Source organism: Adhaeribacter arboris, from assembly GCF_003023845.1.
Taxonomy (GTDB): Bacteria; Bacteroidota; Bacteroidia; order Cytophagales; family Hymenobacteraceae; genus Adhaeribacter; species Adhaeribacter arboris.
Genome location: NZ_PYFT01000001.1, coordinates 402,334 through 517,676 on the forward strand (window position 1 = coordinate 402,334; position 115,343 = coordinate 517,676).

The following is a 115,343-nucleotide window of genomic DNA, read 5'->3' on the forward strand; positions in this document are numbered from 1 at the left end:
GTTATAAAAATAAAAATATCTCTACCAAACAAACTGCTCAGGCTATTTCAACTAGCAAACTTGCCTTGCCTTCACAAGCAAGCTTAGTTACAAAACGGGAAATTTCCAGAAAGCAAAGTGATTTATTATATCGGGCACCGGCAGCCGAAACTTCTACTTCTCAATCAACTGAAACTGTAGATATATCCAATAAATCAGGAGGTTCGCCTTTACCTGCCGACGCCCAAGAATTTTTTCAGGATTCGTACGGAGCCGATGTGCGTGATATCCGTGTGCATGTAGATGCCGAAGCCGCCGCTATCTGCCGGGCCCGGCGGGTTCCGGCTTTTACCCAAGGAGGGCATATTTGTTTCGAACCAGCGCGGTATGCCCCAACTACCGAAGAAGGTGGAGCCTTACTGGCGAAACAGGTGTCTCATTCCTTAGCGCAGCGGTCTGTTGCCATTCCCGGTTTACTAAACCAGATTAATACCGCCCGGCAAGCCGACCATTCGACCAGTGCTCCCGCTAAAAGTAAGCAACCCGAAAACAAGGAACGTACAACCGCAAAAGATAAAAATAAAGCCGCGTCCAAAGAAAAAGAAGTAAAACCAGCAAAAGGTGTTAGCGTTAAACCCAAGGGCAAACGCCGGCCCAATCAATTGGATGGTCCACCGGTGAAATCCGTTAAGGCTAATCCCAAGAAATCACCTACTACTCCCGAAGAAGACCCCGCTTTTCAAAAAGCCGTAGGCAAAGCAAAAGCCGCCGCGAAAAATCAAAAACAGCACGAACCCGCCGACGCCAAAGCGACGGATGCCCAAAAAGCAGCCCCGGCGGCGCCAAAAGAAGCAGAAAGCAAAGCGCAAGAAAGAAAAACCGGTGGCCTGGATGCGGCCGGAAAAAACGAAAAACCTTTTGATGAAAAATCTTTTAAAGCAGATTTGCTAAAGAAAATTGAGGAAATAACCCCTGAAACCTTAGAGGAAGCCACCGAATTTAAAGAAAATAATAAAATTGGGGAAGTCAAAAATGTAATGGGAGAAAAAGTCTCTCACGAAAAACAAGCCACCACCGGTCCGGTAACGCAGGCAGCGGAACAACCCTTGCAAGTAAACGAGGCTGATTCTAAAAAACCTCTGCCTTTGCCGCCTACGCATCCGGGAACAATCCCGGGTAAACCAGTTGCCCAGGACGCAGCACCAAAACCAAAATTGAACAACGAAATTTCTCTTCAGGAACAAAGTAAATCTTTAGATGATGAGATGAAAGCTCATAACGTTACCGAAGAGCAATTAACTAAGAGTAACGAACCCAGTTTTGCCGCCGCGCTCTCTGAAAAAAAAGGCGCCCAAAAAGATGCCGCCGAAAAACCGCAACAGTACCGCAAAGCCGAAGGTTTACTCCTGAACCAGGCCAAGGCTACTGTGCAGGCAGAATCCATTCGTTCGGTAACAAGTATGCATACTGCCCGGGGTAAAAATTTCAATGCTGTTGTTCAGCATCAGCAAACTACTAAACAAAAAGACCAGGAACGCCGGGCTGCCGTAGCCAAAGAAATTGAAGCTAAATACGCCGCGACGGAAGAAAAAGTAAAAAAAGCTTTAGAAGCGGCTGATACCGAGTCGAACCAACTATTTGAGGCGGGTTCGGAAGCTGCTCGCAAAGAATTTGAAGATTATGTGGCCGAAAGAATGAGCGCCTATAAACGGCGGCGCTACTCCGGCTTTTGGGGTGGTTTACGCTGGGCGAAAGATAAAATCTTTGGGATGCCCGATGAGGTAAACGCGTTTTATACCCAAGGCCGGCAATTATACCTGAACAAAATGGATCAGGTAATTACCCAGGTAGCGCATACAGTTACCACCAAGCTGAACGAAGCCAAGCAAGCCATTACCGACGGAAAAAAAGCCATCGACGAGTATGTGAGTCAGTTGCCCAAAGACTTGGTTGAGGTAGGGAAAGAAGCTGCCTCTACTATCCAGGATAAATTCGAGGCGCTGGAACAAAGCGTGAATGACAAGCGGGACGAGTTAATAGAGGGCTTGGCTAAGAAATACGTGGACAATGTAAAAAAGCTGGACGACCGCATTACCGAAATGAAGGAAGCCAATCAAGGCCTGATTGATAAGGCCATCGGCTTCTTGAAGAAAGTCTGGCAGATAATAAAAGATTTGACCAATTTGTTTACCAGTATTTTTGCCAAATTAGCCTCTATTATTGGTGTAGTGCTGAGCGACCCGGGTGGTTTCTTCGATAACCTGGGCAAAGCATTTAGCCTGGGCTTCAACAATTTCAAAAAGAATTTCTTAGGTTACCTGGAACAAGGGTTAATGGATTGGCTGAAAACTAACTTAGGCATTGCCGGTCTAGAAATTCCCAAAAAATTTGATCCGGCCGCTATTTTCAGTTTGGCTTTGCAGGTAATGGGCATTACCAAAGAACACATTCGGGAAAGAGCGGTGGCCTTGCTCGGCAAAAGAAAAGTAGAGTTGCTGGAGGGCGGCGGCGAATTGTTAGCCCGAATTTACAAGGAAGGTTTAGGCGTTATCTGGGATATCATCTACGAAAAGCTCCGCGATTTTAAAGAAATAGTGTGGGAAGCCATTAAATCTTTCCTGCAAACCAAAATAATTGAAGCCGCCCTCACCTTCTTATTAAGCATGCTGAATCCAATAGGCGCTTTTATAAAAGTGTGCATGGCCATTTACGATTTTCTGATGATGCTCGTCCGGTTTAAAGACCGCATTATGGAATTATTGGATACCATTTTAAACGCCGTAACTAATATTGCCTCCGGTGCCATTGATGGAGCGGCCAAAGCTATTGAAGGCGCCTTTGCTAAATCTATTCCGGTTATTATTGGTTTCCTGGCCGCCCTCTTGCATCTGAACGATATTGCCGCCAAAATAAGAGACATTATTATGCGCGTAAAAGGTAGAGTAGAAAAAGCTATTGATTGGGTTTTGCAAAAAGCAGTTGGGTTAGTGAAAGGAGTAGGAGGAGCCGTAAAAACAGGAGTGAAAGGATTGCTAAACTGGTTAGGTCTGCGGAAAACTTTTACCAGCGGCACCGCTACTCACACTATTTACTTTGCTGGTAACCCTGAAAATCCAGAGTTAATGATTGCCACTAATCCTAAAACCTTTGCGCAAGCCGTAACCGACAGACGGACGGAATTGAGTAATGATGATACCATGGACCGGAGTAAAAAAAGTAATTTCCGGAGAAAACTTACCGACGCCGAGAAAACTTATACGGCTATGAATGTACTTAAAGATAGCCTGAAACAATCCACGGATGAAAAGGAAAAATCGGCTACGCAACGAGAAGTATTCCGGCTAGTAGATAAGATTATAGAAATATTGGTCGAAGTGGGCGTAACCGAACACGACGTGAAACGCGAAGTACTTACGGCGCCGGTGCAGGTAGGTGATTTTGTAAAACAAGGCAGCAAGGAGTACGAAATAAAAGAATTAAATGATGCCGAACAAAGAGTAAAAGCTTTATACTTGGCGGAAGCGGGTGGTACCGCCAACTTTTTATATATCGATTACGGTAAAAGTTACAGCAAAATTCCGCAACCTTCTCAAATGCCGGTGGACGAGAAATTCCTGAAGTTAAATGCTCAAACGGCCTGGGATTCGTACGCGGAGGCCAACAAAGTGTTGAACTACCGCCGAAGCGGCTTCCAGCTGAATAACGATGATAATTACCAATGGGAACATACCGTAGAACACAGCACCTTGCGAAATGGTATATTCTCCTCGCGACAAGTTAATTCTCAAACGAATTTAGCCTGGGCTTCCACTTCGATTAACCAGGAAGTTAACCGGCTTTATACCACTTACGACCGAAGTAAAATTGATTTTTTACCTAATAACTTAAAATCCCGGCTTAAAAGACCGAATGACCAGGGAATAGACGAACTGATAAGTATCCGGGAGTATCTTTTGCTAAGCCGGAATTTTGCCGAGCACGAAGAGTTTAAACGAGCTTATTACCGTTCAAAAGGAGTTTCGGTTAAACCCGGTACTTCTAAGGGCTTTGGCTTTTACCAAGTATTGAGTTAGAGAGGAAAGCTTTACGGGAGGTCACTAAGTTAAAGGAAGCTCCTCACGATAGTTTGTACCAGTATTATTTATCGTATTCATTTTACTGAGATAAAGATTTAGTATTTAAATGCTTTGGTGAAGAAAACTTAATAGAAATATTTATAATCATGAAACTAGCTTATGCCCGTCGTTATCGCCGCCCGGTATCCCGATCCCGGGAAACCGCCAAAAAAGACAACCAACAGGAGCCCGCTTTTTTTGCGGCCCCTTCGCCTCAGAGCTTCTTTAAACCAAATGCAGCCCTTCAACGGAAATGTGACCATTGCGCAGCCGAAGACAAAAAAGTAAGGCGCCAAACCGATGTAAAGGAAGAAAAGAAACTCCAAAAAATGAGCGACAAAAAAGAAGAGGAGAAAAAACTGCAAAAAATGACGGATAAGAAAGAAGAAGAAAAAAAGATTCAAAAGGTAGAAGAGAAAAAAGAAGAAAAGAAACTGCAAAAACAGGACGAGAAAAAAGAAGAAAAGACCTTAGCTAAAAAAAACGAGGCGCCCGAGGAAAAGAAATTAGATAAAAAAGAAAGTAATACATCTACTACTGCTTTAGCCCAAACCAGTAATTATGTGGCTTCGCTTGGCAGCAAAGGCAGCGCTTTGCCCGCCGAAACGCAGCAGTTTTTTGCTCAGCGCATGGGTTACGATTTTAGCCAGGTAAGAATCCATACCAATACTGAAGCCGAACAATCCGCCAAAGATATGAACGCGAAAGCGTATGCGGTAGATAATCATGTCGTGTTTAATCAAGGGCAATACAATCCGAATTCGCAGGCAGGAAAAAAACTATTGGCCCACGAGCTTACCCACGTGGTGCAGCAAAAGAATAATAACCAGGAACTGGTAAGCAGAGCTACCGAAAAAGCCTTGAATCGAATGGCCGAAAGCCAAACTAGCAGCAGTAACGGTAAGGCAACAAATACCCCAAATAAAATTGCCTACGGTTGCGAAGGAGTAGAGGTAGAAGGTAAAACCGAAGCCAACTATACCGATTCGTATACTTCTACGGGCACCACCACGCCCTCCACGAAGTGTGAAGATTGTCCCGATGACTGTGTTTCGGCGAATGGTAACGTACTATCGGACTTTAAAGCTAACCCGGTGGTTACGTTGCCGGATGTGCCCGATGGTTTAAGCGAATGCGAAACTAAAGCCGTGGCTAAATTCATTAACACCACCCTAAAGAACCACGAATTAAAGCACGTGGCCGCGTTTAAGACCTATAATGGCAAGGTAAAAACCCCTTATAAGTACCTGGGCTGTCAGAGTGGACTGGACGCGCATATTCAATCCATCCACGAAGATTTAAATACCAAACGAACAGAAGCGGCCAACGCCAAAAGCGACAAACTAGACCCATTTCATCCGACAATTCCCTGTAAATGCGATGAGTAAGTATTAGGTTACAGGTTTCAAGTTGCAGGTTGGAAAGTTGGCATTTATAAGTTTTCTTTTTGACAGAACACAATAAACTACACCAGATCAAACAATTGCCCTAATCTTATGCTTACTTTTTACCGGAAACCTATAACTTACAACCTATAACCTGCAACTTTCCAACCTGGCAACTTTTCAACTTTCCAATTTGTAACCTGCAACTTACCACAATGTCAAACGTGCTTCACCCTGAAATAGTCGCCCCGCATGCTCTGGAAAAGATGATTACTGACTTACGCCAGATCATTATTCAACGGTTAGAATCTTATTTTCAGCAAAATTCTTTAGCTTTTGATCATTGGTTAACGCAGAATTACTCAAATATCTTAGCGAGACATGAGATCATCCGGCTAATACCCCAATTAAAAACAACGGAGGAATATTTTGTACTGCTACTGGCTTTAGTGCCCCATTTGCAGCCCAATTTCTTTGAGACCATTATGGCGGAACATTTACCCACTGGCGGCGACTTTCCGGAGTTTGGCGGCGTAAAAGGAACCAATCATCGGGGTATTCTGCCTACCGGCGAAACCGCGCAATTTATTTTGGGCGGCACGGACATTAGCAAGCGGCTGGTCGTTCAGGCTTTGTTCGACGAGCAGCATTTTTTTTATCAAAACGATATTATCTGGTTAGAATCGGTGCGGGAAGGAGAGCCCAGCATGAGCGGCCGGATTATCTTAGCGCTGGAATGGGTAAATACTCTGTTAAGCGGTACCGATGTAAAACCAAAATTCAGCCCCGATTTTCCGGCTAAATTGGTGCAAACGAAAATGAATTGGGACGACCTGGTATTGCATCCTTTCACGGCCGAACAAATAGAAGATATCAAGCGTTGGTTTCGCTACCATGCTATTTTGGAGACGGATGCCAACTTGTCGCGAAAAATTAAACAAGGCTACCGGGTCTTATTTCACGGGCCGCCCGGTACGGGCAAAACCCTCACCGCCGGTCTCATGGGCAAAGAATTTAACAAAGATGTGTACCGCGTGGATTTATCGCAGATAGTATCTAAATACATCGGCGAAACCGAAAAAAACCTGAGCAAAATTTTTGACCGAGCCGAACACAAAGATTGGATTTTGTTTTTCGACGAAGCGGATGCCTTGTTCGGTAAACGGACGAACGTTCAAAGCTCCCACGATAAATACGCTAACCAGGAAGTATCTTTTTTATTGCAACGGGTCGAAGATTTTGGGGGATTACTCATTTTGGCCTCGAATTATAAAGCCAACATGGACGAAGCCTTTCTTCGTCGTTTTCATTCCATCGTGCATTTCCCGATGCCCAACGCGCAGGAACGCTTAAAACTGTGGCAGCAATCGCTTCCAACTTCTATCCAATTTCATAACCAACTAAACTTAGCGCAACTAGCCGATGCCCACGAATTAAGCGGCGCTTCTATCCTCAATATCGTGCAATTTGCCTCCCTCAAAGCTCTAAGCCGTCCCGACCAAACCCTGTACCAGGAAGATTTGCTGCTCGGTATTCGCCGGGAATTCCGCAAAGAAGAAAAATCGGTTTAAACCTGGATATTCTCCTTACTTGAAAGTAAATCTGGAAGAGATTAATTATTTTAATTTTTACAGAATTTCAATGAAGTTGGACTTATAATTTAAGAAGCTTATTAGAGAAGTCAGAACTATTAAGTCGTCTGTTGAGAAAGCTGGCGCGAGCGTCTCCGCTCGTGTCTACTATTGGGGTCTCTGGCCGGGCGAACCAGAATACCTTTTATAGAACTTAAAATAATATTTTCTACGAACAAGAAGCCAGAAAACTTATCACGGTCGCATCAATTTATTTCATCTCTTCTTCCCAATGAGATCTACAATCTACTTAGTTTAAAAATTGCCTACTAAGTCACTATCCTATAGTTCGCCTCAACATTACCTAGTACAAGCAATTGATAATTAAGAGAATGTACCCGGTATTATATTAGACTTACCCAAAAAATACTGAAAAATCAGTATTTTTTTCTGCTTCGCCACCTTGTACCTTAGCAGTATTAAAGGTAAAGGCAAAACAGCAGTATAGTAATGAAAGCTTAGCTGTTTCTTTTCCCTAGAACACCCCGAAGCTCAGAATTCGAGTCTTTTTTATTCCGTTTTACTCTTTGTTTCTCCTACTATTATGAAGCATTTTTCTAACCCGGGTAGTTTTTCTTTCTCGAACAGTTCCTGATTATCGGCTAACCTAAATGTAATTCATGCGGGCTATTCGGCCTCTTTCAACAGTTTTCAACTGATGCGGCTATTCTTTTGCCTCATCCCGAACAAAGTAATTGTCTCAAATTTAATTCACCATACTAATTCATGAAAAATGGCAACCACAAGTTATAAAACGCCCGGGGTTTACATAGAAGAAATAACCACCTTGCCGCCGTCGGTGGCTGAAGTGGAAACGGCTATCCCCATCTTTATTGGTTACACCGAATTAGGTACCCGCAACGATCCTACCCGTATTTCTTCGCTGGTCGAGTACCAGGATTATTTTGGATTCGGGGAACTGGAGCGCAGTATTTCGGTAACCGTAGAAAAAAATGCCAATAACCCGCTGGAAGCAAGAGTAATTGGCGTATCCATTGATCCGGCGGCTAAATCGAGAAATGTATTGTACTACGCTTTGCAGCTGTACTTTGCCAACGGGGGCGGGCCTTGTTACATTGTTTCCACGGGTACGTACCCGGATAGCGCCAATAATCCCCGCGAAGCTTACGGCGAAGCGCTAAGGGCTAGCTCGAAAGAAGACGAGCCTACATTATTGGTTTTTCCGGATGCACCATTCCTGCTGAACCCCGATGATTATTACAGCCTCATGAACGATGCGCTTTTAGAGTGCTCCCGTTTAGGCGACCGGTTTACTATTGTGGATGTACTGAATGTGAATGGCGATACCCAAGCCTCAGTTGCCGCTTTCAGAGACCGCATTTCGGCTAATTTAACGGAAACAAAATACGGAGCCGCTTATTACCCTTATTTAAATACCAGTTTGGATTACCGCTATAATCCGGAAGATGTAACCGTGCTGTTAGCTGGTGATGATACCGCGGCCCGGGCCGTGGAAGATTCCCGCCAAAGTGCGATAGTAGCCCGGCGCGACGCCGATAGCGCCCGCGCCGAAGCTGACCGGCTGAAACAAGCCGCGGATGCGGAGGGAGCGGATGCCGCGGCCAAAAAAGCTTTCACGGAAGCCGACCGCCGGGCGAAAGACCTGGAAGGCAAAGCTACCACCGCCCAGGCCGCCGCTGATGCCGCCGGCAAAGCAGTTAGCCGGCAAACCTGGCAAGATCAGAATAATGCCGTGCAAAACCAGATAAAAAAATTGATTAGCAACCTGGGGGTTCAACTAACTCCCTGCGCGGCGGTGGCGGGCGTGTACGCCGGGGTAGATAGTACCCGGGGCGTCTGGAAAGCGCCGGCCAACGTGAGTTTAAATTATATTACCTCCACCGCGGCCCGGATCACCGACGAAGACCAGCGGGATTTAAATATTGATGTGGTGGCCGGTAAATCCGTGAATGCCATCCGCTCTTTTGTGGGCATGGGTACTAAAATTTGGGGCGCCCGCACGCTAGCCGGTAACGATAACGAATGGCGGTACGTGAATGTGCGCCGGTTCTTTAACATGGTCGAAGAATCGATTAAAAAATCGACGTACTGGGCTGTTTTTGAACCGAATGATATTAATACCTGGGTGCGGGTACGGGCCATGATCGAGAATTACCTGCTGTTAAAATGGAAAGACGGCGCCCTGGCCGGAGTAAAACCCGACGATGCTTTTTACGTGCGGGTGGGCTTAGGCACTACCATGTCGCCGATGGATATTTTAGAAGGCCGGATGATTATTGAAATTGGTTTAGCCGCGGTACGGCCGGCTGAATTTATCATTATCCGCTTCTCGCATTTTCTTCAAAAATCATAATCGCTAAAACTTTTTATAAAGATAAAATATGGCAGCATATCCCTTAGCCGTCTTTCACTTTCGGGTAGAATGGGGCGGCAAAAATGTTGGTTTTTCCGAAGTTTCCGGTCTCACGCAAGAAGCCCAGTTAATTGAATACCGCGACGGCAGCAGCAACGATTTTTCCACGATTAAAATGCCCGGCTTGCGCAAATACAATAATATTACCCTGAAGCGGGGGGTTATCAAAGGCGATAACGATTTCTTTACCTGGTTAAAAACCGTGAGCAATTTAGGTACGGTGGAGCGGCGCGATTTAACCATTAACCTGCTGAACGAAAATCATGAACCGGTAATGGTCTGGAAAGCGCATAATTGCTGGCCGGTAAAAGTAGAGGGTCCGGGTTTAAAAGCGAATGGCAACGAAGTAGCCGTTGAATCCATCGAAATTGCTCACGAAGGGGTAACCCTGCAAAACGACTAAGTTAACCGAATGTAGTTGACTTAAGCGTGCTTTTCTCAGAATTATGGCTGCATATTATCCCCCGGTAGGTTTTCATTTTAAAGTAGATATACCAGGGGTGGGGGCGGGCGATAAAGACATGCGGTTTCAGGAAGTGACCGGGTTAACCGCGGAGATAGGAGTGGAGGAATTAACCGTAGGGGGCGAAAACCGGTTTACCTACCGTTTACCTACCCGCGCCAAATACGCCAATGTAGTATTAAAGCGCGGCATGTTAAACGACTCCGGCTTGATTAAATGGTTCCGGAACGCAATCGAAAACTTTGAATTTCAGCCGGTTGATATTAGTGTTCATTTGCTGAATGAAAAACACGAGGTGCTCAGTTCCTGGGAATTCCGGCAAGCGTATCCGGTTAAATGGGTAATTTCTGATTTTAAAGCTTTGGAAAATTCTATAGTGGTAGAAACCATCGAACTGGCTTACCAATACTTTTCCCGGAAATAGGTTTCAAGGTTTGAAAGTTGAAAAGTTGGAAGGTTAGCAAGTTAGAAAATTAGGTGGTTTTAAAACGATTATTCCTATCGCGAGCACGCTTCGCTCGTGATGCCCATCGTCCGGCCTCTGGCCGGTAGTAAATTGTTGCTGAATTGATTTGAGAAAGATTTATCGTTTTGCCCGGCCAAAGGCCTACCAGATGGTAGCTACGAACGAAGACACTCGCGCCAGCTAAGCGGCATAGTTTAATAAAATTTGACCATGGTTCCAACGGAATCAACCTGCAACTTGTAACCTGCAACCTTCAAACCTTTTAACCTTTAAACTTTCTAACTAAAAAATGCCGGTACAGATTAATGAGATGATTATTCGGGCCAACATTACGGAGAGCGCGGTTCCTGAAAAAAAAGGAGGGAATGCCCCCGCCGCTCCGGCCGCGGTAAATAAAGACGAAATAGTTCGGGAGTGCGCCGCCTTAGTTCTGGAAATGCTCAACGATAAAAAGCAACGGTAATGGCCGAAACCAACTTAAAAATAATTGCTTACGGCAAGCCCAAAGACAGCGATCCGTCGAAAGAAATCGGCAGTTTTTCGGTGGATTTTAACCCGAACACGTTTGCGGTCAGCAATAAAATTGAGTACAAGCAACCCGACGCCAAAGGACAAACCGGCGGCGATCCGGTTTTTGAGAAAATCCCGCCCCTAGAGTTTAGTTTGGAGTTTACCATCGATGGCACCGGCGTAGCCGTGGGGAATTTATCGCAGGAAAAGAAAAACGACTTTAAAAGCAAAAAACACGATTACGTAAAAACGCAGATTAGCAAATTACGGGAAGTGACCGGCAGCGGTATTAACGGCGATATTCACCGGCCCAATTACCTGGCTTTGTTGTGGGGTACGTTTCGGTTGGAATGTGTTATTACCGCTTTAAATATCACTTATAATCTTTTCGATGCCGATGGAACGCCCTTACGCGCCAAAGTTACCTGCAATTTTCTGGAACGGATTGGTCCCGGGAAAGGTGGCCGGCAATCGAGGCTCGAATCGCCGGACCTCACCAAATACCAGGTGGTGCGCGAAGGCGATATTTTACCGCTAATTGCGCGCAACAACTACGAAGATTCAACTTATTATTTACAGTTGGCCCGGGTAAACAAACTCAAAAATTTTAGAAACCTACCCCCCGGCGTAACCTTAGTATTGCCCCCAATGATCGAGAAAGATGCCTAACGAGAACGGTAATGCCTTAGCCACCCGCGAGCAGCCCACGGATCTGGTAAACTTTAAAATAAAGTTGAATGGCACCGATATGAACGGCGAATACGCTCTGGTAGGGTTAACTGTATTTAAAAGTTTTAATAAAATAGCGTATGCCAAAGTAACGCTTTCGGATGGCGATCCGGCCAAGCAGGATTTTGAAATCAGCAGTAAAGAAGATGCTTTGGTTCCTGGCAGCGAAATAGAAATCGCGATGGGTTACCACGAACAGGCTAAAACGGTTTTTAAAGGTTTGATTATTAAACACGCCCTGCGTTCGGGTAAAAACAAAAAGTCTTTTCTCACCATTGAAGCCAAAGATAAAGCCATTAAACTGGTAGCCGGCCGCAAAAACTTTTGTTACCTCGAGCAAACGGATAAAGAAATTATTCAGAAAATAACCAAGCGGGCCGGCCTGAGCGGGGGTGATCTGGTAATGGACGATACACCCGTAAAACACGCGCAGATGGTGCAATACAATGCCGTGGATTGGGATTTTGTGGTAGCCCGGGCCGAAATGAACGGGTTGTTGGTTTTGCCGGACGATAATAAATTACTGATTCAAAAACCCAATACCAACCAGGAACCCGCCAAAGATATTACTTACGGGGTAGATGTGATTGAATTTGAAAGTGAGATAGACGCCGGTTCGCAGCTTAAACAAGTAAAAGCCCAGGCCTGGAATGTTAAAGATCAGAAAATAGAAGAATCGCCGGAGGCCAAGGTAAGCTTTAAAGAAAACGGTAACCTGAAAGCCGACCAGTTAGCCGAAGCCGTAAACCGGCAGGAAGATAATCTGGTGCACGGGGGTAGTTTAACGACCGACGAACTAAAAGCCTGGAGCGAAGCCCGCTTATTAAAAAGCCGCTTAGCCAAAACCATTGGGCGCATTAAATTAAAAGGAACTACCGAATTAAAACCCGGCCAAGTTTTAAAATTAAACGGCTTTAGCAAAAGATTTAATGGTAACGTTTTCATTACGGGCATCCGGCACAGTTACGAACTATCCGTTTGGGAAACTGATATTCAGTTTGGCTTGCCCGAAAACTGGTTTTACCAGCGCGAAGATATTCTGGAAAAACCGGCCGCCGGTTTAATTCCCGGCATTAATGGGTTACAAATTGCCTTAGTTACGCAACTGGAAGATGATCCCGAGCAACAAGACCGGATAAAAATTCAACTGCCTTTAATTGACCGCAAAGAAGCGATTTGGGCCCGTATAGCCAGTCTGGATGCCGGCAAGGAGAGAGGCGCCTTTTTCCGGCCCGAAATTAACGACGAAGTAGTAGTCGGTTTTTTAAATGACGACCCGCGTTACCCGGTTATTCTGGGCATGTTAAACAGTAGTAAAAACCCCGCTCCCATTTCGGCCAAAGACACCAACCACGACAAAGGCTTTGTTACTCGGAGCAAAATGAAACTAACGTTTAACGATGAAAAAAAGATAATAAACCTGGAAACCCCGAAAGGCAAGAAGATAGAAATAAACGACGACAAAGACGCCATTGTACTTTCCGATCAAAACAACAATAAAATTACGCTGGATTCCGCCGGAATAAAAATAGAGAGCGCGAAAGACATTGTGTTAAAAACGGCTAGTGGTACCATAAAAATGGAAGCTGCCAATATCAACGGCAAAGCCACTGCTAAATTTAGCGCCGAAGGCAGCGCCACTGCCTCGCTTCAGTCCTCCGGTCAAACGGTAGTTAAAGGCTCAATTGTAAATATTAATTAGTTGGAAGGTTGGAAAGTGGAATGGTTTAAAAGTTACAGGTAAAAACGTTGGAGTTTATAAGGTTTTAAGAACTTATTGATAAACTCAAATTATTGATCTGAAATAGCTAGCAGTAAAAACCAAAAATTTCTGTTCCTCCTAAACTTAGGGGGAGAGCTTTATAAACAATTACCATATACTAATAATAAACTGTATGTACAAATATGAAAGATTTAATCAGCAATATTTTACTCAGACTGGCTGGTAAACGATTAACCTTAGCCACATGTAGAGCCTGACGATTTAGTGTTTGAGCGGGGTGAGTTGAAAATGTACCGTAAGACTTATTAAGCTTTAAAGAGAACAGGTTTTAAATAGAAATGCCGCCTCTCCTTTCCTGTTTTTAGGGGAGGTTCCGCAGGGGGAGGGGTCAAACCTTAATAAACAAAAAAATGCCTTTTGCCGCCAGAATTACCGATATGCATACTTGTCCCATGGTAACCGGTTTGGTTCCGCACGTGGGTGGACCCATTTTGCCACCCGGTAACCCAACGGTATTTATTGGGGGCTTACCGGCTGCTACGGTGGGAGATATGCTGGTTTGTGCCGGCGGTCCCGATTCAATTATTAAAGGTTCGGCTACGGTGCTCATTGGGAAAAAGCCGGCGGCGCGCATGGGCGATAATACCGCGCACGGGGGAATAATAGTATTGGGTTGTGTAACCGTAAACATTGGAGGTTAAACGATGGAAACTTATCTGCAAAATTTTACGGGGACCGGCTGGAAATTTCCGGTAGAGTTTAATAAAGATCTGAAAACCGTAGTGCTATTAACCGGCCACGAAGATATCCGGAATAGTTTGGAAGTATTGTTTGCTACGCGGGTAGGGGAGCGTATTATGCATTCCCGGTACGGTTCTTCGTTGGCAACTTTTCTATTTATGCCCATGAATAAAAGTACTTTAACCTATATGGAGGCCATTGTGCGCGACGAAATTTTGTTCAACGAACCGCGCATTGTGGTAACTGACATCGAAATCCAACCTTCCGCCGCCGAACCAGCTCGACTGGATATAACCATTGAATACAAGATTACCGCTACGAATAACCGCTACAATTACGTCTATCCTTTCTACTTGAAGGAGGCGACGAACTTAGAATGGTAGTATTAGGTTGCAGGTTGAAAGTTAGAAGGTTAGAAGGTTGAAAAAGTATGAATAAGCTGACGTACTTGATACGAACTGAATGAGATGTTTTTTGAACAGGCAAGTTGTACGCTGTTTAAGAAGATAACAGTATTTAAATCACTAGCAGTTAAAGGTGGACCATAACCAACAAGAGCAAGGGCGCTCGCTTTAAAACTTAAATTTCAACTTTTAAACCTTCCAACTTTTCAACCTTTCAACCAACCGTGAACAAAGATCTGAGAAGCATCGGCAATATATTAAAACAGGAAGGCACCTCCCGGTACGAAAGGTATTTGCCCGCGCTGGACCCGCAATCCGTTTTAATCGACGACCGGAAATTACAAGACTTCATCTCTTACGCGCAGCGTTACGCCAAACAAGTTTGGTACGTGCATGCCAACGGCGAAAACGACAACCTGACCGAAAGTTGGGAATATTTTTTTAAGAACGATATTGTTTTGCTACTGGCCAACATTGCCACTAAAAATGTAAAGTATTACAAAGAAACCTACGACCAGTTACAGGAATTCTTTAACCAGGAGCCACTGCTGGCCAACTTTATTGATCTATTAGAATTTACTTTTGCCCGGTTTAAAAAAATAAATAGTTGGTACTATGCTTCGGCGCTGGATAGTACCTTAAATTTCGATCTTAAACTATACATTGGCTCTTACCTGCGGCGCGAACTGGAAAGCTTGCAGGAAATGATATTGTACGCGCGTAACCTGACCGGGAAAAATTACCGCCTCGCCGACTTTAAAGTAGATTTCTTTTCTACGCACAACCAGCCCAACGCGAATGAACGGGAAATAAACGAAATCCTGCAAAAATACGGCCTCTCCGGCCGGACCTTTACCAGTCCTGCATTGCTGGAAAAAGTAAATGAGATAATAAACCAGGATAACGTTTGGGATGTAACCGACCGGGAAAATATCCGGGCGCGCGAACGGCTCTTTGCCGGTACCAACGACGAAGAAAAACTCAGAAGCGCCGCCCTGCGGCTGAATAAAATTTTCGATGCCATTTACCACGCTACCGAAAATATTGTGAACAACAGCCAAAGCTATTTCGAAGAAGCTATTCACCAGAAACAAGATCATTTGCCGCACATGGCTTTGTTTATTTCTTTTATCAAACTCTTCGGCTATGCCCGGCAAGAACTAAATAAACTTCCGCAAAAACACCTGGATTTTTATTACAAAGATGTGCTGCGCATAAAAACCAAATTAGCCGTTCCCGACAAAACGTACGTGGTATTGGAGCTGGCCAAAGGCTTTGAATTTAGCCCGGTAAAAAAAGGCACCGCTTTACTGGCCGGAAAAGACAAATATAATAACGAGCTCCACTATGAAACAGACGAAGATATACTGGTAAATAAAGCGCAGATTGCCGCCGTAGAAACAATTTTTATTCAACAAAATGCCGATAAGCAAACGCTTAATTATTATACCGAGTCAATAACCAGTGATGCTAACGCGACCGAAGAAGTTGCTCCTTCCTGGAAAATGTTTGGCGAACCAAAAGTGGCAAATACAGCCGAGATTGGTTTTGGCATGGCATCGACGCAATTTTACCTGTCAAAAGGCGAAAGAAATGTTGTAGTAACGTTCACTTCAGAAGAACCTATTGCTTATGAGCAATTTAATACCCGCTTGTTGCGCCTACTGTTAACCGGCGAAAAAGGCTGGCTCAACAGCGACGATCCGAAAAGTGGTATTTTTATTAATTCTTTAACTCGCACCAGCCCTACTACTTTAGAATTAAATTTTAGCGTTGCCCTTACTCAGAAATCGGCTATTGTGGCGTTTGATCCAACTCTTCACGCGGGCAATTTTAACACAACTTTGCCGGTGGCGCAATATGTATTAAAATACCCCCGTCGGCAATTATTACCCGAAGATCCGCAATACAGTAATTTTCAAGATAGTGTTCAGCAGCTTAATACCTTACAAAATTTAAAAATTACTCAATCTACCATCCGGGTGCAGGTGGGTAGTTTAAATGCTTCGTTCAGTTTAGATGGCGTAAAAGATTTAGTTTTAGAAAACACCGAAGCCACCCTGGATAGTAAAAAACCATTCTATCCCTTTACCGCCATACCCAAAGTAGGCTCCGCTTTTTACATTGGCTGCAAAGATTTGTATCACAAAAATATTGATAAGCTCACCGTAAATCTGGAGTGGCTTTTACCCGATAACTTCAGAGCCTATTATAATAAGTATTTACCGCCCTACGATTCAAATAAGTTTAAAGCGGCTTTTAGTGTTTTAAAAAACAAGCGTTGGCAGAAAATCAACGATGTTTCGGTAATTGATAAAGACTCCATTGATCCTAAATACCGGACCATTCGCCTCGATTTTAGTAAACTGAAACAGGTTACCGAAGCAGATTCAGCCGATAGCGAAATTTCCATTGATAACGAACGGCAGGACGGTACATTAATGCTCAAGCTCAATTACCCGGATTTTGGGCATGGCATCTATCCGCAGTTAATTACTACGGCCATGATGGAAAAAGCGGCCTCCAAATACGGATCGGTGGATTTTTACAAAATTGTAAAAAAGCAACTGCACGATTCGGTTATCTCCATTAAACTGCCCGATGATATTAACCAGCGCCAAGGTTCGTTGCGGGTAGTAGTATACGATATTTTAGAAAAAGTTAAAAACAACGACCAGGCCCGCACCATGATGACCAACGGCCTGAGCGAATTAATCCGGCGCATAAACGGCAGCAACGTTATTACCCGTAAACCCCCGCCAACTACCGCCGAAGCCGAAGAAACCGCACCAGCGGATCAGGACCGGGTGCTGGTGAACGACGAAAACTACATCGAGCGCATTTTACGGTTCCTGAAAAAAGTAAGGTTAATTGATAAAGAAATTCACTACGACCAAGACATGCAGGATACCGACCAGGTAGTGGATCGAGTAAAAGATAAAGTAAATACCAGCGCTGATTTTATTTTGCCTTCGGACCAGGAATTGGTGGGAGTTATCATGAACGAAGCCAACAACGCCATAAATAAAACGGTCGCCAACGTGGTAGACGAGATTCTCACTTTTCGGGAAACTAACCGGCTTCCGGACCCGGAGACCGTGGCCGCTTTACTCACCCAGGAATTTAACGAAGCCAACGAGGTAATCAACGACATGATTGCCCGGAAAATTGCCATTTTGCTTTCGGCCAACGAAATACCACCACCTCCTTATGCGCCAGTGGTAAACGCCATTTCCCTTAGCTATACGGCCAGTAAATCTTCTGCCGAAGGCGATGAGTTTTTTCACATTACCCCGCTTGGCGTTTTTCCCATTAAGGTAGCGGGTTATAGTAATCAGGGAGCTTTACCCACCGGGAAACTCTTAAAAACCGCCTCCATTTTTCCGCAGTCTATTTTAGATAATCCTAACCGTCCCGATATAATGCCGGGAATGCTGTTTATAGGAGTCCGGGATTTAGTACCTCCGCAAAATTTGTCGGTGTTGGTGCAGGTAGCGGAAGGTTCCCGGTTAAACGATAAAAAACCACCTAAGGTCCATTGGTGGTATTTGCATAATTACGAATGGCTCCAGTTAAAAGACGAAGCTATTATTTCGGATAGCACCTATGGCTTGCAAACTACCGGCCTCCTGCAATTTTCCATTCCATCGGCGGCCAATAACGTAGGTAATCTTTTCGCAGCCAATGGTTTGTTTTGGTTATGCGCCAGTGTAGCCCGCGATCCGGATGCTTTTCCGCGGCTGGTAAGTTTAAAAGCTCAAGTTGTGCGGGTTACCTTTAAAGATCAGGACAACGATCCGCGGCACCTGGCATTGCCGCTAGAAGCGAACAAAATTAAAAGCCTGGTAGATCAAAATCCGCAAATTAAAAAAGTAAGTCAGCCGGTAGCCTCTTTCCTGGGGCAAGTGCAGGAGAACAGTTCCACGTATTATGTGCGGGTGAGTGAACGTTTGCGCCACAAAGGCCGGGCCATTACCAACTGGGATTACGAACGCCTAGTGCTGCAAAATTTTTCTGCGGTTTTTAAAGTAAAATGCCTGAATAATTACCACAACGGCCAGTTTGTAACCGGGCACGTAACCGTTGTGCCCGTTTCGGATTTACGCAATAAAAACTACTACGGCAGCAACGTGCTTATTCCGAAAACCAGTTACATCGATCTCCGGAAAATAGAAGAATTACTAAGTGCCTGTTCTTCGCCGTTCGTGAAAGTACACGCCCAAAATCCGCAGTTAGACCAGATATTGATCCGGTGCAAAGTTAAATTTTATACGGGGGTTGATCAGGGGTATTATTTACAGCGCCTAAACGAAGATTTAATTCAGTTTTTAACTCCCTGGGCAAGTGGTAATGCGAATGCTTTATCTTTTTCGGCCAAAATCTACGCTTCGTCTATTATTAATTTTATTGATCAACGCGATTACGTGGATTATGTCGTGGACTTGATTATGCAGCAATACACCGAAACCGAAAGCGGGGAGAAAATATTCGCGGTAAATCCGGATCAGTTAACATCGCTGGTAGAAACCAAATTCACCACCGGGCATTCGATCTTAGTATCGGCTCCCAAACATGAAATTGAGTTAATGTAAACTTACTTCCTATCTGTTAAGAGCTTCAATCAGAATACAAAAGTAAAAAGGATAAAATGAAACAAACAGTAACTAAGAGAAGATGACATCAGTTTGGCTATGGAGGGCCTTCTAAGGTTCCGGTGCGTAGCATTCCGACGCAGGAGGAAAGGAAGCTTAGACCAGCCCGGAAGAGTCAAACGGGCACGCCGGCCTTTGAGGCAAACGGGTTACGGTTCAAATAAAGTTAGTACCGCCAAATGGAGACGGGAACCGGCTCCAAGAAAAACGCTGGATAGAGGATTGGTGTCCTAATCGTAGCTCCAACACCAGTTGTTAGGGCCTTTAAACTAAAATTTAAAACTTTAAAATACTTACCTGATATGCCCGCATCGGTAACCATCGATAAAGAAAATAAGCTGTCGCCGGCCGAAGATTATAACTTTTTGCGCAAAGAAGGCATCCGGTTAATTCAGGACTTATCCGGTAAAATCTGGACCGACTACAACACGCACGATCCGGGGATTACCTTGCTGGAAGCTTTGTGTTATGCGCTTACCGATTTAGGTTATCGTACCAATTTTGATATTAAGGATATTCTTACTCCGGCGGATATTACGTCCGCAACCTGGCAAAATTCTTTTTATACCGCCCGCCAGGTTTTACCCAGCCACCCGCTTACCATCAACGATTACCGTAAATTAATTATCGACATGGAGGGCGTGCGCAATGCCTGGCTGGAAGTTAGCGACGATTCGGAAATGCTGATGTATTGGCAAACTAATGGCAGTGAAACCGATGCCGGCGAACCTGCGGCTCAACTCAGCTACGAGGCCGACAATTCCGGGGAGCTTTTGCGTTTAAAAGGTTTATATAAAGTTTTTGTGGAATACGAAAGCGACGTTATTTACCAGCAAAACGAAGAAGAAGTAGCGCAAAAAATTAAAGAAAGGCTTTACGCGCACCGCAACCTGTGCGAAGATTTCATCAATGTAACTTCCATTGAATACGAATATTTTAAAATGGAAGCCGAGATTCAGGTGAGTGAAGGCATGGACATTGAGAAGATTAACGCCCGGATTTACGAGGTTATTTACAACTTTTTCTCGCCGCCCATTACTTTTTACAGCCTGGAACAAATGCTGACCAAAGGCTACTCAGCCGAAGAAATTTTTGCGGGTCCTTTATTGCGCCATGGGTTTATTGAGAATGCTGAATTAGAGAAATCGGAAAAATACAAAGACGTTCACCTTTCCGATATCATGCGCCTGATTTCGGGAATTGAGGGTGTTATTGCCATCAAAAAATTTACTTTACCCACCGAATCACAATCCGCTTTCTCGGATTTTACGCAGTGGTTAACCAATGTAAAAGACAGCCAACGCGCCCCCCGGTTAGACGTTAATAATTCCCGCATTACGTTCGTCCGCAGCGGCGACCGGCACCGCAATGCCGCCGAAAAAGAGCCGAATAAAGAACGAGTTCTAGCCATGTTCTCGTTTTTTCAATCGGCTAATTTTAAGTCGCGGTTAAAAGGAGCGAGCAAAGATTTGCCGGTGCCCACGGGAGATTTCATGAACATTACGGAGTATTTCCCCGTCCAGAAAAGTTTGCCGGCGGTTTACGGTTTGTCCGAATCCTACCTGGAACCACCCGTTGACCAATTAACTTTGCTCCGGGCAGCTTACGATTTGCTCGATGCCCAGGTGGGGCTTACCCTGCGCGAAGTTCTCGATAATTTACGCCGCGAAAAACCCGATGATACCTATGTGCGGGAGAGAATAAACGAGTTACTCTCCCCGGATGTAAAGCCGGAAGAAGTAGAGGTTATTCTGCAGGAAATTTCGTCGGATAAAACCAACGCGGCCATTCTTACCCGCCACTTAGCCATTATTTTACCCGATGAAGCTGGCTCTTCGCTCGATGACCTGATCAGCCAACTATTAGTTAAACACCGTCGGTTTCCGGTAAGTATATCTGCCTCTACGCAAAATTTACAACGGGTAGCGCAGCAAACAATAAGTTTGTCTTTATTTCAGATTACCCAGGAAGAAGATATTCGCCGGCTACGCGAAGCGTATCGCCTGGACCAATTAAAGCACCTGGATACCCGGCAAAGGTTGGTGCTGCAATTACGCGGTTTCCTGATGGTGTTCGAACAACTTTTAGCCGATTATTTAGGGCAATTGGCCAGCCTGAGCGATACCTTATCCTTTAAAGATACGCTCCAACAAACCTTTTTTCCGCAGTTGCTGGAAGAGATCCCCGATCGGGCAGCAATGTTCCTGGATTTTGATAAATACCAGGAAGAACAACTGCGCCTGGGCGAAACCGAAGAAGCTTTTACTACCCGGCGCAACCGTATTTTAGATCATTTAATGGCTCGTTACGGGGAAGATATGAACCGGTACGCCAATTATCTGCAAACCGCCAATGGTAAATTAGCGGGTAAGCAGTTAATTACCGATAAAATTGCCTTTCTACAAGACTTAGTAGGAATTACCACTTACCGCGGTCAGGGTTTTAATTACAGCGATCCCGATCAAATTTGGGACAGTACCAACGTGAGCGGCACCAAGAAACGTATTTGCCGCTTATTGGGGATGAAAGATTACGCTAAAAAGTTTATCGCCAACGATGCTATTTTTATTCAAGAAATAACGGCGGATGATAAAGTGCAACGCTATGTGGTAGTATTAACGGATCCCGCGGACCGAAATTCAGTTTTACTCCGGAGTTTGGAATACGAGTTTGAAAACGAAGCTCAGGAAATTTTAAATTATATTTTAACGCACGGAGCCGAAATAGCGCTTTACGAGCAAGAAGGCCGCCGCGATAAATGGAATTATCACCTGAAAAGAATTACCCAGGAAAACGATTACGAAATTATTGCCAGCCAATCTTTCCCCACCCAAAAAGTTGCCGAAACAGCCTTTGATCTGACTATTCAAACCCTACGGGATTTTTCCGAGGCCGAAAATTTTCACTTGGTAGAGCATATTTTACTGCGGCCCAAAGTTTCGCCGCGGGAACGGTCCGGTAAGAGAGGCAGCGCCCTTAATTCGGATGCCGTGGATTTTTTATCGGTAAATGCTGTTGCCGCCGGCGAAGCCACCACGCGCTTACGACCCGAAAGCACCACCTATAAATTTCGGATTTTGAACACGAAAAACGAAGGCAAAACCAACTGGCGCTTAACCTTAAACAAAGACGATAAAGACGAAATACTAATTGTAAACGAAGATTTTGTTTTTTACCGGCACTTAACCCGGCGCATCGAGCAAATCCGGCAATTTGCTTCCGACCGGTCTAATTACTCCGTAGATCAAAATGCCGATGGTTATTATATTTTTCGTTTGCTGGATGTGGGCCGGACCTTAGCAGCAAGTAAAAAACGTTACCGCCAACAAGAAGAAATGGAAGCCGAGTTAAACAGCTTGATTACTTTTTTTTCGCACGAACAAATACCCGTTTCCGAAGAGTCCGAAGAAGAAAACCCCTTAATAGCTCAGGCCGATCCTTATTCTTTTCAGATTTCGATTCTCATTCCGGATTGGCCGGCTAAGTTCAGAAACAAAACTTTTAAGCATTTGCTCGAGAAAACCATTTACATGGAAACGCCGGCGCACATTTATCCGCAAGTGTACTGGTTAGATCATAAGCAAATGCGCCAGTTTGAAGAAGCCTACAAGCTGTGGCTAGAAGAATTACCCCAGGCCGAAATTTCAAATACCGAAGTCGTGAATAATTTAATTTACCAGTTGAACGAATTGCGGAAATAAGCGCGCGATGCAAACCATAGCTATCAATAAGGAAATTTTTGAATTTACCTGCTCCCAGGAGGAGATAGCAAAGCGCGTGCGCCAGGAATTTGTAAATTACGTAGCCCCGCAACTACACGAATTAGTTTCTAAAATTATTACCGAACAGCTTCAAGGGCAAAATAGCCTGCGAATTGATAAAATTGAAATTGATTTAGGCGATGTATGCTGGCCGGAGTTTGGCGAAGCAGAAATGCTGCAGAAATTTGAACAAGATTTTACCCAGCAAATTGCTCGTTTCCAGAATCAACCGGTTAGTGATCTTGCTTTGGCAAATGCAGCTAAAAATGCCGTGCAAAGCGAATTAGATAGGGAGCGTCCGCACCAGGCTTTTGATTCCGAAAAGTTAAACTATTATTATTCAACAAATCCAACTAGCGTTTCTCCGTCAGGATTTAGCCATTCTTTAACTAGTATTTGGGTTGATGATTGGGAATTGGTGCAAACTTTTTTAACTAAAGGTATTTTGCCTTGGTGGGCCGAACAAGTAAAGCCAACCGAAATCGATAAAGCAATACAGCGTTTAATTAATTATCAGCCGCAACTTTTTCACAACTTCTTGAGCCAACAACAACCTGATGCCGGGGTGTGGCAGCGGCTGGCCACGCACGTAAAACCTGCTACGCAAACTTTGTTGCAAGAGCTTTTTGCGGCCCACGAGCAGCCGGTACCCGTTCCGATTTTTAAGAAAAGCCAGGTACAAAAAGCCGGTTTTCCTATTCCTATTTTAAACTTTACCAAAGAGCAACTTACAAAACTAAAAACTTTTTTTCAGCGCCTTCCTTTTGTTTCGACGGATACCCGAAAAGCCCGGTCCCTGCGGAAAATAATGCAGTTAAACGGATTAAACTGGATTCAACAGGCCGCTCTTTTTGATTGGCTACCCGAAGCCGAGTTTAAAACAATACAACTGTATTTCCGTCCGGAAAATCGAACAGAGAATTGGGTGGATAGACCAAACGTAGAAGCTGCCCTCCGGTTGCTTACTCCGGTGCAAATGGAATTCTTATTGAATCCTGCTATCTCCACAGATATTTCTACTTATTACGAGTCTAAAGAATTATTTAACCAAACACCGTCCCTAAACGATCCGGAACCGGAAAGTTACCCCAACCCGGAGCTGCCTCAAAACGAAGATAATTCCCATTTACCTGCCGAGGTGGTAAAAAATACCTTTCCCACCTCAGAGGAGGGCAACCCTAATAATCTTTCGCCGGTTCCGGATAAATCCACGCCGGATTCACCGCTTATGGATAATGCTCCTGATCCGCGGACGAAAAATCTTGATGCATTTTCTACTAAAAATGAACCGAATAGCACTCTAAATATTAAGGAGCATGGGTTTAGTAACCAAACGCAAGAGACTATCCGCCAAAAAATGAATATTGTTCCTGACTGGGAGATAAGCCTAAAAACAGCAGTAAAAAGTAAAGCTATTGTTAAAAGATTACTTTTATATCAACCTTTAGCGGAGCTAAAAAACGGAAATAATTTTCGAGTACTAGCCCAGGAAAAAGCCGCTTTTCAAAAGGAGGTGGCAGGTGAAGAATTAGCAATACTAGCGGCAGAGAAAGAAGAAGAGAAAGCAAATTTTGACCAACTAATCAGGAAATTTTACCCAGCGAAAAGCGCTACACCCTTTGCGGAAAACCAGGCGGCGGAAAAAAGTCAGCACATCATTTCCGTTCTTCAAAATCTATCGCTTTCCAGCCAGGTAATTTCCAGATGGTTGCAACAGCTATCCCTGCCGGAATTACAACAGCTACAAGCAACAGTTACTAAAACCATTGTGCCCACGCGGGAGCGTGGTAAGTTAATACAACACCTGATTAACCATCCTTATTTACTGCAATATAATTTAGTAAGCGTTTTAGCTAGTATTTCAACTGCCTATACTTCTGTCGTTAATGTAACCGGGAAGTCAACCACGGATTTTACCGGAAATTCCGCAATTTCTGCTGAGAAAGAACCTTTTACGCTAGATGCAGCAGCGCCTGCTCCGCCATTTCGAAATTACACTGGGGAAAAAGACCCAGAGAACCAGCTAGATGTACTACACAGGCAATTAGTACAAGTAGTAAATAATTTATCCCGGAAAGAAGCGGTTATTATGCAGCATATTCTCTCGAAAGCGGCCTGGCAGACGCAAAGTGAAAAAAGCAGTTTGCAGCGGTTTATGGCAAAATTGCCCACGGAAAGTTTACTTTTCTTACGCGCGTTAACCGATCTGCCCGAAGCCGAACTCCAACAATTAACAACTAATACACCTGCATTATCCCATTTTTCGCCCCCGAGTAAAGAACAGGAACACCAAACGGAATCGCCGGAAGAAACAACAGGTAAAATTTACGTAGAAAATGCGGGTTTGTGTTTGCTCGCCCCCTATCTGCCGAGCGTATTTAACCGATTACATTACCTAGAAAAACAGCAATTTAAAAATAGTTATGTGGCTACCCGGGCATTGCAGGTCACGCAGTATTTAGTTACGGGTAAACGCCGAAATCCGGAATATGTATTAGCCTTTAATAAACTATTATGCAATGTTAAATCAGATGTTGCGCTATCCGGGGGCATTCAATTAACTAAAAAAGAAATTTCGGAAGCCAATGACCTGCTGGAGTCTCTTATTGAGCATTGGCAAGCTTTAAAAAGTACTTCGCCGCAGGGTTTCCGGGAATCTTTTTTGCAGCGGAAAGGAATTTTGACCGAAAGCAGTACGCGCTGGACTTTGCAGGTAGAAAGAAAAGGCCACGATTTGTTATTAAATACAATCCCGTGGGGCTTTACCCTGATACGATTACCCTGGATGAAAAAAGCGCTGCAAGTAGAATGGTAGTTCTTCGCTTAATTAAAAATTAGAAATTAGGAATTAGAAATGAAGATGAAATGCTTCTTTATTTTAATAACTAGAGCAGTAGGTAGCAAGTGATTTTAAAAATTGAACTAATTAACAAATCCCCTTTGGGAGAGTAGGGCCATTATAATCTTTTTTAAAAACTGCTATAACGCGAGCGTCCTCGCTCGTGTTGTGCATCGTCCGGCCTCTGACCGGTAGAAACAGGCTGATGAATGCAATATAAATAGTCTTTTGGGTTTGTCCGGCCGGAGGCTTCCTGAATAATCTTCACGAGCGAAGACGCTCGCGAAAGCAGGTATTCATTTGAACGTAACGGGCCTACCTTTAAAGGGGACAAAAACTTTAAAATTTAGTCGGTTAACTCGATTTAGCTGCTTATAAGAGGAAATTTCAAACTTAAAGCTCCATTTAGCTAGCAGGAGCTACTTATATATAACGATTAAATCATGGCCAAAATTAGAAAATGGGTCTGCCTCACCGACGATGCGCACGTTTTTGATGAGCCGACCGAAGATGGTTACTGCCACATAGGCATGGCTTACCACGGCATTTTAGAAGAAAGAATAATAGGAGATCCGGGACCGTTTCCACCCCCGCCGCCACCTCCTCCACCCCCGCCCAGCAACGAAGTAGGCTTGTGCGTTTTTTTAATGGATGCTTCTTCGTCGATGACGGACCAGGCTTTTCCGGGAACCAAGCCTACCAAAATGGATTTAATTGCCACCAGTGCGGCCAGTGGTATTTTTGATTTAGAACGCATGCAGAACAACCCGAACGCCTACGTAGCCGCTTTTAAATTTGATGACCGGGTAGAATTGATGTTTGTGGATACGGTAGCCAATTTGCTGCAGCGGTTTAATAAAGACGTGAAAAAATTTGCGAATTACTTGTACGAGGAGCTGTATGGGATGCAGGGCGGCACCGATATTAATCGGGCCTTGCAGCAGGCGTATTCTTTCGTGGATAAGTTTTTAAAAAAGCAATTACCCGATTTTAAAGTCCACGATTATACGCCCATGCGCCAGATTATTCTGGATAGCAATGGTAATTCCTTATCTATCGCCAACGTTCGGGTTTTGATTTATACCGATGGCATGCAGTACGACGCAGCTAAAAATAAAATATTGCAAGATAATCCTTTTAAAGTAAATCCGCTCGCCGGTTTGAACCACGACATTGTTATTGGGGCATTTTTCGGGAAAGAAACCGACGAAGGTTGTCAGGAATTACAAAGTTTGCTGAGTCCTTGCCCCATTCACGATGAGCTGCAATTTTTCTTACTCGATAATCCCGCCCGGATAAACATCTTAAAAAATTTGTTTCGGATGGCTTCCGGTGCTTCCGGTTTTTGTCCCCGCTGCCTCGAAAAACAATTAACTCGTAAAATTATTTAAAAAAATGCGCGCCCTTGCCTTTTCGGTTTGTCTCACTAGTCTCCTGGTAGGTGCTTCGTTAGCGTTTGCCTTACCAATCAATGTTCCGGGTAAAGCGCAAACCGAAAAAAAATTACTTTCTATCGCCGCATTTAATTCGTCCTACATTAATAATAAGAAAAACGACTCAACCTCCATCCTTAAAAAATCCGTTGAAAAAGGACGAAAACCAGAAAAATATTCTTCGGAAAAGGCAAGAAAGTTGTTGTTCCGGGTGGAGCCCATAACCAAACCTACAAACTTACCGGCAGAAGATTCCGCTTACTTGCTAGTACCGGTCCTTTCCTCTCGGCAGAATAAGCCTGTAGTTTGGAAACTTCGCCTGATTTACCCCGATAGCTCGGGTAGGAAAGCCCGCGACTACCGTTTAATTCTGGATTCTCCCGAAAACTTGGTAACGGAAGCATTCAACGTCAGCGATAGTTCGACTTCGTACGGGGCTTATTTGCGGGTAATTGATGATAAAGATAAAGCGGTTCCGGTTACATTAACTAATGCCACCAAGGTTAGTATTCCTGCTCCGAATGTTTCGGGTTTAAAACCCATACCTAACAACAGCAGCTCTATTTGGCAAACATTCTTATTTTGGGGCAGCGGTTTAGCCGGTATATTCTGTTTATTGTGGGCTACGAGCCGGTTCCTGGTTTTTACCGTGAGTGTCAAGCCCGATAATACTGTTTCTGCCATTACCGAAAAAAACCGCAACTTAGATGCTACCATTATTCCGGCTTCATTCCAAGGAGAAGAGAAGCAAATTCAGGAGGATATCCAATTGCCGACGGATATAGGAGCGCCGGAAGAAAATTTATCTTCCCCGGCAATAGAACCGGATGAGGTAAGTACTCCTCTAATAGGCCGGTATTTTTCTACGGAAATTTTACTAACGGCGGGTCCCCGGAAGAAATACATGAGCGACCCGGATGCGGATAAAGACTTAGGCGAAGATGCTTGTGGAATGGTGGCCAACCACCAGCAATTGTTACTCTGGGTACTCGATGGCACTTCGGATCAGTATTGTTTGCATAACCCGGTAGATAGGCGGGAGTATTTTTCGAGTAGATTATTGGCGCAGGGAATATCTAATCAGCTACGCCTGGCATTTGACCAAGTGGCTACTACTTCGCTCGATGTCCTGCTCCTGCAAGCCGTTCAAGCCGTTAAAAGTGATTGGTTGCGGCAAATTCAAGCTTTACCCTCCGACGAGCAAGCCGTACTGCGAGCCAACATTGAACAAAAGAATATTCCGGAATGTGCCACCACGCTGTTAATTAGTACGCTTTCAGTTAAAGGCGACCTTACGGCGTATCGCTCCGGCGATTGCAAAATGGTGCTGTATACTACCCAATCCAACCGCAAGCTTAAAATTATAAACACCCCTTTATCGAGCAAAAACGACAACAGCAACGACCGATTATTTTTTCGGTTGGTGCTTAACCCGCGCGGAGAATTGGATATTCAGCATAATACGCCAAAGTACGAAATTATAAAACAAGCCAATGTGCCATCCCTAATTGCCTTTACCGACGGAATTGGACTAGAATCCGAAGCTCTCCTGAATAAACCTGGCGCTAAATCTTTTGCTGCCTTAAGAGAAGAAATAGTGTATCATTTACAGGGCACCGCCGATGATAAGGCTATTTGTTTTATTCAAATAAAATCTGGAAAAGAATAAAAAAGAGTGGCCGCTTTACAAGCCGGAAAGGCAGCTTAATACCATCCGGGAGTTTAACTCTTCCCATCCTCGCCAACAGATGGTAATCTTAAGTTTTCGGCCAAAACAGGAATACAGTTTTAAAATGAAAAGAACAGAAACTTTAAGTAGCCCAGTAATTATGAAAGTAGTTATTAAAGAAAAAGAGCACGAGTATCAGTCCGACTATCCCCAAGGTTGGCTCTTTGCCTCCGGAGATCCTTTTAAGTTTCCTGTTTCTATCGGAAGATATACGTGTTTTGTAAAACGCTTCGAGAAGAAAAGTCCTGCGGATATTTCCGGCTGGAGTTTGATGCAGCAAGTCAAAGATAAGTTTGAACCCGATTTGCCCCGGATTTACGATGTAGTAGAAGCAGAAGAAAACGGCCGATCCATTTATTATGTTTTTTACGAGCACTTAACCGGCGAAACCCTGGAAGCCGCCGTTAACCGCAACGCCGATTTAAACTTACGCCGCCTGACCGACGATCTGTTCAAAGGCTTAAATGCCTTGCATAACAAGCATTTCTGGTTCATGGACTTTTGCGAAAAGAATATTTTCTGCGAATCCAGCGGTCGTTTTTTATTTATTGATTTAGATAGTGTGCAGCCGGAATCCCAGAGACCCCATAACCACATGGACGGGGATAAACAATATTGGGCATTAGTTTTTACTTTTTACAAAGAACAGCTAGGCTATAAAGACTTGAAACCAGGTGATTTGAGCGGACCCATGCTCAATTACCTGCAACTGATTTTTTTAGTATTACGTTTAAAAATTTCCTTAACCGACAAACGATACGACTACAAATCACCGGTTTTATACGATAACTTACCGGCGCTTTTGGCGGAAACAGATCCTGGTTTTAAAGATTTATTTGTTCGGGCTTCTGAAGAAAGTCAAAAAGAACAGCAGTTGTTGTCGGGTTCCGAAGTAAAAGAGTTTATTCTTCGTAATATTATTCAAAACGACCGGGTTCCTTATCAACCTACCGTTACGGAGCCGGTGATTTCTTCTTTCGAGGCTAGTGCCACGGACATAGAACCGGGTCAAACCTTTTCGCTTTCCTGGGAGGTAGCCCATACTACTCGTTTAGAACTGCATCGCAACGGCCGGTTGCACCAGGAAATCCAGAACACGGCGAACAGCCTGGATATTCGGGAAGCTTACGATGGTAAACCTAAAAAAGTAGTTTACCAATTAGTAGCGATGAACAGCTCGGGCGAGAAAAAGAGTGAACCTATTACGGTAAGTATTGCGGAGGCCATCATTCCGGAAACTTCAGAAGTAGAAATTACCCATTCACAACCAATAATAGAGCCGGAAGAAGTAATTCTTGAGGAAACCAGTACCCAAAATAAGGCGCAAACCGAAATCAATACGCGAACAAACGATACTTCTACCCACGTAACTAATGATCCGGAACCTGTAATTATTCCGAAAATTAAACCGGACCCTAAGAAACTACGATCCATCCGAATAGCTTTACTTGTTTTATTTCTGGCCATTGCGGCAGTTTTAACGGTAGTGGCTTTTAGCTTGTTTGCCGACAAAAAAATAAAAGTAGCTACTTTAAAAGCGTCGGTGAAGGAAGGAGATGCTTTTATTATTCCGGGTAAAAACTTTCCGGTGAAACCGGGTGTGCTGCTAGTGTTCTTCAATAATTTTAGAAGTACTGTTATAGCTGTAACCAGCGATACCCTGCGGGTTTTAGTGCCGGAAATGAACACGACCACCGATAGTATTCCGGCTAGATTAGCCTTATTGGTCAATAAAGATACTGTTTTTACTGCTGCTAACATTACTGTCCGAAGAAATGAACCCATTGCAATTGCGGGTACTAAAACGGTGTCCTCCACTACTAAACCCGATACTATTGTTCCGGTACTACCTAAACGGGATAGTATTCCGGATGATGCGGGCAGGGTTGCTGCCTCCCAAACGTTAACCGCTACTACAGGGAAACCTATCTCCGGCGGAAAAAGCAAGTCTGGAAATAGTCAGAAAACAAACAAAACCAAGCCTGCAAAAATAAATCCGGTAAAACCCGATCCTAAAAAATTGGAACCTGACCCGACATATCCTACCACCCCGCCAGACGTAGATCTCAATAAATTGGTTACTGTTAGTAGTAATGTAATCGCCAATCAAAAACGGAAAGGAACGAAAGATTTACAAATAACCATCCAAAACAGCTCACCTTACGATTTAGATAATGTAAACGTTGAAGTTAACTATAAGAAGAAGAACGGAAAACTGCTGCACAAGGAAATTTTAACCTTTACCAAAGTACGGGCTCATACCAGCCAAACCCAAACGGCCCCCGACGATGAGCAAAGTAAGAAAGTAGATTTTAAAATTGTAGCTATTAATTCGAAGCAAATACAACTTTATTAAAAATAAAATAACTGTTCAATTGGTCAAAATTGACGTGTGTGGGAAGACTCAAGTCTAGTTTCTAGTTAGTTTCTAAATTTAGGTCAACTTTGTTTTCAATCAGATGGATCTTCTAAGGTTCCGGTACTTTAGCGTTGAGATAAAATGTAAGAACGTGCTACGGCACGTTTCTGCCCGCCGGCCAAGAAACAAACGAGCTACAGGTCAAATCGCATCCGCGTCAAAACTGGAGACTGGAAAAGGTTACATAGATAAACGGCCAAAGTACGTCTTACCTATTTCAATCTAGTATAATATTCTAAGTAATTCAAGGTAAAAAGCTACTACTTAGTAATTTTTCAATAGTTTACCCGGAAGAATTTAAATTTTAAATTAATTTGTTTTAAATCATATAGTTCATCTATCTTCTGTCTTATTATTTTAACCCCACTTTATTTAATATCTATACTCCTTCTCTTTTCACATACCAAAAAAATACTACTCACCTATTAAGGCGATACTTTTTGATTTCGGCGGTATAAAAAATCTAAGAAAAAATATGGGGAGTAGTACTGTAGATTCCTGCTACATAGTGTAGAAAAATTCCCCATATTTTTTAGTGTATAATTTAAAAAAGGTTGTGAAGTGTTGATTAAACATTTATAAACCTTTTTGCGATAAAATTGGCATAAAAATGGCTAAGCGGTTCGGTTTTGTTTAATTATTAAGACGGTGATTTATTCTTTTTAATAAACCAACCTTAAATTAAATTTAAAAAGTACAATTATTATAAAAATATATAATTAAGCAGCCTAAATTAAAATACAAGTATAATCCAATTATTAATTTTTTTGAAAAATTAAATTTCTATATAATATTATAATTTATTGATCCATGCGGTTATGAATAAGATAATGATTAAATACGCTTTAAAGGAAATAATGTAGTATTTTTTGTAAAATTATTAATAAATAATAGGATATTTACAATATAATTAAAAAAAATTTGGTAGGTAAGTAAATATATTCTAAGTTTGAGCCATAAATCAAATATTTAAAAAGGTTGCAAGGTATTAGATTTATTATATTGAATACTTTATAGTCAGTGATATTTTAATTGATTTTTAACTATTATTTTTTGTACTATAGTAAATAATTTAAGTTAAGTTTTTAAACCTTGAAATTAAATATACAATTTAGTCAGTCTATATTTTTGCTTGCTAGCTAGTTGTTAAATTGTAAATTTTTAATTTAAACTATTTTCAACTTTAATCGAACTTTATGAAAACTAAACTACTCTTGTCAATTTCCTTACTGTCCTTGTTTACAGCAGCCTGTGAGACGGAAGAATTAGTTCAGCCAGAAACCGTGGCTAAATCAGAAGTAGAATTAACCGGTGCCAGCAATGTTACTTCTGTAGACTCTTACAGGAGCAATCTTATGGTAGAACAACGGTTTGAATCTTCTGTCATGAGCCCTTTTAATAAACAAGTATATACTTCGCATGGCTTTGCCATTTCGGGTGCGACTGCCCGTACAGGCTCTAAATCCGTGCGTTTGGAATTAAGAAAAGCTGATAATAAATTACGTTCCGAGATATTATTACCGGCGGAAACATCCAGTAATCGTTGGTATGGCTTTAGTATGAACTTGCCAAGTGGTTATTGGCAAAACAGCATGAATTCTGATACTTGGGATATTATTGCCCAGTGGCACGCCATGGAAGACAGAGGAGAACCAGCTCGTTTTCCCCCCATCGCTTTAGTAGTTAGCAAAGGCCGGTTAAATGTGGTGATGTATTGGGCTACTCGTGCTTCTAATACAAATTCTTCTATCAGCGGCAAGAAAGTATTTGATTTAGGCCCGGTAATTAAAGATAAGTGGCTTGATTTTGTGTTCCACATAAATTTTTCTCATCAATCAGATGGGGTAATGGAAGTTTGGTTAAACGGTACTAAAGTGGTTAGCTTCCGGGGCCCAAATAGTTACAATGATAATGAATATCCGTATTTCAAAACGGGTATTTACAAAAGAGAGTGGGGTAGCATCAGCAAGCGAGCTCTATTTATAGATGATATTCGTACGGCAACCGGCAGCGCTTCCTATAAAGATGTTGCTCCTTCCGGTTCTGGCTCCAGTAATCCTAACCCTCCAGTAGAAGAAGAGGAAGATGGCGGTACTTCTGGTCAAAAATTAACAAGTTTTACCTTAATTAATGCGGATACGGATCGGGACATCATGACCATTTCAAATGGCGCTACCATTGATTTATCGAACCTAGGAACCCGTAACCTGAATGTCCGCGCGAATACCTACCCTGCGGCCGTTGGTAGTGTCGGCTTTGCCTTAACTGGAGCACATAGTCTAACAACTGCGCAAACGGGCAAGCCTTACGCTTTGTTCGGCGACTCAGGAGGAAACTATAATACATGGCAGGCAGTAACGGGTAGCTACACATTAAAGGGAACCCCCTATACCGGAGCAAACAAGTCAGGTACGGCCGGTACACCATTGTCGGTTAGCTTTAAAATAGTAGAATAATTTCACTCTCCTACATATAAGGTGCGATGGATGAGCAAGCACCGGATTATTAATGAACAGGCTGCTTAGCAAAATTGCTGGGCGGCCTGCTCTTTTATATAAGCTTTCTAAGTGCCAGCTAACGCGTAGCTCTTCTAGGAAGGGTTTCCGGCAAATTTTTGATGCTATGCTTTTGCATTTTATTTTTATCTTTAATCAAAATAAAATTTAGAAGTTTCTTTTCTGCCTGAAGTAAAAGGAAATTTGTCTGAGCATTACATTTAACTGCGCCAGGTAATTGATATTAATACCATTTCTCCTTTACTACTTGCCATAAGCAATCTTAGTAAGGCCAGCAAGCCCGCCGGGATTAACCAGATATGTTGTTGAAGCCAGTTTATGCTATTGGGGATAAGTAATTGTATTAAATGCCTCAATCAACTGCGATAAGACAGCGAATGAAACTTACTAGGTTTGGAAAACCGGATTGTCCGGAAGGTGGGTTCAGAACAAATAGAATACAATCTTTCCTATTTATGCGAGTCCTCCGGGAAGGATCTAACCGGTTTAAAGCGACGACTAGGGCGGAACTCAGGTAGTTATTTTTCATTTCAGGAGGGAAATACTGGTACTACTTCGCTTAGGTTCTTCTTTTCGGCTGGTTAGATCCTGCCCGGAGGGCGGAAGAGAGGAGAATAAGTTTGATGGGCATAGGTTTCGAACAATCCGGTTTGAAAAACCTAGCAGGTTGGCTTTCCTTTGGAATACTTTTTGGAAATTACTATACAAGATTTGGTATTTGTTAAGGCTACCGTAAAGAAAAAAGTAATGTTGGCATTACGTTGCCGGAAAACGCTCGTTCGTTGATAGTTAGAGTAACAGGAGCAAGGCCAGTACAATAGGTTTTCTTTACCAAGCTATGTACTTTATAGAAAATCGATTGTTTTAAACTAAACGATGCTCGTTGAATATAGGTAGTAAACCTTAGGTGCCAGCTAAGCTATAGTACCCGGTTTTTGCCAATCCTTACTAATGAAAAAATCCGGGGCGAGCGCCTGCGCTAACTAAGCTATAATCAGCAGCTGCTTGGGTATTCATACATCTTTATCTGAATAATGCTTCGGGGAAATTGCTGCACTGATAAAATTACTTTAAGAGTTCTAGTTAGTAAAGGGAATGAAGCTATATTTTTTATTACTTCGGCATAAAGGTTTTAAGACGTGCGTGGCGTAATACTTATGAGCTTGATTATTCCGGGTTATACATTCTTCTTTATGCCCTTTAAAATAAACCTGTTTAAGAATGAAAAATAAGAAGGTAAAATGTTTGCCTAACTCCTTTAATGCTGATAGAAAATATAAGCTTTACGGCTTCTATCAAAAATGAGGCAAGTATATTTTCTTTAATGCTGTACTTCTTAAAAGAAGTTAAATGAGGAAAAGAGCTACTCGTTGGCTTACCAGCTTTAATGCTTTTTCGGTTCTCCTGCTAATTAATGTTTTCAATCTGCTTATCTGGCCCTTTTTAGCCTTAATAGTTGACTTATCGATACCTCCACTAAAACAGGAAACAGGTTCTATTTTAATAAAGCGTATTATTGGCAATCAACCGAATACTTGCTGGATAATACAAGGTACTTTAACAAATCAACTCGTCCGCAGTCTTACTTAAATATATATACTTCTCAATGACAGAGAATTAATAAATTTTTAATGGACTGGTAATTAAGGTTTAAAAATGAAACTAATTAGTTTTAAATTATACACTTCATCTATCTTCTGTTTAATTATCTTACAGCATATAGTTACGCTATATGTTTTTTTTATTTCTCATCAGACCAAAAAAGTACTACTTCTCCTATTTATTATTTTTCACACAAGTTATTCATATTAAAAATTAAAGAATAAATGTGGGGAATTATAGTGTAGGAGCTTTCTACAAAATGTGGAAAAATTCCACACTAATTTTTTAATGTGTGAAGAGTACACATTCTAAAGGGTTGATTCTACAGTTGCAAAAGGCTTTTTTAAAAAATGGCATAAAAATAGCTAATCGGCGAAGTTTTTAGAAAGATACGAAGATAGTGCGGATCTAAACTAGGTGCCTAATCAAATGAATTATATAAGAAAAATTATATTATATTAAATTAGGTTTAACGTATAAAAAAAATGATTATTAGGAAAAAATGCAACTTAAAAATTTTGCTTTAAGAGTAATTTCCTTAAAATTTTTATAATTTGTTTTAAGTAGTGCTTCTTTTTTGAACAAACAACTCTTCTTAAATGAGTAAGTTGTTAGAAAAGATAATCGGATTTTATAAGGCTATTTTTATGAAATTTATAAATATTACTTTAAATATCTAAATTATTTGGTTGGTTAAAAATTATATTCTATGTTTGGCTTATAAAACACAATAGTTAAAAAGGTTGCATGCTATTAGATTTATTATATTAGTTTTTTATGAAAGCAAAATGTGTTTTATTGCTTTTAAATTAGGAAGAATATCAAAATTTTAATTGCTTACTTTTAATTTCTGGTTCCTTAAAATTAAATATACAATTTAACTGCTTTATGTTATTTCTTGCGAGCAAGTTACCGAATTGTAAAATTTTAATTAAACTATCTTCAACTTTAATTGATCCTTATGAAAATTAAACTACTCTTATCCATTTTCTTACTGTCTTTATTTACTACGGCCTGTGAGACGGAAGAATCAGTTCAGCCAGATGCTTTAGCTAAATCAGAAGTTGCATTTTCTAGCGCGAGTAATGTTACCTCCGTGGATTCGGACCGAAATAATCTTATGGTAGAAGAGCGGTTTGAATCTTCTTTAGGCGATATATTTAATAAACAAGTGTATACCTCTCATGGCTTTTCTTTATCCAGCTCGGTAGCGCGCTCCGGCTCCAAAGCAGCCCGTTTTGAATTAAGAAATGCCGATAATAAAGTACGTTCCGAGATATTATTGCCGGCGGAAACATCCAGCAATCGCTGGTACGGTTACAGTTTGTATTTGCCAAGTAGTTACTGGCAAAACAGTATGAACGCAGATACCTGGGATATTATTACCCAGTGGCATGCTACCGACGATTCTGGTGAACCTGCCCGTTTTCCGCCCATTGCCTTGGTAGTTAGCAAAGGCCGGTTAAACGTGGTGATGTATTGGGCTACCCGCGCGAATAATACTAATTCTACCATTAGCGGTAAAAAAGTATTTGATTTAGGCCCGGTAATTAAAGATAAGTGGCTTGATTTTGTATTTCATATAAATTATTCCCATCAGTCAGATGGTATTTTAGATATTTGGATGAATGGTACGAAAGTAATAGACTTTAAAGGTCCTAATACTTACAATGATGATTATTATCCTTATTTTAAAATAGGTATTTACAAAAGAGAGTGGGGTAGTATCTCTAAACGGGCTCTTTTTGTAGATGATATTCGTACCGCAACGGGTAATGCTACGTACAGCGATGTGGCTCCTGACGGTTCCAGTACCGAAAACCCACCAACCGAGGAACCAGATACCGAACCAGAAACGGATCCGGGATCAGCAAGCGGTCAGAAAGTAGAAAGCTTTACTCTGATTAATGCTGATAATGACCGGGAAATTAAGACGATTGTTAACGGGGAAACTCTCGATTTAGCTACTTTGCCTACCAAAAACCTGAACATTCGGGCTAACACCAATGCCACTGTTGGCAGTATATATTTCAATCTTACGGGCGCTAAAACCTTCAGCAAAGTAGAGGGGGGGGCTCCTTACTCTTTATTCGGCGATACCAATGGAAATTATGCTCCTTGGCTACCTGCGGTAGGCACCTATTCTTTGCAAGGAACCCCTTACACCGGGGCTAAACGCACCGGTGACGCTGGTACCCCTTTAACGGTTAATTTTACGGTAATTTCCGGTTCTGGCTCCGGTAACCCTCCCGTGGAGAATCCGGATACTAAACCCGACACTGATCCGGACCCAGATCCAGGATCCGGAAGCGAAATAAAGGTTCAAAGCTATACGCTGATTAATGCCGATACTGATCGGGAAATTAAGACACTCGTTAACGGCGAAACGTTGAGTTTATCTAATTTACCCACCAAAAACCTGAACATCCTGGCAAATACTAGTTCCGGCGTAGTCAGTTTAAAACTAGATTTAACCGGCAGATGGACCTTGTCTAAAACAGAATCTGGTCCTTATACTTTATTCGGCGACGAGAAAAACAGTAATGGTACCGTCAACTACGGCGGTGTGGTACTGCCAGTTGGTAATTATACCTTAAAAGGTACTCCTTACTCCGCGAGCAGGGGGACAGGTGAGGCTGGTAGTGCTTTAACCATTAATTTTACCATAGCTCCATAACATTTACTTTACTGTAAAAAGTAGGAACAGCAAACTTGAAAAGCCGGCTGCTTAGTAATTTTACTGGGCGGTCGGCTTTTTTGTTTATCTCCTATTTAAATAGTGAATGTTTTCCGGGAGACCTGTAACTGCCTACTTTAGTTAAATCCGGCATTTAAAAGCCAACACCGATGGCAGTGCTCCCAAAGGCAGTTTAGTGCAAGCCAGCGCCAGAAATTTATACGGACTTGCCAGTAGTGGTGGTGCCAATAACGCCAGCACTATTTCCCGGATTTTCACCGCGGGTTCTTTTAAAGTGTTACGGCACTTTAATTTAAATACCGATGGCGGTACTCCTCTGGGTAGTTTACTCGTGCATAAAGTTAGTCCTCTACTCGCAAAATACGCCAAAAAGAGAACGGAAGAAGTACTACTTTAGGAAAATAAAACTGAATTGAGTATATCGGACTTACAACCTAGTCTGTATCTTTTGCAACTCAACGCGGCCAGCAAACAGGAATCTTTCTGGTTTATAAAAGAATAAAATTAGTGGCTACTTAATTTAAAAAAGAGAGGTACTTAGCTGTATCTCTCTTTTTAATTTCTGGGGTAAGCATTTCTACTACTCCAGTATATAAACCTCAGAAAAAGGAGTTTACTTTTTAGAATATCACTTAAGAAATTTTGTAAATAGCAGGTACAACTATACCTTTTATGCCGGAGGCAATTCTTGAATTAAAAAAGTTAATGCATGCTATCCATCCGCTTACCGAACCAGAGTGGGAGGAATTTGCCGGGTTATGGAAACCTTTTTCGGCACGGCGCAAAGAAGTGCTCACGCGGGCCGGCGAAACCGAAAAGTACTTGTATTTTGTAATAGAAGGCGTTCAGCGGGTGTATTACTTCGATGAGCAGAACCGGGAAGCTACCTTGGTTTTTACCTATGCTCCTTCGTTCGGGGGAGTTCTGGACGCCTTATTGCTGCAACAACCCTCGCGTTATTTTTACGAAACGCTTACGCCCTCGGCTTTTCTCCGGGCTCCCATTCACGAATTGCTGCCGGTTATTTCTTCAAAACCTAATTTGGCCTTTATAATCCGGCAAGGTCTGGCGCAAGCGCTTTCGGGAGTTCTGGAAAGGTTAGTAGAGTTGCAATGCTATTCTTCCGAAGAAAAATTCCGGCAATTATTAAAGCGAAGTCCGCACATCCTACAACTGGTGCCGCATAAATATTTAGCGAATTATTTGGGTATCGAGGCCACCAACTTCAGTAAACTCATCAACAAAGTACGAATCTGAAAATGTTGGTATTTACCAAGAATTAGGTTGGAGAGCTGTCCCATATTTGCATCGTACTTAAAATAGCAACAACGATGCAAACGCAAAAAATTTTTAAAATGGCCACTCAGGCTTTTATTGGCTTATCGGCCGTAAGTCTTTTATCCGTAAGTGTACTGGCTTTTTACAACCCGCAGAGCGTCATGGATTTAGTAGCCGTTAAACTAACCAATAACGATGCCTTCAGTTCTATCCGGGGGGTGTACGGGGGCGTGGGTTTTACTTTATTTATTAGTTTAATTTACCTGCTACGTACGGATGTAAACAAAGGATTAGCTTTTTTAGCTTTATTGTGGGGCTTTTATGCTTTCTCCCGCCTGATTACCATTTTTGCCGAAGGTTCTTTAGGCGCCTTCGGAAAGCAATGGCTCGTAACGGAAACATTATTTTTTACCCTTGCAATGGTACTTTTATGGAAAAATAAGAATTTGGTTGTACTTAAAACAACGAAATAAAATGGCAGTGGTAAACAAAAATCAGTTGTTAGATTTTCTGGAAAACCGGGTAGAAGGTCACCTTCAGGAAGCAATAAGAGTTTTTCAGAACGAGCGGGCGGAAATTCTCCTGCAACCGGCTCCTGATGGGGGCTGGAGCATAGCGCAATGTTTAGAGCATTTAAATGGCTACGGCAAATTTTACCTGCCCCAAATAAATAAAGGGTTAAACCAGGCAAACCGCTCCTCGAATTCAGAAATTTTTAAAGGCTCTTGGTTGGGTACTTATTTTACCCGGATGATGGAGCCGACTACGGGCACCAAAAAATACAAAGCTTTTAAAAACCACATCCCCGCCCCGGACTTAGATGCGCCCGCCGTAGTAGCCGAATTTATTCACCAGCAAGAAGAATTAATTGTTTACCTGAAACAAGCCCGTCAGGAAAATGTAGATGCCATTAAAATTCCGCTTTCTATCTCTAAATGGGTAAAACTAAAGCTAGGCGATGTGTTTCAGTTTTTAATTGCTCATAACGAAAGACACCTATTGCAAGCTAAACGAAATTTAAAAAACCTGGAAGTAGCAGATAAATCATGATTCCGGGGACTCCAGCAAAAATTATTCGTTAAGGACGGAGCAAGAACTCAAGTGGTATTAGGCTACATAACTTTCATTTTTCGGTGGCAGTTCCGAGGTAGTAAATAGGATTGTCCGGAAGGTGGGTTTAAAACAAGTAGAATACTCCCTTTTCTATTCTTTCGAGTCCTCCTGGAAAGGATCTAACCGGTTTAAAGCGACAACTGGAGCCATAAAGGTTATTTCTTCTTTTCAGGAGGGAATCACTGGTTCTCCATCTCTTTAGTTCTTTTTTTCTGTTGGTTAGATCTTTCGAGGATAACCGGGAAGAGAAGAATAAGTTTGATGAGCATAGCCGGAACCTGGGTTTCAGACAATACTGGATAGTAAACTTGATTTCAAGGTTCGGAAAAATTAGAATCGATCAGAAAATGGCATTGTAGCTGAACTACCGGTTACTACGCCATTTTCTAATTTGTCTTAGATGAATCTTAAATTAAATGGTTTCAGGAGAGCTGCTTCACCATATGGCTATAAACAAATTCTTATTTGCTTGTTTTTACCAAGTCTCGGTAACTAATTAGTTGAATATTTTTTTGTTTAATAAAAGCCTTTACTTCCGGATTGGTAAAAACATCGGTTACGCCTTGCCGGTCAAGGGCAACCTGCTCGTAGCCAATGTGCGAAACCGCCCGGAGTTCTTCGTTATCTAAGCCCGGATGATCGACAAATAAATACGTTTTTCCGGGTTCCAACTTACGCAGCATGTTCAGAAAGCTTTGCATCTTTTCCGCCGGAGTTCCTTTAGGTCCCTCGTAACCCACCGGTATTACCTGGTAATCAGCCGGATCAATATTGATTTTGTATTCTTGCGCTAGTTTTTTGGTGAGTGCCTTGGTTTCTTCGTTTAGAGCGGTACAGCCCATGTGCGAAGAAATATGACTGATTTGGGGTAGTTTTTTCAAAGCCAATTCCATCTGCGCCCGAAATTCTTTTTCTATATCGCCTAATTGCCAGGAATTTTCAGTTATCGATTGTCCCGGATAATTTGGGTTCGGAAAAACCATCGGATAAAAATAACCATCCGGATCTTTCAGGCTAGTCGCCGTGGTTAAGGGTCGCCATTTTACATTGTCCCACTCACTGGTTAATGCCAGGTGAATGCCTACATCTAAAGTAGGGTTTTGCTGCAGCATTTTTACCGCTTCCAGAAACCAGGGCGAGGGTACCAGTACTTCAATGGACGTTTGAATTCCTTCTTTACTAGCTTTTAGTAAGGCTACGTTTCCGGAATGGGTATAGCCCATATCGTCGCCGCGGACAATTAAGCGCGCACTTTTTTGCTGCGCGTGTAATGTAGTAATTTGGAGACAGAATAGCAGAGAGTAAAAAATCTTTTTCATGAGGATGATAATAGCAAAATTATTAGAATTAGTATGCGCGGCTACTTCCATAAAAGGCGAATTCAGGTTTATGAAACGCGTGTGCTATGCATTATAAGCTAGCCGTTTATTTAAACTAAGCGGATTCGCAACTAAACCCTGCGGTTTTTACCATTAATTTTTAAAGATACGCGAAATAAAAGCGGGGCAAGGTTATCGGGTAATACTACCTGTTGCTTAGAAGCTTTATACGCAATGAACTAAGTATTTAGACCATAAATGCCTATCCACTTTTGATTACCTTAAATTTCGCGACTTTTTAAATTTAACTTATTGGTTTTCTGTTGGTTTATACATTTATTCCGCTTAAATTATTGCCTCATAACCCAGCGCCGGCCTGTTTAGCCATTAAAATATTTAGTTAGGATTCCCTTCTTTTCGGAGGAGGTAACTTTTCAAGTTGCGTTTACATCGAAAGATTCAACTGTTTAAAAATGTTTATCCGGTTTCTGCTTAGTAGTTAGAAAGCCAAGAGGAGTGAAAGGAGAGACTGTTTCCATTAGAATTATTCACTCTAAATAGTAGTATACGCATGAAACATTTTTAGTTGTGGACTACAAAGTATGATGTTTGGCTTTATGTCTATTGCGATAGTCAAACATCAGGTTTAGACTTGCTAAATGGTTTTCCTTCTTTTTGGAGAAGCAGGTTGTTTTTCTGACGAACCGTCTGTTTCTGGCTCTGATGCAAGTATTCACGCCTTCTATGTTTTTAGTGTAAGCTTTTCCTATCGTGTGCTTTGTCGGGGGGATTACCTGAGCAAACGCTTTCCAATGATCAGTACAATATTGTTCTATTTCCACTCCTTTTAGCTTTTTGAGTAGCTGGCGTACTGTTTTAGCGCTTCGGCCGCCACAACTATAAGCCAGTACTTCATCTGTTTGGGGACAGTAAGCATACAACAACCAGTATTTTCCTTTCTTGCGCTTTCCGACAAAGCTCCAGACTTCATCGATCTGTACGGATCTATAATGCTTTTGGGTTGGTTGAATCTTAAGGGCATTCCCCTGTCGGCACAAGTTGCTTAGCACACACTTTCTACTCACTTCCAGCAACTTTTCAATGTCACGAACACCATTATTTCTTTCCAGAAGACGCCGTATCAACCGCTTGGTAGTCGGATCCGCTCCTCTATAGCGATATATTGGCTGAAATTGCTTCTGGCAATTACGACATAGAAGGTTCTGAGAACCATTCTTTTTCTTGCCATTTTTTACTACCTTGCTGCTCTGGCAGTGGGGACAGTTTATTTTGATCTGAACTTCGAACATTCCATCATCTTAAACACTTCACTGCCTCTTTTTATCCCATCATACTTTCTTTACCACTACCCCATTTTTATTGGTTCCTCTTATCGTTTATTTTCTTCCTGACTAGCTGCCAAGAAGATTCCGAAGGAATAGCGCCCGCTTTTTCCGCCGCCTCCGTAACTACGAGCACGCAAAATATTACCACCGTTGACGGCGCTTCTATCCAAGTGCAATGTACCTTAGAAGTTTTACCTGGCGGGGAAATTGTGCAAATGTGCAAACCGGCTATCTGGAACGGCGGACTTATACTTTACGCCCACGGGTATGTTGCCGAATTTTTACCGCTCAGTTTACCGCAGGAAGCCAGTAGGTACGCCGCTTTATTTACGAGCCAGGGTTTTGCCTTTGCTACTACCAGTTACACTCAAAACGGGTTAGCTATTCAAACGGGTATTCAGGATATCATCCGGCTTCGGGAAAAATTTATTAAAGATGTCGGCCAACCTAACCACATTTACTTAACCGGGGCTTCGCAGGGCGGTATTGTTACTACGCTGGCGCTAGAGCGCTACCCGCAGTTATTTAACGGTGGTTTGTCTTTATGCGGACCGTGCGGTTATTTTCAGGGACAGGTAAATTATTACGCCGATTTCCGGGTTTTATTTGACTACTTTTTCAAAGGCGTTTTGCCGGGCAATGCCATCACTATCCCGGATGAATTGCTACTTAACTGGCAGACGAAATATGTTCCGGCTATTTTAACGGCAATTCAGCAGAACCCGGCTACCACCCTTAAATTGCTCCGAACGGCGCAAGCTCCCTACGATGCGAATGATTTAACTACTATTGGCCAGACCGTAATTAATGTTTTGTGGTACGACGTATTTACTACCCGCGATGCTATTCGAAAGTTAGGCGGTCAACCTTTTGAGAACCGGAGAAAAATCTACTTCGGTACGGGTAGCATTTTAGAAGATTTGCGGCTAAATGCCCGTGTGCAACGTTTCGCGGCCAGCCCGGTAGCTACGGCCACCATTAAAAAGTATTACGAAACCAGTGGTAATCTAAGCAAACCCTTAGTAATTGGTCATACTACGAAAGATCCCATTCAATTATTCTGGCACTTGCCTCTATACCAGGCAAAAACTATTCTGCGGGGTAAAAGTGGTTATTTTACCGGTATTCCGGTGCAGCGTTACGGCCATTGCACTTTTGAAGAAACAGAGATTATGGGTGGTTTTGCTCTATTACTGCAAAAGGTTCAAGGTCAGCAAAACAAAGCGCAGCAACTGTTGGCGAAAACCAGTGATCGAGCCGGTAAAATGGTGCAATCCGTGCGCCAAGTGCAGTAAGCCAATATTCTTAGGGCTCTTTAAAGTTTATTCGGTACCGGATAGTTAAAGTTAAGCTGACCGGAATAAGTAATAGGTTTTGGCTTACAACCACAAAAGCGGGCTTAACAGGCCCCGCTTTTTATCCAGATATATAATTTTTAACTCAAAATTACTGTTCTTTATTTAGAAACTGTTATAAAACCTTACCCTGGCTTTTCCTCCGGAGTGGGCCAGGGTGCTTTTTTAAATTATTTCTGAAATTTTCAAACGTAGGTCCTGCCATCTATAGATTATTACTAACCTTGCCGGATGGCTTTACTTACCAAAATTCTGTTTTGCGTAGTCTCATTAACTAGCCGCTGCTATTTGCTACGGTGTTACGCATTTTCAAGTTTACATAAACAATGTCCTTAAATTACGAAGAAGCTGCTTACTATGACCAAAAAAGGTTACTTGGTTTGCCTCACTCTGTTAAAAATTTCCGCGCAGGTTTTGGGTCAGGATAGTATTTCGGTTGTGGGTTTACGGGCGGATACTTATTTGCATCCGGCAAATTCAAATACGGCGTATACGCTGCAAAAAAATGAGTTCTCGCTCAACTTTGCCGCTAGCTCTTTACCGCTACCTACCTGGGCGTGGTGGGGAATCACGGATAAAATAACCGCCGAGATTGATTTTTTACCTTTAATCGGGGGAGTTTTCGAAAAGCCGCACTTACCGGTGCCCAGTTTTAATTTTCGTTTTAAACTAACCGATCAAGCGGGAAGTAAACCAGCGCTGGCCTACGAAACCATGTTTCAGCATTTGTATCATAGTTTTGACCAAGCCGATAATCCGTATTTTGCTACCCGTCGTAAGGGAACCAACTGGTACCATCACCTGAATGCCAGCTGGCGAGTAAGTTCTGCTTTCTATATGCATGCGGCCGCCGGCTTAACCTACGCGCATTATTTGCAATTGGTAAATAAAGAAACCCTGGTGCAAAAAATCTACTCAGACCACATTACCCCGGACTTTTCACTGGGATTGGACTATCGGTTTACCTGGATTAGCTTTCACGCTAACGGATCGTATGGCAGTACTTTTAATTACCTCGATAACGTGGCCCGGAAAATAGAAGGCATGTACGGCTGCCGGCTCGCTCCTTTTTACCGGTCTAGGTTTAAACTTCTAAAGAATTTCCGGGCCGAGTGGACGGGTTTTTACGTGAGCTTTAAAGATATTAACGCCTCGGCCTACGTGCCGCTATTCATTCCTTACGTGTACTGGCAATTTAAATGGAAATAAGTAGCTTTAGTTGAATGATTCTTCATCGTGTGATAAAACAATGGGAGGGTCGGGATATATCAGCGCCCAACCGCTCCATTGTTTATGCGGGAAATAGAAGCCGGCCTACTCGTTGGCGAGAACGTTGGTGATGGTCTGGGCGGCAGAGTGATCTTCCCAACTCCAGACTAGGTTATTATGAGCGTTGCATTCCAATGAATGCGGACCTATGCCGATGTTGCCATTGCCGGGAACAACGCGGTAGCCCGATAATTTTCTAAGTCGCGCATTAGGGTGATTGCCCAGGCTGCCCCAGAACTTAACGAAAGCGCCGGTCGAGTTAAGCAGGAGTCAACAAGTAGCTACAAACGGCAGCGGCTATTAACGGGTTAAGAAGGCATTTTCACTCTTGTTTAGGCTTAAGCGCAAAAGAACAAAATAAATAAAGTAATTAAGGTAGCTGGCAAAATGAGCGGCATTACTTAATCTTGCTATTGCTAAGCCGTAGCATTTCTTACCGAGTTAAATGGGTATCATATAGTAAATGGTAAGCAGCAGCGGTAGTAACTACCGTTGAGTCTTATTCAGAGATTACCATTTGCTTTGAAGCCATTAACTTACCTTCTACCACCAGATTATAGATATAAATACCGGCAGGTAAATTATTGCTACTCATCTGTACCTGACCCGTACCGGGGGCGGCCAAGGTTTTTACCAGCTTACCCGATGTAGCATTATACACTAAAATCTGGGCCTGTAATCCCGCGGGAATAGTATAACGGAAAGTCGTATTTTGATTAGCTGGGTTCGGGCTGTTTTGCTCCAAAGAAACTCCCAGCCGCTCGAGATTATTCAGGTTACTAGTGTACCCCGTATTGCTAGCGGCTTTTAACTTCATGATTTCCTCTTGCAAAGTAGAAATAGTTTGTTGCTGTTCCTGCAGGCCTTTTATCAATAAAGGAATGAGCTCGGTGTAATTAACGGCTTTAATAGTAATGGTTTTTTTAGTCTCTTTTGGTTCTACTACTACCGGAGTAAATTTTCCATCGGCAGCCGGTTCTGTTAAAATGATGGGTTTGGTAGTACTTACTTCGTGCGACGATTCCTTCACCAGGTTGGGTAGCACTTCTTCCACGTCTTGGGCCAGTAAACCATAATGATTTCCTTTGGGTAATTGCAGCGAGGCGTATTCGGCATCCTCCCGGAATTGATAGTATTTAGGTTTTAACCGATTTATAATGCTCATGGCATTGCCCACCTCCTGGATGTTCTTTTTAATATTTTTATCGCTGCCATAATACGTGCCGGAGCTATACGTGTTCCCGTAAAAAAGAGCGGCGTAAAAGCCATTATAGGTCTTCGCGTACAAAGCCGTACCATCATACGATTCAAAGAAACCGCCGTAATTTTGTTCCGCGTATCCATTCACTCCTTTGCCGTTTGCCGTATTACTGTAGCCAAAAACACCCTTCACCGAACCATATCCCTGAACTCCTATATTAGGAGAGGTACCTCTTACGCCATAATCCGTACCATTGCTGTAGATTCCACTAGCGGAAGAACTACTGATATATAATTTATAAGAGGAAGAAGGCGAAGTAGTACCAATCGCTACCGTTCCATATTGGTTTATCCATAATTTCGTGTCCCCGTTTATGGCTACCCGGAAAGGGTCTTGCCCCGTGGCGCTATTAACGTGCAATTTGGTATTAGGAGAGGTAGTGCCAATACCCCACAATCCACCGTTGGTTATTCTTCCGCGTTCTGAGTTGTTCGTCTCAAAAAGTAAAGAATAATTAGTATTCGAACCGATTCTTTGGGAGGAGTTGAGATCATTGCCGCCTAATTGCCATTGGGCGAAGAGTTTGGGGGTAAAAAACAACACGAAACTGAAGGCAATAAGAGTTAATTTTTTCATGATTTAGGAAATAAAGATGAGTAAAAGATTGAACTGATTCGGCTGGCAGGACAGATGAGAGAGTTCCACAGGTAAGGTTATTTTGGAACCACAGGGGAATAGTATTTCTCGGATGGTAAAAAATCTTCGCGCTTGGCGTTGGTGTTTTCTCACTACTAGAACACTTTAAAAATAAGCGTTTAGCTGCTTTATAAAATCTACGTGGTTCCAGTTTATTTTAATCTGGTCAACTTTACTTTTATCGTTCAAGTGAAAAATAAAGCTAGGAGCGCAATTAAACCGCTTGCCCTTATTGGAAGTACCCGCAAAATCTTTGGCCGGAGTACGTTGATAAACACTGAGCAACGAACAGAATCCTCCTCCGAGACAAAAGCCTCAATAGTATTGTTGAAATTGGGAGAAGCAATTAAGTTACAAACTTCAAAGATTTTTTCCGAATTCTTCGATTTTACCGCGACCATTTTCTCCTAAGGAGCGAAATACATTTTACCTTCGGGGTCGCGAAAGCTCAACCTCTGGGATATTTCTTTATTTAAGTAGGAAGACATGAAATAAACGCAGGCATTTTTCATTTCCATCTTGCGAGTTTGGGTTGGTAATTGTTCCATAAAGTAATTTTTTAAGTGATGCGTAAAACTACTTGCGTGAGCTGGCCGGATATTGTAAAAATGCGTCAAGCTGAAAAATACTTCTATTCAGCGTCATTTAATTAAGGTATGAGTAAGGTATTACCGTTTAGATACTCGGAAGATGATTGGTTGGTAAACTCGTAAAATCTTTTGTTCGCAGGCTCTCAGTAAAGAGAGATTTATAAATGAAGCCTGAGGAATACTTTTTTAATCCACTAAACATTATTAGGAATAGCAGCCACTCAAATATTAAAAATATTTAGTTCATAAAATTTTGAACTAACAGAACTATTTTCTACCTTTGTAGCGTTAAGTAGATGTATTTAACCAATAGTAAGCATGGTATTAAGTGAAAAACAGAAGGTGATGGTGGAAAAAGTAGGTATCTCGCACGAAATGGCCGGCATGCAACCAGCGGCCGCCCGCATAATGGGCTTACTTTACGTAGCCGATAAACCGGAACTCACTTTTGATGAAATTACGGATTGCCTGCAAATTGCTAAAAGCGCCACGAGCAATGCCTTGAATTTACTTTTGCAAGCGGACCACATTGAATACATCACGTACTTAGGCGATCGCAAGCGTTATTTTCGCTTAAAAGTATCGAACTGGCGCGATGGTTTTGCTAAAAGAATCGAAGGCATGACCAAATTTAACGAAATTTTGCGGCAAGTTTTAGAAGTTCGTCCGCCCGATACGCTGGAGTTTAACAGTAATTTAAAAGAACTTATTGATTTTTTAGATTTCGTGAACCAAGAATTACCGCTTTTATTGCAAAAGTGGGAGAATCGAAATAAATAATTTTTTTGCTTAACAAGTTCTTAATTTTCAGAACTAACTAATAATTAATTAACTAATAAATACCGTGAAAAAACTCATTTACCTAACCGGCCTGTTGCTAGTATTCTTTCAGCCGGGATTTTCGCAACCGCAACCAGCGGCCGGTTCGAAGCTTTCGTTACCGGCAGCTTTAAAGTTCGCCCTTGCGAATAACGAAACTATTAAGAAAGCCCAACTTGATGAAAAAGGTGCGGAATATAAGATTAAGGAAACCAAGGGTTCGGGCCTACCGCAAATAAACGGTACCGGAACCGTAACTACTTACCCTGCTTTAGCTACCCAATTATTACCCGGCGAGTTAGCCGGTCAGCCGGGTACCCTTATTCCGGTGCAATTTGGTACCAAGTATAATACCAGCGGTGGTATTCAATTGCAGCAGTTATTATTTCGCAAATCTTTCTTCATTGGCCTGGAAGCAGCTCATACCACTCAGGATTTGTACTCTTTGCGCACGCAAATGAGCGAAGAAGAGGTGATTTACAATGTGAGCTCAGCGTATTTGCAATTGCTGCAAACCAAAGAACAGTTTGCCACCATCAATGCCAACTTTAAACGCCTGGAACAACTGGAAAAAATATTAAAGCTCCAGTACCAGAACGATGTAGCTACCAAAGTGCAGTTAAACCGGGTAACCGTTAACAAAACCAACCTGGAAAATAGTCGACAAACCTTAAATGCCGCTTACGATCAGCAACTGAATGCTCTAAAGTTTTTTATGGGTATGCCGATGGATCAGAATATAGAAGTGGATGACGCGGCAGTGGTGTTAGATATTCCTTTAACAGCCCAAGATGATGCCCGTGCTATTCTGGCTGAGAAAGTAAATTTTAAATTGCTGAACACGCAAAAAGACTTGTATAAATTAAACGTGAGAAATATTAGCTCGGGTTATACACCGTCCTTATCCGCGGTGGGTAACTACAGCTATAATGCGCAGCGTAACCAATTTAACTTTTTCGATGGCAGCCAACCTTGGTTTAAAGCGGTATCCATTGGGGTACAATTAAACGTGCCGATCTTCGACGGCTTTCAGCGGAAAAATCAGATTCGCCAGGCGCAAATTGAAGTGGATAAAGTGGAGCAGGATATCAGCCAGTTAACCCGCAACACGCAAATGGCCCTGGAAAATGCCCGGACTCAGATCCAAACCAGCTTGTCTTCTATTCAGGCGCAGGAGCGAAACGTGAATTTGGCGCAGGAAGTGTACCGCAATACCAACGATTTATATAAAGAAGGCTTGGCGCCGCTTACCGACGTACTGGATACTGAAGTAAACCTGCGGGAAGCGCAGACCAACCTAAACAACGAACGGTTGAAATATCAACTGGCCCAATTAACTTATTTACAAGCCAAAGGCGAATTAAAAACTTTATTAAAATAGAATTACAAAATAAAATGAAAAAACTGATTTATATTCTGGTGGCGCTGGTACTCGTAGGAGCGGTAGCGTTTAAATTAATCAAGAATAAAAAAGAAATGGCTAGCGAAGCAGCGGTAGCCGAAATTAAAAGTGAAGCCATTTCGGTGCAGGTAACCGAACCGAAAGTTGGGAAAATAGATAAATCTTTTACCGCTCAGGGTAATTTCCGGCCGGTACAAACTCTTTCTTTACTATCCGAAACTACCGGGCAAATTCAGCAGGTACTAAAGCGCAAAGGCGACCGGGTACGTCAGGGGGAATTATTGGTGCAGGTAGAAGCCAATACGGCCAAAGCGGATTTAGCAACTATTGAAGCCAATTACGTGAAAGCCAAAAGAGACTTAGGCCGTTTCGAAAACTTAGCCTCCGGCGAAGCTATTACCAAACGTCAATTAGAAGATGCGCGTTTACAGGTGCAAACTACCCAAGCGCAGCTAATTAACGCCCGGCAAAGAGTGGCCAAAACCCGCATTAAGGCTCCTATTTCCGGGGAAATTAACGAAATGTACATTGAAGTAGGTTCTTATTTGAATACGGGAACCAAGCTGTACGACATCGTGAATGTAGACCGCTTAAAACTGAACGTGAAAGTAGACGAATCCCAGGTATTATTAATTCAGAAAGGCGCGAAAGTACAGGTAAAAGCCGATGTAAATGCGGGCCAAACTTTCCCGGGGGTAGTGACGGCCATTGCGGCTCAAGCCGATAATTCGTTGAAGTACGACGTGGAAATTGAAGTGAAAAATACCAATGCCAATAGCTTACGGGCTGGTATGTACGGCACGGCCGCTTTCGAAATTGCGGATACCCGCAACGCTTTATTAATTCCGCGTGAAGCCATTGTGGGCAGCCTTCAGGACCCGGCGGTTTACGTGGTAGAAAATAATGTTGCCCACTTGCGCAAAGTGAAAACCGGTACCGTTACGCAGGACCAGGTAGAAATTGCGCAAGGCCTGAAAGCAGGGGAGAAGGTAGTACAAAGCGGCCAGATTAACCTGCGCGAAGGATTAAAAGTGAGTGTTCTTTAATTGGGGAATTGCCCGAAAACGTAAGAAATAAAACAAAATGAATATAACGAAATTATCTATCCAGCGGTCGACCATTGTGGTAGTGGTTTTCACCGTGTTAACCTTGCTGGGGATTGGGGCTTACAAATCGTTGAATTACGAGTTGTTGCCTAAGTTCAGTCCGCCGGTACTTACCATTACCACCCTTTATCCAGGCGCTTCTCCATCCGAAGTAGAAAACTCGGTAACCAAGGAAATTGAAGATGCGATTTCTTCCCTGGAGAACGTAGACAATATTAAAAGTACCTCGCAGGAAAGCTTCTCGATTATTGTTATTAATTTAAAACAAGGTACCAACGTAGACTTAAGTTTGCAGGATGCGCAACGGAAAGTAAATGCTATTTTGGCCCGTTTACCCGAAGATGCCGATGCTCCAGCTTTAGGTAAGTTCGACTTCGATGATTTACCGATTATTAAGATGGGCGCTACGGCCAATATGCCGGCTACCGAATTCTTCGACTTGATCCAAAACCAAATCAAGCCGCAATTATCCCGAGCCCAAGGGGTGGCGCAAATTAAAGTTTTAGGTGGTCAGGAACGCGAAATTAAAATCAACCTGGATGCCAATAAACTGGAAGCCTACGGCATTTCTCCGCTGCAAGTAATGCAAACGGTACGTAGCTCTAACCTGGACTTCCCCACTGGTGAAATTAAAGATGCCAACGGCCAAACCCAGATTCGTTTGGCTGGTAAATTCTCCTCTTTAAGCCAACTGCAGAATTTAGTGATTCGGCAGGATAACCGCGGCATGGTGCGCTTAAGCGACTTAGCCGAAGTACAGGATTCGCAAAAAGATGTGGACGTATTGAACCGGATTAATTCCAAACCATCCGTGGGTATTACCATTCAGAAACAATCGGATGCTAATGCTGTGGAGGTAAGTGAGCAAACACGGGCTACTTTAATCCAATTAGAGAAAACCTACGCCAACGTTGGTCTTAAATTTAACATTGCCAACGATAGCTCGCAGTTTACCTTGGAAGCGGCCGATTCGGTAATGCACGACTTGTTTCTGGCGGTTATTCTGGTGGCCGTGGTCATGTTGCTGTTCCTGCATAGCTTACGGAACGCGATTATTGTAATGATTTCTATTCCGGCTTCTTTGGTGGCTACTTTTATTGCGATATACCTGTTCGGCTTCTCGCTTAATTTAATGTCCTTAATGGCGATTTCGCTGGTAGTAGGTATTCTGGTGGATGACGCCATTGTGGTTATTGAGAATATTTACCGGCACATGGAAATGGGTAAAAAACCAGCCCAGGCGGCGTACGATGGTATTCGGGAAATTAGCGCTACGGTAACTTCTATTACTCTGGTAATTGTGGTGGTATTTGTGCCGCTGGCTCTTTCTTCTGGTTTGGTGTCCGACATTCTGCGGCAGTTTGCGGTGGTAGTGGCCGTAGCTACTTTAATCAGTTTGTTCGTCGCCTTTACTTTAATTCCGTTGTTAGCCAGCCGGTTCTCTAAATTAGAGCACGTATCTAACAAAAACTTGTTTGGTCGGTTTATTCTGGCTTTTGAGCGTTTCCTGGACCGGGTTATCGAGGTGTTTACCAGTACCCTGAAGTGGGCTTTTAACCACAAAATAGTGGTGTTAGCTTTAACCGTAATAGCCTTTATAGGTTCCGTAATGCTTATTCCGGGTGGATTTATCGGTAGCGAATTTATTGGTGCCGGTGACCGGGGTGAAGTTAATTTTCAGTTAGAATTACCGAAGAATGCCACCGTCGAACAAACCAATGCGGCCACCTCTAAAGTAGAAAATTACCTGCAAAAGTATCCGGAAATTACCCGGGTGTTTACGACCGTAGGAGCTACTTCTTCGTCGCAGCAAGGCCAAAGCACCCCTTACGAATCGGAAGTGTTCGTGGCATTAGTGCCCGTAGAAAAACGTAACTTCAGCACCGAGAAATTTAGCCGGGTGGTAAAAGCCGAGGTGGAAAGCTTCATTCCGGGAGTAAAAGTAACGCCGGTTCCGGTAGGTTTAGTGGGTAGCTCCCAGGCTCCCATCCAAATTGTATTATCTGGTCCGAACCTGGATACATTATTGAATTTCTCGCAACGCGTCATGACCGAGGTAGTAAAAGTGCCTGGTACATCCGACGTGGAGACTTCGGTGGAAGGGGGTAATCCGGAAATTGAAGTAGTGGTAGACCGGGATAAAATGGCGAGTCTGGGATTAACCCTGGAAAGCGTAGGCGCCGGTATGCAAGTAGCATTTAGCGGTAACACCGATGCCGAATACCGCGAAGGTACCAACAACTACGACATCAACATTCGTCTGGATGAGTTCGACCGCCGCAACGTTACGGATATTGCTAATCTGGCTTTCGTAAATAACGCCGGACAAACCATTCGTTTAGGTCAGTTTGCCGCTATTAAGCAATCTTCTGGCCCATCCAAACTGGAACGTACCAACCGAGTAACTTCCGTTAACGTTAACTCGCAGGTAGTGGGTCGCCCGTCTGGTTCGGTGGGGGCGGAAATTCAGCAAAAATTGGCGGCTCTTCCTATGCCGAAAGGCGTAAGTATTGCTTACGAAGGTAACCTGAAAAATCAATCCGAAGGTTTTGGTACTTTAGGAGTTGCTTTATTGGCTTCCATTATCTTCATGTATTTGATTATGGTGGGCTTGTACGACAGTTACGTGTATCCGTTTGTGGTATTGTTCTCTATTCCGTTAGCGATTATCGGAGCTTTACTGGCCTTGGCCTTGGCTTCAGAAACCCTGAGTATCTTCTCTATTTTGGGTATTATTATGATGATTGGTCTGGTAGCGAAGAACGCGATTATGGTGGTGGACTTTACGAATAAGCTGAAAGCGGAAGGAACACCGGTGAAGCTTGCCTTATTAGAAGCCGTGCGGATTCGTTTCCGGCCGATTCTGATGACTACCCTGGCGATGGTGATTGGTATGTTACCGATTGCCTTAGCCGGTGGAGCCGTAGCGGCTTCTAAAAACGGTTTAGCTTGGGCCTTGATTGGTGGCTTGAGCAGTTCGATGTTCTTAACCCTGATTGTGGTACCGATTATTTACTACATCTTCGACCGGATTTTAGCGAAGTTTGGTTTAGATAAAACCACGAAGATTGAGTTGGAAGATAAAACCCAGGAAGAGCTGGAACAAGAAACCGCTCTAATGGAAGAAAAGTTAATTCACGCTTAATTTAACATAATTAAGGTTAACGCCTACTTAGCCGTGCTGTTTTAAAGTACGGTTTAGTAGGCGTAATCTTTTGATAGATTTTTGAGTAAGAGAAAACAAGAATTTAAATTTTAAGCAGGCATTGAGAGAAAGAATTTTGACCCGGACCTTAGAGCTTTTTGTTTTCCGTGGGATTAAAAGCACCTCTATGGACGATATTGCGCAAGACTTAGGTATTTCTAAAAAAACCTTATACAAATGGTTCGAAAACAAGGATCATTTGATGGAAGAAATGCTGAAAACCTGCTTATGCTGGCCTCTGGATGCAGAGGTGGAAACAGGGGAAAACGCAGTGGAAGAATTTTGTAATACCTTACATAATCTTATTCAAAAGTTTATCGCCATACACGCTTCTTTCTTTAACGATCTTCGGAAATACTACCCAAGCGCCCACAACCTGTGGCAGAGTTATAAAGAAGGAACTATTATTCAACGATTTAGAGCTAATTTTAATCGCGGAATTAAAACCGGACTATATCGTCGGGAACTAGATCCGGAAGTTTTAACGCAACTGTATATAAGTCAGATAGAAGGTATTTTTTATTCCGACACTTTTCAACCGGAACAATTTAAACGCTTAGAAATTTACCGGTTAAACGTAAAACTCTTCGCTTCCGGCATTGTGTCCCCCGCCGGCCAGAAATTTTTGCCCGAGCTTACCCCATAAGCGGAAACCGTTAGGTAATAATCTAGATATTTATAAGATATCTTTACTGCCTATTCCCCACCGAAATCCCAAAAGTAAACCGGGTGTCATTCCGTTTACGGGTCGCTTCCACCACACTTTCGTACGAATTTTCGAAACTGCCTCGCATGCTTACCCAGCGGTTTATGGGCAATTCTAAAGAAATTAAAGTATTCCAGCGTACATTCGAAAGCTTGTTTATGGCTGGTTGGTAAAAAGTAATGTGCGTCAGTCGCATTCTATCGTTCAAAAAAGAATGTTTGCCTTTTAAACGGGTTGAATTTCGGACGATGGTAGTGGTGGGGCGTTCCTCAAAATTGGTGGATTCGTAAATAACAGCATCGGTGAGAGAAACAGTATGGCGATCGTTTTGGAATAACCGGAAACCAACTCCCGCTCCGGCCAATTTACGCCAGTCTATTCCCCGCAAATTGCTTCTTTCAATCGTACCTAGGCCAAACACGTATACTTTTCGTTTTTTAAACACATCGATAAATAAATCCACGTACGTGTCGCGTTCCGCTAAAATCCGGTTTTGTTTGCCGTACGTAAACCGCGGATTAGTAGAAATATTTATGGCTGGCCCCAGAAGAATAATCTCCGCCCGAAGCACCAATAAACTGCGGTTCACGTTACCCCGCGAAAAATTACCATCGCCAATAAAGCGATAACTTAAACTATCTAAAATGGCGGCTTTAGGTTTCGGTACACGGTTAATAGAATCGGCTTGGATAGAATCTTGTATGGTGGGTGTCGTAATTGGTGGCTGCGCATACCCTTGGCTGGTGAAAAAACAACAACTAAAAACCAATAAAGTGTAACTAAAACGAGAAGAGATACTGTTCATAGAGCCAAATTAAAGCAAAAGCTTGGTTTTGTAAAATGGCTTTCCGGAGGAAATTAATTAAAAAGAAAAATTACGATAAAAATGCCGGAGTTTATAGGCTACCACTTACGTTGTAATTCTTTGTAAGGGCTAAACGGGTAGAACCTAATTCTACCTTTTTTAAAAGTGAAACCTACTTTCAGAAATAGGCTTTATAAGAAAGAAAACCTGAACAAGGTGAGCGCAAGAGAACTTACCATTATTCCGGATATTAGGAGCAATACGACGGATGTCTCCCTCGCAAAACTACGCCTGCGAGGAAAATAAAAAAGCTTTATTCAGGTAAAATCTTTTTTACTAGCCGGCTATTTAAATAGCAATGGCTTTTAAATAGTTTAAGCCTTTTTGGGTAATTACGTATTTTTCGTAACGGGAACTTCGTTTTTCTATTAAATTGGTTCTAATAAAACGGTGTACCAGTAACTCGCGAATAAACTTACTGTAATTAGCCGTAGTAGAGGCCACCTGAATATAATCCAGAATTTCTGTCCGACTTTGGGCTTGTAAGCAAAATTCTAAAATTTCTTTCTTTACATCTTCTAAGGATAAAACTGCTTGGGTTTCAGACATAATACTTTTTTTGAAATACAGATTTGATTTTCGATGGAAAATAATTCTTAAATTCTACTTACGGTAAAGCAACTAGTGCGGTCGAACTTACTGGTAGTAGTAACTAAATTTTAAATATTTAAACCGTAAATATTTATTTAAGGCATCTTGGCTGGCATAAAATACAGGCTAATCAGGCCGCCGCAACAGTTAAAAATAATCCGACGAATACGAACGGATTACATTTTCCTTTATTCCCTAAAACCGGGAAAGAACCTTATAGTCCTATACCAAGACCTACATCTTTGGTTTGAAGTTGATCTAACTGGTCTTTTAATTCCAAAATTTTGGCTTGTAAAAGCGTAGTATATGTTTCAACATTCTTATTTTCTTTATTCATTAAGCCGTAAATATCCTTAGTTTTCTGCTGGATGTGAACGGAACGGTCTTGGTGTTCCTGCCTGAGCTGGGTAATTCGAATCGCTTCCGCTTCTTCTGCTGTACGGGTAATAGCGATTAATTGATTTAGAATAGCCGCGAAAAAAGGAGGGAAGTCCGGTTGTAAACTGCCCGGTTCACTTAATTTAGGTAAATTTGAAAGGCGAATAGCGTTCGTTAAAGCACAGTAGGAAGTATAGCTTACTTCGGTGGCAGCCATTACCGCATCTATTTCTTTTAATTCGGCCCTAAAATTTACCATTTGGCCTAAATACTCTTCTTTTTTCTTTTTATAGTTATCGGTTAGCGTAATCAGTTCCTTATTTATTTTATCCAACTCGTATTTAAGTTGCATAGGACTTTTACATAATTCGGCAGGCATATAAAAATTACTTTAGAATTTAATTTTATTAGAATCGAGCGCATTAGCGTAATAAGAAATTGGTACCGTTGCGGATCCATTTCTCAAAAAAGGAATTGTCTTTAAATTCGCCGGAAAGCAACTCGAAATTAGCATGATCTTTATTGGGCCGGGAGTTGATAAAAGTCGGGAGATGTTTTTGGTTATTATCTACCCAATTCAAGCCTTTTTTTAGAGCAACACATAAATACTCACGGGTAGTAGTATCAACTAAATATTTTCGGTTCATGTTAATAAATTTAGGTTAGCGAAGGTACATGGCATTTTTTAATGCCCGGAAAATAAAAAAGCCTTACCAAGCGTAAGGCTTCTCGAGAACAAGCTATATGAATCAACTAAACGAGTTTCACATTCACGGCGTTTAGTCCTTTTTTTCCTTCTTGCAGGTCAAAAGTTACTTGGTCATTTTCTCGAATATCTTGCAATAAGCCCGATACGTGGACAAAGTAATCCTGATCTGAATTTGTTTCTTTAATAAAACCGAATCCTTTTTGGTCATTAAAGAATTTTACTACTCCGTTAGTCATCTTATTTTTTTAAATTATATACTTACGACATATTAATAACCTCTTACGTTCATTAATTTCTTTCTATCCTAAATAAATATTTTACCATCCTGTATTTTGAGTTAAAAAAATGCGAATCAACCAACTTCTATGTAATTATAAATTTTATTCATTCTGCTGTCAGGTTTCTTGTTTTTCCATTGCTCACTATTTGAGTAATAAGAAGAGTTAATTTTGCAGAACTAAATTGTCTGGATTAACTCCGGGTTCTTGGTTTTTTTATTTTAGAGGTTTTTGACTGGCTGGTAGCCAATACTTTATTCTTCGTTAAAGTTTTAGGAGTTGGTTTGATAATCGACTGGTAGACGACTTCCTGAATTTTACCCCTCACATTCATTTCTAATAATTTATTGTTGACCTTCGGATTAACCCGGTTAGAAAAAAATAGGAATAGCAGGTCATTGGTTGGGTCGGCCCAAACGCCAATACCGGTAAAGCCGGTATGGCCAAAAGTTGCCGGCGAAGCACTTAAAGCAGGGTAAGGATTTTTGCGGGTGGCATTGTCTTTTTCGGGTTTATCGAAGCCTAATCCCCGGCGGCTGATATCACTGTGGTAGCCGGTAAAATAATCAATGGTTTCTTTCTTGAATAAGCGAATTCCGTTTAGTTCGCCGCCGTTCAGCAATAATTGATACAACTTGGCTAAGTCGTAAATATTGCTGAATAATCCGGCGTGGCCGGCAACTCCTCCCAATAAAGCCGCGCCCGGGTCGTGCACATCGCCCCGGACTAATTGGTTCCGGAAGAAAGGTTCCTGTTCGGTGGGCGCAATCAAATTTAACGGCAAGTGCTCTCGCGGTTTAAAAGTAGTGCTCCTCATACCTAAAGGCAGATAAAACGTTTTTCGCACGTATTCATCTAAGGGCTGACCCGTTATTTGCGCCACCACTTTGCCCAGGTAAATAAAATCGTTATCGCTGTAAACGTAGGTATTGGCTGGCCCAAGCTTGCTCTGAATAATTCTTTTAGAAATAGTATCGGCCCAGTCGCGGCGTAAATACATATTTTCACCTACCCGTACCGGGTACATGGGGCTGGAGATGGTACTGTAAATGCCGGGTTTAGGCTTACCGGTAGCCTCGTCCATGGTTTCTTTGTAAAAAGTAATAAAGGGAACCAGACCCGCCTGGTGCAGCAAAATATTTTTAATGGTAAGCGGCGCTTTATCGGTGTTGCGTACTTCCGGTAAATAATCGCCTAAAGTTTTTTGTAAATCTAAACGGCCTTCTTCAAATAACTTCATAACGGAGACGGTAGTCGCCGAAATTTTAGTTACCGAAGCCATGTCATAAACAGTTTCCAGGGTTACCGGTTCTTTACCATCGTATTCCAGGGTGCCATAAGCTTTCTGGAAAGCAATTTTTCCGTTTTTAGCTACTAATACCACGCAGCCCGGGGTTGCCCCTTGCGCAATTGCATCGGTAGCAATAGAATCTATTTGCTTTAATTTAACACTATCTAAACCCACCAACGCAGGCGCTACAACTGGCAGCGCGTAATTTTTATTAATGCCGCTGCCATAAACCAATTCAGGAGTTATCGTTACCGGTAGTTTCCCCTGCGAGATGATGTTTCCATGCAAAACATTTACCGCTACTTCGTGCATAATGCTGTCATCTTCGTAGGCGGCTATTAGGTTGCGGGCTTCCGTAAAGTTTTTAAGAGCGTACGGATTACCAAAAGCCAAGCTAATGGTATTGGGTTTTTGCTGAATTTGCTGCAGCAGGCTGAAGGCAGCCGGACTAATACCGAAATTTTTAGCGGGGTATCTTTGATATTGATGTAAACCCAGAATAACAACATCGTATTTTTCGGCCTGCAAGGTATTTAATATTGTTTTAGCCTGCGTGGTATCCGCCTTATAACCAAAGTAATAGCACGCGGCGCCGTACGACTCTTGCAATTGTTCGGCAAACCGGTTCGGCCTGGTAATGCCAATCCCCACGTAAGCAACTTTTTTACCTTTAGCTATGGGCAATACCGTTGAATCAATTTGCCGGACCAAAGTAATGGCTTGCTGGTAGATTTCTTTTTTTAAGGGGTTAACCTTGGCGTTCAAATCGGCAACTAGGCGGGTAGTGTCGATAGATGGCTTTTGGCTTAAACCCAGGTTGTATTTCACCAGCAATACTTTTTTAACCTTTTCATCTATTTCGCTCCAGGTAAGTTTATGTTCGCGCCGGGCGTGACGAATGGCTTTAATACTGTTCTCCACATCACCGGGTAAGCAGAGCATGTCGTTGCCGGCAATAATGGATTGTACCGCTGCTTCGCCCTGCGGATAAAATTTAGTTACTCCTTTCATTTCCAAAGCATCGGTAAAAGTAAGGCCGTTAAAGCCGAGTTGGCCCCGTAGCAAGCCATTTACATTTTTGCGGGAAAGAGAAGTAGCCTGGTTGCGGATGGTATCAATAGCCGGAATATACAAGTGCGCCACCATTACACTGCCTACGCCTTCCTTAATTAACTGCCGGAAAGGATATAATTCCAGGTCTTCCAGTTGCGGCAAAGTTTTATTAATTACCGGCAGGTCCAGGTGCGAATCTACGGCCACATCGCCGTGCCCGGGAAAATGTTTGGCGGTGGCCATCACTCCTTTATCCTGCATGCCTTTCATGATTTGAGTAGCCAATAAACTTACCTTGTATTTATCTTCGCCCAAAGACCGGAAATTTATTACCGGATTATTTGGATTATTATTAATGTCTACCACCGGCGCATAATCTACCTGAATACCCATTCGCCGGCATTGTTCCCCGATGGCATTGCCTAACTGGTAAGCAACAGCGGCATCGGGGATAGCGCCTAAAGTTAATTGGTAAGGAAATGGTTTTACATCGGAGAAACGCATACCCAAGCCGGTTTCGCCGTCTATGGTTACTAAAATTGGGGTTCTTGCCTTTGCCTGCAGGTTATTTAAAATAGCGGCGTGCTGGGTAGCTTTCCCCTGGAAAAGACACACCGACCCGATGTTATATTTCTGAACAAATTTGCTGACTTCTTTATCGTAAAATACGGCTTCGTTGCCTTTTCTTTCGGAAAGGCGGATTACCATTAACTGCGCAATTTTTTCGTTTTTAGATAATTTACGAAAGGTACTATCTACCCACCGCTGCGCTGCCGGCGAGGTTTGTAAAAATTGCTGACCAGAAGCCAGGATGGAATACAGCAAAAAAACAGCGGTAAGAAGATGCTTCATAAAATAACCGGCAATGTAAATGAGTAGGGCAAATATGGGATTAGTTTACTTAAATTTTAAGAAATATCCCGGTAAAAAATAAAGGCCGCTTGCTTTAATTTTTCAGTATCTGTTCGCAGTTACCAACTAACTAAGGATCATTTACAAAATGGTAAAATTTTGTATTTACATTTTAAACCCGCATGTAGCTTATTCATAACCGTTAATAGCCTCGTTTAGCCTGCGACTTTAAAGCACTTAATTCATGTTTAGCGGCTTTTAATCGTTGTTTGGCCGCTTTTTCTCTTTGTTTCGCTTCTTTTAGCTCTACTTCCCGTAAATCAACTATTTCGGCCTGAGCCGATACCCGAGGGTCATTATATACCCCGCCGCCAAAAATGGAACAACTAACCATAACCGGCAGAAAAAAAAGCAAAATACTGCTATTGAATTAGATAAAATGTAAATTTTTCATAAGTAAATGCATAAATAAGGAAGTAGTCTCACCTTTAAGTACTAGATTAAATGTATTTCCCGGCGAAAAATAAAGGTAAGGGAATCTTCCAGGTACATTTTACTAATTGTACCCCAATTCCGTTTCGCAATTGGGGTACAATTAGTAAAATGTACGCGTAACTCTATTTATTATTCCATTTCTATTAGCCTGAGAAATGGATAAGTTGGATAGGGAAATATAAAATAATTTTAACCTACTTGCCCCAATCATCGTAGATGGGTCATTATGAAACTTTTGAGCATTTTCTATATTCTTTTCAAAGAAAAATAATCCTAATCCTTACCAAAAGAAGATAAGGGTATTTGCACCTTTCTATTTTTTAATTTTTTCTTAATTCTTCTACCCCTTTTAAAGGTGGCGGTTAGCTGCTGTTTTACTATTGGGAGGGTATTTGTCTGGCTACATAAGCTAAGTTTCGGCTAGGTTTATAGGGCGCATTTACTCAAGTTCCCAAGAGGAAAAACTACTGATCCTGCAATTTTTTGGTACAGAGCGCTTAACCTTGCTTGCTCAAAAGGGACTTTTCTTTGATTTTTAGTTATTCATACTGTATCACACATCAATAACTCTAGCTAATTAGCATAGAGTTATTCTGGATTTTTAATAAAATGAAAAAACAATATTTTGCTACTTGGTTTCGACTCCATCAAGTAGATAGGTACCTGATTTGGATTTATAAATTGGATTACATCGAGGATGAACCCGAGGAGATAGTATTAAATGAACGGGGCCGCATTCCTATTTTTAGAAGTGAATCGGACTTAGCGAAATACGCTACAGCTAAAAATTTAAGGATAGAAAATGAAGAGCCTATTTTGCACAACTTAGATGCCGTAGAAGCATGGCTGCAAGAACCGGATGATCAACCTGATTGTGAGGATTGTTTGACGGCCTGGAATTTATTTACCGATGTAGCGTATTCTTTAAAGTTAACTTTTAACGGGGACAAACTTAGCCGGCTCCGGAACCGGATTTATGACAAACTTTATTGGGGTAATAATATTTTTGTTGGCGACCCTATTCTAGGACACCCGAGTGGCGAGTTTTATTTCCCGGAATGGACTCCGGCGGAAATAAGTAAACTAACAAAAATTTTAAGGCAGGGATTTAAGTTGTTTAAAAGGTATATAGTGGAGGCAAAAATAATTCAAGCTTCCATTTTACAAGACTTAATATCCAACATCAATCAAAATTAACGATCTAAAACGTGAGTAAGTTACCTTATGTAACAAATCTTATTTAGGAGAACTTATACATTCTGGTTCTATTTAGTTAATTAAAGAATAAGTTTAAAGCGCAACTATTCTAAATAAAAACGGTACAAAAAAGCCTGGTATCAAACCAGGCTTTTTTATTGGCCCACTTATCTTTACAATCCAACTACTTTCAATTTTAGGAAGCCCATGAATTTACGAAGGATAAATTTCCGAATGCATTAACTTTTCTCCATTAGCCACTCCATGGCTTCGTAATGATGCCCAAAGTTGGCAAATGCCGACATGGAATCGTTTTGTTGTAATACTCTTTGGTACAAATTTGCCATTCTTTCATCGTAACCGTTAGACCCGGCGCAAACACGGGCTACTTTTTTAACCGCCGGTATAGGAAAGTTCTCCGAAAAGAATTGTTGTACCTGATCTTCATCTACTGTAAATTCCGGTCTTACCGCAACATGAGTAGCATCTAATAAAACGCATTCTATTTCGTATTTATTAATAACTTCTACCGCCTTCAACCACAATAAAGCTAAATCTTCTACCGAAAAGTCACCAATACACCTTACTTCTACCATCTTTATCTCCGGATGGTATTCCAGTTCCATGTTATTTATAGCAAATACGATCATAATCTTACGGTGTTAGTTGTTCCTTCCAATCCGGGAAGTATATGGCTAATTTAATATTATTTCATTATACCCCTCACTAGCCTGATCTTACGCGCACTTATAAGCGAGATTCTGAACAACCAAGAGCGACTGTCGTGCCAACCGGAACTCAGTTTAAAATGAATATACGCGATTGAGCGACTATCGAATAATCCTTTAGCCGGAAAATTACTATTTGCCTTTGTTTATACTCCCTGAATCAGCAAATCCGTGTTTTAACGGGTATTAGATTACTTTTAATAGAAGAAAATTGAAATTATCGCCTACCTTAGTTTTTAAATTTATTTTCGTAGGACCGCCACAGTTGAATTAGGGAAAATAGATACGGATATTTACCAATATGCCTGCGAACAGCAAAAAGGGTATACTAAAATAAAGGAGTATATAATTGAAATTCCAGCTAAATTTAACCTTGGTCTACGCGAGTGATTTTATTAAAATAGAAGCGGACCAAGAACAAGGATATTTACAAACTACCTGGTTGCAACAACCTACGAGCGCTAGTTTTCGGGAGCAGCTTCGGCGGGTAGTGGATTATGCGTTGGCTAATCACATAGATAAAGCATTATTTGATATCCGGGAGCGAGCTTATTTGGAAGTAGGGGACCAAAATTGGCTGATGCGGGAAATAGTACCCTTGTTTAAAGAAAATAATTTACGGTTTGCTTATTTAATCAGCCAGACGACTTTAGCCGCCATGGATGTTTTCCGGATTCAATCGGCCGTAGAAACGAATGAGGCGGGTAAAAAGCAAATGGAAATGAAAACCTTTTTAGATAAAGAAGAAGCCCTAAACTGGTTAATGAATTAAAGTTCTGGAGAGCCACTCTAATACATGAAATTACCAGTAAACCAGGTTTCCAATCTGAATTATTTAATCAAATGCAAGAATTCAGCCGGTACTTTCAAATAAAAGGCCTGGTTTTATCCCAAGCCTTTCTTTGGATGATTCATTTAAATTTTTGATTTGCTTTACTGTTCTTACTCAGGCGGGAGTTAATTAACTGCTGAAGAAATTTTCAATTTTACCTACTTTCATCTCCATGGGAGTAAGGAAGCTAGATGGCCGGACGGTTCCGGCTTAGCAAAGTTGTGTTAAGTTAGCGATAGCTCCGCCATACTAGCCAAGAGGGTCGGCGCTCCTGACTGTAATCTCCTGTGGATAATAAAACGGGCAAGAAATATCCTATGGTAAAGGAACCAGGGAATAATCCGGATTAAAAGAATTAAAATAGGGGCAGATTCTATTATAAGAACCTTACAAATTTAACAAAAGCGTACTATCTAATGGCTCAACTGCCTTACAAAATCTTCGTGATTCCATTGTATTTCAATGTTATCTATTTTATTATTTTCATTCAGATGAAAAATAAAAATATGATCACTGTTAAATTTTTTGCCTTTATTGGGAATACCGGCAAAATCCTGGGCCTGCGTACCGGTAATGAGGACCTGGCACCGGATGTATTCGCCTTCGGAGACAATGGCATCGATCGTGTTGTTAATATCCGGAAAGCATTCAATTAAGAGGCTCCAAAGATTTTGGCCTAATTCGCCAATTTTACCGCGGCCGGCTTCTCCTAAGGGTACGAAATAAACTTCGCCGGCGGGGTCGCAGAAGCGCATCATGCGCGATACATCTTTATTTTGGTAAGAGAACATGAAATGAACGCACGCATTTTTCATTTCAATTTTTCGGGTTTGTACTTGTAGCTGTTCCATATTTTTATTTTTTATAAGTTTATGAGGCAAAGCTACTTTCTCCGACCAGCCGGAATATTGTAAAAATGCGACAAGCCAAAAAAATATTATTATTTTAAATAATGAATAAGTTCGGCGTTGTCATTTAAATACTCGGAGGGAGAACGGCCGGTAAACTCGGTAAAATCCTTGATAAAGTGAGATTGGTCGTAATAGTCTGAATCAAAATATAAATCTTGCCAGTTAACTTCTTTTTTCCCAGCTATCAAGGCGCAAATTCTGCCTAAACGTCTTAATCGGGCGTAATACTTGGGGCTTAAACCTACTTTCTGTAAAAATTTTCGTTCGAACTGGCGGCGGGAAATAGCGTACTCGCTGCACAGGTCGTTAATATTTACCTGACCATATTTTTCCACAATTTGGTTCGCGGCCAAATCTATTATATCGGGTTCCGGGCAATTTAATTCATAAAAATGTAAAACAAATTGCTCCAGGTATTTTGCTTTAACACAAGCATCGGCTACTCTCTGTATTGCCCGGAAAGTACTTTCTATTACCGAGGATAGTAGCAGCGCCTTTAAATCCGTTCTCTCTTCGGTAAGCGTATGCATGGAAATGCCGAATATAGAAGCAATGCCGGTGGGCTTAAAAACAATAACGGCCATGCCAATTTTGCCGGGTAAATGTAAAGTATAACTCCGGGTGAGCTGACCTACCATAAATTGGCGAGGCATTAATTGGAGGGGATTCTGCTTATAGGCCACAAAATAATCGTCGGCATAGTTAAATACCATCGCGGTAAAAGCGCTGGGAGGCGACTCTACCTGAAAGTTTTCGTTCTCCGCCTCGTAGTTCTCCCATACATAATAACACTCCACGTAAGGAAAAAGCGCCGGACAGGGGGAAAACTTCTGATAGAGCATAAAAAATAGCTAATGGCTTCTAAAATAGCAGCTTAATAGTAAAGAAATCAAGCAAGTTGTCGCTTTTTTACAATAATAAGCTAGCAAGGCCAAATACCTTTGAGTAAAAATTAGCCGGCCGGGGCAGTTGCTATTCTATGATCAGCTTCAATTAAACCAGATTAATCCATACTTACTTCAACAAGACTTTCGCAAAAATATCAAAATGTTCCCCTTCAAAGGGAGTAGGGGGATGATGAGTAGTAAAGGCATTCATTTGGCGAAAGGCTGGTTGAAGCTTAAAAAGGTACTTAAATTAATCCTTACATCCATGAAAACCATTCTGAAAATTTTTCTTTCGGTCCTCGCATTTAATCTGCTTACTTTCTCCGCCTCGGCGCAGCAAATTGCGCCTTGGTCCGAAGCGGACCGTAAGTATTTGCTGGATAACCTGGCGCGCAGCCGGGACTTGCTCGTTAAGGAAACTACTAACCTAACACCCGAACAATGGAAGTTTAAAGAATCGCCGGACCGGTGGTCGATTAACGAAGTAGTGGAGCATATTGCCTTATGGGAATTACTTTTCGACCGGGAAGTTAGCCAGGCCTTGGCCGCGGGTCCGCAACCGGAACTGGCAAAAGCCGCCAAACCCGATAGTGTTATTTTAAGCTTTATTAGGGAAGAAAAACCGCACGTTACTACCGAATACACCAAACCTTTCACTTTTTCGGTTCCCACCGGACTGTACGAAGGAAAAGATAACGTAGCCGCTTTTTTGAAGAGAAGAAACGAATCGATGGCTTATTTAAAAACGGCCCTTGAAGATTTGCGCCAGTATTTTCTGAAACCCGGCCGGCCCAATATTCACCAGGTATATATCAACGTATTCGGCCACACCGACCGGCATTTACGCCAAATCCGGAAAATTAAACAGCACCTGAATTACCCAAAAAGTAAATTAGTGCGGCGCTAAAAAGCAGCCGGCCACTCTAAACCAAGCAAATTTTCCCTGGTTTAAAGTGGTCAGCTGAATGAAAGACAAATGAAATAAAAGAAGGGTACTATTTTCAGGTAAACGGAAATGGTGAAACCTGGCTACTGAAAAGTATTTGGTTAATAGCAGCTTAAAGTAAGAATTAGTCCTGCTGGAAGAAACTAACCAGTAGTTAGTAGCAGCTACTGCGTTAACAGGTAAGCCTTTAAACCTTAAATTTCTCGAAAGCTTTTGGTTACGTTAAATTTAAGGGCTATCGCTTCGTGCCAGTTAAATTCTTTTTTAAATGGCTCAAAACAGCGGTTGGGTATGGGATATTAATTGGTAATCTATTTTATGCTTTTACGGGTTCGGGAGCGTCTGCAAAGTGCTGGTATTTTCCTAGCATCCGTCCAACCATATAGGTCAGCGGCATTACGGTTTTCTTAACGAATTTTGGTATTCCATATATATCGTATTCCTGCCCGTAGCGGGTTAAAAGGTAAGCGCTGTCAAATTTTTCGGGTTCTGCTTTGCCGGATTTGTTTTGCGCCTCGTAAATGGCTGAAAGAAAAAAGACAATGGTATTTGCCGGTTTTATCCAGCCCTGGCAATTTAAAATATCTTGGCCGGCATTCCAGAAACGGTGCGGTACACCGCGTTTAAATAGTACGGTTTCGCCCTCGTGCGCGTATCGTTCCTCCTGACCCAAAACGAGATACCCCAGTTTCCCGGAAACTACGGTTAATGCTTCGTCTTGCAGAAAATGGGTATGCATGGCGGGACCGTGTCCGGGCGTCACAAAGTTTTCGACTAGAACTTTGTCTCCATCGGGATCTTTTTGTACGCCGTGAAAAATTATTTTTTCACCTTCGCTGTTGGTGATGGTGTGCGGATAAGAAATTTTCATAGGTTACGTTTTTATAGGATTGGTTTTTTGTTTTTTATCTTTTTAAAAAATTGCTGGTGTATTAAGTAGGCTTAGCTGATTATTCTCATTTTGATTAAATGCCGGTGCTTAAACTCCTACTTGTTGCGGTGGTGCTACTCTAACTTTCGGATTTATTTGGTTAGTACTCCCTTTAGCGGCCGCTTTGGTTAAACCTAAAAACAACACTTGCGACAAAACAACCAGGACCACTAATCTAATCTGACTTAAAAGCTCCCAAAGCTGCGCCCGCTTGGTTAAAGCAGCATCTACGGTTTCGGAAAAGGCGGTACCGGTGATAGCGAGAAGTTCCGGTACAAAGTAGATAGCCGTAATAATCAGGATAATAAAGTAGCCCGATAAGGTTATCAGCATACTTTTTCTTCTTTCGGTTTTCCAGGAAAGAATAAGGGCAGTAATAAAAAGAAGCAAAGTAATTGGATGAATCAGCTGCCAGAAGGCGCCGGCATTCAGGCCGTATTGCCCTTGAAACATGCTCAACGAAGCGGGAGGGGCGGCGCTCCATTGCGGAACTACCGCTAAATGTTCATAAACCGCGGCTCCAATTACAACCGCAAAAGAAAGGCAAGCGAACGAGTAGGCAAGGTCTTTCACATTCATAATGAATACTAATTTTAGGTGGATACATTACATTTTTAGTAAAAATACTACCGGTATACAGCCCAAAAATTGTATCAAACGGACATCCTGCGGAAAAGAGGATTTTTTTATTAAATAATTGAGGTTTAAAGGAATAGAAGAACTAAAACAAAAAGATTTGACTGGCTTTTACCTAAAATTGGCGTGTTCGCAAATTGTTTTCTTCCGCCGAAAAAGCAAAGATAATTTAAGAGGGAAGATGGGTAAACCTTACTTTTCGGAGAGGGTAAAAATATGCCCGGGTAGTTCTCCCATTGCTTTTTTGTATTGCCGGGGAGTTAAACCCGTAAATAGTTTAAACGTTCTCGCAAAGTGAGCCTGGTCGTAAAAGCCGCAATTATAAGTTATTTCGGTAAGCGAGGGGTGCGGTTGGTGTATTTGGTGCAAAGCGGACAAGTATTTTTTATAAAGCACTAACTCTTCCGTACTCATTCCCAAGTATTCGTTGCACAATCTGCTTAAATGGCGGGGAGTAACATTGTATTTGTCGCTAAGAGCGTGTACGGAAAGATTAATAATTTCGGGGTCGGCATGCAGTTTAATAATGCGGTTGTTGGCCGCTAGTTCCGAACCTTCTTTTATTTTACACCTTACCCATTTCAGGATGGCCGCCACTTGTCCCGGAAAAGAAGGAGCCGCTCGTAGTTCCTCGGCTAAATTATCCAACGATTTACAAACTAAAGAACCGGCCAAAACCTGATCGTTAAATTCGAGAGTAGGAATATGGAAAATGTATTTCAGGGCAAAAGCATTAAACTGGATTCCCACAAAATACTGTTTGCTCCGGATAGATAAGTTATAAGGGGTAAAATTAATGCCGTTAATAAAATAACTGGGTAGGTTAAAAATATCTTTCTCGTTTGACCGGAAACTGGTTATATCCTCCGAAAAATTGAAAATAATTTCCGCCGTTCCTTTTGGCAGGATTGTTTCGGTGCGCTTAACTAACTGAATGTCCTGAATACGCCAAATATGCCGAATCAATAAATTTTCGGGGCTGGTATTCGGCTGGAATATATTGGCTATTCGCTCCATGCGTATTTGCAAGTTAGTTAAAATTGCCCTTTGCTGCTAACAAATGCTTGCTGTTTATGGCGGATTACATAGCGGCTAAGCTTGACTAAAGATATCCTATTTAATAAAATCACCATTTCTGAACAGCTTCCGTCAGCCCGAATGAAAGTTGGTAGTAACCTGCAGCCGATGGTACAACGTTTGGCCCCACTAACGCCAACCCTGGGCTAGCGGTTTGTTGTTAGTTTGTCGTTGTTCACGTATTCCAAAATATCACCCGGTTGACAGTTCAGGGCTTTACAAATGGCGTCTAAGGTGCTAAAACGGATTGCTTTTGCCTTACCTGTCTTCAAGATGGAAAGATTAGATAATGTCAAATCAACTCTTTCGGCAAGTTCATTCAAAGAAATTTTTCTCTTTGCCATTATCACATCTAAGTTTACAACAATTGGCATACCTTAAACAGTTAAATCGTTTTTGTGTTGGATTGCAACTCCTTTTTTAAAGATAGTTGCAATCCCATAAATTACAACTCCCATCCATATAAATGCTTGGCTATCTGCCCAAAACTGGTTTAGGTTGTTCATAACATAGCCCTTATGCTGCGGTTTTTGGCGGGTTGTCGGGCTACATAGCTTAGTATTTTAATTAAAAAGTGAAGTAACTAATTCGTGTTATTTGCCTTGAGACAACACTGTTGAATGGGTTTGATAAATCTATAGTGTGCATAAGTATGACAACTACCTAAAATAAGTATGCTTTCAGAAGCGAGATGATCAAGATAACCGGACTTAAGCCGAACAGCGAACTGCTGCTGATGCTAACAACGTCCAGCCAAACTTGCAGCAAACCCCATGCTGCCGGCCGTTTTATTTCACTCGTATTCGTCATCGTCTGCAAGAGGGTAGACTGACCAGTCCCAATACTCCAAAATGCTTTCTTCAAACCTGTCGTTGCTTTCATTGTAAGCATGAGCATGTGGAACCGGAAAAGAAAAATTTTGTTCTTTGAAGCCTTCTTTGTCCAAAAGGGTAATATATTTTTCAGTCTGCCCGTACGCAAAAATTAGGTTGTGTTGGTCATAAATAAATCTTCCCGAATTGTCAAGTGTACAAATCCAAAGATGGTGTCTGCCGTCCGTTTCAAAATACAGTTTGTATTCAAGCAGAAAATGTTTCAATTCTTCTTTTGTTTCAATTAAGGGTGATTGATAACGTCCACGTTCGTTGTCAAGTCGTGATACGACTAAAACATAGAGGATGTAAAATGGCGGGGTTAATGTGTCAACAAGTCTAAGAATTAATTCAATTTGATTTTTTGAAGCTGCTATTATAAGTCGGCTATGCTCAACTTCATAAATTTTTCCGTAGTCGTGAGTAATCTCATGTCCTTTACTGTCATAAGAAGTAAATTTTGCTTCGGATAAAAGTTCAGGCTCCATAATTTTTGTTCACTGAAAAGATGTCTCTGTTAAAACTTATTGCTGTCGTTCAAAAAAATTGCAGGCAACGTTCGAGTATTTGCGAAGGCAGGGAATTCAATGATTGTCCAGCCCGGTACAAATGACCCATTAAAATTATATTCTTGAAGTTATGAACCAAAGTTGAAAATTGAACGTCGAGCCCGAACTGCTGCTGATGCCGGCACATAGCTGAAGTTACAACTTCCTGCCCTGCTTTTGCAAATACCTTGTTGGTGGCAGTTTTTTATCTTTCGTGTAAATAAACTGCCTTGCTAACCATTTTCTGATTGGCAAATCATACATTTTCAATGCTGCGTACGCCAGGGCAATTGCTCCTATTATCAATAAAATACCTATTAGAGCACCTTGTGCTAGTGGCGTTTTATTGTTGGTAATCCAGGCATAATAAACGCAGACAAAAGGAAAATGGGTAATGTAAAGCGGGTATGAAATATCGCCCAGAAAAGTGCAGACCTTTTGGCTCCTAACTCCTTTCACTTCCCCAATGGCGCCCAGGTATATTATTAGCGGGAAAACAAGGACAATGATTAGAGCCTCATACAACCCGTTTAACCAAAGATGCTCGTGACCTCCCACGCGTGGAAAACTTAAAACCAAAACCAATAAAGCACTGGTTAACAAAAAAGTCCTTTTATTGCTTCCAATCTTCACGGTCCTGCGCAGTAGCATGCCTGCCATGTAAGGAAACAGAAGACGGGTGAAGCCAATTCGTAATTGTTCTGGCTCCAATGACCACCCGCCAATCAAATCACCTGATGTTTTGGTTATCGCCAAATGGAACAAAGCAACAGCCGCCATGAATACGAACAGGGAAAGAACCAGGTTGGGTAATTTTCTTAAAATAAATACATGTAAAATGTTTGCCAGATACTCAAAAAACAGCGACCAGGCCGGTCCGTTAAGCGGATGCATTTCGTTCCAGCCCCGAATATCCATCGCTGGTGGTATCGGGATCAAAGAATACCCAACACCCGTTATCATAACCAACTGCCAAACCGGTGTACCGGCTATTTTCGGAAAAACGGCTGACGCTTGTGAATAGAAAAGCAAAGCACCAAAGGTCATTCCCAGGATGATGAGCGGGTGCAACCGTATCAACCTGCGCTTGCAAAAATCAACAACAGTCATCTTGTTCCAGCGGTCGTCATAGGCATGTGCCATAACATACCCGGAAAGCATAAAGAAAAAATCAACCGCCAAATAGCCATGGTTGATAAACAGTTTGTGGTAGTCGCCTTCGCAAAACAATTCGAAGGTGTGCATTGTAACGACCATGATGGCAGCAAGCCCGCGCAAAGCATCCAGAATGAGCAGATGCTTCTTTGAGTCAATGAAAGTGGAGTTAGAATTTTGTATCACTTTGTTTTCTAATTATATCAATGCTTTGCCAATTGCCACCAACGTTTGCCCGCTTGCTGAAGTAGCGGCATTGGCAGTTCTGTCGTTGATTTATTTTATGAGGTACACAAAATGTTCGTCGGTTTAATCCCTGTATTTCAACCGCTAATTTAGCAAGCATTTGTTAGGGGCGCTTTGCCATCTAAAGCATATCAGCCCAAGGCATTTTCTTTTATGCGTGATCTCACCACCTGCGTTTACAATTCGCTTTCAGCGTCAATAGCCCGTTGCCTGGCCGTCTTTGCGAGATTCTGAAGCGCCATAGTATACGCCGCCCTTCAGCATAATGGCTTGATAGCCCCCAAAAATGCCTTTGCCCATTCGGATAAGGTGTCCTTTGTCCATTAAACTGCTGATAACCTCCGGCTTAAATCCAGACTCAAGATAAGTACTGCCGACACGTTCTATATGACCGCCGTAATTTGTAGTTCCTTCGTGAAATCTCGCCCGGACTGAAGGCGAATAGCGAACAAATGCTGGTGCAAACAACTTCCAGCTACACTTGCAGCAAGCCCCATGTTGTGTGAAATTTTTCCTTCCAGCTAGTCAATTTTCAAAGGTGGTCCAACAACCTGCATGTCATTATCTGCAAAAATTTTTGCTATTTCCTGCTGACTTGGTTCATGGTTTAACGAAGCCATAGTCACAAAGAAATTTTCCAATTTCCCTGCCGGTTGCATTATTACAGTCATTTTTCCTTTTTCTGATACTTGTGTCCAAGCATGAGCGACTTGTCTTGGCAAAAAGATACTGTCACCAGTTGTTAAATTATATATTTCGTCTCCTACCTTAAACTTATATGCACCTTGTATGACATAAAATATTTCGTCCTGTGCATTGTGAATGTGTAAAGGTGTTCCTTTGCCCTGCGACAGTGAAGTCTGCTCAAAAATTGCAAGTTCGCCATTAGTGTCGCTTCCAGAAACTTTCACATCAAGAATATTTGAGTTTACTCCTTTCAATTTAATGTGTCCGTGAATTCGCCCTTCGCCTGCTAATATCTTAAACCCTTTTTTTTGTCTAGGCAATTTGTCCTTCAATTGCGAAAGTGCAAAAAGTGGAGCTGACATTACAGTCAGAATAGATGCAATAAATTTGTTTCTTTTCATGTCTGTAATTATCTAAAAGTTTGTAATAAAGTTACATACAACGAACAGGGCTTGCTGCAGGTGTGGAATTAGTATTCCGTCTGCCCGGAACCGCTGCTGAATAATGAACTAAAGTACAGTTCAAAAACCAAAAGCCCAATAGCATTCCGTCAAGCCCGGACTGAATCCGAGTAGCGAACTGCTGCCGAAGCTAACAACGTCCAGCCCCACTTGCACAAAGCTTCATGTTGTGCGTTCGCCTTATCCGAAAGTAACATCGAACCTATTTAGAATATGCTCAATCTCCGCTTTTAACTCTAACGTTGAAGGCAAATCAATGAATTTTTCCCTAGCTTGTGTTAAGCCGTCTAACAGGTTAGTTAATTTGATATTTTGTCGGAAAAGTTCATTCGATTTCCTCGATGCACAGAAATAGAAAATTAAAATAAGTTCTTGAGTACTTAGGTTACTTTTTAAGTAGTCAATAAAAAACTGATTTCCATTATTTTCGATTATGAAGTTTATAAGGTATGATAAACTTTTGGTGTAGCCATCCGTAAATCCGCTAAATTCACGATAAATATCATCATAGACGGTTATATAGATGTTTTCTCTCTCACTGAAATCTATTTTGTAAAAATTGACGTGACCTATTGCCCTTAACGCGTTGTTTGCATTTTCATTTTTATTGTCGGTACTTCCAACAACATGTTTGATGTATTCCCATCTGTCATTAAAACCTTTTCTCTCTACTATCGATTGTTTTAGTTTCTTTGCGTTATCGGGAGATGGTAAATCATTCAGAGTAGTCGCTTGAAGGATTTTAATATAATGAACCAAATCTATTTTTTCAGGCTGTTTGGCCAATAGTTGTCGACCTAATCCAATACATTCAAAGTCAATCTTTTTGAAGAATATGTTGACTAAGTTATCTAGAGCTTTATAACTTGTGTTTTCGGAGTAAGAAAAATTAATTATTCGTTGGTTGAGATTGTCAACAAGACGAAAAAATAGCTGCTCTTTCAATAGATTGGTTTGTTCTTTTTGATTTCTATTGAAGATGTCAACTTGGATTTTGTTTGCTTTTAGTTGCATATAAAAAGCAAGAAATGTAATGAACACTCCAGCCAAAGCAATAAAGGGGTTCATTAGTCCTCCAATAGTATCACCAATTGGTCCAGTGTCCTTGAAGTTGTATCGTTGATTATTTGATGGACCCGTGAAAATAATCGGGGCTAAAAATGAAAATAGGATTAGTATTACTGAAAGAACTATTAATCCGATAATTACATTGTCATTTTTTTCCGACTTATCTACATTGTCTTGACTTTCTAATGCCATTTAAGAATTTATTGAGTTAGTTCAAGTTTAAAAGAGGTTACAAAGGGTGACGCACAACGAACAGGTATTGCTGCAGTTTGGGCATTTGAAACTCGTCACGCCGGGACTGCTGCTGATAACTGTACTGTTGCTGATGTTTTGTTCAAAAGTCAAATTTATAACGTCAAGCCGGAATTAAAGCTGAATTTTTAACTGCTGCTGATGCTTACAACGTCCAGCCCAAATTGCAGCAATACCCATGTTGTGCGTAGTTAAAGTCAGGCAACGTTTAATAAGTCAGTCTGAATTTTTGTCAAACAAAAAGAAACTTGCGGATAATAGTCATTAAGCCTACTTCTTGCTTCTTGCAGAACTGTCCTTATTTGTTCATCATCTGTGAGTGGCGAAATAGTTTCTCGTATTACATAAGAAGGTGTGTGAGTATACTTATCAACTCCGTTGTCTTCAAGCAATTTTGAAATCCAACTGTCCAAGTCATTGTCGTCAAGCATCGGAGTTGTAAAGTCTAAAAAATAATTGAAGAGAGAAACTAAAAAGCGTTTTTCTAAAAGGTTATCAGCTGTTAATAAGATTGCAGCGGATTTAGAGCGAACCTCAATTCTATTATAGTCATTTTTATTTCTTTCTTTTTCAATAAAGTCCTTGATAAAAATTATGCGCTTATTATAATCATCAATTGTGTTGTCGGACATAAAGTATATTTTTTGCGGGTCGCTTTTTGTCACACCTTCAATTTCAGGGATGTCAATAGTGCTTTCGTCCTTAAGCGGTAATGCAGCAATACAGAAGTCAATGATTTTAATGTATTCTGCGTGTATTGTATTGAAGGTTTGATAAACTGGGAGTATTACTTCCTTAAACTTCTTTTCACGCTGCGCTTGCTCATATTCGCCTATTTTGAAAATTATGTCAAAAAAGTCCTTGAAGGCTTTTGCAAGAATTCCGAAGGATGGCAATGATAGCATTTCAATGATTTTGGTTGGTCAATTAATTACGCACAACTCTTAAATAGACGCATGTTTTCGCCTATTGTAAACAAATATACAAATACCACCTGTTTTTGCAATTCGTGAAAATGTTTTTTGTAATTCATCTATATTTCAACAAATTATGTGTATACTAAGCCATTCAGCCATACAAAATGCGTTACGCGTATTTGGTATGGCTGGATGCGGTGCTTTTAAAACCCGGCAATACCAAATACGCGTATCGCATTTTGTATTACTAAATAAGTCGATACTATAAAATGCACCGCCTGATTTTTCAAGGTATGTAATTTATTGCTTTTTCTTGTTTACTGGGTTATTTTTTACTAGTTTGATGTTACTAATCCAGAACAATACTAAGCTCCATTAAAAACTATTGTTTTGAAATTTCTTTTTAAGGAAAATGTAAATTCCATTTACCCTTTAAAGGAGCAAATGGAATTTTACTGCCTGAATGAATGGTTTGAATATTCTTTGTTCGTTCCGGCTCAAGGCAGAATTTTATTATTCGCCGTCGTTTACGTCCATGTTTAACTTCTGGAACGTGCCGCCGAAGCTGCCTTTTAGGGTTTTACCGTTTTCCAAAGTTAAGTTATATTCCGTGGTAATTACCGGTAGAGCACCCGTTACTTTAATGGTGCCGCCGGTAATTTTTACATCGGCTTCTTCTTCCCAGTTTTTGTCGCCGTCGGTGTCCATCCGCACAATAGATTCGTAAAAGAACGCCTTATTTTTGTATTTGGCTTCTACTTGGGCCGGAGTTAAATTTATATCGGCCGCCATATTGGTATACTCAAAAGTACCGGGCTTAAAGCTGGCGCCATCCGGCGAAAGCAGCGCTCCTAACAACGCAATTTTACCATCCTGCATTTCGGTAATTTCCCCGTCATTCGAAAATTTAGGCGTTCCATCAGTCAGGAACAAGAAATCTAAATGATGCGTAGGCGCGTTGCCGAATAATTTTATGCCGTTGCCTAGGGCATAGTAGCCGTTTTTAATCGTAAACTTTTCGCCGTTGTACTCGGTGTTGCCGCTTGGTTTGGGGTTGTTGTTGTCATTGTCATCATCGGTGGTGCAGGAAGTAGCGAAGAAACCAAAGGAAAGCAGAATAGCAATTAACTTAAAATTGAATAAGGTTTTCATAGTTGTAAATAGAATGGATTTGAATAAATTGTTTAAGGTTGCGATTAGATAGTTTTATTTTGACTAATGGAGGGATGAATTAATTTTTAATTGGGTAAATGGTAACTGGTAAATGGTAACTGATTATTGGTAATTGGTAATTGGTAAGCGTTTTAAAATTTAGCCGTGATGCCCAGGCGCAGCGCGGAAACGCCGTAGCCTATTTCAGCAAAACCACCTAGTTTTTCCGAGAATAGGTACCGGCTACCGGCGTGTACCCCTAAGAAAATACCACCGGAGTAAGGACTTTTGAAATCATTATAATCGGTGTTGTCGTTGTACCAGGCCGTTCTGATTCCGAGCGATACCCCGGCATACGGGTCAAATTTGCTGTCGTCCATGTCCAGGTCTTTCAGCAACTCGCCCAAATGGTAAGAGCCGCGAGCCCCGAAATACAGGAAATTGTAGTTCCACTTGTAGCCGAAAGATTGGTAGCCGTACCGGGCATAGTCGAAAAAGCCACCAATGGAAATATTATTTTTGTAATCTACCTCCAAAGAGGCCCCAATGGGAATACCACCGGCGGTATAAGCCGCTAAACCAATGCCGGCGTTTAAATATTTGTTTTTAACAGGCGTTTGGGCTTGCGCTTGAGAAATGGTAAAAAAAGCTACTAAACAGAACAGAAATAAGGTAAATTTTTTCATGAGGTGTAAATTGATTTGTTTGGGTGGATTAATGGTTTAAACTGGTTTTAAAATTTTACTGATTAGTTTAAATGGTTTACTGGTTTATTTGCCTTGTTTGATAGAACAAAGGTACTAACTGCTTCTGCCCAGGAGAATAGGCGTTATTACTCATTTATCTAGGTAGTAGTGCTTATATTAGAAATAATTAAATTATATTTAGATAAAAGGCTAACGAGTTAATTCTGTCTTCTGGCTTTATTTGATTGATTAGTAAACAATTATAATTTTCAATCAAACGTGCTTCCTTAAACTAAAAATAAATAAAGCCGCGTAACCCAGGTTAACCAAGGAATAATTCATATAAAATTAAATTTAAAAATTATAAATTTGACTGGAAGAGGTAGCGAAAAAGTAGTCAAAATTTTACCGGCTAATTTCAAGAGTTTTAATTTTTTGAAGCGGCTAAATAGAGAATAGAATGCTTCCGGAATTTATAATATTTTTCTACATTCAATAGCGGTTTACCGGTTACTTAAAACTTACGGCTTACTTATATTCTTACCTGTAATTTTATTACCTGCTGTTATGCGTTTTCATATTCTTTTGTCGGTGTTACTGTTAAGTTTAATACAGTTCGTCTGCGTTTCATCTTCCTGGGCCGCAGCGGAACCGCTCATAACTTTAAAAAGCAAATTAATTAGTTACGATATTGGCAACCAGGTTTATTTACGCGAAGACCCTACCGGAAAACTAACTTTTGATCAGGTGAAGGCGCAACGTGCCTTATTTACCAGAAGCCAGCAGGAAGCGCCGGTGTACGGGCCTTCTTCTTCGGCGGTTTGGGCAGTGTTCCGGGTCCGTAATAACAGCCCGGAAGATAAATGGTACCTGGAAGTGGGTAGTTCTTTTCTGCACGAAGTAGATTTATACCGCGAGACCACCAACGGCAACTTTGAGAAAATAAAATCCGGGGCGGGACAACCCTACGAATCCCGCCCCGTGAAAACAAACCGGTTAATTTTACCGCTTAACCTGCCCGCTGGGGCCGAACATACGTACTATGCGCGTTTCCGGAGCCGCAACATTCTGCGTTTTCCCCTGCAAATAGCTACCATGCCGGCGCTTTACGAGAAGAACCACACCATTGACCTCTTGAATGGTATTTACTTTGGTTTGCTGTTCGCCCTGATGATGTACAATTTATTCGTCTATTTTTCTTTGGGTGATAAAGCGTATTTGTTTTACATTTTATTTATCTTTTCGATTGCGGCCGATACTGCCTGTATCCGGGGTTACCTGTTGGAATGGCTGCCCGGGCCCCTCGCCTGGATAGTACACATCCGGCTGTTTGCGGGTTTAGCCATTTTGTTTTCGCTGTGGTTTACCAATGCTATTTTACAAGTAAAACAGTATTTACCCAAACTTTACCGCTTGCGCTGGATTATTGTGGTATCGGTGGGCATTATCATGCTGTTAAACTTACTGCGCCTGTATGTCTGGAGTTTTGCCTGGATGTTAATTTCCTTTATTCCGGTTTATTTGTACGTGTACACGGCCGGTATTCTGATTTACCGGCGCGGCTTTAAACCGGCGCTTTATTATACTTTAGGTTTAGCCGCCTTAGGTATCGGTATTTTAATTTATATCGCTAAAGACAATAATTTAGTACCCGAAACGGCTTTTACCGAAAGCAGTCTGCAACTCGGTTCGTTCATTGAAGCAGTAGTTTTATCGTACGCGTTGGCCAGCAAGTTTAATTTTTACAAGCTGGAAAAAGAACAAGCGCAAGCTCAGGCCATGCAGCAGGCCATTGCTTTCTCGCAGGAATTAATTCAGTCGCAGGAAAACGAGCGTAAACGCATTGCCGCCGAACTGCACGACAGTGTGGGGCAGAGTTTAATTCTGATGAAAAACCGTATTCTTCTGCTGAAAAAACGCTTAGATGACCCCGAAAGATTAGCCCGCCACGCCGACGATTTAACTGAAACTGTTTCTCATACCATCAGCGAAATCCGGACTATTTCTTACGGGCTGCGTCCTTTTCAGTTAGACATGCTGGGGCTCACGCAATCCATTAACGGCCTGGCCGACGAGGTGGCCGAAGGCAGCGGTATTGACATCCGGGTAAAAGCTGATTCGATCGATAACTTATTTCCGAAAGAACAAGAAATTAACGTGTACCGCATTGTGCAGGAATGTTTAAATAACATTGTAAAACACTCCGGCGCTACCAGTGCCCACGTGAACATTATTCGGGAAAACGGTCAAATACAGCTGAGCGTGGAAGATAACGGGAAAGGAATGAACCCGGCAAATACCCAATCGGCGCCTAAAAGCGGGTTTGGTTTACGCGGGATGCAAGAACGACTCAGTATATTAACGGGTAAATTACAAATTAAGTCCGCCGAGCCCCAAGGTACTATTATTCAAATTACGCTACCGGTTACAACACTTGCCCCAGTACTAACCCCTGCCACCAGCGAATATGTTTCTTAAATTTCTTAACGTTATCTATTGCGTACTTTAATTAGGAAAATTCCACTTTTATCCCAACAGTTTGCCGGCTACCATAATTCTGGCAGCCGTATATTAGGTTCTATCTTCTTAACTGTAATCCAAATCTGGGAGCTTCCTTTTTTAGGCTTTAAACCATTGGCGAATAAAGCGAAACCTAAGGTCCGGTTTGGCTCATTTTTAAAACCCTGCCATTTTTCTATTGTGGGCCAATGTTATCTTGCCAAAACTTAACTATAAAAAAAAACAAAGGTTTCGCGGAAAGCCAATGCTGCTAATCCTATACAGGCAGTGCCGCCTTGGTAAAGCCAATCATGACAGAAGGGGAAGATAATTTTAGAATTTATTTTTGGCTAAGTGGATTTATTTTTAGGTATATTTTTAAAATATTAATCTAAATTGTTGCTATATGCTTTCATTTTAAAGTATTTACCCGATAAATTTAGCTGTTACCCGTAAATTATCGTAAATTTTCATCTCTATCAAATTACAATGGTATGACTCCAACTCAACCCGAATTAAAAAAGGTTTTAAAGCCGGTTCATCTCTGGGCAATGGGAGTGGGGCTGGTTATTTCGGGAGAGTATTTTGGTTGGAACTACGGTTGGGGAGTAGCCGGAACACTGGGATTTCTAGTGGCTACCTTACTGGTAACTATTTTCTACCTTACGTTTGTCTTTAGTTTTACCGAGCTAACTACTTCTATTCCGCACGCCGGCGGCCCTTTTGCTTACGCCTACCGGGCCATGGGACCCCTCGGCGCTTTGATAGCCGGCTACGCTACTCTGGTAGAATTTGTCTTTGCTGCACCGGCCATTGCTTTTGCCTTAGGAAGTTACGTGCATTTTTTGTATCCTTCGGTTCCCGTATTAGTTACGGCTTTAGGTAGTTACGTGGTTTTTACCGGCTTAAATGTATTAGGCGTTAAAGAATCGGCTTTATTTTCGGTGGTGGTAACTACTTTGGCGGTGCTGGAGTTAGTAGTTTACCTGGGTATTGTGGCGCCAGCGTTTAAACCCGCCAACTTTTTTCATAATCCATTGCCGTTTGGCTGGTGGGGCGTATTTGCGGCCTTGCCTTTTGCCATTTGGCTGTACGTGTGCATCGAAGGCATAGCCATGGTGGCCGAAGAAGTAAAAGACAGCAAAAAAGCCATTGCGAAAGGGTATATTTCCAGTATTTTAACTTTACTCGTATTAGCCCTGGCCGTAATGATTATAACCGGCGGAATTACCGATTGGAAAAATCTGGCTACCATTGATTATCCTTTGCCCGCTGCCATTGGCCTGGTATTAGGTAAAAATAATCCGGTTACCCAGTTATTTGCCGGAATTGGTTTGTTTGGTTTAGTGGCCTCTTTTCACGGTATTATTTTAACGTATTCGCGGCAGGTATTTGCTTTGGCTCGTAGCCGTTATTTACCGGTTTCGCTATCCCGGATTCATTCTCGTTTTAAAACCCCGCATTGGGCCTTATCAGCGGGAGCCGGCTTTGGCATACTCGCTTTGTTTTTCCTGGATACCAGTAAACTGGTTATCTTATCTACGTTCGGGGCAGTGGTCATGTACTTGGTAAGTATGGTTAGTTTATTTATTTTACGAAAGAAAGAACCTCATTTACCGCGGCCATTTAAAGCTCCTGGTTATCCGTACTTGCCGGCTATTGCTATTTTGCTGGCCGCCGTTTCCGCTTTGGCTATTTTGTATTACTATACCTGGTTGTGTATCCTGTTCGTAGCTGGTTTATGTATTACTTTTTTAATTTTTTATTTAACCGGCAGTCATAAAAAGCTGATAAGCCAGGATGTTACTTTAAAATCGGTACCTACGGCCGGAATACCTCTGGTGAACCCGGTCCCTAACTCTTCGGAATAATGAGCTATCGCTATACCATCCGTCAGCATACTTACACTTTCCCGGATTTGAAAGTGTTACTGGCCAAAGCTTCGCCGTACCGGTCCGGCGATGTTTTAGCTGGTTTAGCTGCTCTTACTTACGAAGAAAGAGTGGCCGCGCAACTAACCCTGGCCGACGTACCCCTGCAGATTTTTCTAAACGAAGCCCTGATTCCGTACGAAGAAGATGAAGTTACCCGCCTTATTATCGATACCCATTCGGCAACGGCTTTTGCCCCGATTCGGCATTTTACGGTAGGTGAATTTCGCGATTGGTTACTCAGCGATAAGGCGGATACCCTTACTTTGCAGCAATTAGGACCCGGCATAACGCCCGAAATGGCCGCCGCCGTGAGTAAATTAATGCGCAACCAGGACCTGATTGGCGTAGCGCAGAAATGCGAAAATATTACGCGGTTCCGCAATACTATTGGTTTAAAAGGCCATTTAGCTACGCGCTTGCAACCCAACCATCCTACGGATCATCCGAAAGGAATTGCGGCAGTGGTATTGGATGGTTTATTGAACGGGAGCGGGGATGCGGTAATTGGTATTAATCCGGCCAGCGACCATCCGGCTACGGCGGCTCTCTTGCTGGAGATGCTCGATTACGTGCGGCAACAATACTATATTCCAACGCAAAGTTGTATTTTATGCCACGTAACTACTACCCTGGAGTTAATAGAACAACATGCTCCCGTGGACTTGGTTTTCCAATCTATTGGCGGTACCGAAAAAGCGAATCAGAGCTTTGGTATTCACTTGGCTTTATTGCAGGAAGCCTACGAAGCGGCCTTGTCTTTAAAACGGGGCACCATCGGGAACAACGTCATGTATTTTGAAACGGGTCAGGGGAGCGCCTTGTCGGCGAATGCCCACTTTGATGTAGACCAGCAAACCTGCGAAGCGCGGGCATACGCGGTGGCGCGCCACTTTAAACCGCACCTGGTAAATTCGGTGGTAGGCTTTATTGGGCCGGAATACTTATACAACGGCAAGCAGATTATCCGGGCGGCTCTCGAAGACCATTTCTGCGCGAAAATTATGGGCTTGCCCATGGGCGTAGATATTTGCTATACCAATCACGCCGATGCCGACCAGGATGATATGGATAATTTGTTGACACTTTTAGGCGTGGCGGGTTGTAACTTTATCATGGGGGTACCGGGCGCCGATGATATTATGTTGAATTACCAGTCCACTTCTTTTCACGATGCTTTGTATATCCGGAAAGTGCTGGGCTTGCGACCGGCTCCCGAGTTTGAAGAGTGGTTGTTGCAGCAAGGAATTATAAACAAATCCGGCCAAATTTTACCCGTTAGCAGCAGTCATCCTTTGCTGCAGCAATTAGCTTAAAACTTGATAAAAATTAGTATATTGTAACAATAGAAAAGCTTAAATCTTCTATTCAAATTACTGTTGCAAAAGCTTATTTTAAAAGGCTCAGTTCGTTAGCCGGTATAAAATTTAAGTTTGCGGCGCTTACAAAATTCGGGTAAACGGTATGAAGAAAGAATCTTTATCTAATGCTAAGCCGATGGCGGCCGACCCTTGGGAAGCATTACGCGCTTTTACCGCCGCCCGCATTGCTTTAGGCCGGACCGGGGTATCGGAGCCATTACATTCTTCGCTGCAATTTAAACTAGCCCACGCCCATGCCCGCGACGCCGTTTATTCCGAATTAAACACCCCGGAAATTAGTAACGCCATAGAAAAGCAGTTTGCTTTGCCGGTTTACTTATTACAAAGCCAGGTAAGCAACCGGCAGGAATATTTACAACGCCCGGATTTAGGCCGGAAATTAAATCCGACTTCGCTGCAACAACTACAACTTTTGGCAGCTCCGGTGGCCGATGTGGCTCTTATTTTGGGGGATGGTTTGTCCGCGGAGGCAATAAATGCGCATGCTTTACCTCTGTTGCAAATCTTGGTTCCAGCTTTACGCGCGGCTGGTTTCAGTTTAGCGCCGGTAACAGTAGTACAACAAGCCCGCGTAGCTATTAGCGACGAAGTAGGTTTGGCCTTAAATGCCAAAATTGCGCTGATTCTGATCGGGGAAAGACCGGGTTTAAGCGCACCGGACAGCATGGGCGCTTATTTAACATACCAACCTCGCCCCGGTTTAACCGATGAATCCCGTAATTGCCTTTCTAACATCCGGGTGGGCGGCCTTGCTTATAAGGTTGCCGCCGGAAAATTACTGTATTTAATAAAAGAATCTTTGCGCTTACAACTATCCGGTGTCCGGCTAAAAGATAACGTGAATCTGCTGTCCTGAACTAAATGCGGTTATATATTTATTAAGAAAATATTATTTCTTTAGATTAAGTTAATTTCCGTTCTTTAATCCGAAACAATTATTAGATAATCTAGTAATTATCTAATCACTTCTATAGTATCTGAGCACATTGCCTTTAATACCCGATTTTAATACCTTTTAAGCGTATATTTTTATTTTACTCCTTGGTTGCCCCGGAAAGATTAGCTGGTTGTTACCCGTAAAATAGTCTGGTAAGGGGAGAATTTTTGATGTTTTATTCCTTTTTTATTTAACTCAATAGCAAATGGTTTACTTCTTCCAAAACAAATCTTTTAAGCTTACGCTCTTTTGTTGGTTAGTACTTTTACCCGGTCTGGCCATTCGCTCGCAAGCGCAATCTAAGCCTAATTACAAAATGTCGGCGGCGCATCCTTTGGCTAAAATTGGCTCGGAACTAGCCGAACTGCAGGCGAACCACAAAGCCGGCACCCATGGCATTCAAAAGCTAGGTACGGGTAAGCTGTCCAAGAAAAGCCTGTTGCAAATTCAAGGCGATTACGTGGTTATAGAAGCCGTAGCGGAACTTAACCAAACCGCGCAATTGCTCGCCGATCTAAAAGCAATGGGTATGACCCACGCCGCCGCTTATGGCCGCATGGTATCCGGATTAATGCCCATTAATAAGCTAAGTAAAGTGGCGGCTTTACCCAACTTGCACTTTGCCCGGCCGGCCTATAAACCCATTAATAAAGTTGGCGAGGTAACCAGCCAGGGCGATGTAGCCATGTACGCCGATTCGGTGCGCGAGTACCAGGTTTTAAAGGGTAAAGGCAACAAAATCGGGGTATTATCCGATAGCTACAATAGCCGGGGCGGCGCCGAAAAGGGAATTAAATCCGGGGATATACCGGGCAAAGGTAATCCGAATGGCTATACTACTCCCGTAGAAGTGCTCGAAGATTATATAAATTTTAATAATATTGATGAAGGGCGGGCCATGATAGAAATTGTGCACGACGTAGCGCCGGCCGCCAAATTAGCTTTTCACACGGCCTTCCTGGGGCAGGCTAATTTTGCCCAAGGCATTTTGGATTTGCAAAAAGCCGGTTGTAATATCATTACCGACGACGTGTACTACCCCACTGAACCTATGTTTCAGGACGGAATAATTGCTCAGGCCGTAGACGAAGTAGCTAAGAAAAATGTAGCTTACTTTAGTTCGGCGGGTAACAGCGCCCGGCAATCGTACCAGGCCAAATTTAAAAATTCCGGTAAAAACATAGTAGTTGATGGCGTAAATTACGGCGTAGCCCATGACTTCGGCAATGGCGATATTACCCAAACCATCCGGTTACTGAAGGGGGGCTTACTCAGTGCGCCGCTGCAGTGGGATGATCCTTTTTTCTCGGCGAGTGGTTTACCGGGAGCAGAAACCGACTTAGATGTATTGGTTTTTTATCAAGGAGAATTGCTTACTTTTCTTTCTTCCCTGGAGAAAAACGTAGGCAATGATCCCGTGGAATACCTGGGAATTACCACCGATACCAGCTCCAGCGCCGACCTGGAAATTGCTATCGTCAAGTACAGCGGTCCGGACCCTAATTACATTAAATGGATAAATTTCGGCGATGCCGTACCCCAAGAACACGATACCAAAAGTTCTACCATTGTGGGCCATAGCAATGCCGCCGGAGCAGTTAGTACCGGGGCCGTTTTCTGGGGCCAAACGCCGGCTTACGGCACCCCCAAACCAATAGCCGAGGATTTTTCTTCGGCGGGCGGCACGCCTATTTTGTTTGATGCGGATGGAAAACGGATAAAAGAGGTAGTCCGGCGCAAACCGGAAATAATGGCCCCGGATGGCGGAAATACAACTTTCTTCTATCAGCTTTTTCAGGGTAAGTATTATTTTTTCGGTACTTCGGCGGCGGCGCCGCATGCGGCAGCCGTAGCGGCGCTCATGCAGGAATCAGCCGGCCAGAATCTAAGCCGGGAGAAAATTCTGCAGACCATGCAGGAAACCGCCATTGATATGGACAAGCCTGGGTTTGATTATAATACCGGGTATGGTTTCCTGAATGCTTTTGATGCCGTAAATGCGGTAGCCGTTCCCGGTACCCGCTCTTTTGCCATTTTAAACGCGAGTAACGGCCAGGAGATCCAAACACTGAGCGAAGGCACGGTTATTAACCTGACAAGGTTGGCCACGAATAAAGTACGGTTCCGGGCTTTAACGGGTCCCATGCAAGTAGGCAGCGTGGTGCTGGAACTAAACGGTAAAAAAATTACGGAGAACAAAGCGCCCTACGATTACCCGAGTTCTTCCGACAGTTTTGAATTAGCGCCCGGCGATTATACTTTAACCGCCACGCCGTATTCCCAAACGCTGGGAAAAGGCGAGGCCGGCCTGCCCTTAACCGTTCATTTTAGAGTGCTGGAAGAAAAAATTCTTAGTTTTGAGTTGGTGAACGTGGCCACCGGCAAAATAATCAAAACTTTAGAAAACGGCGATCTTTTGTATTTACCCGACTTACCGCAAAAACTTAACATACGAGCCATCACTAGTCCCGGTGAAGTAGGCAGCGTGCAGTTTAACTTAAATGGTATTCTCACCACCGAAAACCTGCGGCCCTACGACTTAGCGGGTAATTCCGGGGGCAGCATTAATTTTACTACTGGCTTATACGCCCTTTCGGCCACTACTTACCCCGAAAATTTAGGTAAGGGCAAAGCGGGGGATACTAAAACTATTTTCTTTGGGGCCGCCAGCGTGCAAGCCGATGTAGCCGCTATCACGGATAAGCTGAACAATAAGGAGACATTAACGGTATTTCCGAATCCGGTGGCTCAAAAAGCCAGAATTCAGTTTAAAGCATCTGAAACCAGTACGGCTTCGCTCACCATCTATAACCTGAATGGTAGTCCGGTAGCTACTTTGTACAAGGGCAGTGTAGAGGCGGGCAAGCAATACGAATTTGAATGGGATGGTGGTAACTTGCCCGGGGGGTTATACGTGAGCCGTTTGGTGACCAAATCAGGCGTATTGCACCGCACCATTAAACTGCAGAAATAAACTTCTTTTCTTTAGCTGACAAATTAGAACTTAAAATAAAAAAGAACGGGATAGAATTTCCCGTTCTTTTTTTTACCCTTATTGCAAAATTTATCTTTCCGAGCAATTATAATAAAGGAAGAGGAGTAAAAGTAACATTAAGCTTGATCTATTTCCTTCGCTACGCGGTTAGCGGAGCGAGTGGCGGCTTCCATGCCCCAGTTTAAATTATCGGCGTAGGCACCGGCAAAGTGAATGCGACCGTGCGGCTCCATGACGTGGGGCCATAATTTTTTAAGGCTACCCATCGGGAAGTTCAGCCGTTCGCAAGTAAAGGCGTATTGTTCCCGCGGCCAGTCTTTTACCAAAGCTTGTTCAATGGTGTCCTGCTTGCCGGGGTATACTTCCCGGAAAGCGGCTATGGCGCGTTGGGGAGTAGTGCCGCCCGGCCCCATGCCCATTAAAGCCACCCGGTGCGTATCTACTTCTTCGGCTACCTGCCAAATGCCGCCAATATCCGGATGGTTCAAATCCATGTTAATGCTCAAATTATCTTTCAGCCAGAATTTAGAGCTGGCCTGAAATACAAAACGTGCGTACGAATCATACGCAATGTGGTCAAGGACGTACTTTTTTTCGGCGGGCAAAGCAGGTTCTACGGGTATTTTACTGAATGCCGGCAGTGGAATGCAATTGGCCAGGTAATCGGCGGTTATTTCTTTTTCTTTACCAAACTCCAGGTATTTAACAGTAACTCCTTTGGGCTGGTGCCGGATGCTGATAATCGGCGAGTTTAATTTTACCCTTTCCCCTAGTTGTTTAGCAAAAGCATTGGGCAAACTTTGGTTTCCATTTTGGAGCCGGAATACTTTTTTCGGGAAAAGCGGTAAACCTCGCATTTGCAGGATAGCCTGGCGCCATAATTCAAATTGAGCCGAGGTTTCCTGGCCCCCTAAAAACTCCAGGGCAGCCGGGGAGGCGCCTTCCTTCCGGTAAATGTCAGCAATGGGAGTCGTATCTAGGTGGTCGTAGCCCACGCCAAAAGGTTGGTACTCATCTTTAAATTTGCTTAGATAAGGCTTCGTGTATAATAAATCCAGTTCCGGCCATTCATTCTCGCTTAAATATGTAATCTCCCGGGCATTAAACCCGAATTTTTTCAGTACCGTTGGGTCCCGCAGCATTTCTTCGGAATAAAACTGACCTTTAATGCGTCGTAAAATATTGTCGCGCTTGGGGTAAGGGAGTACCGTTAAGTTAAATTGTTTGGCGTAATTCCAGAATAATTCGTAACCGGGTTGGGTAATATTTTCGGCCCCAAAATCGGCGTACAATCCATCTGATAAGCCGTCTCTAACAGTGAGGATATGGCCGCCGTGCCGCGGCGAACCTTCTAAAACTGTTACATCATGTCCTCGTTTCATTAATTCGTACCCGCAGCAAAGTCCGGCAATACCCGCTCCAGCCACAATAACCTTTTTGCCCGCCGGATTAGCCGCCGGGTTCGTTTCCGGTGCTTGTTTTTCGGGGTGGCTTTGCTTAGGTACTAAATCGGGAGTTATAATAGAAGAACCCAGACCCGCTATTACCGTGGATTTGAGAAAATCTCTGCGATTAACTTGTTTCATGCTAAGAATATTTAAAAGATAAACTACTATATAAATGCGGGTGATTTGTTCCGGGAAGATGCAGTTCAAGAGACAGGTAATATACATTTTAATTTATTCACTCGTATTATTTTAAGACAATTTTTTACCAAAGCCATTTTAAGCAAAAGAAGGCAGGATTTTATTTAAATGATAAAGTGAATTTTACCGAAAGCAAAATGTAGTTTTTTTCTTTTAAAGAATTTTAAATGGCCTTCGATTCTATTTAAAACGAAATTTGCGCAAACGGTTGCGCAAGCCAAGAACCGCCTTTTTGCCTTTATTTTCTGGGCTATAAGCAAAAACAGCTTGATTAAAAACTTAAATAAATGTATATTGAAGCTATAAGGAAAAATTGGCGGTCTTACTAAAGTTAAATTTTTATTAACTGATTGCCCGTTTAGCAAAACGCAGTTTTATTCCCGCTGACTTAGGTGTACCAGTAAAACTCCGGTCGGCTACAATGAAAGGCGAAATGAACAGTAATTGGTCATTTTACCTAATTAATCTTTCAGTAAGCTCAATAGGATATTTATAAACAGCACTATTTCTTTTTTATTTAGCTGGAGAAGTAAATAAAAAAAGAATATTTTTTGAATTATTAAACGGCATTCTCGCTCAACTACCCTATAAATTCTAGGCACCTATTAAATTTTTACCCGCTTAGAATAGTAGGCATCAAAACAGTGAACAGAAGATAATTATACCTAACTGATTAACCTTAAGCTATGATAAATTCTACCCTAAAATTAATCTTCAGCTTTCTTTTACTATCGGCATGTATTCCTGTATATGCCCAACAGCGATCCATTAAAGGCAAAGTCACCGATTCCGACAAAGGGGAGGGTTTACCTGGGGTATCTGTATTGGTAAAAGGAACTACCACCGGTACTTCTACCGATGTAAACGGCAATTTTGAATTAGCGGTACCCGGCGATAATGCCCGCTTGGTAGTATCATACGTAGGTTTCGTATCGCAGGAAATAGCGGTAAATAATCAGTCTACTTTAAATGTTACTTTAAAACCTGATGTGAAAGCCTTGGAGGAGGTAGTAGTAGTAGGTTTTGGTACGCAGAAAAAAGCCGATTTAACCGGAGCCGTGGGAGGGTTGCGGGGAGAAGATGTGGGGATTACTTCCAAGCCCATTTCCAGCCCCGACCAAATACTGGCCGGCCGGGCCTCCGGGGTAAGTATTGCTAACCGCAGCGGCGATCCGGGTGCGCCGATAAACGTACGTATCCGGGGTATTGGTTCGCCCGGCGTGAACCAACCGTTATGGGTAATTGATGGCGTACCGATTGTACAAACCGAAAACCTAACGGTAAATACGGGTTCCAACACCGAATCGAACCCGCTGGCGGGTATTAACCCGAGCGATATCGAATCCATTGACGTTTTAAAAGATGCTTCCGCCGCCGCTATTTACGGCGCTCGGGCGGCTAACGGGGTTATTATTGTAACTACTAAAAGGGGCAAAGACGGCAAAGCTAATTTTACGTATGATGGCTACGTGGGCAAGGGTTCTACGCAAAAAAGGCTGGATGTACTCAACGTAGAGCAGTACATTGATTTGCAGCAAGAGTTAGGTCGTGATTTTAGCCAGTTTCGGGGCCAGCCTTTCGTGGATTGGCAGGATGCCGTATTCAGAACTTCCACCATTGTTAATCATAATATTGCTGTTTCGGGCGGATCGCCCACCGCTAATTATTTTGTGGGGGCCGGTTACTACGATCAGGACGGTATTGAGCCGGCGCAAGGCTTTACCCGTTATTCCATTAAAGCCAATTCGGATATAAGTGTCGGTAAAAAACTAAAATTCGGGGAGTCGCTTTTACTCAGTTCGGTTAACCGCTTAACGCAGTCCGAAAGTGGCTCTTTCGCGGGTATTGGTGCGGCGGATAACGCGCCGTATTTTAAAATTTACGATCCGAACGGTCCCTTGGGCTATAACCCCGAAAATACTACCACTATTGGCGAAGGCGGGGATGCTTCCAATATTCTTTTACGCACCGATACGCGCGTAAATTCTACCCGGATACTTAACCGGAAAGTATTGGCTAGTATATACGGCGAGTGGGAAATTATTTCCGGTTTAAAATACAAAATAACCGGGGGCGTGGATTACAACGTCGGCAGCGGCGATTTTTTCCAGGAAGCAATTGCGTTTGATAATATTACGCCTCGCAGTTCTATCTTAGTGCAGGAGCGCCCCATCGAATTAACCACTAACTTAAGCCACACCCTTACTTATAATAAAGTATTCGGCGACCACAGCCTTACGGTGCTGGTTGGGGAAGAAGAAACCAACTTCCGGTTCGATAAAGTACGGCTGCAAGGGAATAACTTGTTTAATTCGCAGATTCAATTTGCTTCTACCGGCTCTTCGGTTTCCGCGGCGAATGAGGCGGACCACTGGGCTTTACGGGGTTATTTAGGCCGGGTAAATTACTCGTATAAAGGCCGTTATTTATTTACCGCTAACGTCCGGAACGATAATACTTCCCGCTTTGCCAAAGGTAACCGTTCGCAAACTTTCCCGTCATTTTCGGTCGGTTGGCGTATTAGTGAAGAAAATTTCTTCCCGAAAGGAAACGTAGTGGATGATTTCAAAATCCGGGGTAGTTGGGGACAATCCGGTAACCAGTTTACCGGGGCCAATTTTGCCTTTATGTCTACTCTTAAAACCACTATCTTTTACCCCATTGGTACGGGCCAGGTAATTACCCGCGGTCCCGCGCCCGTTAATTTTGCCAACGAAAAGCTGCGCTGGGAAACCAGTAATCAGCTGGATATTGGCACCGATATTAGTTTGCTGCGGGGTCGGATTGAGATAACCGCCGACTATTACCACAAAGTTACCAAAGACGTATTAATTGGCTTGCCCATTCCGTTTACATCCGGTTATTTTCTGCCGGCCGATGCCAACGTAGGCGAAATTCTGAACCGCGGGTTCGAACTGGCGGTTAATTACCGGAACAAAATTGGCGAAATTGGCTACAGCGTTGGGGGCAACATTACTACCGTGCATAACGAAGTGTTAGATTTAGGCACCATTCCGGAAATTATAACCGGGGTTAGCGGCGCTTCCACGCACCGCACTACCGTTGGCGAACAATTAGGCTATTTCTACGGCTATAAAACCGATGGTATTTATCAGACCCAGGCCGAAGTAGATGCGGCCGTGCCCGATGCTTTCTCTTCCGGCCGGGCTCCCGGTGATATCCGGTTCGTGGATGTAAATAATGATGGTAAAGTAGATGCGCAGGACCGAACTAAAATTGGTAATGCTAACCCTACTTATTTTTACGGCATAAACGCTTCTGCCAGTTACAAAGGTTTTGATCTTTCCCTTTTACTGCAGGGCGTAGGCGGAAATAAAGTTTATAACGAAGCCCGGGCTGGTTTAGAAAGCATGACGGGAAGTGGTAATTCTTCGTCCCGCGTCCTGGATCGGTGGACCGAAGCGGGTTCGAGTAATTCTATGCCGCGGGCTGTGCAAAACGACCCGAATGGAAATAGCCGTTATTCTGACCGCTGGATTGAGAATGCCAGCTTTATGCGGATTAAAAATGTGCAGATTGGTTACGCGCTACCCAGTGCTAAACTGCAAGGCTGGACGAACCAATTCGTTTCAAAAGTCCGCATCTACGTGGCGGCCCAAAACCTGCATACCTTCACCAAATACTTAGGTTTCGACCCGGAAGTAACCCGGGGCTTTAGTTTCCAGAAAGGAGATGTAGTATTAGCTAATGGTCAGGACCCCGGCAATTCGCCGCAGCCTAAAATTTACCAGGTGGGGGTTCAAGTTAGTTTTTAATCGAATAGGTTTATTCCGCTTTTCTTCATAAAGCTACAAATCATGAAAAAAATATCTATTGTCTTTTTGGCGGCCTTTTTAACTCTTAATTCTTGCAATAACCTGGATCTGGTACCCTTAGATAAGCTTACCTCCGGCGGCTTTTATAAAACGGCGGCCGACTTCGACGGGGCTATCTTTGCTTCTTATTCTTCGATTCAGGATTTTTGGGGAACCAGTACGGAAACCTTGGGGGAAATGGGCGAATACTGGAAAATTTCCGTAGTAACTTCCGATGATGTAGCCGCCGATGTGGAAGCCGGGACGGACGGTATCTCGCGGGATGCCGATAACTTAATTATCCGGTCCAGCGATAAGCCTTTTGCTGCCGTTTATACCCAAATTTACGAAGGTATCTTACGGGCTAACCTGGTACTGGAAAACCTGAATAATGAAAACCAATTAACCGCCGAGCAAAAAACCAGTTTAGAAGGAGAAGCAAAATTTTTACGCGCTTTCTTTCATTTCGAAGCCCTGAAGCTCTGGGGAACCCCACCCATTGCCACCGAAGTGCCCAAAAATCTAAATAACTTGGCATTGCCGAATGCTACTCAGGAACAATTATTTACGCAAATTCTGGCTGATTTTACCGAAGCCTACAATAAGCTACCTGCTACCTGGGACGATGCTAATAAAGGCCGCGCTACTAAATATGCGGCGCAAGCCTACCTTGGTAAAGTAAACGTCTGGAAAAAAGACTGGCCCGCCGCTATTGCGGCGTTCGAAGATGTTATCGCTGCCGGTCCTTATAGCCTGATTAACACCGGTAATCCGCAGAAAGACCTGGACGATGTGTTTGCTTTTAATAATGAAAATAACCAGGAATCGATTTTTGAGGTGCAATACGGCGGCCCTTTCTCAGATGATAACGTGTGGGTTTTTGACGATACTCACTCCGAAGCCTTTAAAGCCTCGCAGGGTACTACCCGTAGCTGGTACTGGGATGCTGCTAATGGCGCTCCGGGCGGCAAACTAGGTTGGTGGGCGCCTACCCAGGATCTGGTAAATGCCTACGAAGCCGGCGATGCCCGGTTAGGCGTGTACGTGTACCAAGCGGGGGATATGTATTACACCTCCGACTATAAACCGGTAGCTTATAATCCGGCTTGGTCATCAACGGGCTATACCGTGAAAAAATACGTGGGAGCCCGGAATATGGTGCCCGCCGATAATTCTCCGAACCAACAAGCAAATTTTAACAACGAACGGCTGTATCGTTTTGCCGAATTAAAACTGTTGTACGCCGAAGCCTTAATTGCCCAAGGCAGAACCGCTGATGCAGCCCAGCAAATTAACGATATCCGGAATAGGGCCGGCCTAGCTAATTTGCCCGCTGGCGCAGATCTGACCCAGGCATTGCGCCGCGAAAAAAGACTGGAATTGGCTTTTGAACCGCACCGTTGGTTTGATATTGTAAGATGGGGAATTGGTCCGGAAGTGTTTGGTAGCAAATGGCAGGAGCGGTACAATGTTTATCCTTTCCCGCAAACCGAAATTGACCGCACCGGCGGAACCTTAAAACAAAATCCAGGCTATTGATAATTTGCCAAATTACCACCAACCGAAAAGGAGGGGCCATCTGGTTCCTTCAGTTCGGTTGGAAAATAATAATGGTACCAAGCTATTGTCTGGAACAGTTAAATTTTTATTTGTTTTTAGCTACCATATACAGAAATTTTCGGGCCTAAACTTTAAATATTAATTGCCTCCATACCATACCTATTTTAAGCTGTTAGTTGCCGGTAATCTAATATGAAGAATCAGCTTTTTCCCAGAAAATTCCTGAAAGTTAGTTTGCCCATTCTATTACTGCTATTGGCTTTTACCTTATGGCAATGGACTAGTCGTACCGAAAAACTTTTTCGCACCTTACCGGCTACTTCTACCAACATCCATTTTGCGAATATTATTAACCCGCCCGATTCCCTTACGGTGCTGGATTTTGAATACCTCTATAATGGCGGTGGGGTAGCTATTGGCGACATTAACAACGATGGTTTACAGGATATTTACTTTACCGGCAATTTGGTTTCGAGTAAATTATACCTGAACCGGGGCAACTTTACATTTGAAGACATAACCATTAAAGCCGGCGTAAGTACGCGTACCTGGGCCAACGGAGTGGTTATGGTCGATATTAATCAGGATGGTTACAAAGATATCTACGTTTGCGTAGGCGGCAACCGCCACACTCCCGAAAAAGAAAAAGCGAATCTGCTCTTTATCAATAATAAAAACAATACGTTTACCGAAGCCGCGCAACCATACGGTTTAGCCGATACGGGTTACGGTATTCAGTCGGCTTTTTTCGATTACGACCGCGATGGCGATCTGGACATGTATTTACTACGCAACGCTTTTGTGGATTACAATCGCAATAATCCCCGGCCCAAACAGCTAAACGGCAAAGCCGCCTCTACCGATAAGCTATTCCGCAATAATGGTAACCACACTTTTACCGATGTTTCGGCGGCGGCCGGAATTTTAATTGAAGGCTTTGGTTTAGGCGTGGGCGTGAGTGACATTAACAACGATGGCTGGCCCGATGTGTACGTTTCAAATGATTTTATCACGAATGATTTAGTTTGGATTAATAACCAGAACGGTACGTTTTCCAACCAAGCCAAAAAATACCTGAAACACCAGACCTACAATGCCATGGGCAACGATTTAGCCGACCTTAACAACGACGGACTGGTCGATATTATGGTATTAGATATGTTGCCCGAAGATAACAAGCGCTGGAAGCTCACTACCATGGGCAATAATTACGATGAATTTGAAACTAGTTTACGGCGGGGATATGAGCCTCAATACGTCCGGAATACTTTGCAGTTAAACAATGGCAGCAGCCCCAACGGTCCAATTGCTTTTAGTGAAATCGGGCAGCTCGCCGGGGTGGAAGCTACCGAATGGAGCTGGGCACCCTTGTTCGCTGATTTAGATAATGATGGTCAGAAAGACTTATTTATCACCAACGGCTACCCGAAAGATATCACCAATCTGGATTTTATTGTGTACGGGCACCAATCGGCCGCTATGGGCACCCGCGAAGGAAACAGGAAAGAAAGAACGGCTAAGTTAAATTCCTTGCCCGGCGCCTTAATTCCGAATTACGTGTACCAAAACCGAGGTAATTTAACTTTTAAGGACCAATCGCTAGCCTGGGGCATGACGGAACCCGCTTATTCAAACGGCGCTGCCTACGCCGACCTGGACAATGACGGCGATTTAGACTTAGTTACCAATAATATAGATAAAGAAGCCACTATTCAAGAAAACCGTTTACATCAGATTAAAAATCCTAATAAGCCTACCAATTACTTACGATTTGCTTTTACCGGATCGCCTCAAAACCGGGAAGGCATTGGCGCCAAGGTATTTGTAAAGCATAAAGGTGTGCTGCAATATCAGTATTTTACTCCTTTCCGGGGCTATCTTTCCTCCGTGGAGCCTTACCTGCACTTTGGCTTAGACACGATTAAAGTAGTGGATAGGGTAGAAGTAGTTTGGCCGGATGGTAAATACCAGTTGCTGCAACAGGTAAAAGCCAACCAAGTCTTACAAGTAGAGTATGCCCAGGCCGGTCCGGCGCCAGCAGTTTCCACTCCTGCTGCTTCTTCTTTATTCAGGCTGGTTGCGGAGGGCGGTGGTTTAGGGTACCGGCACGAAGAGAACAGCTTTGTGGATTTCAAGCTGCAACCCTTGCTGCCCCACGGCCACTCCCGCCAGGGTCCGGGCTTAGCGGTGAGCGACGTGAACAAGGATGGCTTAGCCGACGTGTACGTCGGTGGTACTACCGGGCACGCCGGAGCATTGTTTTTCCAGCAAGCCTCGGGTAAGTTCCAGCGGCAGTCTACACCCACTATCGATAGTTTAGGGGAAAGTTTAGGGGTGTTGTTCTTGGATGCCGACCAGGACCAGGATCCGGATTTGTATGTAGTTAGAGGGAGCTCCGAACAAGTACCGGGTTCTCCGTTGTACCAGGATCAACTTTATTTGAATGATGGCCAGGGGCGCTTTACTTTAGCTGCGGGTGCCTTACCTGTTATGCGCTCGAGTAAAGCCAGCGTCGTAGCGGCGGATTACGACCGGGACGGGGACTTAGACGTGTTCGTGGGCGGAAGGATCACACCGGGCGCTTACCCGACAACTCCCCGCAGCTACTTACTGCAAAACGAGAGTAAAAACGGACAATGCCGCTTCCGGGAAGTTACTCCATCCACTTTAGCGCAGACGGGCATGGTAACGAGTGCTTTGTGGAGCGACTACGACAACGATGGCTGGGTGGACTTGCTCGTAACCGGCGAGTTCATGGCTTTGCGCTTCTACCACAATCAACGGGGCAAGTTAGTGGAAGCAACGCATCAAACGGGTTTAGAACATACGGTTGGGTGGTGGAACAGCTTAGTCGGCGCAGACTTTGACCAGGACGGCGACATGGACTACGTGGCGGGCAACGTGGGGCTGAACACCCGTTACCAGGCCAGCGTGGAAGAACCTTTGTGCGTGCACGCCCAAGACTACAACAAAGACGGGCGCATCGATCCGGTGCTGAGCTACTTTAATCAAGGGCAGCGCTACATTCTGCACAGCAGAGATGACTTGATTGACCAGATAAATACCATGCGGGGCCGTTTCCCCACCTACCAGTCCTACGCCGCAGCCAAGTTCGAGGACTCGTTCTTGCCCCAGGAGTTAGCCGGCGCGCAGGTCTTGTGTGCCGAGCGGATGGCAAGCAGTTACCTGGAGAACGTCGGCCAGGGCAAGTTTCGAATAAGAGCTTTGCCCAGAGAAGTGCAGCTGGCCCCGGTGTACGGGATGGTAGTCGGCGATTACAACCAGGATGGGTACTGGGATGTGCTGGCGGTGGGCAACTCTTATGCCCCGGAAGTAAGTACGGGGCGCTACGATGCGGGACTCGGCTGGTATTTAGAAGGCAACGGGAAAGGCGGGTTCAGGAGTGTGCCGGCGAGCAAGAGCGGGCTAGTGGCCGAGCAGGATGCCAAGAGTGTGGTAGCTGTAAGGCAAGCGACTGGACAACAGCTATTGATCGTAGGCAACAACAACAGTAGAGTAGAAGTGTTCCAGGCAGCCCCATCCGGATATTACTACCTGGCGCAGGGGCAGGATGCCTGGGCCGAGATACAGTTGAAGAACGGCAAGAGCTACAAACACGAGTTTTCCTATGGCAGTTCGTATCTCTCCCAAACCGAACGCAACCTCAAATTAACGGCGGATGTTACCTCATTGACAATTTATAGTTTCTCCGGAGAAAAAAAGGTTATTCCATTGGATTTACATGCGGTCAATCACTAAAATATTTACTTTTTTAATTTTTAGCTGGTTTCTTATCGGTTGTAAAAATCGCGTTTCCGTTTTTGAAAGACTTTCGGCTACCAAAACGGGTATCCGCTTTACTAATACTATCCGGGAAGACGATCAGCATAATGTTTTTACCTATACCAATATTTATACGGGTGCCGGAGTAGCCGCCGGCGACATTAACAACGATGGTTTAACGGATTTGTTTTTCAGCGGCAACATGGTTTCGGGCCGCCTCTATTTAAATAAAGGAAATCTGAAGTTCCAGGATATTACTCCCACGGCGGGCCTGACGAGTAAACGTTGGCAAACCGGCGCTGCCATGGTGGATATTAATCAGGATGGCTGGCTGGATATTTACGTTTGCGTTTCCGGAAATGCTGTTGACCAGGAACGCGCGAACTTGTTATACATCAACAACCGGAACAATACCTTTACCGAGAGCGCCCAAGCCTACGGTCTGGCCGATACCCGCCAGATCATGCACGCATCGTTTTTTGATTACGACCGGGATGGGGATTTGGACGTTTTTATGATTGTGAATCCGGCTTCTTTGCGCGATAATGTGAATGTTATTCGTACCCGGCAATTAAAAGGCGAGAGTGGCAGTACCGATGTTCTTTACCGGAACAATGGCGACAACACGTTTACCGATATCTCGCGGCAAGCAGGTATTTTAGCGGAAGGCTACAGCTTAGGATTAGCTATCAGTGATATCAATAACGACGGCTGGCCGGATGTGTACATATCCAATGATTTTATTTCCAATGATGTCCTGTATATCAATAATCAGGACGGTACTTTCACCGATAAAGCCTCAGAATGCCTGAAGCATACCAGTTACGCGGGTATGGGCAACGATGTAGCCGATATCAATAACGATGGGCTGGTAGATATGGTGGAGCTCGACATGCGACCGGAAGATAATACCCGGCAAAAATTAATTATTCCCGCCTCCGGTTACGATCGCTTTCAATTAACACTCAACCGAGGGTATGATGCCCAATACAGCCGCAATACCTTGCAACTGAACCAAGGCAACGGCAAATTTAGTGAAGTAGGGTATTTAGCGGGTATCAGCAGCACCGATTGGAGTTGGAGCGCTTTACTAGCAGACTACGATAATGATGGTGACCGGGACTTGTTTGTGACGAATGGGTTCCTGAAGAATATGGGTGACCTGGATTATGTGCATTATCAAAATGTGTACAACGGTCCGATCGGCAATCAGCAAGCTAAAATCAAAAATAAAATAGAGGCGATAAAATCACTTCCAGGAGTGCCACTGAGCAATTATTTATACGAAAATACGGGCAATATTCATTTCAAAAATACATCAGCCGAATGGGGGATTGATGCCAAGGGCTTCTCAAATGGCGCCGTGTACGCCGATCTAGATAACGATGGTGATTTGGAATTAGTAGTCAATACAATAAATGCGGAAGCTCAGATTTACGAAAACAAAAGCAATGAACAATTAAAACGAAATTATTTAAAATTAAAGCTAACCGGCAACGCTCAAAACCGCAATGGTATCGGAACCAAAATAAAACTAAGCTACCAGGGCAAGCTCCAATATTACGAACATTTTCTTTCCCGGGGGTATGAGTCGTCGGTAGATCCCATTATTCACTTTGGCTTAGACACGATTAAAGTAGTGGATAGGGTAGAAGTAGTTTGGCCGGATGGTAAATACCAGTTGCTGCAACAGGTAAAAGCCAACCAAGTCTTACAAGTAGAGTATGCCCAGGCCGGTCCGGCGCCAGCAGTTTCCACTCCTGCTGCTTCTTCTTTATTCAGGCTGGTTGCGGAGGGCGGTGGTTTAGGGTACCGGCACGAAGAGAACAGCTTTGTGGATTTCAAGCTGCAACCCTTGCTGCCCCACGGCCACTCCCGCCAGGGTCCGGGCTTAGCGGTGAGCGACGTGAACAAGGATGGCTTAGCCGACGTGTACGTCGGTGGTACTACCGGGCACGCCGGAGCATTGTTTTTCCAGCAAGCCTCGGGTAAGTTCCAGCGGCAGTCTACACCCACTATCGATAGTTTAGGGGAAAGTTTAGGGGTGTTGTTCTTGGATGCCGACCAGGACCAGGATCCGGATTTGTATGTAGTTAGAGGGAGCTCCGAACAAGTACCGGGTTCTCCGTTGTACCAGGATCAACTTTATTTGAATGATGGCCAGGGGCGCTTTACTTTAGCTGCGGGTGCCTTACCTGTTATGCGCTCGAGTAAAGCCAGCGTCGTAGCGGCGGATTACGACCGGGACGGGGACTTAGACGTGTTCGTGGGCGGAAGGATCACACCGGGCGCTTACCCGACAACTCCCCGCAGCTACTTACTGCAAAACGAGAGTAAAAACGGACAATGCCGCTTCCGGGAAGTTACTCCATCCACTTTAGCGCAGACGGGCATGGTAACGAGTGCTTTGTGGAGCGACTACGACAACGATGGCTGGGTGGACTTGCTCGTAACCGGCGAGTTCATGGCTTTGCGCTTCTACCACAATCAACGGGGCAAGTTAGTGGAAGCAACGCATCAAACGGGTTTAGAACATACGGTTGGGTGGTGGAACAGCTTAGTCGGCGCAGACTTTGACCAGGACGGCGACATGGACTACGTGGCGGGCAACGTGGGGCTGAACACCCGTTACCAGGCCAGCGTGGAAGAACCTTTGTGCGTGCACGCCCAAGACTACAACAAAGACGGGCGCATCGATCCGGTGCTGAGCTACTTTAATCAAGGGCAGCGCTACATTCTGCACAGCAGAGATGACTTGATTGACCAGATAAATACCATGCGGGGCCGTTTCCCCACCTACCAGTCCTACGCCGCAGCCAAGTTCGAGGACTCGTTCTTGCCCCAGGAGTTAGCCGGCGCGCAGGTCTTGTGTGCCGAGCGGATGGCAAGCAGTTACCTGGAGAACGTCGGCCAGGGCAAGTTTCGAATAAGAGCTTTGCCCAGAGAAGTGCAGCTGGCCCCGGTGTACGGGATGGTAGTCGGCGATTACAACCAGGATGGGTACTGGGATGTGCTGGCGGTGGGCAACTCTTATGCCCCGGAAGTAAGTACGGGGCGCTACGATGCGGGACTCGGCTGGTATTTAGAAGGCAACGGGAAAGGCGGGTTCAGGAGTGTGCCGGCGAGCAAGAGCGGGCTAGTGGCCGAGCAGGATGCCAAGAGTGTGGTAGCTGTAAGGCAAGCGACTGGACAACAGCTATTGATCGTAGGCAACAACAACAGTAGAGTAGAAGTGTTCCAGGCAGCCCCATCCGGATATTACTACCTGGCGCAGGGGCAGGATGCCTGGGCCGAGATACAGTTGAAGAACGGCAAGAGCTACAAACACGAGTTTTCCTATGGCAGTTCGTATCTCTCCCAAACCGAACGCAACCTCAAATTAATGGCGGACATAGTTCAGGTTAAAATTACAGACTTCCAAGGCAGAAGCAGAAACCTGGACTTAACCGACCATAATTTATTAGCTACCAAAATCAGCAATCATCGAACATCATCATTAAAATAACCTAACATATGAAAGTAATGACAACCGACACTTCGGCAGATATTGAGCAGAAATCTTTAACGCAAACCAGTTCTCCTCGCCTGCTTTCGCTGGATTTCATGCGGGGACTTATTATGGTTTTGCTCATGCTCGAAGGAGCCGGTTTGTACGAGCACTTGTACAACGAAAACGGGCAGGGTATTTTCAATGCTTTTATGCAGCAGTTTCATCATCATCCCTGGCACGGAGTGCGTTTTTGGGACTTAATTCAACCGGGTTTTATGTTTATTGCCGGCACCGCTTTAGCTTATTCCCTTACCCGGCAGCAGCAAAAAGGCATGCCCTGGGGCCAGTCTTTCGTGAAAGTACTAAAGCGATCCGGATGGTTGTTTTTTTGGGGAGTGCTGGATTACGCCGTGCGGCGGACTGGTCTTTCTTTTGAGTTGTGGGATGTACTTACCCAATTATCCTTTACCACTTTGGTAACTTTTTTAGTTTTCCGGTGGCCGGTACGTTATCAGTTTATTTTTAGTTTGGGTTTACTGTTGCTCACCGAAGTTTTATACCGTTTCACTCACGTCCCCGGTTTTGACCAGCCTTTTACCGACCAGCACAATTTTGGTAATTACGTCGATTTACTTTTAATGAACATTATTAATCCGGGTGGTTGGGTAGCCATAAATTGTATTCCCACTACGGCGCATACTTTATGGGGAGCCATGGCTGGTCGGTTGTTACTTTCGAATAAACCCGGTTCCGAAAAAGTAAAATGGCTATTATATTCCGGTATAGCTGCTCTGGTTTTAGGTTATTTGCTCGATTTTACGGTAACGCCGGTTATTAAACGCATTGCTACCAGTTCTTTTGTGCTTGTATCGGGTGGTTGGTGTTTACTGGCCTTAGCCTTTTTGTTCTGGTGGATCGACATCAAGAATCATAAAAAATATTTATTCTTCTTTCTCGTGGTTGGTATGAATTCCTTATTCATCTATTTGTTTTTCGAAATTGTGGGTAGCCGCTGGTTTAACGGGTACATCGGCGCCATTACCGGCGGATTGTTGGAAATGGCACGCTTTCCGGAAGCTATAATTGGCATAATTACCTCTTTGGTTATTTTCTTCCTGGAATGGCGCATGTTATTATTTCTTTATAGAAGAGGAATATTCTTTAAAATATAATTCACCAAAAGTAAGGGTAGAAAGCAAAATCTTTTTCAAATCGTTGAAAGAAACAATTAGCAGTAGCAAAGAATAAATGAAACCAGTTTGGCTCTAGACCACCCTCTGGAGCCAATTGAGGTCTATCGCCAGGAGGTAACCGTGAACGATGAAGAGCATGAGCGCTATTTTAATGAACCGGAACAGTCTCAACTAAAATACAGAAAATATAATCCACTTTCCCTTATGAATAAAAACCTACTCTTGCTGCTCGCGTGCATCTTAGCTGTAGAAACTACTTTTGCCCAAAATCCAGAACAATTATTACTAAAAGATTACCGCCCGAAATCCATTTACAAAATACCCATTACCACCGTACCAAAAGCCAAGTACCCGGCAATTGATTTGCATTCGCATCCTTATCCTAAATCCGAGGCGGAACTGACGCAGTGGGTAAAAACCATGGATCAGGTGGGAGTAGAAAAAACAGTTGTATTATCTTATTCCACCGGTGCCAGATTTGATTCGATTCAAAAGCAATACAGTAAATATGGCAATAGGTTTGAGGTTTGGTGCGGATTTGATTTTACGGGTAAAGATAAACCAGGCTGGAGTAAAAAGGCCGTGAAAGAACTGGAACGTTGTTTTAAAGCGGGGGCTCGGGGTGTAGGCGAACTGGGCGATAAAGGTTTAGGTGAATTTTATTCCTTGCCTACTCCCGGTTACGGCTTGCACATTGATGATCCGCGCATGAAGCCTTTGTTGCAAAAATGCGCCGAGTTAAAAATGCCGATTAGCATTCATGTGGCCGAACCGTACTGGATGTACGAACCCATGGACTCGACCAACGATGGTTTAATGAACGCTTACCAGTGGAAAATTGATAAAACTAAACCCGGTTTATTGGGCCATGCTGCTTTAATTAAAACTTTAGAAAATGCGGTGCGCGATAATCCTAAAACCACTTTTGTTGCCTGCCACTATGCTAACACCGAATACGACCTTAGCATTTTAGGAACTTTGTTTGATAAATATCCCAACCTGTACGCCGACATTGCCGCCCGCTTCGGCGAAGTAGCTCCGATACCCCGTTACATGAGCGCTTTTTTTAAAAAGTACCAGGATCGGTTAGTTTACGGTACCGATATGGGAACTAGTCCTAAAATGTACGCGACTACTTTCCGGATTCTTGAAACCCTTGACGAGCATTTCTACGATTTCGACCAGTTCGGCTATCACTGGTACTTGAACGGGTTTGGCCTGGATGATGCAACGCTTCGCAAAGTTTACCGCGATAATGCTCTTAAAATTTTAATGAAGTAAGAAGAACAACCATTTTACAGAACCTTGCAGTTTCAGCTCGTCAGCCAGTACGGACATAACCGGTTCATAGCAACAGCCGGAGCAGTATTAAATTGTACTTTCTAGATTGAAGGAGGGAGTAATTCGGATTACTTTTCAGAGGTTTCTCTTTTCTGCTGGTTATACCCATTAGTATTCATTCCCTTCCATAAGGTTGATTTAAAAAGTTGCTTCAACCCGGCGGGTTTTGAAAACCCGCCGGGTTTCATTTCCTATGTTATGGAAGTTACTTGAGGCAATTTGGTATACATTCTTATAACGCTCCCTGAATAATCTCATCTACTACCAACGGGTCGAGCAACGTGCTGGTATCACCGAGGTTGGTGGTATCGCCTTCGGCCACTTTGCGTAAAATACGGCGCATAATTTTGCCGGAACGGGTTTTAGGTAAGCCGCTTACAATCTGAATTTTGTCGGGTTTGGCAATTTTGCCAATGTGTTCCACTACGGTTTCAATCACTTCAGCCCGTAAGTTTTCCGGGTTAGCGGGGGCTTGGTCCGCGCAAATAACAAAAGCGTAAATACCTTGCCCTTTTATAGCGTGTGGATAACCCACCACCGCACTTTCCACGATGTGGCGATTTTGGTTAATGGCATTCTCAATTTCGGCGGTGCCAAAACGGTGCCCCGATACGTTAATCACATCATCTACGCGGCCAATAATCCGGTACAAGCCATTTTCATCGCGGCGGGCGCCATCGCCGGTAAAATACAAGTTTTTGTAGGTACTAAAATAACTCAGGCGACAGCGTTCGTGGTCGCCGTAAGTAGTGCGGATAATGCCCGGCCAAGGAAACTTCATGCACAAATAACCTTCGGTTTCGTTTTCTGTAATTTCTTCGCCGTTTTGATCCACCAAAATAGGCTGCACTCCTGGTAAAGGCTGGCCGGCGTGACTGGGTTTCATGGGGGTAACACCCGCCAATGAGGAGATCATGATGCCGCTGGTTTCCGTTTGCCACCAGGTATCTACCACGGGGCATCTTTCTTTACCTACGTGAATATGATACCAATGCCAGGCTTCCTCGTTAATCGGTTCGCCTACCGAGCCGAGTACTTTCAGAGAATCCAGGCTATACGATAAAACATGGTCCAGACCAGCCGCCATTAGCGAACGAATAGCGGTAGGGGCGGTGTAAAAAATATTAACGCTATGTTTGTCAATCACTTGCCAGAATCGTCCCGGATCGGGAAAAGTAGGTACACCTTCGAACATAACGGTAGTAGCGCCGGCAAGTAAAGGACCGTATAATAAATAAGAATGACCGGTTATCCAGCCAATATCCGCGGTGCACCAGTAAATATCGCTTTCGTCGTACTGAAAAACGTTGCGGAAAGTATAATCGGTATACACCATGTAGCCGCCGCAGGTATGTACTACCCCTTTAGGTTTACCCGTTGAGCCGGAAGTGTACAATATAAAGAGCATATCTTCCGAATCCATTTCTTCGGCTTCGCAGTTTTTTTCTACTTTTTGCAGCTCTTCGTGCAGGTAAACATCGCGGCCGGGCAACATTTTCACGGCCCAGCCCAACCGGTCTACTACAATTACTTTTTTCACGCTGGGGCAATCTTCCAGGGCTTCGTCTACTACCCGTTTTACCGGAATTTGCTTAGCTCCCCGGTTCAAACCATCCGACGTTAAAACCACGCTAGCTTCCGCATCTTTAATGCGGTCGGCCATGGAATTAGCCGAGAAACCAGCAAAAATAACCGAATGAACCGCGCCTACCCGGGCGCAAGCGAGCACACTAAAAGCCAGTTCCGGAATCATGGGCATGTAAATACAAACCCGGTCGCCTTTTTTTACCCCGTTGTTCCGTAAAACATTGGCAAATTGGCACACCTTCTCGTGCAGTTCGCGGTAGGTATAGCGCACAAAGCGTTCTTTCGGATCGTTCGGTTCCCAGATTAAAGCCAATTTATTACCACGAGTTTTCAGGTGACGGTCGAGGCAGTTTTCGGTAATGTTTAATTTTCCGTTCACAAACCACTTAACCCGGGGTTCTTCAAAGTTCCAGTCGAGCACTTTGTCCCAGGGCTGCCGCCAGGTAAAGGTTTGGGCAATTTCATCCCAAAAACCTTCGGGGTCTTTAACACTTTTTTGGTACGCAGCCTGGTAACCGGCAAACGAATGAATACGTGAACTCATAGTTTTAAAGGTGAAAGTAAAAAGGTTTAAAGCCGGAAATTGCGATTTTGAAGCGGATTAATCAATTAAAAAATGATAAAAGATTTATCATCTACTTCCCGGTAAAAATTAGACCTTCTAAACTAGAAATGTATCCGAATAAAGTAGGGGCAAGAATATACTTTTAAGAAATGATAAAATCACCCTTGCATTTCACCTAGTCTGTAACTTTGAAAGAAGCCGCCGCTTTTGGCACTGTATGGTACAAATCAGTATTCCCGGATTATCGGCCAACCCTGTCGTACCATAAAATCTGATAAAGTTTTCTCGTATAATAAATTACCTGGCCGCCGCATTCACTTCAAAATTCCGAAGGTGTTACGGTCTAAGTCCACGAAATATCCTTGCCAGCATTGGCCGGGGATGGCAAATTTAGGCAAAACTACCTGCCCGCCATTCTGTACAATTAATTGGCTGGTCTGGTCGAAATTTTCTACCTGAATGGAACAAACGTAGGCGTTGGCACCACTTTCCGGCGCAGGTATGGAAGCCGGTCTTTGTAAAAGTCCCCCGTTAATACCGTTGGTTTCGATCCGGTAATATTCGATGGGTAGGTATTCTTCTTTTATAAATTTCCAGCCGAATACCTTTTCGTAGAATTTGATTTCTCTGGCCGGGTTAGAAGATTGAATTTCAAAATAGCCTATTGTATTCATTCTGGGTAAAGGTAAATACTTTTTTAAGGGGGTGGTTTACAATTTCAAAATGAAAACTTGTCCTATATCCGGAAAACTCAAAAAGTTTTATTTTCTAAAGGTATAGAAGCTTTTTTTGGCAGTTAAATTTTCAGCGTACTACCGTATAATGTAGCCCTATTACTCCGCCCGGGAATACCTTATTGGTAACAAGTTGCAGTTCTGCATTATCGGCAATATTTGCAAATACCGGAATTACCTGACCTAATAGAACGGGATTAATAAATAATTAATACTCATCAATCAGGTGGTGTGCCATTAAAGAATGGGCTGCCGTGGGGCTGCCAAAAATCAAAATATTTTTCCCGCTCTTCTTTTTAAGTGCTTCGATTTCAGAAATTACATTTTCGCTAATAATTATGGTTTTGGCTATTGTTGCCCCCTTCATAGTATGGGATAGCACTACTTTCTCGGACTTATTGTACCATTCGGAATGCTCAAGCACTGCAACCTTAGAAGGCCCTTTGTAGCCAAACTGGTGTCAACTTTTCTTAGCTACGTTCTATCTAGCATCTAATAAGATTCTATCCAATACAGCTTATTTCTTTCAACTTGGTATAAAATAGATACTATTAAGGTTTGGTAGGAGCAAGTTCATAGCAGGAAGTTATTTTTCGCGCAACTTAAATACCGGCTTTAGTTTCGTTTAAAATTTTCTTGATTAAAGAAATTTGACCGAGGTGGTAATGGACGTGTTCAATAATGCCAAATAAATTGCGGAAGTAGTTACCGTATTTGGGGTCGGCAAACACTTCCAATAGCTTGGCTTCTTCTAACCTTCCCATTTGGGCGGCAAATAATTCGGCTTCGGATAAGGTTTTGGTTACTAATTTTTCCCAATCATCCGCCGAAGTGATAGCCGGTAGGTCAAAGCTAAATTTGTCGCTGGCTTGTAATGGTTCTCCTTGTAATACTTTTAAAACGGCACTCACGTAATAGTTAATGTGAAAAACTAAAACCGCAATGCAATTTAAGTTATGAACCTTAGTAATTGCTTGTTCCCAGCTTACGTCGGCTAAGGTATCTTTCAGGTTAACGGCAGTCCAGTTACCCCCAAAATGAACCTCCCGGAAATGTTTCGCTAGGTGTGGAATAATTGCCATTGGTTTAGATGAAATAATGGTAGTGTTGCATACGTTAGTTGGAGTTGCCCAACGTTAGAGTATTGATAAAGTTGTAACATAAGAAAAACCACCGTCTCCATACCCACCAAAGCAAATTAGCGATTTAAAGTTGAATGTTGAACATCCTGCCCCATTTTTATAAACACAATGTTGTACGCCGCTGTTTCTTTTTGCCGGCGCAAATTGATGGTTAATCTATATTATTTTTACTTTAAAATCTAAAATAAAAAGTTCACCGCGTAAAAAGGTGGATTGCTTGTCGATACCGAAAAAGGTACTGCCGGAAGCATAATCCCTCTTAAAAGTGTCGGCTATAAATTTATTTCGGACGCTCTTTACCTTTAAATTCCGGAAAGAACTTTCCAGCATAACTTTACTCAGCAGCCGCCTTGGCGAGGGACCCGTTTGTAAATTATTTTACGATCTCGTTCTACATAGTTGAGCCATACTATTGGATATAAATACTTGGGTGCGTGCGATACAGCATGACTTCTTATAATTATTTGGTCGTTAACCTTTAGGCGATGCAGTTGCTGCCATTCACTAGACTTTCCCGGTCCATAACCAAGAATATAATCGTCGCCATTCAGCCTGACCATCACGCCGAAACCTAATCGGGCGCCTGGCGGAAGCGAAAGAGCGGTTACAACAGCCTCCATATTGGTAGAAGCTCGTATATGCTTCCTTATTTTAGCTTCAGCGGCATATACTTTTTTACCTGCGGGAGACGCTTCCCATTTTTTGAAATTTATACCGGCTGGGGTAGCTTCCCATTTTTCCCTTGCGGCTTTCCTTTCAACCGCCGAGAGGGGCTTGGGGGTTGTTTTTTTAGAGGCTTCATTTTTGATTTCACGATTGGCAAATACTAGTCCGCTTACCACCACCAGCGGTAAGAGCAGTGCATACATAACTTTTTCCATTTTTTGTGGGTTTAAATTCATTCGCCGCCATGTCTCCCGGAGGGGACGTGGCGGTTTAGCTACTATTTATTATGCACTAAATCGCAAAATCCCGGTGACGTTGCTGGGAAATTTTTTTCAACATCCACCCTTGCTGGGTATGGCATAGATCACGTTGCCTGAAACAAATAAATTGAAGCCTTTATCTTCTACAGATGGGAGCAACAATTTCCATGTTTTTCCCTTGTCGGATGATCTGAAAATGCCGCTAGGATGAGCACTAAAGAAGTTTTCACCAACCTGGGTAATTGAAGTCATAAAGGCGTGCGCACGAAGGCGATCATTAATGCGATCATTCCAGTTCCGGCCTATTGAATTAATAACAACTTTGTCCCGAAGGGCGGAATGAATGGACTGCCAGGTTTTACCGCCGTCGTAGGAGGTACTTAACCTACTGGTATTTGGGGTATTCGACTCGGAATTGGAGGTGATAGCAACGAATCCACCTTTGATCGATTTTACATCGAAGGCCACACTGTCTTCACTGATCACTGGCGCCCAGTTGTCGCCATTATCGATCGATCTTATTATCTTTCTCCTACTGGTTGCCAGCAGTACGCCATTCGACTCGGCCAAATTCCCTACCAAGCGTCCGGCATAGACATGTTTCCAGGTTTTTCCACTATCAGTGGATCTAATAATGCCTCTGTCGATGGCGATGAAAATAGTACCTCCTGAGGTTTCAAAAACGCTGCGTAGTCGCTCCTGAAAATTTTCGAATATCGGCGACCATACATTCGTTCCGTTTGTTGTTTTTAGATTTACACCCCAGTAATTAGTGGCAGCTATCCCGGACTTACCGGGGGCAATGCTGCTATGTTCGTCCGGGATTGTTTCTTTCGTCCAAAAAGGAGAGGTGGCATTTGGTGTATTGTGATAGAGTCCGTTTCCCACCCTTAAGAACAGGCCTTTATCATTTGCAAAGAAGCTATTGCCCCGAATACTATCTACCCGTAAATTTTCGGGTAGCCCTTTGCTGATGTCCTGCCAGGTTTGTCCGCCATCTGTAGATTTAAAAACGATCTTTGCAGGACCGGCCATCTTCGTTTTTAGGTCTGGCTTTTTAGATTCTTCATTTTTGATGTCGCGATTAGCTGATACGAGTCCGCTTACCACCACCAGTAGTAAGATCAGCGAATACATAATTTTTTTCATATTTGTAGGTTTAATTAACATAGATCTATCTCCTGATAAATCAGATTTGTTTAAGGCACTTCTTTTATTTTCGTATAGATTTTTGAAATTGGTGCCATAAAAATACTTTGATTTATTTCAGCCTAAGGAACTTAGATTGTAAATAAGCGTGTAAACTTTGTAAATAATATCTTGACATGATGCCGGATAAAAGAAATTTCTTGCCCATAAAACATAAGCACCTGGGCGGATTATTACTGCTAGTGTTTATCTCAATAATCTGTGTGGCTTTCAGCGTTACTGACAATGATGACTTTGCCTTTGCCCGAAGGGAAATTTTGCTTCGCCGGCTCGGACATGAAATACTCCGGCAATCGGGCGACAGTACATCCCGGGTACTACCGGTAAAAAAAATCGCCGAAAATAAATACCAGATTAGTTTTGAGAAGGCGTTTACTTTTCAACCCGAATCCCTGGTGCAAACTACGCAGCGTTTATTAGCCAAAGACCCGCTCGCCCGTGATTACGTGGTTAATGTACGGAACAATGCGAGTGTAGTCTATGGCTATGCGATCTCCAAAAATAAGAAAGAGGATATTATAGCTTGTATCGGAAGAAGGCAACCCGTAGCGCGTTACAGGATTACTATTACATTCAAACCAACCGGAATAATTACCGCCAAGAATGGATATCTGCTGGGCAGCCTGGCCGCTTTAGCCTTGGTTGGATTTATTTTTTTTAGATCGGTTAAGCCGCGGAAGGCCTTACCGGACCGTCAGCATCCGGGTATATTCCTTTTAGGGTCCATGTCGTTCGACGCAGAGACGCGTAAGCTCCTGATAAATGGAAAGACCGTAGACTTGACCAGAACGGAAACCCGGGTATTACGCATTTTCGCGTTGTCTCCGAACGAAGCTATTGAGCGAAGCCGGCTCCAAAAAGAAATATGGGAAGATGAAGGGGTTATCGTCGGCCGCAGTCTGGATATGTTCATTTCAAAACTCAGAAAAAAGCTGGAAATTGATCCGACCATCCAGATTGTTGTTATACGCGGCAAAGGCTATAAGCTCCAAATTAGCGCTTAAGAAAATCTTTTCGCTTTGAACGGAGGATATTAAAATTCATGGGGCATTTGTAAAACGCTAAAGGGAGCTACGAATGGGGTATGATTAAGGAATTATTCTTCTTTCCTAAAGTCTCCGGAAAGAAACTTTGCTTTTACCCAAAAGCGGATAATTGGTATTTCACTGTTGGTTTAATTATCTTTTAATTATGGAGCAAGTTTATCGCAAAAAATAAGTCCGGTTGTCGGGGCCAAAAACTGTGGCCTTAGTTAAAGGTCGCCAAGCAAAAAATGTGAATTTACGTAGACGGTTCGTTTTTTACAATGGTGAACGTCTTGGCTTTGTGGTCGGGTGGCATGACAAATCGGAGACTTGTCAACTTACAACCCTAATGACAGAAAGCAACTGCTGAACAAACCGCAACTTAGCGCCACCTGCCATAAAGCTTTTGTTAGCAGCAGGCATTTCTTGCACGGCCTTTTTAATTATTTAAGTCAAGTTAGTAGTTTGTAACTGAACTTGTTTCGTTTGTCCATCTTTTAATTTTCCGAGTTGAGTCATTGGATAGTTCATTTAATTTTCTAAAGTTTGCTTATAAGTTTTTATTCTTGATTTTAGTTCGTTGAGTAATTTTGTCCAGCTACAATTTTCTGGTAATTTCTTGTCTAATTACAAATCCGGCTAATTCTCTTAATTCTCAAGGGCAGTTTACTTGTCGAGCAGTTTACCTGATTTTATTGCTCATCATTTATGCCGTTGCTCAATAACTACAGTTTTTGATGCTTTCTGCTAATGAACACGCATTGCAGAAGGTGAGGCAATAACATTCTAGTAGTTTAAATTTAGATCATAAATTTAACGTATCAATGTGGTACAACACTTGCCAGTAAGTCCCACCTTTGGTAATGGAATGCTGCTTGTTCGCATTCATTTTTTTGATAGCAATTAAAAAGTAATAATAATATTACCTAACATTTATTGTTTAGGTAATATTATTATTACTTTTGTTGTCAAAACTTATTAATAATATAATATGACAGCATCATTTCTTATCAGCCACCTTGAGAAGGCTGGCTGGCAGCAAGTTCGTCAACAAGGAACGCACCGTATTCTTTCGCATTCCAACCATCCTAATCTTCTTTCAATTCCTGACTTAGGAGAGCAAGCCTTAAATCCAAGCTTAGTGAATGACATTTGCCGGGAGGCAGGTTTGAAAGGGAGAGTGCATAAAATTCAACTTAGTCCAAAGGGAATTATAACGATAGTAAAGAACCTGCTGAGCCTATCTCAGTAATTTAAAAAATTTATCTTATGCAAGAGTTTATAACCCTGCCTGTGCGCATTGATTGGGAGGAACACAAGTTTGGGGCTCAGGTGAAAGCACCCGGTTTTTTACTTACCACACAAGGCGACACGGTACCTGGTGTGTTGGAGAATTTACGTAATCTCCTCATAGATTATTTAATGCACGAGGGTAAAAACCATCCGGAGTGGCAGGACATTACGGCAGAAGAGATTAGGTTTGAGTGTGAGTATGACTTAGCCGCTTTTTTTGAGCACTTTAAAGAACTTAAAATATCGGCCATTGCGGTTAAGGCTGGTATTAATTCCAATCTTTTGCAGCAGTACGTTTCAGGGAACAAGCGAGCTTCGGAAAGTCAAGCCAAAAAGATCCAGGCGGCTGTCCATCTTTTAGCTAATGAACTAAGACAAGTAGCTTTAAGCTAAAGGACACGTGTGATTGTTTCAGCATCAATTTATGCATACTTCATGCCTGTCTACGCTTGCTACCTAACGCTCCTTAGCTAAAAAGTGCAAAGTGGTTTTTAGGTATGGTTGGGGGGAGTTAATATTTTATTTATATAAGGTAGTATTTATTTTGGTACTCAAAAAAGCTCTGGAAATTACTTTATTCCTTTTAGAATCATTATTTTTCAACTGCTACATCTGATATCTCTTATTTTTCGACTACAGTGGGTATTACAGTTTCCTCTTCAACTACTGTATTTGGTATCTCTTCCTCTACACGTATTTCATCAACAGGCTTTGTTTTGGTGGTTGGCACTAGGTCGTCCTTTTTATCTTGACAAGCCGTAAAGACAAAAGTCGTTAAAAGTGGCACAAGTACTAGGTGTTTGAACACATTCACGGTTGTTTTTTTTCCTTTGTTCATCATTGCAACGGTTTTTATGGTTATTATATAGGATGGAAGAACCATCTATTTTCCATAAAATTTGTTTTTTATTTCCCCCAACGTTCTGGGCTAAACGACGGCGAAGCTGCCGTTTAGGTGTGGTTGGCAGTTGTGATTTTTAATTTTTTACCCATTACAAACACAAGTAACAAAACATTTGTAGCGCACAGCATAAGAAAAAGTGGCACACCATAAATCCAAGCTGAAATTGCAGATTTGAAACCTTCTTGTCCGTAAGTTAGGGATTTCTGAACACCAGCAGTTATCGAACAACTGCAAAATAAAAGGACCCAAAAACTAATTATAGTGACGGTATTTACAGCAAATCTATTACCCTTCCTGATTTTATTTTCATAAAGATCCCCAAATAAAATTGCAGCAGCTATTAATACTACTGCCTGAATAGTAAGAAAGCCAAGATTATTTTTAATTTCAATAAGTTGATTTTCTAAAATTTGATTAGCAGTCAACATATTATCATTAAAAACGGAGACAAGCATTACTACTAACATTGGCAGCAGATAGAGTAAACCAACTGAGGCAATTATACTTTTAATAATAATTTTAGTACCCTTTTCTATCATAATTTTTATTACTGCCAACGGTTAGTATAAACAACGAGCAAGGCCCTCGGCCGTAGCTTGGTGTTTATGCAGTGTTGGCATTAGTTATTTTTTAAAGCTGGTATCTCGTTGTTTTCTGGATTCCTTTTAGAGTATTGTATCAGTAATGTATCACCAACTTTATAGATATTTTTCCTGTCTCGCAGATTGTAAGTGCTATATTGTTCATTATCGACTGTGAATTTACATTTAACAAGCCATTGGCCTTCTCTTTTCCTTGATGGCTTACTATACCATTTTTCAATTATGATTCCTTTTGTTGTCGCACCATATTTTGAAAATTCGTAATCCGATATTTTTCCAATCCAGAGTCCGAAGGTAGGGCCAATGACTAAAACGGAACCTACTGCTAATCCTAAACATGCTTTTTCGTTTATTTGATAAAACTGAAGCGACTTGTAAAGTAAAAAAGGAACTACAGCAAATATTATAATAAATGGAAACCATTTAATCGCGCCTTGTTTGGCAAAAAGCATAAAATACCCAAAGCCGAAGTATAATAAAAGTAAAGT

The 115,343-nt window shown here is 42.8% G+C and carries 84 protein-coding genes (2 of these 84 only partly in view); 47 read left to right on the forward strand and 37 right to left on the reverse strand.

Annotated features, from left to right (window positions below; translation table 11 throughout):
* The 14 genes from AHMF7605_RS01700 to AHMF7605_RS01760 form a co-directional block, all read left to right on the forward strand.
* Window positions 1-4,052, forward strand: the 3' portion of a protein-coding gene (locus tag AHMF7605_RS01700; protein ID WP_106925834.1) for an eCIS core domain-containing protein. The gene continues 823 nt to the left of window position 1, outside the view; only the last 4,052 of its 4,875 coding nucleotides appear in the window; its start codon lies off the left edge, out of view; its stop codon occupies window positions 4,050-4,052.
* A 149-nt stretch (window positions 4,053-4,201) separates the two neighbouring features.
* On the forward strand, window positions 4,202-5,482 hold the full coding sequence (locus AHMF7605_RS01705; RefSeq protein ID WP_106925836.1) for an eCIS core domain-containing protein: 1,281 nt from the start codon (window positions 4,202-4,204) through the stop codon (window positions 5,480-5,482).
* Between the two features lie 212 nt (window positions 5,483-5,694).
* Window positions 5,695-7,050 (forward strand): ATP-binding protein, encoded by a 1,356-nt coding sequence (locus AHMF7605_RS01710; protein WP_106925838.1) that lies wholly within the window; start codon window positions 5,695-5,697, stop codon window positions 7,048-7,050.
* A 793-nt stretch (window positions 7,051-7,843) separates the two neighbouring features.
* Window positions 7,844-9,445 (forward strand): phage tail sheath family protein, encoded by a 1,602-nt coding sequence (locus AHMF7605_RS01715; protein WP_106925840.1) that lies wholly within the window; start codon window positions 7,844-7,846, stop codon window positions 9,443-9,445.
* A 28-nt stretch (window positions 9,446-9,473) separates the two neighbouring features.
* Window positions 9,474-9,908 (forward strand): phage tail protein, encoded by a 435-nt coding sequence (locus AHMF7605_RS01720; RefSeq protein WP_106925842.1) that lies wholly within the window; start codon window positions 9,474-9,476, stop codon window positions 9,906-9,908.
* 43 nt (window positions 9,909-9,951) lie between these two features.
* Window positions 9,952-10,392 carry a phage tail protein gene (locus AHMF7605_RS01725; RefSeq protein WP_106925844.1) on the forward strand — a complete coding sequence of 147 codons (441 nt, stop codon included), beginning with the start codon at window positions 9,952-9,954 and terminating at the stop codon, window positions 10,390-10,392.
* 331 nt (window positions 10,393-10,723) lie between these two features.
* A complete protein-coding gene (locus AHMF7605_RS29595) occupies window positions 10,724-10,897 on the forward strand; it encodes a DUF5908 family protein (RefSeq protein WP_158267431.1) in 174 nt (57 codons plus the stop codon).
* Window positions 10,897-11,613: a CIS tube protein gene (locus AHMF7605_RS01730; protein WP_106925846.1), complete on the forward strand. Its 717-nt coding sequence runs from the start codon at window positions 10,897-10,899 to the stop codon at window positions 11,611-11,613. Before AHMF7605_RS29595 ends, AHMF7605_RS01730 begins: the two co-directional genes overlap by 1 nt.
* On the forward strand, window positions 11,606-13,375 hold the full coding sequence (gene vgrG, locus AHMF7605_RS01735; protein ID WP_106925848.1) for a type VI secretion system tip protein VgrG: 1,770 nt from the start codon (window positions 11,606-11,608) through the stop codon (window positions 13,373-13,375). Before AHMF7605_RS01730 ends, vgrG begins: the two co-directional genes overlap by 8 nt.
* A 431-nt stretch (window positions 13,376-13,806) precedes the next feature.
* A complete protein-coding gene (locus tag AHMF7605_RS01740; RefSeq protein WP_106925850.1) occupies window positions 13,807-14,097 on the forward strand; it encodes a PAAR domain-containing protein in 291 nt (96 codons plus the stop codon).
* A 3-nt stretch (window positions 14,098-14,100) separates the two neighbouring features.
* Complete coding sequence (locus tag AHMF7605_RS01745) at window positions 14,101-14,520, forward strand: GPW/gp25 family protein (RefSeq protein ID WP_106925852.1); 420 nt, start codon at window positions 14,101-14,103, stop codon at window positions 14,518-14,520.
* A gap of 245 nt (window positions 14,521-14,765) precedes the next feature.
* Window positions 14,766-19,133, forward strand: coding sequence for a hypothetical protein (locus tag AHMF7605_RS01750; protein ID WP_106925854.1), 4,368 nt, complete (start codon window positions 14,766-14,768; stop codon window positions 19,131-19,133).
* A gap of 362 nt (window positions 19,134-19,495) precedes the next feature.
* Window positions 19,496-22,894 carry a hypothetical protein gene (locus AHMF7605_RS01755; RefSeq protein ID WP_106925856.1) on the forward strand — a complete coding sequence of 1,133 codons (3,399 nt, stop codon included), beginning with the start codon at window positions 19,496-19,498 and terminating at the stop codon, window positions 22,892-22,894.
* Window positions 22,895-22,901: 7 nt separating this feature from the next.
* Window positions 22,902-25,769 carry a contractile injection system tape measure protein gene (locus AHMF7605_RS01760; RefSeq protein ID WP_106925858.1) on the forward strand — a complete coding sequence of 956 codons (2,868 nt, stop codon included), beginning with the start codon at window positions 22,902-22,904 and terminating at the stop codon, window positions 25,767-25,769.
* Window positions 25,770-25,923: 154 nt separating this feature from the next.
* Here AHMF7605_RS01760 and AHMF7605_RS29410 read toward each other — a convergent pair whose 3' ends face one another.
* Window positions 25,924-26,127 carry a hypothetical protein gene (locus AHMF7605_RS29410; RefSeq protein WP_146153488.1) on the reverse strand — a complete coding sequence of 68 codons (204 nt, stop codon included), beginning with the start codon at window positions 26,125-26,127 and terminating at the stop codon, window positions 25,924-25,926.
* Between the two features lie 109 nt (window positions 26,128-26,236).
* Here AHMF7605_RS29410 and AHMF7605_RS01765 point away from each other — a divergent pair, with 109 nt between their 5' ends.
* The 9 genes from AHMF7605_RS01765 (at window position 26,237) to AHMF7605_RS01810 (ending at window position 40,518) form a co-directional block, all read left to right on the forward strand.
* Window positions 26,237-27,184, forward strand: a complete 948-nt coding sequence (locus AHMF7605_RS01765) for a vWA domain-containing protein (RefSeq protein ID WP_106925860.1) — start codon at window positions 26,237-26,239, stop codon at window positions 27,182-27,184.
* Between the two features lie 4 nt (window positions 27,185-27,188).
* Entirely contained in the window at window positions 27,189-28,895 is a 1,707-nt protein-coding gene (locus tag AHMF7605_RS01770; RefSeq protein WP_106925862.1) for a protein phosphatase 2C domain-containing protein, read from the forward strand.
* Window positions 28,896-29,019: 124 nt separating this feature from the next.
* The gene (locus AHMF7605_RS01775) at window positions 29,020-31,311 is read left to right on the forward strand and encodes a hypothetical protein (RefSeq protein WP_158267432.1); all 2,292 of its coding nucleotides are present in this window, start codon (window positions 29,020-29,022) and stop codon (window positions 31,309-31,311) included.
* Between the two features lie 1,259 nt (window positions 31,312-32,570).
* On the forward strand, window positions 32,571-33,830 hold the full coding sequence (locus AHMF7605_RS01780) for a polysaccharide lyase (protein WP_106925866.1): 1,260 nt from the start codon (window positions 32,571-32,573) through the stop codon (window positions 33,828-33,830).
* A 2,623-nt stretch (window positions 33,831-36,453) separates the two neighbouring features.
* Entirely contained in the window at window positions 36,454-38,169 is a 1,716-nt protein-coding gene (locus AHMF7605_RS01790; protein ID WP_106925870.1) for a polysaccharide lyase, read from the forward strand.
* 145 nt (window positions 38,170-38,314) lie between these two features.
* A complete protein-coding gene (locus tag AHMF7605_RS01795; protein ID WP_394336230.1) occupies window positions 38,315-38,587 on the forward strand; it encodes a choice-of-anchor tandem repeat GloVer-containing protein in 273 nt (90 codons plus the stop codon).
* 275 nt (window positions 38,588-38,862) lie between these two features.
* A complete protein-coding gene (locus AHMF7605_RS01800; RefSeq protein WP_106925874.1) occupies window positions 38,863-39,447 on the forward strand; it encodes a Crp/Fnr family transcriptional regulator in 585 nt (194 codons plus the stop codon).
* Between the two features lie 74 nt (window positions 39,448-39,521).
* Window positions 39,522-39,941, forward strand: coding sequence for a DUF4345 domain-containing protein (locus tag AHMF7605_RS01805; RefSeq protein WP_106925876.1), 420 nt, complete (start codon window positions 39,522-39,524; stop codon window positions 39,939-39,941).
* Between the two features lies 1 nt (window position 39,942).
* The gene (locus AHMF7605_RS01810) at window positions 39,943-40,518 is read left to right on the forward strand and encodes a DinB family protein (protein WP_106925878.1); all 576 of its coding nucleotides are present in this window, start codon (window positions 39,943-39,945) and stop codon (window positions 40,516-40,518) included.
* Window positions 40,519-41,042: 524 nt separating this feature from the next.
* Here AHMF7605_RS01810 and AHMF7605_RS01815 read toward each other — a convergent pair.
* Together AHMF7605_RS01815 and AHMF7605_RS01820 are read right to left on the reverse strand one after the other, a co-directional pair.
* Window positions 41,043-41,900 carry a polysaccharide deacetylase family protein gene (locus AHMF7605_RS01815; RefSeq protein ID WP_106933311.1) on the reverse strand — a complete coding sequence of 286 codons (858 nt, stop codon included), beginning with the start codon at window positions 41,898-41,900 and terminating at the stop codon, window positions 41,043-41,045.
* A gap of 593 nt (window positions 41,901-42,493) precedes the next feature.
* On the reverse strand, window positions 42,494-43,210 hold the full coding sequence (locus AHMF7605_RS01820; RefSeq protein WP_106925291.1) for an IS1 family transposase: 717 nt from the start codon (window positions 43,208-43,210) through the stop codon (window positions 42,494-42,496).
* A 206-nt stretch (window positions 43,211-43,416) separates the two neighbouring features.
* Here AHMF7605_RS01820 and AHMF7605_RS01825 point away from each other — a divergent pair, with 206 nt between their 5' ends.
* The gene (locus tag AHMF7605_RS01825; RefSeq protein ID WP_106925880.1) at window positions 43,417-44,541 is read left to right on the forward strand and encodes an alpha/beta hydrolase family protein; all 1,125 of its coding nucleotides are present in this window, start codon (window positions 43,417-43,419) and stop codon (window positions 44,539-44,541) included.
* Window positions 44,542-44,958: 417 nt separating this feature from the next.
* Window positions 44,959-45,810: a hypothetical protein gene (locus AHMF7605_RS01830; protein WP_106925882.1), complete on the forward strand. Its 852-nt coding sequence runs from the start codon at window positions 44,959-44,961 to the stop codon at window positions 45,808-45,810.
* A 559-nt stretch (window positions 45,811-46,369) separates the two neighbouring features.
* On the opposite strand, the gene AHMF7605_RS01835 is transcribed toward AHMF7605_RS01830, so the two are convergent.
* Together AHMF7605_RS01835 and AHMF7605_RS29415 are read right to left on the reverse strand one after the other, a co-directional pair.
* Window positions 46,370-47,707 carry a tail fiber domain-containing protein gene (locus AHMF7605_RS01835; protein ID WP_106925884.1) on the reverse strand — a complete coding sequence of 446 codons (1,338 nt, stop codon included), beginning with the start codon at window positions 47,705-47,707 and terminating at the stop codon, window positions 46,370-46,372.
* Between the two features lie 165 nt (window positions 47,708-47,872).
* The gene (locus AHMF7605_RS29415) at window positions 47,873-48,052 is read right to left on the reverse strand and encodes a hypothetical protein (protein WP_146153490.1); all 180 of its coding nucleotides are present in this window, start codon (window positions 48,050-48,052) and stop codon (window positions 47,873-47,875) included.
* 623 nt (window positions 48,053-48,675) lie between these two features.
* Here AHMF7605_RS29415 and AHMF7605_RS01850 point away from each other — a divergent pair.
* The 5 genes from AHMF7605_RS01850 (at window position 48,676) to AHMF7605_RS01870 (ending at window position 55,535) form a co-directional block, all read left to right on the forward strand.
* On the forward strand, window positions 48,676-49,137 hold the full coding sequence (locus AHMF7605_RS01850) for a GbsR/MarR family transcriptional regulator (protein WP_106925891.1): 462 nt from the start codon (window positions 48,676-48,678) through the stop codon (window positions 49,135-49,137).
* Window positions 49,138-49,201: 64 nt separating this feature from the next.
* Window positions 49,202-50,557: a TolC family protein gene (locus tag AHMF7605_RS01855; RefSeq protein WP_233218848.1), complete on the forward strand. Its 1,356-nt coding sequence runs from the start codon at window positions 49,202-49,204 to the stop codon at window positions 50,555-50,557.
* Between the two features lie 14 nt (window positions 50,558-50,571).
* Window positions 50,572-51,624, forward strand: coding sequence for an efflux RND transporter periplasmic adaptor subunit (locus AHMF7605_RS01860; protein ID WP_106925893.1), 1,053 nt, complete (start codon window positions 50,572-50,574; stop codon window positions 51,622-51,624).
* Window positions 51,625-51,661: 37 nt separating this feature from the next.
* A complete protein-coding gene (locus AHMF7605_RS01865; protein WP_106925895.1) occupies window positions 51,662-54,829 on the forward strand; it encodes an efflux RND transporter permease subunit in 3,168 nt (1,055 codons plus the stop codon).
* 136 nt (window positions 54,830-54,965) lie between these two features.
* Entirely contained in the window at window positions 54,966-55,535 is a 570-nt protein-coding gene (locus AHMF7605_RS01870) for a TetR/AcrR family transcriptional regulator (protein WP_262512377.1), read from the forward strand.
* A gap of 43 nt (window positions 55,536-55,578) precedes the next feature.
* Here the strand turns inward: AHMF7605_RS01870 and AHMF7605_RS01875 are convergent, their stop codons facing one another.
* The 7 genes from AHMF7605_RS01875 to AHMF7605_RS01905 all read right to left on the reverse strand — a co-directional run bounded on the left by AHMF7605_RS01875 (window position 55,579) and on the right by AHMF7605_RS01905 (window position 62,027).
* A complete protein-coding gene (locus AHMF7605_RS01875; protein ID WP_106925899.1) occupies window positions 55,579-56,400 on the reverse strand; it encodes a DUF481 domain-containing protein in 822 nt (273 codons plus the stop codon).
* A 348-nt stretch (window positions 56,401-56,748) separates the two neighbouring features.
* A complete protein-coding gene (locus AHMF7605_RS01880) occupies window positions 56,749-57,009 on the reverse strand; it encodes a hypothetical protein (protein WP_106925901.1) in 261 nt (86 codons plus the stop codon).
* Between the two features lie 256 nt (window positions 57,010-57,265).
* Complete coding sequence (locus AHMF7605_RS01885; protein WP_106925903.1) at window positions 57,266-57,808, reverse strand: hypothetical protein; 543 nt, start codon at window positions 57,806-57,808, stop codon at window positions 57,266-57,268.
* A gap of 43 nt (window positions 57,809-57,851) precedes the next feature.
* Window positions 57,852-58,076 (reverse strand): hypothetical protein, encoded by a 225-nt coding sequence (locus tag AHMF7605_RS01890; RefSeq protein ID WP_106925905.1) that lies wholly within the window; start codon window positions 58,074-58,076, stop codon window positions 57,852-57,854.
* 106 nt (window positions 58,077-58,182) lie between these two features.
* Entirely contained in the window at window positions 58,183-58,374 is a 192-nt protein-coding gene (locus tag AHMF7605_RS01895) for a cold-shock protein (protein WP_106925907.1), read from the reverse strand.
* Window positions 58,375-58,609: 235 nt separating this feature from the next.
* Entirely contained in the window at window positions 58,610-61,612 is a 3,003-nt protein-coding gene (locus AHMF7605_RS01900; protein WP_199200178.1) for a glycoside hydrolase family 3 N-terminal domain-containing protein, read from the reverse strand.
* A 202-nt stretch (window positions 61,613-61,814) separates the two neighbouring features.
* Window positions 61,815-62,027 carry a hypothetical protein gene (locus AHMF7605_RS01905; RefSeq protein ID WP_106925911.1) on the reverse strand — a complete coding sequence of 71 codons (213 nt, stop codon included), beginning with the start codon at window positions 62,025-62,027 and terminating at the stop codon, window positions 61,815-61,817.
* A 689-nt stretch (window positions 62,028-62,716) separates the two neighbouring features.
* Between AHMF7605_RS01905 and AHMF7605_RS01910 the strand changes: the two genes are divergently transcribed.
* Window positions 62,717-63,304: a hypothetical protein gene (locus AHMF7605_RS01910; RefSeq protein ID WP_106925913.1), complete on the forward strand. Its 588-nt coding sequence runs from the start codon at window positions 62,717-62,719 to the stop codon at window positions 63,302-63,304.
* Between the two features lie 239 nt (window positions 63,305-63,543).
* Here the strand turns inward: AHMF7605_RS01910 and AHMF7605_RS01915 are convergent, their stop codons facing one another.
* Window positions 63,544-63,954, reverse strand: a complete 411-nt coding sequence (locus AHMF7605_RS01915; RefSeq protein WP_106925915.1) for a hypothetical protein — start codon at window positions 63,952-63,954, stop codon at window positions 63,544-63,546.
* Window positions 63,955-64,381: 427 nt separating this feature from the next.
* On the opposite strand from AHMF7605_RS01915, the gene AHMF7605_RS01920 reads away from it, so the two are divergent.
* Window positions 64,382-64,804 carry a hypothetical protein gene (locus tag AHMF7605_RS01920; RefSeq protein ID WP_106925917.1) on the forward strand — a complete coding sequence of 141 codons (423 nt, stop codon included), beginning with the start codon at window positions 64,382-64,384 and terminating at the stop codon, window positions 64,802-64,804.
* Window positions 64,805-65,277: 473 nt separating this feature from the next.
* Here the strand turns inward: AHMF7605_RS01920 and AHMF7605_RS01925 are convergent, their stop codons facing one another.
* Window positions 65,278-65,715, reverse strand: a complete 438-nt coding sequence (locus AHMF7605_RS01925; protein ID WP_106925919.1) for an ester cyclase — start codon at window positions 65,713-65,715, stop codon at window positions 65,278-65,280.
* 89 nt (window positions 65,716-65,804) lie between these two features.
* Window positions 65,805-66,617, reverse strand: a complete 813-nt coding sequence (locus tag AHMF7605_RS01930; RefSeq protein ID WP_106925921.1) for an AraC family transcriptional regulator — start codon at window positions 66,615-66,617, stop codon at window positions 65,805-65,807.
* Window positions 66,618-66,822: 205 nt separating this feature from the next.
* Here AHMF7605_RS01930 and AHMF7605_RS01935 point away from each other — a divergent pair, with 205 nt between their 5' ends.
* Window positions 66,823-67,569 carry a DinB family protein gene (locus AHMF7605_RS01935; protein ID WP_233218866.1) on the forward strand — a complete coding sequence of 249 codons (747 nt, stop codon included), beginning with the start codon at window positions 66,823-66,825 and terminating at the stop codon, window positions 67,567-67,569.
* Between the two features lie 355 nt (window positions 67,570-67,924).
* Here AHMF7605_RS01935 and AHMF7605_RS01940 read toward each other — a convergent pair whose 3' ends face one another.
* From AHMF7605_RS01940 to AHMF7605_RS01990, 12 genes are all read right to left on the reverse strand, one after another.
* Window positions 67,925-68,479, reverse strand: a complete 555-nt coding sequence (locus tag AHMF7605_RS01940) for a cupin domain-containing protein (RefSeq protein ID WP_106925925.1) — start codon at window positions 68,477-68,479, stop codon at window positions 67,925-67,927.
* A 108-nt stretch (window positions 68,480-68,587) separates the two neighbouring features.
* On the reverse strand, window positions 68,588-69,118 hold the full coding sequence (locus tag AHMF7605_RS01945; RefSeq protein ID WP_106925927.1) for a hypothetical protein: 531 nt from the start codon (window positions 69,116-69,118) through the stop codon (window positions 68,588-68,590).
* Between the two features lie 249 nt (window positions 69,119-69,367).
* Window positions 69,368-70,192: a helix-turn-helix domain-containing protein gene (locus tag AHMF7605_RS01950; RefSeq protein WP_106925929.1), complete on the reverse strand. Its 825-nt coding sequence runs from the start codon at window positions 70,190-70,192 to the stop codon at window positions 69,368-69,370.
* A 206-nt stretch (window positions 70,193-70,398) separates the two neighbouring features.
* The gene (locus AHMF7605_RS01955) at window positions 70,399-70,626 is read right to left on the reverse strand and encodes a helix-turn-helix domain-containing protein (protein ID WP_106925931.1); all 228 of its coding nucleotides are present in this window, start codon (window positions 70,624-70,626) and stop codon (window positions 70,399-70,401) included.
* Between the two features lie 419 nt (window positions 70,627-71,045).
* The gene (locus AHMF7605_RS01960) at window positions 71,046-71,612 is read right to left on the reverse strand and encodes a hypothetical protein (protein ID WP_106925933.1); all 567 of its coding nucleotides are present in this window, start codon (window positions 71,610-71,612) and stop codon (window positions 71,046-71,048) included.
* A 216-nt stretch (window positions 71,613-71,828) separates the two neighbouring features.
* The gene (locus AHMF7605_RS01965) at window positions 71,829-73,013 is read right to left on the reverse strand and encodes an acyltransferase family protein (RefSeq protein WP_106925935.1); all 1,185 of its coding nucleotides are present in this window, start codon (window positions 73,011-73,013) and stop codon (window positions 71,829-71,831) included.
* Between the two features lie 255 nt (window positions 73,014-73,268).
* A complete protein-coding gene (locus AHMF7605_RS30385) occupies window positions 73,269-73,397 on the reverse strand; it encodes a hypothetical protein (RefSeq protein ID WP_317046487.1) in 129 nt (42 codons plus the stop codon).
* Window positions 73,398-73,594: 197 nt separating this feature from the next.
* Window positions 73,595-74,161, reverse strand: coding sequence for a cupin domain-containing protein (locus tag AHMF7605_RS01970; protein WP_106925937.1), 567 nt, complete (start codon window positions 74,159-74,161; stop codon window positions 73,595-73,597).
* Window positions 74,162-74,401: 240 nt separating this feature from the next.
* Window positions 74,402-75,481, reverse strand: coding sequence for a putative phage abortive infection protein (locus AHMF7605_RS01975; RefSeq protein WP_106925939.1), 1,080 nt, complete (start codon window positions 75,479-75,481; stop codon window positions 74,402-74,404).
* A 257-nt stretch (window positions 75,482-75,738) separates the two neighbouring features.
* Window positions 75,739-76,446, reverse strand: a complete 708-nt coding sequence (locus AHMF7605_RS01980) for a hypothetical protein (RefSeq protein ID WP_106925941.1) — start codon at window positions 76,444-76,446, stop codon at window positions 75,739-75,741.
* A gap of 525 nt (window positions 76,447-76,971) precedes the next feature.
* On the reverse strand, window positions 76,972-77,610 hold the full coding sequence (locus AHMF7605_RS01985) for a hypothetical protein (RefSeq protein WP_106925943.1): 639 nt from the start codon (window positions 77,608-77,610) through the stop codon (window positions 76,972-76,974).
* A 152-nt stretch (window positions 77,611-77,762) separates the two neighbouring features.
* On the reverse strand, window positions 77,763-78,296 hold the full coding sequence (locus AHMF7605_RS01990; protein ID WP_106925945.1) for a porin family protein: 534 nt from the start codon (window positions 78,294-78,296) through the stop codon (window positions 77,763-77,765).
* A 567-nt stretch (window positions 78,297-78,863) separates the two neighbouring features.
* Between AHMF7605_RS01990 and AHMF7605_RS01995 the strand changes: the two genes are divergently transcribed.
* The 5 genes from AHMF7605_RS01995 to AHMF7605_RS02020 all read left to right on the forward strand — a co-directional run bounded on the left by AHMF7605_RS01995 (window position 78,864) and on the right by AHMF7605_RS02020 (window position 88,019).
* Window positions 78,864-80,774, forward strand: a complete 1,911-nt coding sequence (locus AHMF7605_RS01995; protein WP_106925947.1) for a sensor histidine kinase — start codon at window positions 78,864-78,866, stop codon at window positions 80,772-80,774.
* A 515-nt stretch (window positions 80,775-81,289) separates the two neighbouring features.
* Complete coding sequence (gene eat / locus AHMF7605_RS02005; protein ID WP_106925951.1) at window positions 81,290-82,666, forward strand: ethanolamine permease; 1,377 nt, start codon at window positions 81,290-81,292, stop codon at window positions 82,664-82,666.
* Complete coding sequence (locus tag AHMF7605_RS02010) at window positions 82,666-84,042, forward strand: ethanolamine ammonia-lyase subunit EutB (protein ID WP_106925953.1); 1,377 nt, start codon at window positions 82,666-82,668, stop codon at window positions 84,040-84,042. Before eat ends, AHMF7605_RS02010 begins: the two co-directional genes overlap by 1 nt.
* Window positions 84,043-84,190: 148 nt before the next feature.
* Window positions 84,191-84,964, forward strand: coding sequence for an ethanolamine ammonia-lyase subunit EutC (gene eutC, locus AHMF7605_RS02015; protein WP_106925955.1), 774 nt, complete (start codon window positions 84,191-84,193; stop codon window positions 84,962-84,964).
* Window positions 84,965-85,250: 286 nt separating this feature from the next.
* Window positions 85,251-88,019 carry a S8 family serine peptidase gene (locus tag AHMF7605_RS02020; protein WP_106925957.1) on the forward strand — a complete coding sequence of 923 codons (2,769 nt, stop codon included), beginning with the start codon at window positions 85,251-85,253 and terminating at the stop codon, window positions 88,017-88,019.
* A gap of 137 nt (window positions 88,020-88,156) precedes the next feature.
* On the opposite strand, the gene AHMF7605_RS02025 is transcribed toward AHMF7605_RS02020, so the two are convergent.
* Window positions 88,157-89,626, reverse strand: coding sequence for a flavin monoamine oxidase family protein (locus tag AHMF7605_RS02025; RefSeq protein ID WP_106925959.1), 1,470 nt, complete (start codon window positions 89,624-89,626; stop codon window positions 88,157-88,159).
* A gap of 746 nt (window positions 89,627-90,372) precedes the next feature.
* Here AHMF7605_RS02025 and AHMF7605_RS02035 point away from each other — a divergent pair.
* The 6 genes from AHMF7605_RS02035 (at window position 90,373) to AHMF7605_RS02060 (ending at window position 104,808) form a co-directional block, all read left to right on the forward strand.
* On the forward strand, window positions 90,373-93,462 hold the full coding sequence (locus tag AHMF7605_RS02035) for a SusC/RagA family TonB-linked outer membrane protein (RefSeq protein ID WP_106925963.1): 3,090 nt from the start codon (window positions 90,373-90,375) through the stop codon (window positions 93,460-93,462).
* Window positions 93,463-93,504: 42 nt separating this feature from the next.
* Window positions 93,505-95,040 (forward strand): RagB/SusD family nutrient uptake outer membrane protein, encoded by a 1,536-nt coding sequence (locus tag AHMF7605_RS02040; RefSeq protein WP_106925965.1) that lies wholly within the window; start codon window positions 93,505-93,507, stop codon window positions 95,038-95,040.
* 213 nt (window positions 95,041-95,253) lie between these two features.
* On the forward strand, window positions 95,254-98,820 hold the full coding sequence (locus tag AHMF7605_RS02045) for a VCBS repeat-containing protein (RefSeq protein WP_106925967.1): 3,567 nt from the start codon (window positions 95,254-95,256) through the stop codon (window positions 98,818-98,820).
* Window positions 98,804-102,349: a VCBS repeat-containing protein gene (locus AHMF7605_RS02050; protein ID WP_106925969.1), complete on the forward strand. Its 3,546-nt coding sequence runs from the start codon at window positions 98,804-98,806 to the stop codon at window positions 102,347-102,349. The genes AHMF7605_RS02045 and AHMF7605_RS02050 overlap by 17 nt, the downstream gene beginning before the upstream one ends.
* 8 nt (window positions 102,350-102,357) lie before the next feature.
* Window positions 102,358-103,506, forward strand: a complete 1,149-nt coding sequence (locus tag AHMF7605_RS02055) for an acyltransferase family protein (RefSeq protein WP_199200179.1) — start codon at window positions 102,358-102,360, stop codon at window positions 103,504-103,506.
* Window positions 103,507-103,593: 87 nt separating this feature from the next.
* Window positions 103,594-104,808: an amidohydrolase family protein gene (locus AHMF7605_RS02060; protein WP_199200180.1), complete on the forward strand. Its 1,215-nt coding sequence runs from the start codon at window positions 103,594-103,596 to the stop codon at window positions 104,806-104,808.
* 292 nt (window positions 104,809-105,100) lie between these two features.
* On the opposite strand, the gene acs is transcribed toward AHMF7605_RS02060, so the two are convergent.
* The 6 genes from acs to AHMF7605_RS02090 form a co-directional block, all read right to left on the reverse strand.
* Complete coding sequence (acs, locus tag AHMF7605_RS02065; protein ID WP_106925973.1) at window positions 105,101-106,999, reverse strand: acetate--CoA ligase; 1,899 nt, start codon at window positions 106,997-106,999, stop codon at window positions 105,101-105,103.
* 335 nt (window positions 107,000-107,334) lie between these two features.
* On the reverse strand, window positions 107,335-107,694 hold the full coding sequence (locus tag AHMF7605_RS02070; protein WP_106925975.1) for a VOC family protein: 360 nt from the start codon (window positions 107,692-107,694) through the stop codon (window positions 107,335-107,337).
* Window positions 107,695-107,962: 268 nt separating this feature from the next.
* A complete protein-coding gene (locus AHMF7605_RS02075) occupies window positions 107,963-108,121 on the reverse strand; it encodes a dihydrofolate reductase family protein (protein WP_106925977.1) in 159 nt (52 codons plus the stop codon).
* 235 nt (window positions 108,122-108,356) lie between these two features.
* Complete coding sequence (locus AHMF7605_RS02080) at window positions 108,357-108,836, reverse strand: DUF1572 domain-containing protein (RefSeq protein WP_106925979.1); 480 nt, start codon at window positions 108,834-108,836, stop codon at window positions 108,357-108,359.
* 398 nt (window positions 108,837-109,234) lie between these two features.
* Window positions 109,235-109,777 (reverse strand): hypothetical protein, encoded by a 543-nt coding sequence (locus AHMF7605_RS02085; protein WP_106925981.1) that lies wholly within the window; start codon window positions 109,775-109,777, stop codon window positions 109,235-109,237.
* Between the two features lie 117 nt (window positions 109,778-109,894).
* Window positions 109,895-110,971, reverse strand: coding sequence for a WD40/YVTN/BNR-like repeat-containing protein (locus AHMF7605_RS02090; protein ID WP_146153492.1), 1,077 nt, complete (start codon window positions 110,969-110,971; stop codon window positions 109,895-109,897).
* A 176-nt stretch (window positions 110,972-111,147) separates the two neighbouring features.
* On the opposite strand from AHMF7605_RS02090, the gene AHMF7605_RS02095 reads away from it, so the two are divergent.
* From AHMF7605_RS02095 to AHMF7605_RS02105, 3 genes are all read left to right on the forward strand, one after another.
* Window positions 111,148-112,035: a winged helix-turn-helix domain-containing protein gene (locus AHMF7605_RS02095; protein ID WP_233218882.1), complete on the forward strand. Its 888-nt coding sequence runs from the start codon at window positions 111,148-111,150 to the stop codon at window positions 112,033-112,035.
* A gap of 1,012 nt (window positions 112,036-113,047) precedes the next feature.
* Window positions 113,048-113,308 carry a type II toxin-antitoxin system HicA family toxin gene (locus tag AHMF7605_RS02100; RefSeq protein ID WP_106925985.1) on the forward strand — a complete coding sequence of 87 codons (261 nt, stop codon included), beginning with the start codon at window positions 113,048-113,050 and terminating at the stop codon, window positions 113,306-113,308.
* Between the two features lie 17 nt (window positions 113,309-113,325).
* Window positions 113,326-113,742 carry a hypothetical protein gene (locus AHMF7605_RS02105; protein ID WP_106925987.1) on the forward strand — a complete coding sequence of 139 codons (417 nt, stop codon included), beginning with the start codon at window positions 113,326-113,328 and terminating at the stop codon, window positions 113,740-113,742.
* Between the two features lie 229 nt (window positions 113,743-113,971).
* Here the strand turns inward: AHMF7605_RS02105 and AHMF7605_RS02110 are convergent, their stop codons facing one another.
* From AHMF7605_RS02110 to AHMF7605_RS02120, 3 genes are all read right to left on the reverse strand, one after another.
* Window positions 113,972-114,190, reverse strand: a complete 219-nt coding sequence (locus AHMF7605_RS02110) for a hypothetical protein (protein WP_146153493.1) — start codon at window positions 114,188-114,190, stop codon at window positions 113,972-113,974.
* Between the two features lie 110 nt (window positions 114,191-114,300).
* Window positions 114,301-114,792 carry a hypothetical protein gene (locus AHMF7605_RS02115; protein ID WP_106925991.1) on the reverse strand — a complete coding sequence of 164 codons (492 nt, stop codon included), beginning with the start codon at window positions 114,790-114,792 and terminating at the stop codon, window positions 114,301-114,303.
* An 80-nt stretch (window positions 114,793-114,872) separates the two neighbouring features.
* A protein-coding gene (locus AHMF7605_RS02120) for a DUF3592 domain-containing protein (RefSeq protein ID WP_106925993.1) crosses the window boundary here: on the reverse strand, window positions 114,873-115,343 show its 3' portion. The gene runs 36 nt beyond the window's last position; only the last 471 of its 507 coding nucleotides appear in the window; the start codon falls outside the window, past its right edge; the stop codon is at window positions 114,873-114,875.

Bases quoted from the DNA above. Each gene is read 5' to 3' on its own strand.
- AHMF7605_RS02080 (WP_106925979.1), bottom strand. From the start codon at position 108,836: ATGGCAATTATTCCACACCTAGCGAAACATTTCCGGGAGGTTCATTTT.
- AHMF7605_RS01910 (WP_106925913.1), top strand. From the start codon at position 62,717: ATGAAAAAACAATATTTTGCTACTTGGTTTCGACTCCATCAAGTAGAT.
- AHMF7605_RS01890 (WP_106925905.1), bottom strand. From the start codon at position 58,076: ATGAACCGAAAATATTTAGTTGATACTACTACCCGTGAGTATTTATGT.
- AHMF7605_RS01775 (WP_158267432.1), top strand. From the start codon at position 29,020: ATGAAAAGAACAGAAACTTTAAGTAGCCCAGTAATTATGAAAGTAGTT.
- AHMF7605_RS02075 (WP_106925977.1), bottom strand. From the start codon at position 108,121: ATGAAGGGGGCAACAATAGCCAAAACCATAATTATTAGCGAAAATGTA.
- AHMF7605_RS02025 (WP_106925959.1), bottom strand. From the start codon at position 89,626: ATGAAACAAGTTAATCGCAGAGATTTTCTCAAATCCACGGTAATAGCG.
- AHMF7605_RS01815 (WP_106933311.1), bottom strand. From the start codon at position 41,900: ATGAAAAAGATTTTTTACTCTCTGCTATTCTGTCTCCAAATTACTACA.
- AHMF7605_RS02070 (WP_106925975.1), bottom strand. From the start codon at position 107,694: ATGAATACAATAGGCTATTTTGAAATTCAATCTTCTAACCCGGCCAGA.
- AHMF7605_RS01725 (WP_106925844.1), top strand. From the start codon at position 9,952: ATGGCTGCATATTATCCCCCGGTAGGTTTTCATTTTAAAGTAGATATA.
- AHMF7605_RS01760 (WP_106925858.1), top strand. From the start codon at position 22,902: ATGCAAACCATAGCTATCAATAAGGAAATTTTTGAATTTACCTGCTCC.
- AHMF7605_RS01875 (WP_106925899.1), bottom strand. From the start codon at position 56,400: ATGAACAGTATCTCTTCTCGTTTTAGTTACACTTTATTGGTTTTTAGT.
- AHMF7605_RS01950 (WP_106925929.1), bottom strand. From the start codon at position 70,192: ATGGAGCGAATAGCCAATATATTCCAGCCGAATACCAGCCCCGAAAAT.
- AHMF7605_RS01820 (WP_106925291.1), bottom strand. From the start codon at position 43,210: ATGTTCGAAGTTCAGATCAAAATAAACTGTCCCCACTGCCAGAGCAGC.
- AHMF7605_RS30385 (WP_317046487.1), bottom strand. From the start codon at position 73,397: ATGGACAAAGGACACCTTATCCGAATGGGCAAAGGCATTTTTGGGGGC.
- AHMF7605_RS01975 (WP_106925939.1), bottom strand. From the start codon at position 75,481: ATGGCATTAGAAAGTCAAGACAATGTAGATAAGTCGGAAAAAAATGAC.
- AHMF7605_RS01990 (WP_106925945.1), bottom strand. From the start codon at position 78,296: ATGAAAAAATTTACCTTATTTCTGTTCTGTTTAGTAGCTTTTTTTACC.
- AHMF7605_RS02020 (WP_106925957.1), top strand. From the start codon at position 85,251: ATGGTTTACTTCTTCCAAAACAAATCTTTTAAGCTTACGCTCTTTTGT.
- AHMF7605_RS01970 (WP_106925937.1), bottom strand. From the start codon at position 74,161: ATGAAAAGAAACAAATTTATTGCATCTATTCTGACTGTAATGTCAGCT.
- AHMF7605_RS01915 (WP_106925915.1), bottom strand. From the start codon at position 63,954: ATGATCGTATTTGCTATAAATAACATGGAACTGGAATACCATCCGGAG.
- AHMF7605_RS01805 (WP_106925876.1), top strand. From the start codon at position 39,522: ATGCAAACGCAAAAAATTTTTAAAATGGCCACTCAGGCTTTTATTGGC.
- AHMF7605_RS01715 (WP_106925840.1), top strand. From the start codon at position 7,844: ATGGCAACCACAAGTTATAAAACGCCCGGGGTTTACATAGAAGAAATA.
- AHMF7605_RS01830 (WP_106925882.1), top strand. From the start codon at position 44,959: ATGACCAAAAAAGGTTACTTGGTTTGCCTCACTCTGTTAAAAATTTCC.
- AHMF7605_RS01835 (WP_106925884.1), bottom strand. From the start codon at position 47,707: ATGAAAAAATTAACTCTTATTGCCTTCAGTTTCGTGTTGTTTTTTACC.
- AHMF7605_RS01790 (WP_106925870.1), top strand. From the start codon at position 36,454: ATGAAAATTAAACTACTCTTATCCATTTTCTTACTGTCTTTATTTACT.
- AHMF7605_RS01740 (WP_106925850.1), top strand. From the start codon at position 13,807: ATGCCTTTTGCCGCCAGAATTACCGATATGCATACTTGTCCCATGGTA.
- AHMF7605_RS01800 (WP_106925874.1), top strand. From the start codon at position 38,863: ATGCCGGAGGCAATTCTTGAATTAAAAAAGTTAATGCATGCTATCCAT.
- AHMF7605_RS01980 (WP_106925941.1), bottom strand. From the start codon at position 76,446: ATGCTATCATTGCCATCCTTCGGAATTCTTGCAAAAGCCTTCAAGGAC.
- AHMF7605_RS01880 (WP_106925901.1), bottom strand. From the start codon at position 57,009: ATGTCTGAAACCCAAGCAGTTTTATCCTTAGAAGATGTAAAGAAAGAA.
- AHMF7605_RS01755 (WP_106925856.1), top strand. From the start codon at position 19,496: ATGCCCGCATCGGTAACCATCGATAAAGAAAATAAGCTGTCGCCGGCC.
- AHMF7605_RS02055 (WP_199200179.1), top strand. From the start codon at position 102,358: ATGAAAGTAATGACAACCGACACTTCGGCAGATATTGAGCAGAAATCT.
- AHMF7605_RS01945 (WP_106925927.1), bottom strand. From the start codon at position 69,118: ATGAATGTGAAAGACCTTGCCTACTCGTTCGCTTGCCTTTCTTTTGCG.
- AHMF7605_RS01770 (WP_106925862.1), top strand. From the start codon at position 27,189: ATGCGCGCCCTTGCCTTTTCGGTTTGTCTCACTAGTCTCCTGGTAGGT.
- AHMF7605_RS01765 (WP_106925860.1), top strand. From the start codon at position 26,237: ATGGCCAAAATTAGAAAATGGGTCTGCCTCACCGACGATGCGCACGTT.
- AHMF7605_RS01705 (WP_106925836.1), top strand. From the start codon at position 4,202: ATGAAACTAGCTTATGCCCGTCGTTATCGCCGCCCGGTATCCCGATCC.
- AHMF7605_RS01995 (WP_106925947.1), top strand. From the start codon at position 78,864: ATGCGTTTTCATATTCTTTTGTCGGTGTTACTGTTAAGTTTAATACAG.
- AHMF7605_RS02010 (WP_106925953.1), top strand. From the start codon at position 82,666: ATGAGCTATCGCTATACCATCCGTCAGCATACTTACACTTTCCCGGAT.
- AHMF7605_RS01935 (WP_233218866.1), top strand. From the start codon at position 66,823: ATGTTCCCCTTCAAAGGGAGTAGGGGGATGATGAGTAGTAAAGGCATT.
- AHMF7605_RS01730 (WP_106925846.1), top strand. From the start codon at position 10,897: ATGGCCGAAACCAACTTAAAAATAATTGCTTACGGCAAGCCCAAAGAC.
- AHMF7605_RS02035 (WP_106925963.1), top strand. From the start codon at position 90,373: ATGATAAATTCTACCCTAAAATTAATCTTCAGCTTTCTTTTACTATCG.
- AHMF7605_RS02115 (WP_106925991.1), bottom strand. From the start codon at position 114,792: ATGATAGAAAAGGGTACTAAAATTATTATTAAAAGTATAATTGCCTCA.
- AHMF7605_RS01985 (WP_106925943.1), bottom strand. From the start codon at position 77,610: ATGAAAACCTTATTCAATTTTAAGTTAATTGCTATTCTGCTTTCCTTT.
- AHMF7605_RS01850 (WP_106925891.1), top strand. From the start codon at position 48,676: ATGGTATTAAGTGAAAAACAGAAGGTGATGGTGGAAAAAGTAGGTATC.
- acs (WP_106925973.1), bottom strand. From the start codon at position 106,999: ATGAGTTCACGTATTCATTCGTTTGCCGGTTACCAGGCTGCGTACCAA.
- AHMF7605_RS02100 (WP_106925985.1), top strand. From the start codon at position 113,048: ATGACAGCATCATTTCTTATCAGCCACCTTGAGAAGGCTGGCTGGCAG.
- AHMF7605_RS01895 (WP_106925907.1), bottom strand. From the start codon at position 58,374: ATGACTAACGGAGTAGTAAAATTCTTTAATGACCAAAAAGGATTCGGT.
- AHMF7605_RS02050 (WP_106925969.1), top strand. From the start codon at position 98,804: ATGCGGTCAATCACTAAAATATTTACTTTTTTAATTTTTAGCTGGTTT.
- AHMF7605_RS01940 (WP_106925925.1), bottom strand. From the start codon at position 68,479: ATGAAAATTTCTTATCCGCACACCATCACCAACAGCGAAGGTGAAAAA.
- AHMF7605_RS01960 (WP_106925933.1), bottom strand. From the start codon at position 71,612: ATGGAGCCTGAACTTTTATCCGAAGCAAAATTTACTTCTTATGACAGT.
- AHMF7605_RS01925 (WP_106925919.1), bottom strand. From the start codon at position 65,715: ATGGAACAGCTACAAGTACAAACCCGAAAAATTGAAATGAAAAATGCG.
- AHMF7605_RS02105 (WP_106925987.1), top strand. From the start codon at position 113,326: ATGCAAGAGTTTATAACCCTGCCTGTGCGCATTGATTGGGAGGAACAC.
- AHMF7605_RS02110 (WP_146153493.1), bottom strand. From the start codon at position 114,190: ATGATGAACAAAGGAAAAAAAACAACCGTGAATGTGTTCAAACACCTA.
- AHMF7605_RS01745 (WP_106925852.1), top strand. From the start codon at position 14,101: ATGGAAACTTATCTGCAAAATTTTACGGGGACCGGCTGGAAATTTCCG.
- AHMF7605_RS01720 (WP_106925842.1), top strand. From the start codon at position 9,474: ATGGCAGCATATCCCTTAGCCGTCTTTCACTTTCGGGTAGAATGGGGC.
- AHMF7605_RS01955 (WP_106925931.1), bottom strand. From the start codon at position 70,626: ATGCCAATTGTTGTAAACTTAGATGTGATAATGGCAAAGAGAAAAATT.
- AHMF7605_RS02045 (WP_106925967.1), top strand. From the start codon at position 95,254: ATGAAGAATCAGCTTTTTCCCAGAAAATTCCTGAAAGTTAGTTTGCCC.
- AHMF7605_RS01900 (WP_199200178.1), bottom strand. From the start codon at position 61,612: ATGAAGCATCTTCTTACCGCTGTTTTTTTGCTGTATTCCATCCTGGCT.
- AHMF7605_RS29595 (WP_158267431.1), top strand. From the start codon at position 10,724: ATGCCGGTACAGATTAATGAGATGATTATTCGGGCCAACATTACGGAG.
- AHMF7605_RS01810 (WP_106925878.1), top strand. From the start codon at position 39,943: ATGGCAGTGGTAAACAAAAATCAGTTGTTAGATTTTCTGGAAAACCGG.
- eutC (WP_106925955.1), top strand. From the start codon at position 84,191: ATGAAGAAAGAATCTTTATCTAATGCTAAGCCGATGGCGGCCGACCCT.
- AHMF7605_RS02040 (WP_106925965.1), top strand. From the start codon at position 93,505: ATGAAAAAAATATCTATTGTCTTTTTGGCGGCCTTTTTAACTCTTAAT.
- AHMF7605_RS01780 (WP_106925866.1), top strand. From the start codon at position 32,571: ATGAAAACTAAACTACTCTTGTCAATTTCCTTACTGTCCTTGTTTACA.
- AHMF7605_RS01930 (WP_106925921.1), bottom strand. From the start codon at position 66,617: ATGCTCTATCAGAAGTTTTCCCCCTGTCCGGCGCTTTTTCCTTACGTG.
- AHMF7605_RS02090 (WP_146153492.1), bottom strand. From the start codon at position 110,971: ATGAAAAAAATTATGTATTCGCTGATCTTACTACTGGTGGTGGTAAGC.
- AHMF7605_RS01865 (WP_106925895.1), top strand. From the start codon at position 51,662: ATGAATATAACGAAATTATCTATCCAGCGGTCGACCATTGTGGTAGTG.
- AHMF7605_RS02095 (WP_233218882.1), top strand. From the start codon at position 111,148: ATGATGCCGGATAAAAGAAATTTCTTGCCCATAAAACATAAGCACCTG.
- AHMF7605_RS01710 (WP_106925838.1), top strand. From the start codon at position 5,695: ATGTCAAACGTGCTTCACCCTGAAATAGTCGCCCCGCATGCTCTGGAA.
- AHMF7605_RS01860 (WP_106925893.1), top strand. From the start codon at position 50,572: ATGAAAAAACTGATTTATATTCTGGTGGCGCTGGTACTCGTAGGAGCG.
- AHMF7605_RS02085 (WP_106925981.1), bottom strand. From the start codon at position 109,777: ATGGAAAAAGTTATGTATGCACTGCTCTTACCGCTGGTGGTGGTAAGC.
- vgrG (WP_106925848.1), top strand. From the start codon at position 11,606: ATGCCTAACGAGAACGGTAATGCCTTAGCCACCCGCGAGCAGCCCACG.
- eat (WP_106925951.1), top strand. From the start codon at position 81,290: ATGACTCCAACTCAACCCGAATTAAAAAAGGTTTTAAAGCCGGTTCAT.
- AHMF7605_RS01885 (WP_106925903.1), bottom strand. From the start codon at position 57,808: ATGCCTGCCGAATTATGTAAAAGTCCTATGCAACTTAAATACGAGTTG.